103 protein-coding genes, 1 pseudogene, 2 riboswitches and 1 other annotated feature are annotated in these 110,516 nt (G+C 47.4%); of the genes and pseudogenes, 28 read left to right on the top strand and 76 right to left on the bottom strand.

What is annotated here, in order from left to right:
* Window positions 1–675: 675 nt before the first annotated feature.
* The 3 genes and pseudogenes from FS628_RS28450 to FS628_RS28460 all read right to left on the bottom strand — a co-directional run.
* A complete protein-coding gene (locus FS628_RS28450; RefSeq protein ID WP_076320372.1) occupies window positions 676–2,052 on the bottom strand; it encodes an NCS2 family permease in 1,377 nt (458 codons plus the stop codon).
* A 173-nt stretch (window positions 2,053–2,225) separates the two neighbouring features.
* Window positions 2,226–2,325: riboswitch (purine riboswitch) on the bottom strand.
* Between the two features lie 402 nt (window positions 2,326–2,727).
* Window positions 2,728–2,979, bottom strand: coding sequence for a hypothetical protein (locus tag FS628_RS28455; RefSeq protein ID WP_145326418.1), 252 nt, complete (start codon window positions 2,977–2,979; stop codon window positions 2,728–2,730).
* A gap of 200 nt (window positions 2,980–3,179) precedes the next feature.
* Window positions 3,180–3,365, bottom strand: a pseudogene (locus FS628_RS28460) (GMP synthase (glutamine-hydrolyzing)); the annotation flags it as partial.
* A 287-nt stretch (window positions 3,366–3,652) separates the two neighbouring features.
* Here FS628_RS28460 and FS628_RS28465 point away from each other — a divergent pair.
* Window positions 3,653–4,066: a hypothetical protein gene (locus tag FS628_RS28465; RefSeq protein ID WP_145326419.1), complete on the top strand. Its 414-nt coding sequence runs from the start codon at window positions 3,653–3,655 to the stop codon at window positions 4,064–4,066.
* A 185-nt stretch (window positions 4,067–4,251) separates the two neighbouring features.
* On the opposite strand, the gene FS628_RS28470 is transcribed toward FS628_RS28465, so the two are convergent.
* The 7 genes from FS628_RS28470 to FS628_RS28500 form a co-directional block, all read right to left on the bottom strand.
* Entirely contained in the window at window positions 4,252–4,695 is a 444-nt protein-coding gene (locus FS628_RS28470; RefSeq protein ID WP_145326420.1) for a GNAT family N-acetyltransferase, read from the bottom strand.
* A gap of 140 nt (window positions 4,696–4,835) precedes the next feature.
* Window positions 4,836–5,234 (bottom strand): DUF3888 domain-containing protein, encoded by a 399-nt coding sequence (locus FS628_RS28475; RefSeq protein ID WP_145326421.1) that lies wholly within the window; start codon window positions 5,232–5,234, stop codon window positions 4,836–4,838.
* Between the two features lie 534 nt (window positions 5,235–5,768).
* On the bottom strand, window positions 5,769–7,307 hold the full coding sequence (gene guaA, locus FS628_RS28480) for a glutamine-hydrolyzing GMP synthase (RefSeq protein ID WP_145326422.1): 1,539 nt from the start codon (window positions 7,305–7,307) through the stop codon (window positions 5,769–5,771).
* A gap of 379 nt (window positions 7,308–7,686) precedes the next feature.
* Window positions 7,687–9,972: a DUF4129 domain-containing transglutaminase family protein gene (locus tag FS628_RS28485; protein WP_145326423.1), complete on the bottom strand. Its 2,286-nt coding sequence runs from the start codon at window positions 9,970–9,972 to the stop codon at window positions 7,687–7,689.
* The gene (locus FS628_RS28490) at window positions 9,959–11,212 is read right to left on the bottom strand and encodes a DUF58 domain-containing protein (protein ID WP_145326424.1); all 1,254 of its coding nucleotides are present in this window, start codon (window positions 11,210–11,212) and stop codon (window positions 9,959–9,961) included. Before FS628_RS28490 ends, FS628_RS28485 begins: the two co-directional genes overlap by 14 nt.
* On the bottom strand, window positions 11,209–12,198 hold the full coding sequence (locus FS628_RS28495) for an AAA family ATPase (protein ID WP_145326425.1): 990 nt from the start codon (window positions 12,196–12,198) through the stop codon (window positions 11,209–11,211). Before FS628_RS28495 ends, FS628_RS28490 begins: the two co-directional genes overlap by 4 nt.
* A 103-nt stretch (window positions 12,199–12,301) precedes the next feature.
* A complete protein-coding gene (locus FS628_RS28500) occupies window positions 12,302–13,603 on the bottom strand; it encodes a polysaccharide deacetylase (RefSeq protein ID WP_145326426.1) in 1,302 nt (433 codons plus the stop codon).
* A gap of 241 nt (window positions 13,604–13,844) precedes the next feature.
* Here FS628_RS28500 and FS628_RS28505 point away from each other — a divergent pair, with 241 nt between their 5' ends.
* The 6 genes from FS628_RS28505 (at window position 13,845) to FS628_RS28530 (ending at window position 19,935) form a co-directional block, all read left to right on the top strand.
* Window positions 13,845–14,489, top strand: coding sequence for a DedA family protein (locus tag FS628_RS28505; protein WP_145326427.1), 645 nt, complete (start codon window positions 13,845–13,847; stop codon window positions 14,487–14,489).
* A gap of 171 nt (window positions 14,490–14,660) precedes the next feature.
* Window positions 14,661–16,175: a spore germination protein gene (locus tag FS628_RS28510; RefSeq protein ID WP_145326428.1), complete on the top strand. Its 1,515-nt coding sequence runs from the start codon at window positions 14,661–14,663 to the stop codon at window positions 16,173–16,175.
* 20 nt (window positions 16,176–16,195) lie between these two features.
* Window positions 16,196–17,398 (top strand): Ger(x)C family spore germination protein, encoded by a 1,203-nt coding sequence (locus FS628_RS28515; RefSeq protein WP_145326429.1) that lies wholly within the window; start codon window positions 16,196–16,198, stop codon window positions 17,396–17,398.
* A 7-nt stretch (window positions 17,399–17,405) separates the two neighbouring features.
* On the top strand, window positions 17,406–17,642 hold the full coding sequence (locus FS628_RS28520; protein WP_145326430.1) for a hypothetical protein: 237 nt from the start codon (window positions 17,406–17,408) through the stop codon (window positions 17,640–17,642).
* Window positions 17,643–17,661: 19 nt separating this feature from the next.
* Entirely contained in the window at window positions 17,662–18,771 is a 1,110-nt protein-coding gene (locus FS628_RS28525) for a GerAB/ArcD/ProY family transporter (RefSeq protein ID WP_145326431.1), read from the top strand.
* A 42-nt stretch (window positions 18,772–18,813) separates the two neighbouring features.
* Window positions 18,814–19,935 carry a GerAB/ArcD/ProY family transporter gene (locus FS628_RS28530; protein ID WP_145326432.1) on the top strand — a complete coding sequence of 374 codons (1,122 nt, stop codon included), beginning with the start codon at window positions 18,814–18,816 and terminating at the stop codon, window positions 19,933–19,935.
* A gap of 82 nt (window positions 19,936–20,017) precedes the next feature.
* Here the strand turns inward: FS628_RS28530 and bcp are convergent, their stop codons facing one another.
* The 4 genes from bcp to FS628_RS28550 are packed head-to-tail and all read right to left on the bottom strand — an operon-like array spanning window position 20,018 to window position 23,164.
* Entirely contained in the window at window positions 20,018–20,482 is a 465-nt protein-coding gene (bcp, locus tag FS628_RS28535) for a thioredoxin-dependent thiol peroxidase (RefSeq protein ID WP_145326433.1), read from the bottom strand.
* Between the two features lie 48 nt (window positions 20,483–20,530).
* Window positions 20,531–21,316, bottom strand: a complete 786-nt coding sequence (locus FS628_RS28540) for an ABC transporter permease (protein WP_076333833.1) — start codon at window positions 21,314–21,316, stop codon at window positions 20,531–20,533.
* Window positions 21,317–21,321: 5 nt separating this feature from the next.
* The gene (locus tag FS628_RS28545; protein WP_036614077.1) at window positions 21,322–22,116 is read right to left on the bottom strand and encodes an ABC transporter permease; all 795 of its coding nucleotides are present in this window, start codon (window positions 22,114–22,116) and stop codon (window positions 21,322–21,324) included.
* 1 nt (window position 22,117) lies between these two features.
* A complete protein-coding gene (locus FS628_RS28550; RefSeq protein ID WP_145326434.1) occupies window positions 22,118–23,164 on the bottom strand; it encodes an ABC transporter ATP-binding protein in 1,047 nt (348 codons plus the stop codon).
* A gap of 215 nt (window positions 23,165–23,379) precedes the next feature.
* Here FS628_RS28550 and FS628_RS28555 point away from each other — a divergent pair, with 215 nt between their 5' ends.
* Window positions 23,380–24,423, top strand: a complete 1,044-nt coding sequence (locus FS628_RS28555) for an LCP family protein (protein ID WP_145326435.1) — start codon at window positions 23,380–23,382, stop codon at window positions 24,421–24,423.
* A gap of 132 nt (window positions 24,424–24,555) precedes the next feature.
* On the top strand, window positions 24,556–25,875 hold the full coding sequence (locus FS628_RS28560; RefSeq protein ID WP_145326436.1) for a glutamate-1-semialdehyde 2,1-aminomutase: 1,320 nt from the start codon (window positions 24,556–24,558) through the stop codon (window positions 25,873–25,875).
* Between the two features lie 85 nt (window positions 25,876–25,960).
* Here the strand turns inward: FS628_RS28560 and FS628_RS28565 are convergent, their stop codons facing one another.
* Window positions 25,961–27,307 carry a PLP-dependent aminotransferase family protein gene (locus FS628_RS28565; protein WP_440131321.1) on the bottom strand — a complete coding sequence of 449 codons (1,347 nt, stop codon included), beginning with the start codon at window positions 27,305–27,307 and terminating at the stop codon, window positions 25,961–25,963.
* Between the two features lie 222 nt (window positions 27,308–27,529).
* On the opposite strand from FS628_RS28565, the gene FS628_RS28570 reads away from it, so the two are divergent.
* From FS628_RS28570 to FS628_RS28590, 5 genes are all read left to right on the top strand, one after another.
* Entirely contained in the window at window positions 27,530–28,465 is a 936-nt protein-coding gene (locus FS628_RS28570; protein WP_145326438.1) for a DMT family transporter, read from the top strand.
* A gap of 27 nt (window positions 28,466–28,492) precedes the next feature.
* Window positions 28,493–28,805, top strand: a binding site (T-box leader).
* Window positions 28,806–28,948: 143 nt separating this feature from the next.
* Window positions 28,949–29,944, top strand: coding sequence for a tryptophan--tRNA ligase (gene trpS / locus FS628_RS28575; RefSeq protein ID WP_145326439.1), 996 nt, complete (start codon window positions 28,949–28,951; stop codon window positions 29,942–29,944).
* Between the two features lie 73 nt (window positions 29,945–30,017).
* Window positions 30,018–31,124 (top strand): GerAB/ArcD/ProY family transporter, encoded by a 1,107-nt coding sequence (locus tag FS628_RS28580; RefSeq protein WP_145326440.1) that lies wholly within the window; start codon window positions 30,018–30,020, stop codon window positions 31,122–31,124.
* Window positions 31,105–32,574 carry a spore germination protein gene (locus FS628_RS28585; protein ID WP_145326441.1) on the top strand — a complete coding sequence of 490 codons (1,470 nt, stop codon included), beginning with the start codon at window positions 31,105–31,107 and terminating at the stop codon, window positions 32,572–32,574. Before FS628_RS28580 ends, FS628_RS28585 begins: the two co-directional genes overlap by 20 nt.
* Window positions 32,571–33,728 carry a Ger(x)C family spore germination protein gene (locus tag FS628_RS28590; protein ID WP_145326442.1) on the top strand — a complete coding sequence of 386 codons (1,158 nt, stop codon included), beginning with the start codon at window positions 32,571–32,573 and terminating at the stop codon, window positions 33,726–33,728. Before FS628_RS28585 ends, FS628_RS28590 begins: the two co-directional genes overlap by 4 nt.
* Before the next feature lie 89 nt (window positions 33,729–33,817).
* Here the strand turns inward: FS628_RS28590 and FS628_RS28595 are convergent, their stop codons facing one another.
* The 14 genes from FS628_RS28595 to FS628_RS28660 form a co-directional block, all read right to left on the bottom strand.
* Window positions 33,818–34,234 (bottom strand): sensory rhodopsin transducer, encoded by a 417-nt coding sequence (locus FS628_RS28595; protein WP_260871229.1) that lies wholly within the window; start codon window positions 34,232–34,234, stop codon window positions 33,818–33,820.
* Between the two features lie 551 nt (window positions 34,235–34,785).
* On the bottom strand, window positions 34,786–35,988 hold the full coding sequence (locus FS628_RS28600) for a GDSL-type esterase/lipase family protein (RefSeq protein ID WP_145326506.1): 1,203 nt from the start codon (window positions 35,986–35,988) through the stop codon (window positions 34,786–34,788).
* Between the two features lie 98 nt (window positions 35,989–36,086).
* Window positions 36,087–36,926, bottom strand: a complete 840-nt coding sequence (locus tag FS628_RS28605) for a carbohydrate ABC transporter permease (protein WP_145326443.1) — start codon at window positions 36,924–36,926, stop codon at window positions 36,087–36,089.
* Between the two features lie 2 nt (window positions 36,927–36,928).
* On the bottom strand, window positions 36,929–37,831 hold the full coding sequence (locus FS628_RS28610; RefSeq protein WP_145326444.1) for a carbohydrate ABC transporter permease: 903 nt from the start codon (window positions 37,829–37,831) through the stop codon (window positions 36,929–36,931).
* A gap of 137 nt (window positions 37,832–37,968) precedes the next feature.
* Complete coding sequence (locus tag FS628_RS28615; protein ID WP_145326445.1) at window positions 37,969–39,252, bottom strand: ABC transporter substrate-binding protein; 1,284 nt, start codon at window positions 39,250–39,252, stop codon at window positions 37,969–37,971.
* A 220-nt stretch (window positions 39,253–39,472) separates the two neighbouring features.
* Window positions 39,473–41,026, bottom strand: a complete 1,554-nt coding sequence (locus tag FS628_RS28620) for a response regulator (RefSeq protein ID WP_145326446.1) — start codon at window positions 41,024–41,026, stop codon at window positions 39,473–39,475.
* Window positions 41,001–42,788: a sensor histidine kinase gene (locus tag FS628_RS28625; RefSeq protein ID WP_145326447.1), complete on the bottom strand. Its 1,788-nt coding sequence runs from the start codon at window positions 42,786–42,788 to the stop codon at window positions 41,001–41,003. Before FS628_RS28625 ends, FS628_RS28620 begins: the two co-directional genes overlap by 26 nt.
* A 245-nt stretch (window positions 42,789–43,033) precedes the next feature.
* Window positions 43,034–44,356, bottom strand: coding sequence for a stalk domain-containing protein (locus FS628_RS28630; RefSeq protein WP_145326448.1), 1,323 nt, complete (start codon window positions 44,354–44,356; stop codon window positions 43,034–43,036).
* A gap of 205 nt (window positions 44,357–44,561) precedes the next feature.
* Window positions 44,562–44,852 (bottom strand): hypothetical protein, encoded by a 291-nt coding sequence (locus FS628_RS28635; RefSeq protein ID WP_145326449.1) that lies wholly within the window; start codon window positions 44,850–44,852, stop codon window positions 44,562–44,564.
* A gap of 204 nt (window positions 44,853–45,056) precedes the next feature.
* Window positions 45,057–45,920 carry an inositol monophosphatase family protein gene (locus tag FS628_RS28640; RefSeq protein WP_440131317.1) on the bottom strand — a complete coding sequence of 288 codons (864 nt, stop codon included), beginning with the start codon at window positions 45,918–45,920 and terminating at the stop codon, window positions 45,057–45,059.
* Window positions 45,921–46,027: 107 nt separating this feature from the next.
* The gene (gene uvsE / locus FS628_RS28645; protein WP_145326451.1) at window positions 46,028–47,029 is read right to left on the bottom strand and encodes a UV DNA damage repair endonuclease UvsE; all 1,002 of its coding nucleotides are present in this window, start codon (window positions 47,027–47,029) and stop codon (window positions 46,028–46,030) included.
* A gap of 155 nt (window positions 47,030–47,184) precedes the next feature.
* Entirely contained in the window at window positions 47,185–47,508 is a 324-nt protein-coding gene (locus tag FS628_RS28650) for a hypothetical protein (RefSeq protein ID WP_145326452.1), read from the bottom strand.
* 30 nt (window positions 47,509–47,538) lie between these two features.
* Window positions 47,539–48,639, bottom strand: a complete 1,101-nt coding sequence (locus FS628_RS28655) for a D-alanine--D-alanine ligase (protein WP_145326453.1) — start codon at window positions 48,637–48,639, stop codon at window positions 47,539–47,541.
* A 137-nt stretch (window positions 48,640–48,776) separates the two neighbouring features.
* Window positions 48,777–49,775 carry an amidase domain-containing protein gene (locus FS628_RS28660; protein WP_440131318.1) on the bottom strand — a complete coding sequence of 333 codons (999 nt, stop codon included), beginning with the start codon at window positions 49,773–49,775 and terminating at the stop codon, window positions 48,777–48,779.
* A gap of 383 nt (window positions 49,776–50,158) precedes the next feature.
* Between FS628_RS28660 and acnA the strand changes: the two genes are divergently transcribed.
* On the top strand, window positions 50,159–52,873 hold the full coding sequence (gene acnA, locus FS628_RS28665) for an aconitate hydratase AcnA (protein ID WP_145326454.1): 2,715 nt from the start codon (window positions 50,159–50,161) through the stop codon (window positions 52,871–52,873).
* Between the two features lie 131 nt (window positions 52,874–53,004).
* Here acnA and FS628_RS28670 read toward each other — a convergent pair whose 3' ends face one another.
* The 7 genes from FS628_RS28670 to FS628_RS28700 all read right to left on the bottom strand — a co-directional run bounded on the left by FS628_RS28670 (window position 53,005) and on the right by FS628_RS28700 (window position 57,517).
* Window positions 53,005–53,319 carry a hypothetical protein gene (locus FS628_RS28670; RefSeq protein WP_047841416.1) on the bottom strand — a complete coding sequence of 105 codons (315 nt, stop codon included), beginning with the start codon at window positions 53,317–53,319 and terminating at the stop codon, window positions 53,005–53,007.
* 25 nt (window positions 53,320–53,344) lie between these two features.
* Window positions 53,345–53,749 (bottom strand): hypothetical protein, encoded by a 405-nt coding sequence (locus FS628_RS28675; protein WP_145326455.1) that lies wholly within the window; start codon window positions 53,747–53,749, stop codon window positions 53,345–53,347.
* Between the two features lie 217 nt (window positions 53,750–53,966).
* Window positions 53,967–54,176, bottom strand: coding sequence for a hypothetical protein (locus tag FS628_RS28680; protein WP_145326456.1), 210 nt, complete (start codon window positions 54,174–54,176; stop codon window positions 53,967–53,969).
* 13 nt (window positions 54,177–54,189) lie between these two features.
* Window positions 54,190–54,750: a VanZ family protein gene (locus FS628_RS28685; RefSeq protein ID WP_145326457.1), complete on the bottom strand. Its 561-nt coding sequence runs from the start codon at window positions 54,748–54,750 to the stop codon at window positions 54,190–54,192.
* A 27-nt stretch (window positions 54,751–54,777) separates the two neighbouring features.
* The gene (locus tag FS628_RS28690) at window positions 54,778–55,641 is read right to left on the bottom strand and encodes a M15 family metallopeptidase (RefSeq protein WP_145326458.1); all 864 of its coding nucleotides are present in this window, start codon (window positions 55,639–55,641) and stop codon (window positions 54,778–54,780) included.
* 99 nt (window positions 55,642–55,740) lie between these two features.
* The gene (locus FS628_RS28695) at window positions 55,741–56,829 is read right to left on the bottom strand and encodes a HAMP domain-containing sensor histidine kinase (protein WP_145326459.1); all 1,089 of its coding nucleotides are present in this window, start codon (window positions 56,827–56,829) and stop codon (window positions 55,741–55,743) included.
* On the bottom strand, window positions 56,822–57,517 hold the full coding sequence (locus FS628_RS28700; protein ID WP_145326460.1) for a response regulator transcription factor: 696 nt from the start codon (window positions 57,515–57,517) through the stop codon (window positions 56,822–56,824). Before FS628_RS28700 ends, FS628_RS28695 begins: the two co-directional genes overlap by 8 nt.
* Window positions 57,518–57,601: 84 nt before the next feature.
* Between FS628_RS28700 and FS628_RS28705 the strand changes: the two genes are divergently transcribed.
* The 4 genes from FS628_RS28705 (at window position 57,602) to FS628_RS28715 (ending at window position 60,944) form a co-directional block, all read left to right on the top strand.
* Window positions 57,602–58,552: a helix-turn-helix transcriptional regulator gene (locus tag FS628_RS28705; protein WP_145326461.1), complete on the top strand. Its 951-nt coding sequence runs from the start codon at window positions 57,602–57,604 to the stop codon at window positions 58,550–58,552.
* A 73-nt stretch (window positions 58,553–58,625) separates the two neighbouring features.
* The gene (locus tag FS628_RS28710) at window positions 58,626–59,444 is read left to right on the top strand and encodes a zinc ribbon domain-containing protein (RefSeq protein WP_145326462.1); all 819 of its coding nucleotides are present in this window, start codon (window positions 58,626–58,628) and stop codon (window positions 59,442–59,444) included.
* A gap of 465 nt (window positions 59,445–59,909) precedes the next feature.
* Entirely contained in the window at window positions 59,910–60,077 is a 168-nt protein-coding gene (locus tag FS628_RS31545) for a hypothetical protein (protein ID WP_017690769.1), read from the top strand.
* Between the two features lie 177 nt (window positions 60,078–60,254).
* Entirely contained in the window at window positions 60,255–60,944 is a 690-nt protein-coding gene (locus tag FS628_RS28715) for an aspartate/glutamate racemase family protein (RefSeq protein ID WP_145326463.1), read from the top strand.
* 234 nt (window positions 60,945–61,178) lie between these two features.
* Here FS628_RS28715 and thiC read toward each other — a convergent pair whose 3' ends face one another.
* Window positions 61,179–62,963 (bottom strand): phosphomethylpyrimidine synthase ThiC, encoded by a 1,785-nt coding sequence (gene thiC, locus FS628_RS28720; RefSeq protein WP_145326508.1) that lies wholly within the window; start codon window positions 62,961–62,963, stop codon window positions 61,179–61,181.
* A gap of 421 nt (window positions 62,964–63,384) precedes the next feature.
* A riboswitch (TPP riboswitch) is annotated at window positions 63,385–63,498 on the bottom strand.
* A 148-nt stretch (window positions 63,499–63,646) separates the two neighbouring features.
* The gene (locus tag FS628_RS28725; RefSeq protein WP_076216717.1) at window positions 63,647–64,390 is read right to left on the bottom strand and encodes an IclR family transcriptional regulator; all 744 of its coding nucleotides are present in this window, start codon (window positions 64,388–64,390) and stop codon (window positions 63,647–63,649) included.
* A 359-nt stretch (window positions 64,391–64,749) separates the two neighbouring features.
* On the opposite strand from FS628_RS28725, the gene FS628_RS28730 reads away from it, so the two are divergent.
* Both FS628_RS28730 and FS628_RS28735 read left to right on the top strand, forming a co-directional pair.
* Window positions 64,750–65,775 carry an alpha/beta hydrolase gene (locus FS628_RS28730; RefSeq protein WP_145326464.1) on the top strand — a complete coding sequence of 342 codons (1,026 nt, stop codon included), beginning with the start codon at window positions 64,750–64,752 and terminating at the stop codon, window positions 65,773–65,775.
* 158 nt (window positions 65,776–65,933) lie between these two features.
* Window positions 65,934–67,214, top strand: coding sequence for a Fe-Mn family superoxide dismutase (locus FS628_RS28735; RefSeq protein ID WP_145326465.1), 1,281 nt, complete (start codon window positions 65,934–65,936; stop codon window positions 67,212–67,214).
* A 146-nt stretch (window positions 67,215–67,360) separates the two neighbouring features.
* Here the strand turns inward: FS628_RS28735 and FS628_RS28740 are convergent, their stop codons facing one another.
* From FS628_RS28740 to FS628_RS28775, 8 genes are all read right to left on the bottom strand, one after another.
* A complete protein-coding gene (locus FS628_RS28740; RefSeq protein WP_145326466.1) occupies window positions 67,361–67,585 on the bottom strand; it encodes a hypothetical protein in 225 nt (74 codons plus the stop codon).
* Window positions 67,586–67,656: 71 nt separating this feature from the next.
* Window positions 67,657–68,508 carry a lipoate--protein ligase family protein gene (locus FS628_RS28745; RefSeq protein WP_145326467.1) on the bottom strand — a complete coding sequence of 284 codons (852 nt, stop codon included), beginning with the start codon at window positions 68,506–68,508 and terminating at the stop codon, window positions 67,657–67,659.
* Between the two features lie 198 nt (window positions 68,509–68,706).
* Entirely contained in the window at window positions 68,707–69,300 is a 594-nt protein-coding gene (gene folE, locus FS628_RS28750; protein ID WP_036668229.1) for a GTP cyclohydrolase I FolE, read from the bottom strand.
* Between the two features lie 56 nt (window positions 69,301–69,356).
* Entirely contained in the window at window positions 69,357–69,620 is a 264-nt protein-coding gene (locus FS628_RS28755) for a YneF family protein (protein WP_145326468.1), read from the bottom strand.
* A gap of 165 nt (window positions 69,621–69,785) precedes the next feature.
* Window positions 69,786–70,817 carry an HD domain-containing phosphohydrolase gene (locus tag FS628_RS28760; RefSeq protein ID WP_145326469.1) on the bottom strand — a complete coding sequence of 344 codons (1,032 nt, stop codon included), beginning with the start codon at window positions 70,815–70,817 and terminating at the stop codon, window positions 69,786–69,788.
* A gap of 15 nt (window positions 70,818–70,832) precedes the next feature.
* Window positions 70,833–72,716 carry a tRNA epoxyqueuosine(34) reductase QueG gene (gene queG / locus FS628_RS28765; protein ID WP_145326470.1) on the bottom strand — a complete coding sequence of 628 codons (1,884 nt, stop codon included), beginning with the start codon at window positions 72,714–72,716 and terminating at the stop codon, window positions 70,833–70,835.
* A gap of 173 nt (window positions 72,717–72,889) precedes the next feature.
* Window positions 72,890–73,474, bottom strand: coding sequence for a signal peptidase I (gene lepB, locus FS628_RS28770; RefSeq protein WP_145326509.1), 585 nt, complete (start codon window positions 73,472–73,474; stop codon window positions 72,890–72,892).
* A 345-nt stretch (window positions 73,475–73,819) separates the two neighbouring features.
* The gene (locus FS628_RS28775) at window positions 73,820–74,245 is read right to left on the bottom strand and encodes a GNAT family N-acetyltransferase (RefSeq protein WP_145326471.1); all 426 of its coding nucleotides are present in this window, start codon (window positions 74,243–74,245) and stop codon (window positions 73,820–73,822) included.
* Between the two features lie 416 nt (window positions 74,246–74,661).
* On the opposite strand from FS628_RS28775, the gene FS628_RS28780 reads away from it, so the two are divergent.
* A complete protein-coding gene (locus FS628_RS28780) occupies window positions 74,662–75,273 on the top strand; it encodes a superoxide dismutase (protein WP_145326472.1) in 612 nt (203 codons plus the stop codon).
* A gap of 89 nt (window positions 75,274–75,362) precedes the next feature.
* Here the strand turns inward: FS628_RS28780 and mutY are convergent, their stop codons facing one another.
* Together mutY and acpS are read right to left on the bottom strand one after the other, a co-directional pair.
* Window positions 75,363–76,655 (bottom strand): A/G-specific adenine glycosylase, encoded by a 1,293-nt coding sequence (gene mutY, locus FS628_RS28785; RefSeq protein WP_145326473.1) that lies wholly within the window; start codon window positions 76,653–76,655, stop codon window positions 75,363–75,365.
* Between the two features lie 29 nt (window positions 76,656–76,684).
* The gene (acpS, locus tag FS628_RS28790; RefSeq protein ID WP_145326474.1) at window positions 76,685–77,083 is read right to left on the bottom strand and encodes a holo-ACP synthase; all 399 of its coding nucleotides are present in this window, start codon (window positions 77,081–77,083) and stop codon (window positions 76,685–76,687) included.
* A 185-nt stretch (window positions 77,084–77,268) separates the two neighbouring features.
* Here acpS and FS628_RS28795 point away from each other — a divergent pair, with 185 nt between their 5' ends.
* Window positions 77,269–78,084: an alpha/beta hydrolase family protein gene (locus FS628_RS28795; RefSeq protein WP_145326475.1), complete on the top strand. Its 816-nt coding sequence runs from the start codon at window positions 77,269–77,271 to the stop codon at window positions 78,082–78,084.
* A gap of 105 nt (window positions 78,085–78,189) precedes the next feature.
* Here FS628_RS28795 and nadE read toward each other — a convergent pair whose 3' ends face one another.
* The 3 genes from nadE to FS628_RS28810 all read right to left on the bottom strand — a co-directional run bounded on the left by nadE (window position 78,190) and on the right by FS628_RS28810 (window position 81,482).
* Window positions 78,190–78,999: an ammonia-dependent NAD(+) synthetase gene (nadE, locus tag FS628_RS28800; RefSeq protein ID WP_145326476.1), complete on the bottom strand. Its 810-nt coding sequence runs from the start codon at window positions 78,997–78,999 to the stop codon at window positions 78,190–78,192.
* A gap of 133 nt (window positions 79,000–79,132) precedes the next feature.
* Window positions 79,133–79,567 carry a BrxA/BrxB family bacilliredoxin gene (locus FS628_RS28805; RefSeq protein WP_145326477.1) on the bottom strand — a complete coding sequence of 145 codons (435 nt, stop codon included), beginning with the start codon at window positions 79,565–79,567 and terminating at the stop codon, window positions 79,133–79,135.
* 220 nt (window positions 79,568–79,787) lie between these two features.
* Window positions 79,788–81,482, bottom strand: coding sequence for a two-component system sensor histidine kinase NtrB (locus FS628_RS28810; RefSeq protein ID WP_186328005.1), 1,695 nt, complete (start codon window positions 81,480–81,482; stop codon window positions 79,788–79,790).
* Window positions 81,483–81,677: 195 nt separating this feature from the next.
* Between FS628_RS28810 and FS628_RS28815 the strand changes: the two genes are divergently transcribed.
* The gene (locus tag FS628_RS28815) at window positions 81,678–82,946 is read left to right on the top strand and encodes an NAD(P)/FAD-dependent oxidoreductase (protein ID WP_145326479.1); all 1,269 of its coding nucleotides are present in this window, start codon (window positions 81,678–81,680) and stop codon (window positions 82,944–82,946) included.
* Window positions 82,947–83,089: 143 nt separating this feature from the next.
* Here the strand turns inward: FS628_RS28815 and FS628_RS28820 are convergent, their stop codons facing one another.
* From FS628_RS28820 to FS628_RS28830, 3 genes are all read right to left on the bottom strand, one after another.
* Window positions 83,090–83,473 (bottom strand): hypothetical protein, encoded by a 384-nt coding sequence (locus tag FS628_RS28820; RefSeq protein ID WP_145326480.1) that lies wholly within the window; start codon window positions 83,471–83,473, stop codon window positions 83,090–83,092.
* 112 nt (window positions 83,474–83,585) lie between these two features.
* Window positions 83,586–84,833: an ABC transporter permease gene (locus tag FS628_RS28825; protein ID WP_145326481.1), complete on the bottom strand. Its 1,248-nt coding sequence runs from the start codon at window positions 84,831–84,833 to the stop codon at window positions 83,586–83,588.
* 23 nt (window positions 84,834–84,856) lie between these two features.
* On the bottom strand, window positions 84,857–85,588 hold the full coding sequence (locus tag FS628_RS28830; RefSeq protein ID WP_145326482.1) for an ABC transporter ATP-binding protein: 732 nt from the start codon (window positions 85,586–85,588) through the stop codon (window positions 84,857–84,859).
* A gap of 885 nt (window positions 85,589–86,473) precedes the next feature.
* On the opposite strand from FS628_RS28830, the gene FS628_RS28835 reads away from it, so the two are divergent.
* A complete protein-coding gene (locus FS628_RS28835; protein WP_145326483.1) occupies window positions 86,474–86,935 on the top strand; it encodes a MarR family winged helix-turn-helix transcriptional regulator in 462 nt (153 codons plus the stop codon).
* Window positions 86,936–87,012: 77 nt separating this feature from the next.
* Here the strand turns inward: FS628_RS28835 and FS628_RS28840 are convergent, their stop codons facing one another.
* The 3 genes from FS628_RS28840 to FS628_RS28850 all read right to left on the bottom strand — a co-directional run bounded on the left by FS628_RS28840 (window position 87,013) and on the right by FS628_RS28850 (window position 89,824).
* The gene (locus FS628_RS28840; RefSeq protein ID WP_260871233.1) at window positions 87,013–88,518 is read right to left on the bottom strand and encodes an MDR family MFS transporter; all 1,506 of its coding nucleotides are present in this window, start codon (window positions 88,516–88,518) and stop codon (window positions 87,013–87,015) included.
* A gap of 235 nt (window positions 88,519–88,753) precedes the next feature.
* The gene (locus FS628_RS28845; protein ID WP_260871231.1) at window positions 88,754–89,296 is read right to left on the bottom strand and encodes a GNAT family N-acetyltransferase; all 543 of its coding nucleotides are present in this window, start codon (window positions 89,294–89,296) and stop codon (window positions 88,754–88,756) included.
* A 231-nt stretch (window positions 89,297–89,527) separates the two neighbouring features.
* Window positions 89,528–89,824 (bottom strand): hypothetical protein, encoded by a 297-nt coding sequence (locus FS628_RS28850; RefSeq protein ID WP_145326486.1) that lies wholly within the window; start codon window positions 89,822–89,824, stop codon window positions 89,528–89,530.
* Window positions 89,825–90,009: 185 nt separating this feature from the next.
* Here FS628_RS28850 and FS628_RS28855 point away from each other — a divergent pair, with 185 nt between their 5' ends.
* Window positions 90,010–90,489: a GAF domain-containing protein gene (locus FS628_RS28855; protein ID WP_145326487.1), complete on the top strand. Its 480-nt coding sequence runs from the start codon at window positions 90,010–90,012 to the stop codon at window positions 90,487–90,489.
* A 161-nt stretch (window positions 90,490–90,650) separates the two neighbouring features.
* Here the strand turns inward: FS628_RS28855 and FS628_RS28860 are convergent, their stop codons facing one another.
* From FS628_RS28860 to FS628_RS28890, 7 genes are all read right to left on the bottom strand, one after another.
* On the bottom strand, window positions 90,651–91,463 hold the full coding sequence (locus tag FS628_RS28860) for a MerR family transcriptional regulator (protein WP_145326488.1): 813 nt from the start codon (window positions 91,461–91,463) through the stop codon (window positions 90,651–90,653).
* A 331-nt stretch (window positions 91,464–91,794) separates the two neighbouring features.
* Window positions 91,795–93,219 (bottom strand): aldehyde dehydrogenase family protein, encoded by a 1,425-nt coding sequence (locus FS628_RS28865; RefSeq protein WP_145326489.1) that lies wholly within the window; start codon window positions 93,217–93,219, stop codon window positions 91,795–91,797.
* Between the two features lie 176 nt (window positions 93,220–93,395).
* Window positions 93,396–93,818, bottom strand: coding sequence for a universal stress protein (locus tag FS628_RS28870; RefSeq protein ID WP_145326490.1), 423 nt, complete (start codon window positions 93,816–93,818; stop codon window positions 93,396–93,398).
* Window positions 93,819–93,836: 18 nt separating this feature from the next.
* Window positions 93,837–95,057: an MFS transporter gene (locus FS628_RS28875; RefSeq protein ID WP_145326491.1), complete on the bottom strand. Its 1,221-nt coding sequence runs from the start codon at window positions 95,055–95,057 to the stop codon at window positions 93,837–93,839.
* 237 nt (window positions 95,058–95,294) lie between these two features.
* Window positions 95,295–95,747 carry a helix-turn-helix domain-containing protein gene (locus FS628_RS28880; protein WP_145326492.1) on the bottom strand — a complete coding sequence of 151 codons (453 nt, stop codon included), beginning with the start codon at window positions 95,745–95,747 and terminating at the stop codon, window positions 95,295–95,297.
* 194 nt (window positions 95,748–95,941) lie between these two features.
* A complete protein-coding gene (locus FS628_RS28885; protein ID WP_186328006.1) occupies window positions 95,942–96,298 on the bottom strand; it encodes an SdpI family protein in 357 nt (118 codons plus the stop codon).
* 345 nt (window positions 96,299–96,643) lie between these two features.
* The gene (locus FS628_RS28890; RefSeq protein ID WP_145326494.1) at window positions 96,644–98,950 is read right to left on the bottom strand and encodes a heavy metal translocating P-type ATPase; all 2,307 of its coding nucleotides are present in this window, start codon (window positions 98,948–98,950) and stop codon (window positions 96,644–96,646) included.
* A 311-nt stretch (window positions 98,951–99,261) separates the two neighbouring features.
* Between FS628_RS28890 and FS628_RS28895 the strand changes: the two genes are divergently transcribed.
* Entirely contained in the window at window positions 99,262–99,633 is a 372-nt protein-coding gene (locus tag FS628_RS28895) for an ArsR/SmtB family transcription factor (protein ID WP_036614212.1), read from the top strand.
* 154 nt (window positions 99,634–99,787) lie between these two features.
* On the opposite strand, the gene FS628_RS28900 is transcribed toward FS628_RS28895, so the two are convergent.
* The 11 genes from FS628_RS28900 to FS628_RS28945 all read right to left on the bottom strand — a co-directional run bounded on the left by FS628_RS28900 (window position 99,788) and on the right by FS628_RS28945 (window position 108,151).
* The gene (locus tag FS628_RS28900; RefSeq protein WP_145326495.1) at window positions 99,788–100,948 is read right to left on the bottom strand and encodes an AI-2E family transporter; all 1,161 of its coding nucleotides are present in this window, start codon (window positions 100,946–100,948) and stop codon (window positions 99,788–99,790) included.
* A 317-nt stretch (window positions 100,949–101,265) separates the two neighbouring features.
* On the bottom strand, window positions 101,266–102,300 hold the full coding sequence (locus FS628_RS28905) for an LLM class flavin-dependent oxidoreductase (RefSeq protein WP_145326496.1): 1,035 nt from the start codon (window positions 102,298–102,300) through the stop codon (window positions 101,266–101,268).
* Window positions 102,301–102,455: 155 nt separating this feature from the next.
* Window positions 102,456–102,767, bottom strand: a complete 312-nt coding sequence (locus tag FS628_RS28910) for an ArsR/SmtB family transcription factor (protein WP_017690814.1) — start codon at window positions 102,765–102,767, stop codon at window positions 102,456–102,458.
* A 120-nt stretch (window positions 102,768–102,887) separates the two neighbouring features.
* Window positions 102,888–103,469, bottom strand: a complete 582-nt coding sequence (locus FS628_RS28915) for an NAD(P)H-dependent oxidoreductase (RefSeq protein WP_145326497.1) — start codon at window positions 103,467–103,469, stop codon at window positions 102,888–102,890.
* A gap of 164 nt (window positions 103,470–103,633) precedes the next feature.
* Entirely contained in the window at window positions 103,634–104,056 is a 423-nt protein-coding gene (locus FS628_RS28920) for a MarR family winged helix-turn-helix transcriptional regulator (RefSeq protein ID WP_145326498.1), read from the bottom strand.
* A 157-nt stretch (window positions 104,057–104,213) separates the two neighbouring features.
* Entirely contained in the window at window positions 104,214–104,891 is a 678-nt protein-coding gene (locus FS628_RS28925) for an NAD(P)H-dependent oxidoreductase (protein ID WP_145326499.1), read from the bottom strand.
* A 111-nt stretch (window positions 104,892–105,002) separates the two neighbouring features.
* Window positions 105,003–105,452 carry a DUF523 domain-containing protein gene (locus FS628_RS28930; protein ID WP_260871232.1) on the bottom strand — a complete coding sequence of 150 codons (450 nt, stop codon included), beginning with the start codon at window positions 105,450–105,452 and terminating at the stop codon, window positions 105,003–105,005.
* A gap of 68 nt (window positions 105,453–105,520) precedes the next feature.
* A complete protein-coding gene (locus FS628_RS28935; RefSeq protein WP_145326501.1) occupies window positions 105,521–106,795 on the bottom strand; it encodes a hypothetical protein in 1,275 nt (424 codons plus the stop codon).
* Window positions 106,792–106,926: an RNA polymerase sigma factor gene (locus tag FS628_RS33500; protein WP_440131319.1), complete on the bottom strand. Its 135-nt coding sequence runs from the start codon at window positions 106,924–106,926 to the stop codon at window positions 106,792–106,794. Before FS628_RS33500 ends, FS628_RS28935 begins: the two co-directional genes overlap by 4 nt.
* A complete protein-coding gene (locus tag FS628_RS33505; RefSeq protein ID WP_440131320.1) occupies window positions 106,914–107,186 on the bottom strand; it encodes an RNA polymerase sigma factor in 273 nt (90 codons plus the stop codon). The genes FS628_RS33500 and FS628_RS33505 overlap by 13 nt, the downstream gene beginning before the upstream one ends.
* A gap of 230 nt (window positions 107,187–107,416) precedes the next feature.
* Complete coding sequence (locus tag FS628_RS28945) at window positions 107,417–108,151, bottom strand: class I SAM-dependent methyltransferase (protein ID WP_145326502.1); 735 nt, start codon at window positions 108,149–108,151, stop codon at window positions 107,417–107,419.
* Window positions 108,152–108,313: 162 nt separating this feature from the next.
* On the opposite strand from FS628_RS28945, the gene FS628_RS28950 reads away from it, so the two are divergent.
* On the top strand, window positions 108,314–109,669 hold the full coding sequence (locus FS628_RS28950; protein WP_145326503.1) for an MATE family efflux transporter: 1,356 nt from the start codon (window positions 108,314–108,316) through the stop codon (window positions 109,667–109,669).
* Window positions 109,670–109,824: 155 nt separating this feature from the next.
* On the opposite strand, the gene FS628_RS28955 is transcribed toward FS628_RS28950, so the two are convergent.
* Window positions 109,825–110,178 (bottom strand): FlxA-like family protein, encoded by a 354-nt coding sequence (locus FS628_RS28955; RefSeq protein WP_145326504.1) that lies wholly within the window; start codon window positions 110,176–110,178, stop codon window positions 109,825–109,827.
* Window positions 110,179–110,516: the final 338 nt, after the last annotated feature.

Below are 110,516 nucleotides of genomic sequence, written 5' to 3' on the forward strand. Positions count from 1 at the left end.
GTTCATTCTGCAAGCAGAATGTTTACTCACTCGTTGTTCAGTTTTCAAAGATCAAACTTGTTTTGTTACCGAACGTTGTTCTCTTCAGCGACTCTTATATAATATCATGTCCGAACCAACTTTGCAAGCTCTTTTTTCAAGTTTCTTTCGAAGCTTATTTTATTCGCTTGCCGCACCGTGAATCTCGTGTTTTTTTTGGCCGGAAATAGAATATACCATGTACAGTTATGGAACGCAAGTATTTTTTCGAAAAACATTAAATTCTTATAAAATAAGTACTCTGTAGTCCTTTTAATAAGTATCTCCTTATAGCCGACCAAATGATACTTTGCGCACAGCCTTTAATGAGTCGGAATAATCAACAACCTTGTACAGAAGGCGTCCCGTAGAATGCCCGCTCTGTAACATCCGTCATTAAAGGAAGAACAATATGGAGTCTTCATAATTATAGAAACTTATTAACCGATGATATAAGTGGTTAAACAACCAACAAATCATAGATCATTTTACGCGTTCCTTCTATATAGAAGGAAACCATTTTTAAAATTCATTTTTTCCTAAGAAAAGAAATACAAAAAAAGCGAAAGTTCCGGGTTTGAATCCCGTGGCTTCCGCTTCTTGCATTTATAAAGAAAACAAACTTATCTCAGTATTCTTCATAAAACTAAATTAAGTCTACTCCCCGCCAATAAATACGTATCGGCAGACTACAATGAGCGCCAAGATCCACATGAGCCAGTGAATTTTCACTTTGCGTTCTGTAACCAAGTTACTGAATACCGCCAGAATCACATAAGATACGATACCTGCAGAGATTCCGTTCGCGATTCCGCCTGTGAAAGGCATCAATACAATGGTAAGGAACGCGGGGAAAGCTTGCAGGAAATCATCCCACTCGATGCTACGCACTTGACTCATCATAAGTACACCCACGATGATCAATGCCGGAGCCGTTGCAGCAGATGGAACAACCAAAGCAAGCGGCGCGATAAACAGGGCCAAAATGAACAGCAAACCTGTCGTTACCGAAGTCAGTCCTGTACGTCCACCTGCCTCAACACCTGAAGCACTTTCAACGTATGCCGTAATGGTACTTGTACCCAGTGCAGCACCGGCGCTGACACCAACTGCATCGACGAGCATCGCTTTACCGATGGTTTTCTCGCCTTTTTTCTTATCCTTCATAATGCCCATACGCGTTGCAGTACCTACCATCGTACCGAACGTGTCGAACAATTCTACGAAGGTAAAGATAAAGATGATCTCGAACAATCCCAGACTGATGGCACCTTTCAAATCCAGCTGTCCAACCGCCAGATCACTGAAGTTAGGCAACCAGCTTGCGCCCGAAAGACCACTCAGATTCGTAACACCCATCGGAATACCAATTAACGTTGTTGCTACGATCCCGATTAGCAGAGCGCCTTTAACGCGCATAACCATCAGTATAGCAATAAGGAGCAAACCAATCAGTGCAAGTAATGCATCGTGATGCGTTATAAAGTTACCCAATGAAAGATTAAAGCTGCTGCCTGGAATCGGCTGGCTCAGATCTGCGTCTGGCGCAACATTCACCGTTACAGCCACGAGATTAGCAAGTTTGAAACCGATAATCGTAATAAAGAGACCGATACCCACCGTAATGGCCATTTTGATCGACTGCGGTACTGCAACAAGCAACATTTGCCGAATCTTGGTCACGGTCAGAATAATGAACACGATACCGGAAAGGAATACCGCTCCGAGAGCAGCTTGCCAAGTAATCGCTCCATTCGAACTTAGAACGACAGTCATGAAGTACGCATTCAATCCCATACCTGGTGCGAGCGCAATCGGAATATTCACGAACAATCCCATAATAATAGTCATTAATCCGGCGCCGACGGCCGTTGCAAAAAATACGGCATTATCCGACATACCCGCCCCGGCTTGACCCAAGAACAACGTGTTCACAAAAAGAATGTAAGCCATTGTCATAAAGGTAGTAAGACCCGCAACAATCTCCGTTCTAACGTTTGTTCCGTTTTCTTTTAGTTTAAAGAAACGATCCATAATTCACTAACTCCCCCTTAGAGATGTTGAAGCCATATTGAAAAACGACAAATGACCCTGAAGATGATTCTTCCCCCAGGGCTCAGCTGATAAGGAGTGGCACTATGGCCTTTACTAAGAACAAAAAAAATTCTAATGTGCGTGATGTCCCCGCAATCATGTAGAATTCCCGTGCTCAGCCTTCTCCTCTTCGTAGCCAGATCATTAGGGTGATCTCGTAGAGACTCCCGGGCCAATTCCCGGGATTATACGAATTAGTATGCGCTATTTGTTTGTTTCCCATCACTATTTTAGGAGGGTGGTGTCTATTTTGTCAATGAGAAAAACGAATGTTAATCTCGTCGACCTTACATATCGTTCGTATTATTTAACAGAAAGAACCAGTTCAGCGGTTTACAACCCAATTAAATACGCTATACTCGGCAGATTTTCCACGGCATATGTTCATTATGTCAGGATGGGATTTCTGCAGATTAATATAAAAAGCTACCCTGATCAAAGGCATGAAGCGCTCTGATCAGGGTAGCTTTTTAGTCTGTCTGATGCGTTTTAGCAATCAGTTGAATGATATCTGTGATAACAAGTTATGGTATTCCAATCCATGTATTGAATAGGTATACGGAGCAATTTACGACATGTTCCAGTGCTCATTTCACCGGACCAGTCCTATGTCAATTATATCTCTGTCTGCTGAGTATTCTCTATCTCTTGTTGTTCCAGATCTGTGTTCGTTGTTAAGTCAGAGGATAACTCCTGGTTTCTGGTCTGATCGGAAGAAGCATCCGCTGCCTCTAAGTTCACAAATGGAAATTCTCCCGAACCGGAGGCCAAGTCTTGCATTTCTGAACCGTATCCTGCCAGCATCACCATCAGAAACGCACTTCCAATGCCCATCTTCCATTTGCTCATATAGTCGGTTTTACGCATACATTCAATTCTCCCTTCAGTAGCCATATAGCTCTTAGTATGTACTTATTGTACAGGCCCGACCTGAAAGGATCATGAAGTGAACTTTAAAATGGGATGAAATTTTAAATAGAACCCTCTCATAAAAAAACTCCCTTCTATTTGCGAAATGCCGCAGATAAAAGAGAGCTTTTTTCAAAATATTGTTACGGGTGTATATCCTACTCCCATTCAATCGTTGCAGGTGGTTTGGATGTTACGTCATAGACGATACGGTTTACGTTATCGACTTCGTTAACGATCCGTACAGAGATTTTCTCCAGCACATCCCAAGGGATACGTGCCCAGTCAGCAGTCATACCGTCGATGGACGTTACGGCACGAATACCTACAGTGTAGGAATACGTACTCCAATAGAGTAAATTACTATTCAATTATTGCGTTATTCTTGTATACCATTTGTAGCGGGTAAAAAGAGTGATTTCAACTAAGAGATTACAGAACAAAGACACATGTATTATTCACGTTATCCTAGTTCAACAGGTAAAAAAGGGGATATGCTTAAACGCTAAAAATACCGCACAAAACAATAGTCATCCTTTACCGTCTCATATCATTTATAGAGCATGGGTTACTGAGTAGTTTGTTTGTAATTGTAGGTGAACAAGGAAACAATATTTTCGAGGTGATTTTTATGAGAAGGAAAACGACTAAACTTGTTTTATTTGTTTCTTTATTTATGCTCATTAGTGGCTTTACTAATGCGAATTCACCACAACCACCCTTAACGAGCATTGAAACGATTCCTGCTCCTGAAGGTAATTGGGTCTACCTACCTGAAGGTGATGGAGAAATGGTGATTCGTGTATCTACCGCTTATACAAATACATTTAATGTGTGGAGAGTTCCTACTGGAACACAACAATGGGAGAATCGTATTCTGATTTGTAATGAAAAAGGCAACAAAGATGACTGGACTTGTATCTGGAGATATACCAAAGATGATAATATCCATGACCATTTTGTTGTTGAAGCTTCTGGAGAAGGTGGGTGTATCAAGGATAGTATTAATGTAACTCGTAAGCATGATGAAGATCATCCACAATAATTTTGGTTCACACCTTGTAGTGAACTTCTTGATCCACTTCATCCAAGAAAACGCATGTATATGCTCCCTAGACGCTCTCATGAGAATACAAAAGGCACAACCACATATGTTGTGCCGACATGAAAATTCTCTTTTATTTGAACTCTCGTTTTCCCGTTAGTTGAACGAAAAAAAATGGTTATCCATTAGTCAATTTTAATCATCTTATCAAAGCAGTATGAATCTTTGTCATAGCCATTATGCTTATAGAAAGCATGGGCATCAGTTCGCTTCATCCCGGTACATAGAATAATGCTGGATATTCCGCTGTCCTTCGCATAATTTTCAGTGTATCGTAGCAGTTCAGTTCCTACCTTATGACGTTGAAAATCATTATGAACAGCAAGTCCGGTTATATGCAGATAACCATTCGCAGACCCTACAGCTAATGCATGGACTATAGATATGAATCCAACAACATGATTCGCAAGTAACGCTACAAACGTTTTGTAATTGCCGGCTCTGATCATCTGGTCCATCGTAACACGAAAGTTCTCATCCGTAACAGTATGTACGCCCAGTACATCGTTCCATAAGATAACAACTTCATTATAATCTTTTGATAAAATTTCTCGTATCTTAATTTCCATACCCTCCCCCCCCATAAAAAATATCTGCGAAGATAGGATTCGACAATTGATGAAGCAATCCTGCCCGTTACTTGAACAAAAGCAGCCGATCACGTTGATCTGCTGCTTTCATTGTATTATTGAGCTAGTTTCCCGTTAGTTCAATGGGTAATAATTTCTTGCCAATTAGGAGGCAAGTCATAATCCTTAATGTGTTTATACTCTTGAACCATTATTGATCCAGAGTTATCTATACTAAATCTCATCGAGTCGATCCCAACATCCAAATGAGGTCCTACGTACGGGATTGTATTAACCTGAACATCAATATGGGAAGAATAATATTTAACGTCTATATCGGTTCCATTAAAAAAAGGCGTAAACGTAGGTGATACAGTTAATTTATTTTTATAGTATTGGTTAATCTGTTCCTGTATTTTTGGAGCTAATAAAGTAAGTACAAGCCTTTTCAGAGGTTCATCGTTTTGCTTTGCAAAAACGGGCTGTATTGTCATCAAGAAAATGATGACCGCTAGCAATAATCCGATAAATCTTCTCATTTCTGAACCCTCGTCCCCAACATATTTAAGGGTATTTTTCACTAAATGAAGAAAATTTATTATTATCCTACCCTTAGGAGATTGTCTTTCTCATCAATAAATTCTTCACTCACAAGCTGTTGGAAAACACCTTCAGTGTTGCAATATTATTGTTTACCGTGCTGTTAGTCTCACTACCTATGCGTTGTCGTTCCTGTATATATTTTTTAATGTGAAGCAGGCTCATATCCTCTACCTCTGAAACAGCTAATTCATGCTCTGTGAACTCCGGCCATCTGTACAATCGAAACAAGCACGAGTCGATGTATTTCTTTTCTCTGCCCAAAATTTCTTGGTTCAGCTTAAAATCCTCAATCAGTTCTTAATTTTGGTCATAAAAAAACTCCCTTCTATTTGCGAAACAACGCAGATAAAAGAGAGTAATTTTTTTGCACTCTATTGTTGCAGGTGTATACGTACTGTCAACGCTGCTAACGCCATAAGCCCTGATGTATTAAGGCTCCAAAGCGGTTAACGGCATTAAACATTTATAACCTACTCCCACTCAATTGTTGCAGGTGGTTTGGATGTTACGTCATAGACGATACGGTTTACGTTATCGACTTCGTTAACGATCCGTACGGAGATTTTCTCCAGCACATCCCAAGGGATACGTGCCCAGTCAGCAGTCATACCGTCGATGGACGTTACGGCACGAATACCTACAGTATAGGAATACGTACGCGCATCACCCATTACGCCTACACTCTTCATGTTCGGCAGGGCTGTGAAGTATTGCCAGATCTCACGATCAAGGCCGGCTTTGATAATTTCTTCACGCAGAATATAATCCGAATCACGAACAATTTTGAGCTTGTCCTCTGTTACTTCGCCAAGCACACGAATCGCGAGACCCGGACCTGGGAAAGGCTGACGCCATACGATAGCTTCAGGCAGACCGCATTCTTCGCCGACTTTACGCACTTCGTCTTTGAACAGGGCACTCAGTGGCTCAATCAGTTTGAAGTTCATGTCCTCAGGCAGACCGCCCACGTTGTGGTGGGATTTGATGGTCTGTGCAGTTGCTGTACCACTTTCCACGATATCTGTGTACAGTGTACCTTGCGCCAGGAATTCAAAATCATCAAATTGCTTGGATTCTTCATCAAATACGTAAATAAACTCGTTACCGATGATTTTACGTTTTTGTTCCGGATCATCCACGCCTGCCAGTTTGGATAGGAAGCGCTCCTGTGCATCAATTTTGACAACCTTCATGTCAAATTTGCCGACAAACGTCTCCATTACGCTTTCTGCTTCGCCTTTGCGCAGCAGACCATGGTCGATAAACATACATGTCAGTTGGTCGCCAATGGCTTTGTGTAGCAGTGCAGCAACAACAGAAGAATCCACGCCACCGCTCAGTGCACACAGAACTTTACCGTCGCCCACTTTTTCACGAATATCTTTGATCGTATCTTCAATGAATGTCTCCATGCTCCAGTTGCCTTCGCAACCACAGATTTCGAACAGGAAGTTACGAATCATATCGTTACCACGAACAGAGTGACGTACTTCCGGGTGGAACTGAACAGCATACAATTTGCGCTCGTCGTTACTCATTGCAGCGATTGGCGCACTTTCCGTGCCTGCATCCAGTTTGAAACCCGGAGGAAGTGTAACCACGTGGTCACCGTGACTCATCCATACTGTGTGCTCACCGTCAATACCTTGTGCGAGAGCAGCACCAGCTGCGAACTCGATGTCGGCTTTACCGTACTCACGCTTCTCGGAACGTTCTACTTTACCTTCAAGCTGCTGGGCCATAAGTTGCATCCCGTAACAGATTCCGAAGATGGGAAGTCCAAGATCATAGATAGCCGGGTCCACATGTGGTGCATTTTCTGCATACACACTGGATGGCCCGCCAGAGAAAATGATTCCTCGTGGTGACATTTCTGCGATCTTCTCTGCCGGTGTGTTATACGGCAAAAGCTCGCTGTATACGCCGAGATCCCGAATTCTTCTGGCGATTAACTGGTTGTATTGGCCCCCAAAGTCAAGGACAACCACAATTTCATTTGGTTTATTCATTACCGTGCCTCCCTCAATTCAATGAAACTAATTATACGCAACGACAAAACATACCGTCAAGGAAAGGCGAAACTCCTTTTTTCGACATTTCAAAACAAGGGATACCGAATACCTTCGATTATGAAATTTCGAATAGAAGCTTGGCAGCAAGATGATGGATCAAGTGTATGATCATGGAAAGACGCCTCGTTCTCAGCATAGCGAGAAAGGCGTCTTATGTATGGCTTGCAACGATCGATAAACGCTGCATTTAAAAACAGTGCGTCAGCCAATGGTGATCTTCATCTGCCCACAAATCGCCAAGCTCTATTGGAGAGCAATAGGCGTTTGTTACCGCAGGTGCTTCGCAACTTTGGTGTAACGTTGTAACACCCTTGTGTTACAACGCCTGCAACTGCCGGGCCAACCGAAGTGCCCGGCGCAGGAAGTCCAGACTGTCCGCGCGCAGCGGACGGTCTGGCCCGTACAGCAGCCGTTCCCAGTCGGCTGCAAACCGCGCGATGTCCGCGCCGTCCGTGCCTGCGGCCAGAGCCGGTGACGCTGCATATTCACGCAGCGTCATGCCCGGCGGCCGCGGGCCGTACCGGCGCGCGAGCGCGGCCCAGACCGGATCGGCGGCACGCAGCAGCCGATCACGGTCCGGAAAGCTGCTGCGCGGCCACGCCAGCAGCAGCCTGATCCGCAGCGCGGGGCGTAGCCGTCGCATGCGAACCAGAGCAGCGGCGCCCAGCAGGGCCGCTGCCACAAAGGCTGCCGCAAGCCATGGCTCCGCGGCAATGGCCTGTGCGCGTGCGAGCAGCCATGCGCCCGCGTAAGCCAATCCGCCGCTCATATACCGCGGAGTCTCCGCAACAGGCTCCGGCCCGGCGAGTGCTGCGACATCTTCGCCCACGCCTTGCGCCATGGTGAAGCCCGGCGTAGCCTCGAACGGCATCCAGCCAGCACCGGGAAAATACACCTCTACCCAGGAATGTGCATCTCCCTGGGAAATCATATACTGACCGGGTGCATCCGGGTCAGCAACTCCAGGGCCAAAGCCTTTAACCCAGCGCGCGGGGATACCTTCTGCACGCAGCAACACAATCATGGCTGTGGAGAAATGATTGCAATACCCCTGCCGTGTGACGAATAGAAAATCGTCCACAAAATCTGTTCCACGCGGTGGCATACGCGTATCTAATGTGTATTCGGCATGAGCAGCAAGGTAAGTTTTCACAGCTTGTACAGCATCATAACGGGTCTCACTGCCTTGAATGATTTCCTTGGCGAGAGTCTGCACCCGATCGGGAAGTGTCGTGGGCAATTGCAGATATGTTCTCCGAATGGCTGCCGGATCTTTCTCTTTATTCGTTTCCCCAAGCAAACGTAACTGTTCCGGGGACGCCACAGGAACCATGACGTCTGCCGAATAATTTTTAATCACCTTATCGTTTCCAGAGCCTGCGAGCCACAATGTTGCCGACTCGCGATTAGACAGCAATGAAAGCATGTTTTCCTGATTATCCTTGTTCTTATCCTGGAACGATACGTTGACCGGTATGCCCCCGGTAAAGAGTGGATTCGGTCCTTTCCACTCTCGCTGCATCGTAACGGTTTGGCGAATGCGACTCCAATAGGTTGGATTCTCCCATCCATCTGTTCGCAGCAATCCGGATGAACTCGCTGTTTCGAAGCTTTGACCAGGATCACTCCAAGTACTACCGTTATAATATGAACGGGTCTCCCCTCGCCAATACGTCACTTCCGGACTCTTTGCTATAAAAAAGATGGAGCTCCCCTGTACCAACGGTGCTCCCATCGGCGCATCCGCTGTGCTATATCCTGTGACTGCCGTTGCAGCAGGGATACTACTGTGCTGTGTGTAACCCGCCCAGCGAGCTAAGCGTTCACCAATCTGCTCCAAGGATATGCGTTCCGGTTGAGGAATGGAAGCAAATTGGCCAGGTAACGATGAGAATAGCACCATACCTGCGGAAGCAACGATAGTGACTGCACTCCAACGGCCATAGGGACTGCCGCGATAACTTGGAGTAGTGACTCCACCGTTAAGGCGGAGTAACTGAAGCAGAGCCTGAATAAGAAGAATCCATAATACAGACCGCATCACTGAAGCATACACATCGAGACCCGCAAAGGATTCAAGTAAAAGCAAATAGACCAACGTTGCACTACCAAACAGCATAACGCTTCGACGGTGCAATACAAGGGATTGTACCGAAGCCATGAGCATGCTCCAGCCGCACATCATGAGCAAACCTCTCGTTTCTGTGCTCATGGCGTGAAATCGCCAGTTATCTATAAATGTGTCCATGTCCGCTGAAAGTATTCCCGGATAAGCGGTTGCCCATCCGACAGGATCATTCCCTCCGTACATCAGACATAGTGCGGCAAGAGCAATGAATAATCGGACCAGTACTCCCGTGATCCAACCTGTACGAATCAACCCCGCAAGCAACAGAGCTCCCGTTAATCCCGCCATCACAGACAAAAACCGTTCACTGCCCTGCTGATCTGATGATGTAACCGGATATATCCATTCCAGAGACAGTATGAGTAAAATGACTGAGATAAAGATTTTGTACAGGACAGGTACGATAACACGTCCCTCATCCTCTATGTCCGCCACAATGGAATTCGGTTGCTGGTTACCATTACGCTCCCACATCCGTTACCTCCGCCTTTCCCATTGAAGATAACGCGCTGTCTGTAATCGAATGAATTGGCACCCCGCTGTAACGAAGCTGCTCCAAACTATCATTTCCCAATCCATTCATCAATCTATCCGTTGATCCTAACTGTGTCGCCTCAGTCAGTTGCACCTCTACGCTGTAACCCAACCCGATTGCAGACATAATCCACTCAGCCAGAACCTGATCCATTTTACCTGTGAGAACTACAATTCTTGACCCATTCGCCAGTCTATTCAGCATCTCCGTGCGGAGCGGAATATGGACAGAGTGTAACTTGGATATCCGTGCCCCCGCGAGCTTGTCCAGACCATGGCTTTCATCATCCACTTGGAATGGACTCTGTTGCCAGGGATCTTGTGGACCATAGCTCTTATCGCCGCCTTCCATCCACAGATGATAAGGAATGTCATCCCGTTCAGCGGTATGAATCCAGCGTGCAGCTGCACGAACCACACGTTCAAAGGCAGGAGTATCCATGATCTCCGTCGGTTTCACGTTATAACCCGAAGCCCCTTCATACACAAGAATGCCTAGCGAAGCTAAATCAGAGGTATCCGGCAAAAAGGTCTGAAGTCTTCCCGTTTTGGCTGTACTTTTCCAATGGACACGTCCAAGTGGATCCCCCTGCTGATATTCACGAAACTCAGGGCTACGATTACCTTGGCTGGTTCTTCGCTCAGACAGAGCCCCTTCCATCATCGCCGCGAATCCTACCGACTCGCCCTTCCCCCAAGCCGTTGCTTGAGGAACAACAATGAGGGGTGTATCACCTGCGGTCTCTGCGGAGAGCGTATTCCATCCAAACATGTCACCCCAGTACAATCTGCCCGTATCCCACCTGTAGACTCCTCTGCGTAAACCAGAACATTCATATTGATAGGTGAATTGACGCCGTGTTCCCGGAAAAATCAATTTGCGATGTACACCTGCAGGTGTGTTCTCACACAGAATGATCCACAACAATGGAATTCGGCAATCGAATTCCAACTCTACCACCACCTGTACTCCCTCGCCTGCCTCAATCCGGTTCGCGTGCATCCTCCGACGAATGTTAATACGGCGGGGTCTGAACCAATGGAGAAGCAGACCTCCCGTGAACATCAAGAATGCCATAATGGATAGGAACAACGCTGCTCTGCCTCCATGCCACTGATACAGAGAAGCGAAGGCCACCACCAAGACAGCACTCAACATCCGTTGTCCCAGTACAGTCATTGCCTCCTTCCCCTTCCCTGTGATGCCATTTGTACAGGTACCGGAACAGATGACAATGCTTCTTCAATGACTTGTATTTGCCCCCAAATCTCCCCTCTGTTCTGGGCCTTCAATTGAATACGATGGGAAAGGACAGGCACAGCCACCTCTTTCACATCATCCGGTATGACATAACTGCGTCCCTGAAGGTAGGCAAATGACTGTGCGGCAGCCATCCAGGCCAGTGTTCCGCGAGGACTGATGCCCAGTCTTACCGCCGGAAGGCTGCGAGAAGCCACAGCAACGGCCACCAGATACTGTTTGACGACAGGATCAACATGTACCTGTTTGACTTCACGCTGCATGGCTACAACCTCTTCAGCAAGCAGGACAGGACGAAGTTCTTCAAGTACTTCCCTGCTTTGCATGCGGGTTAACAATTCCAGTTCCTGCTCCGGATCTGGATACCCCAGTCCAATCCTCATGATAAATCGATCCAGTTGTGCTTCAGGCAGACGGTACGTACCCTCGAATTGCAACGGATTCTGTGTCGCCAGCAGAAAGAAGGGGCGTGGCAAGGCGTAGGTTGTGCCATCGACCGTAATACGTCGTTCCTCCATTGCCTCCAGAAGGGCAGACTGGGTACGGGGTGAAGCACGATTTATTTCATCGGCCAGGACAATGTTGGACATGACAGGTCCGGGCCGAAACTTGAATTCGGCTGTATGCGGTTGATAGATTGAGGTGCCCGTAACGTCTGCCGGCATGACATCAGACGTGAACTGAATCCGGCCCATGGAGCAATCCAGTGCAGAAGCAACAGCACGAACCAGCATCGTTTTCCCCGTACCGGGCATATCTTCCAGAAGTACATGACCTCCACTGAGCATTGCAGTGAGGACATAACGAATCTCTTGTTTTTTGCCAACAATCACACTTTCTACTCGCTTCATGACCCTGTTTAGCAATTCGACTGCGTGTTCATGTTCCATTCGAATATAAGACATTTCTCCTGATCTCCTTCCGTTCATCAGCATTTCTGAGCCATAGTAATCTATGATTCAGTGTTGCCCGGAAGTAGAGAGAATAGTCCTGCAAGAATGACTTTCTTCAGATCATTTTATACATAAATATGCTGTTCATCGCCGAAATGGATATGGACGGGCCTGCCTTCACCGTCCACTCTGTTTCATTGCTGTTTAAAGCGTGCACCCTTAATCCCATCTGCTCCAGCAATTCACGTAACGGAACCCAGATGGTCCCCCCTTGACTCTGCACTGCCCCCATTTCACTTAACCCTTTCGTTGTTAGTGTTCCGCTCACAGCGTCTGCATGAATCGTTCTTTCCTTCCACACAGCTGTAGCTGTTCTGGACTCAGGGTCCCAGCGAGTGCTGCCCCCGAATTTTTTCATAAAGGTACGCAAAGGCACCATGATTCGTTGATCCTCCATACGGAATTCGCCCGACTGTAGGGTAGCCGCAGCCAATCCCACCTCTACCTTCAGCTTCTTGCTCCCGAGCCACAATGTCGCATTCCTTTCAACATGCTCTGCTATCCAGGCCTTTCCCGGCGCCTTGCGGGCCTTATACTTACCATCTGGATGTACACGGAATTGAACTGGTTGATCTGTACTCTTTATGGTGTCAAAACGATATCCGTGATCACGATAATATTTGATAATACCCGGGAGTGCTTTCACCGTTTCAGCGTGCGCACCTCCATCATGCATCAGGACAATGACTGAACGTGCTCCCGCAGGTACTTTGGTCGAATTGCTGAGGATTTCTTTGGCCGGAACACCTTTGCGCTTGGAATCTCCGCTGTCGACGTTCCAGTCCATGACGGTGTATCCGCCCAATTGCAGCAAATCAAAATAGCTTTGGTCAAAATGTCCATAGGTACCGCCTGGTGCTCGCACCAGATTCGGTCGGAAACCGGTGATACGCTCCAGCACTTCCTCTGTCTGCTTGATCTGTTTCCAGAACACTTTGAAATCACTATACAGCTGTTCGTATTGATGATTGTACGTATGATTGCCCAGAGCATGTCCATCCTCCACAAGCGCCCGAATTAACTCGGGATAACGTTCTGCCTGCTCACCCAGCACAAAAAATGTAGCCGGAACCTGCTCCTTGCGCAAAATATCCAATACGTCACGGGTATGGTTACCCGGTCCGTCGTCAAAACTCAGATAGACTACCTTGTCTTGGGTTTTCTTTTCTGCCGAGATAGGCTCATCTGAGCCGGAAGCAGAAGAAGCGTGAGCTACGCCTGCATAAGCAGCGAATGCGCATAACAAGATCGCCACTCGCACGAGAATGACAGACCATTGTTCAGATAAGAACGTATGTATGGATGTTACGGAGACTTCCCCTTTTTCCTTGATTCTGAATTCCGGTCTCTGTACCATTTACGAATCGACCTCCACCGTCTCTAGTAATTTGCTGATAGACTTCAGCAGATTTGTTAGAATTATATGGAGGCTACATGGAAAAAAGACGCGATTTTGTTTAATATTTTTTCACAATTTGCTATGTAGCATGATTGATTCTTCGCCTCGGATTAGGTAGCATAATGGACAGGCAGAACGTATTCAAAACACCTTGGAGAGGAATTAGGCTCCCACCCCGTCTTCAGGAGAGTGAAATCTATTGGAATTGCTTGAGAAGATCCAACATTTGTTTGGGTCCTACGGATACAGCGTATTGTTTTTTGGCTTGTTGCTTGAATTCATTGCACTCCCCTTTCCGGGTGAAACGACGATGGCTTACGCAGGGTTTCTCTCCTATAAGGGACATCTTGATTTCGGTATCCTCACCATACTGGCTTTTCTGGGAACGACGATTGGCATGACAATTACTTATTTTATTGGAGCCAAAGCAGGTCTGCCCTTCATAACTCGGTACGGAAAATGGTTTCTGCTGAAACAGGACAAGCTCGATAAAACACAAAAGTGGTTTGCCAAGTATGGGAATGCCTTGATCTTCATCGGTTATTTCATTCCGGGGGTAAGACATTTCACCGGGTATTTCGCGGGCATAGCCGCGGTTCCTTTTCGCAAATTCGCTCTCTACGCCTATTCAGGCGCGCTGTTCTGGGTTGTGCTATTTCTGGGCATTGGCAAAATATTTGGCCCCCAGTGGAATGCCGTATTCCATCTGGCTCATCAATATGCAGCATATATCGTGGGAGGAATCGGCCTGTTACTCATCGTGGCTGTACTCTACCGTTACCGCAAAGCATGGGCAGCAAGATCCGTATCCAAGCCTGCCCCTGTTCGACAAAGACAAAAGTAAATTCAAACGAACGTCTATCGATAATTTCAATTAAGGAGCTGCGTGTCATCGCGGCTCCTTTTTTTTGCGTTATCCATACGGAAGGAGAAGGCTTCATTCCTTTTTGTGATAATCCGAATTCATCCAGGTCATACTAACTTGCAAATATAGGATGTATAAGGAGGATACATGATGAGTGCATCAGTACAGGACGATCAAGATCTGAAGAGAATCTCTCCAGATCTGAATGAAAATACTACGTACTGCAAGCAAGTAATGGGACACAGTAATGACTTGATGATTCGTCCTCTGCAATGTTTGCATAAATGGCCTGCCGTCATGCTCTACATTGATGGAATGGTCGATGTACAAATTCTAAATCACTCCATCATGGAACCCTTATTACATAAACGTGATCTTCCTGATTTTTCAGCGGATGATGAACATCTGAGTTACCTCCAAAATGATGTTCTGATCGCAAGTGATGTCCTGCTCGTCAATGATATGGATGAAGTGCTGAATGCCCTGCTGTCGGGATCAGCTATCTTACTGCTTGAAGGATCTGTACGAGGATTGAAAATTGGCGCAGCAGGCTGGGAAGACCGCTCTGTTGGTGAACCCATCTCACAAACCGTTGTACGTGGCCCCATGGAAGGTTTTAATGAGAATTTGCGTACGAATACAGCATTGATTCGAAAGCGAATTCGCGATCCTCACCTCTGGATTGAAGAAAGGGAAATCGGACGAGTCACCAAGACAAGGGTTGCGGTGTTGTATTTGGAACATACGGTTGATCCGGAAGTAGTGAAAGAACTCCAAAGCAGGCTTGATAAGATCGACATTGATAGCATTCTGGAAAGCGGATATATTGAGGAGCTCGTGCAAGACAAAACGGGGACGATCTTCCCTACCGTGTACAATAGCGAACGGCCAGATACCGTGTCTTCAGCCTTGCTGGAAGGCCGGGTCGCCATCATTGTTGACGGTACTCCTTTTGTACTGCTTGTCCCTGCTTTATTCGTCCATTTCTTTCAGTCTCCCGAGGATTATTATCAGCGGGCCGACATCAGCACCTTGATTCGCCTGATTCGTTACCTGGCCTTTTTTATCGCTTTACTCGCTCCGTCCTTTTATATTGCCATCTCCACCTTTCATCAGGAAATGCTGCCAACCAACCTGCTGATCAGTCTGGCCGCTCAGCGGGAAGGCGTCCCCTTCCCTGCGTTTATTGAGGCCATTTTAATGGAACTGACCTATGAAATTTTGCGGGAAGCAGGCATACGGATCCCAAAAACAGTCGGTCAGGCTGTTTCCATTGTCGGTACACTTGTTATTGGTCAAGCCGCGGTAGATGCAGGAGTTGTGTCCGCGGCCATGGTCATTATCGTTTCCATCACGGCCATATCCAGCTATGTTATTCCAGAGAATGGATTATCCATCTCCGTTCGGATTCTTCGTTTCGTATTGATGATTCTGGCGGCGGCCTTTGGGCTCTACGGAATTCTGATCGTTCTGCTGATCACCGTAACCCACCTCTGCAGCTTACGTTCCTTCGGCGTGTCGTATATGTCCCCCTTCGCACCTTTCATACAGAAAGATCTGAAGGATACCCTCTTCCGTGTTCCATGGTCCCGGATGAAGACCCGTCCACTGTCTACGGGTACACCGAACGAAACCAGACAGTCCAACCAAAAAACAAAGCGTTAATTCAGCAGGGAGAATAAGTGATGAACAAATGCTTACGGTTAATTTTATCCATTGCCGTTCTTTTCCCTCTCCTTACCGGATGCTGGGACCGCCACGAATTAAACGAACTCGGCATCATGTTGGGTCTCGGTGTGGACAAGGATGGCGACAGGGTTAAGGTGAGCGCACAGGTCGTGGTTCCAAATGAAGTATCCTCCAAGTCAGGAGGAGGCAAAGGAACACCTGTAACTCAATATCAGGCTTCGGCAGATACGCTGTTTGAAGCCATTCAGAAGCTGACCGAGACAAGCCCTCGCCGCATCTTCATGTCACATGTCCGAGTACTCATATTCGGAGAGGAATATGCACGCAAAGAAGGTATTTATGATGTGGTAGAAGCGCTAATGCGCGAACCGACCGCCCGGCCCGACTATTACGTTATGGTTGCACGGAACACAACAGCTTCCAAAATACTAGATGTGCTTACTCCGCTGGATAATATTCCAGCAGAAAAGTTGTTTAATTCTCTGGATTTATCCTACAAAACGTGGTCACCAACGACGACCGTAACCGGGGATCAATTAATGGATTACTTGTTAACTCCCGGTATTCAGCCTGTTATAACCGGGGTAGAGATTGTCGGTAATCAGGATAAGAGTGGAAATAAGGAAAATATAGCGACCATCAAGTCCCCTAGCAGTCTGCATACCACAGGACTGAGTTTATTCAAAAAAGATAAGCTGATTGGCTGGCTAACGGAGGATGAATCTAAAGGTTATAACTATATCCGAGACAATGTGGCATCCACTGTCAACCATTTGCCTTGCCGGAAAGACGGAAATGTGACTTTCAAGGCACTTCGTACAACTACAAAACGCAAAGCCAAAATCGTTGGCGGTCAACCTGTAATTAACATCAAACTCAAAAATGTATCCTCTATCGGTGCAGTGGAATGTGGCATCAAAATCGGTTCGATGAAAACGATCAGGGAACTGGAAAAGGACAGTGAGGAGTATCTTGTGGAGTTGATGCAAAATTCCGTGAATTCGGTACGACGAAAATACCATACGGATATTTTCGGATTTGGGCAGGAAGTGTATCATGCCGATCCCAAACTTTTCAAAAAGATGGAAAAGGATTGGGATAAATATTTCGAAAATCTGGATGTTCGGTACGAAGCCAATGTGCAGATTAAACGTGTAGGTACACTGGATGATTCGTTCAAGAATGAATTGAAGGAGTGAGACAGAAATGTTAATTACACTTATAGTCATCGTGATCGCGGGGATTATTGGGTGGTTCGATCTCCCTGGTCTCATTCGTCGCAAGGAGTGGAAAGAAACGGCCGTGTACAGCGGGATGCTTCTCACGGCAACTGTGTTCAGCGTTATCGCCGCAAACTTATGGGAATTTCCAAGTCCACTCTATATCATCATGTGGATCTATGAGCCTGTAAATCAATTCCTGGCACACTTGACCGGAACTTAGGAAAAAGGAGAGGGACTTTATGCTTGAACAGGGTCGTCTTGGAACAAGACAATTGACCACCCTCACCTTCATGATGGTAGTTGGGGACATGATGCTGATCTACCCCTCGGTTATTACGTCCTATGCCAAGCAAGATTCATGGATATGCGCTCTGGTAGGGGTTCCCCTGGGGATGGCTCTGCTGGCCATGATCCTGAAGTTATGCAGCATGCACCCAGATAAAAATCTGGTACAGATAGCACGAAGCATTCTGGGATTTTGGCCTGGTACTCTCCTTTCCTGCTTTTACCTATACTTTTTTATTATCGGGGCATCCACACACACCCGAGAAGTCGGGGATTTTATGACTTCCCAAATATACCAATATACTCCGGCTCGCATTATCATCCTGATGTTTGTTATCACGATAGGTTGGGGAGTATTCCACGGTCTGGAAACGATAGGAAGAAGCAGTGAATTGCTGATGCCTATCGTTATCCTGTTTATTATCGTTCTGGCATTCTGTCTGCTGCCACAGGTGGATACCAGCCATTTGGAACCCGTGAGTGATACAGGCATCGTTTCCATCTTGCAAGGAACCCTCGTAAGCATCATATATCCGATAGGTGAAGTCATTCCCATCATGATGCTTCTGCCCTACACTGCCAAACAGGCTCATCAGACACGGGACATACTTGTTGCAGCAGGATTTGGAAATCTGTTACTGGCGACGCTGGTTACCATTTCCCTTCTCGTTTTGGGGGCCTTCCTTACGGAACATAATATCTACGTTTCCTTCGTGTTGTCACAGAAAATCAGTATCGCTGGTTTTTTTGAACGGATTGAAGCCGTTATGGCTTCTTCATGGCTCATATCTACATATTTCAAGGCAATAGTGTACCTTTACGCCTTTGTTGTCGGATGTGCAGAACTGTTTAAACTTAAGCAGTATCGGATGCTCATTTTGCCTGCATCCATGCTTGTATTTGGTTTAGCCAATTTGGTCGCGCCCAGCCTGACTTTTATCGTGATCACCATTGTTCCTTACTGGGTAGATTGGGATGCAACAATAAGTATTATCCTTCCAGGGATGTTATTGTTAATCCATATGTTCAAGATGCGTTGGAAAGCCTCCAGATATTCGGGATAATGACAAGGCCCGTGTCGAGCATAAAGAAGGAGTTTGCGGCTCATGTTAATCAAAGATAACATTACCATTCGGCAATTTGCACTGCTGACCTTCCTTGTCATGGTTGGGGATATGATTTTGTTGTATCCCTCGCTCGTCACCGCTTTCGGCAGGCAGGATGCATGGATCTGCTCCCTGCTTGGTCAGCCCATTGGTTTATTCATCATGTGGATTCTATACAAACTTCATCAAACGCATCCGGAGCTTTCTCTTATTGAAATCTGCCACAAATTACTGGGGCCATGGGCAGGATCCATACTATCAGCTGGTTATCTGTTCTATTTCGCCATAGGCGCTGCCATATGCATCCGCGAGGTCGGCGACTTTATGACAACGCAGATCTACCTTCAAACCCCCATACGCGTCATTCTGATTATGCTCCTATGCTCCATCTTTTGGGGGCTTTTGCATGGTTTGTCTACTATAGGTGGAAGTAGTGAACTGCTCACTCCCATCGTTGTTGTCTTTATGATCCTACTATTCCTGGGCCTTCTGCCCCAAGTAAACAGTTCACACCTGCAGCCATACCTGAATACTCCCTGGCTGCACCTTGTTGAGGCAGTCATTAGGGGGGCATTTACTTCCTTTGGTGAACTCATTGTTATTACGATGGTTCTCCCTTATGTGAAGCAGGGGCCTCACATCAAACGAGACATGTTGCTCGCCACCCTTGCCGGAGGGCTATTACTGAGCCTGTTACTGCTCATCTCTCTCATGGTTGTTGGCCCCATCCTGACTCAGCATAACATCTATATCTCCTATATCCTGGCCCAAAAAATTAATATAGGAAACTTCTTTGAACGTATTGAAGCCTTGATGGCCATAGCCTGGTTAATTGCTACTTATTACAAAAGTTTGCTGTACATGTTCGCTTTTGTTGTGGGAACAGCCCAATTATTTCGCTTAAAGACATACAAGCCGCTTATTCTGCCTTCAGCGATGTTGTTATTCGCGCTAGCTATTCTGGTTGCTCCTAATGTCATTTTCTACACCAACACCATCATGCCTGCATGGGTGGACTGGGATATGACTGTCAGTTTTATCATCCCCCTGTCCCTGTTACTCGTTCATCGGATTCGTTATGGCAAGAAAAATCAGCGAGCAAATAAACGAGTACCCACATAAAAAGGCTGTGTTCACGGGATCTCCCGCAAACACAGCCTTTAATGATATGAAGGACATTCCTCCTCATGGAGAAAACAGAGGATTACATGTCCTGCAGAGCCTCCAACGCAGCTTCAATATGTCCTTTGACCCGTACCTTCGACCATTCCTTCATCAGAATCCCCTCTTCGTCGATTAGAAAAGTGGAGCGCACAATACCCATGTATTCCTTGCCATACATCTTCTTGAGCTGCCACACACCATATTGCTCGGCAACCTGATGTTCTTCGTCAGACAACAGGGTGAACGGCAAGCCGTATTTTGCAATGAATTTGTCATGCTGCTTCATTGGATCCGTACTGATTCCCAGAATAACCGTATTCAGCCCCTGAAACTCCTCATGCCGATCACGAAAATCACATGCCTGCTGCGTGCAGGATGAAGTCATATCCTTCGGATAAAAGTAAATCAGCACCCGCTGTCCACGATAATCCGAGAGCTTCACGGTTTTCCCCGTACTGGACGGAAGCTCAAAATCCGGTGCCAATTCACCTACTGTTAACGTCATGTCAAATTCCTCCATAGTCTCGCCCCTGAATTGCTATAAGGGGGTTTATTATGATCCTGCTCCGCGATACCGTTTCACGCCATAATTCCATAGCAGTAAGCCCATGGAGCCAAACACCAACCCCATCACAGGTGTAAGCAAGGCCATGCGATGCATCTCGGACCTCTCCAGGAACAATGCCGCAGGATAGATCCCCACAAAGGCAAACGGAATGATCCAGGTTAACAGCACCTGAATGGCACGGTTATAGATGGTTACCGGGTAACGTCCATACCCTTGAATGTTATACATCAACGGCAAGATGCCTGTTGGCGCGTCCGAATAAAAGGACAGAGAAGTCAGTGTGGTGTAGATGCCGGCATAAATCATTACTGAGCTGAGTGCCAAAATAATCAATGCAGGAATATGCCACCACTCCAGCATCAGACCCATCTCTGCTCCGCTGAAGATCATGATAATCAAACCGATAAACGAGCCCACGAGTGCAGGTGGGTCTACATTTTCAAGCAAGATCTGGAACAAATTATGTGCAGGGCGTGTCAAGATTCGATCCATCTCGCCTTTGACGATATATCGCTCACTGAATCCCCACAGATTGATAAAACAACTAAAGATGCCATAGGGCACCATAAAATATCCATAAACAAAGAGTACTTCACTCTCACTCCAGCCGCCCAGGTTATCCGTATGCCGGAAGACCACAAAGATAAAGATCAGGTTGGTCGCCTGAAACAGTAGATCCGATAGGATCTCCACCCAGAAGTCGGCACGGTACGTAAGTCGCGTTTTCATGTAGTTCTTCAAATATTCCCAGATCAAACCCATATAGTACATATCTGTTATCCCCCTTGCACGAACAGACGCTTACGCGCCTTACGCCAGATCAGTACCATCGGAAGCAGCAGCACGGCAAACCAGAACACCTGAATACCGAGTACACTCCAGATGGCTGTACCTTCCACTCTTCCAGTGAACACGGAACCGGGCAGATACGTAATGGCCTGAAAAGGCAATACCTTCATCACCGCAGACATCCAGCCTGGATATAAACTGATCGGGATGATCAGACCGGAGAATAAATCGACGACGACGCGTTTCATGCGCATCATGCCTTCATTATTTTCCACAAAGAATGCCGCCAGTCCCGTTATCACATTAATCTGGGAATTAATGAGGAAACTGAAGAACAGCATGACGAGAAAGCCAATCCACGCTGATGGTGCCGTAGGCAGTTCAACCGGGAATAGCAGAATGGCAATGAGCATCCCCGGAATCATGAGGAGCAGGAAGCGGAATATGCCTTCACCAAGCCCTTGCATCATTTTGACCATAACGTAATTGATCGGCCTGATGAATTGAATCGCAATCGAGCCATCACGAATATCTGCGGCAATCTCGCGATCCAGGTTGTTGAAGTAAAAGGCACGTGCCATCCAGGATACGGCGATATATGTGGTCATCTGCGCTGCCGTGAAGCCGCCAAGTTCACCACTGCTACCGTAAATAGCTTGCCAAGTAAAGTAATACACGCCAATATTCAGCGTATATATCAAAATGCCGGAGTAATAATTCACCCGGTATGCCAGCATCGTTAGAAAACGGATGCGCATAAAATCAATAAATGCACTATTCATCTCAGGATACACCCACCGCTTCTTTCCCTGCTCCCACAATCTCAGGACGCTCGGCGGAACCGGATTGGTAAATACTGCGCACAATCTCATCCGTGTTGATCTCAATAATCTGAATATCAGTAATATCTGCCTGTCCTACGACACGTCCGAGGACATCCGAAACATTCAGTTCAAGTGGAATCCATACGGAAGCAGACAATTCGTTCTCTACGGTCCAACGCACAGGCAACGCAGTAGTCCACTCCTGCATCTGACTGATGTTGTGACCCGAGCCGAACTTGAAGCGAATTTCCCGTTCCTTGCCCCACTGGGACTTCAGATGATCCAGACCTCCATCATAGATGATGTTGCCTGCATCAAGCATGATGACCCGGGAACACAGCGCCTCAATGTCCTGTAAATCATGGGTTGTAAGCAAAATGGTAGTTCCATGCTCTTTGTTCATGTCTTTCAGAAACTCCCGAATCTCCGACTTCACGACAATATCCAGACCAATGGTTGGCTCGTCCAGAAAAACAATACTCGGGTTATGCAACAAGGCTGCAACCAACTCACAGCGCATACGCTGACCGAGACTGAGCTTCCGTACCGGACGGCTTAACAGATCCTGAAGCTGCAACCGCTCAACCAATTCATCCAGCCGTTTGCGGAAATCGGCTTCTCCTACACGATATACTTTGCGCAATAAATGGAAGGATTCGATAACGCCAATATCCCACCACAATTGACTGCGCTGACCAAAAACAACACCAATATTCTGTACAAACTTCTCCCGTTCCTGATACGGAACATATCCACCAACCGATATTTGCCCTGAAGTAGGCACCAAAATGCCGGTCAACATCTTGATCGTTGTTGATTTACCGGCACCGTTCTCCCCAATATATCCGCATATTTCGCCTTGCGGAATCTGAAATGAAATATCATTTACAGCCAATACCTCCTGGTATTGACGTGCAAACAGGTCCTGGAACGCGCCCTTCAGCCCACCTCGGCTTTTCTGGACGCTAAACGACTTGCGCAAATCTTTGACATCAATCGCCAGCATGATTATACCTCACTTGGATTTTGTTGAAATTGCTTGTAGCCCAAAAAGAAATTATAATGGTATCAGTCAAAATTCAGCAAGCTTTAAAAATAGTCTGGAGCCGCGTCCTGTGCCTGATGACGATGGAGACGTGAGCGGAAGGCTTCGGCTAGATTATAACAGAAACAACTTTGGACTTATTTTATATTTCATCTCAAATACAAAGGAGAGCTAGCATGACCAGAAAGACGAAGAGAACCATCTGGATTTCTCTTGCCGCCTTCGTGTTAATTATCGGAGGAGCAGCGGCATATTATTTCGGTTCTATTCTCAATCAGTTGGACGGTTTGGCAAAAGACGGTGACGAATCACCATTCGCAGGTATCGAGAATGTGGAGAAAGTAAATACTCCTGACCCTCCAAAATGGGAAGGTACAGAAACGGTAAATATTCTCGTTATGGGTGTCGATGCGCGCGGATTGAAAAAAGGTGAAGTTCCCCGCTCCGACAGCATGATGGTTGTATCGCTCGACCCACTCACCAAAAAAATTAATCTGTTCTCCATTCTGCGCGACACTTACGTCAATATTGACGGGTACGGTAAGGAGCGGATCAACACAGCGATCACTCATGGCCCTAATGCAGCGATGCAAGCTGCGGGCGACCTGCTCGGCATTCCTGTACAGTATTATGTGTATACGGATTTCCAGGGATTCATCAAATTGGTGGATGCCGTTGGCGGCGTGGATTTTGATGTGGAGAAGGACATGCACTATACAAGTAAAGCAGACAATAACGAATACGATATTGATCTCAAAAAAGGTTATCAGCATCTGGATGGCGAAACAGCCCTCATGTACGTTCGTTTCCGTCATGATGCGATGTCGGATTTCGCTCGTTCCGAGCGTCAGCGTGAATTACTGAAAGCTGTGACGGCGAAAATGCAATCCACAACAACCATTGCCAAACTTCCTTCCATTCTGGAACAGGTTAATCCTTATGTGGATACGAATCTGACGCTCTCCGATATGTGGAAGCTGGGTGGACTCGGTTACCAGAGCAGCATGAACGGCAGTGAGCAGATCCCGCCAATGGACCTGCTGAAAGAAGAACGGACAGCTGGTGGAGCGCAGGTATTGACGGTTACGAATGAAGAGAAGCTGAAGCAGCATATTCAGGATATTATTCATCCACCTGCTACAACGGATGATAGTACAACCAGCACCGAAGACAAAACAGCCAGTGGTGACGATCAAAAGTCAGAGCAACCGGCTCAGTAATGTAAAACATGCAGAGGGCAGCCATCACGCTGCCCTCTCGTTGTGCCCGGCTATATCATTATGAGAAAATCATCATATCTTACTGTGGCTTGTTATTTTATTATATTTTGAATGACGAAAGGAAGTTATCTTATGAATACATCACGTTCCCGTTCCGAACTTCTATACGCAGAAGCACTTGAACATATTGTAGGAGGTGTGAACAGTCCATCCCGCTCGTTCAAAGCCGTGGGTGGCGGTGCACCTGTATTTATGAAAAAAGCCCAAGGCGCCCACTTCTGGGATGTCGATGACAACCGTTATATTGATTATCTGGCCGCTTACGGACCGATTGTTACGGGACATGCCCACCCCCATATTACACAGGCGATTACGGAAGCGGCAGCCAATGGCGTTCTGTACGGTACTCCGACTGAACTTGAGATCAAACTCGCCAAAATGCTGAAGGAAGCGATCCCTTCCATGGACAAAGTACGTTTTGTAAACTCGGGTACGGAAGCGGTTATGACCACGATTCGGGTCGCTCGTGCCTACACCAAGCGCAACAAGATTGTAAAATTCGCTGGATGCTACCACGGTCACTCCGATCTCGTACTTGTGGCTGCCGGTTCTGGCCCCTCCACGCTGGGTATCCCGGATAGTGCAGGCATTCCCACCAGTATTGCGCAAGAAGTCATTACCGTGCCTTACAATGATCTGGATGCCCTCAAAGCTGCACTGGAGCGCTGGGGTGACGATGTTGCTGCGGTCATGGTTGAACCGATCGTTGGTAACTTTGGTATGGTTATGCCGGAACCTGGCTTCCTGGAAGGTCTCTGTGCCATGACACGTGCTAACGGCTCACTGGTTATCTATGATGAAGTCATTACGGCTTTCCGTTTCCATTACGGTTCTACGCAGACGTACGCTGGACTCGATAACCATGCAGAGATCGAACCGGATCTTACAGCTCTTGGTAAAATTATTGGCGGCGGCCTACCAATCGGAGCCTATGGCGGCCGTAATCACGTTATGGAGCAGGTAGCTCCGCTCGGCCCTGCTTATCAGGCCGGAACGATGGCTGGTAACCCTGCATCCATCTCGGCTGGTATCGCATGTCTAGAGGTCCTGCAAGGTGCGGGTGTGTACGAAGAGATGGAACGTCTGGCTATAGATCTGACCGCAGGCCTGCAAGCTTCTGCTGACCGTCATGGGATTGCACTGACGATCAACCGGATTCGAGGTGCATTCTCCACTCACTTCTGTGACCACCCAGTTACAAACTACGATCATGCTCAAGACACGGATGGAGAGCTGTTCGCTTCCTTCTTCCGCCACATGCTGGACCGTGGTATTAACCTGGCTCCGTCCAAATATGAAGCCTGGTTCCTGACAACTGCTCATACAGACGAGGATGTTCAAGCCACATTGGAAGCCGCAGAAGCTTCCTTCAAGGCGATGGCTCAGGAATAAATAGAATGAATTCTATCAACAATTTACCGTACAAGCTGGTTGGTTGATAGTTAGCAATTCACCGAAAAAGGCGTCCAACAAGTGATCAACTTGTGTGGACGCCTTTTGGTGTTCTTTTCAGTTTTAAAATCTCCTCCCGGATCTTCAGAATCCCTTCTTCAATTCGCTGCTTCGGCACATTGGAGATGTTCAATCGGAGCATTTGATCCTGATGCATCTGATATGTTCCCTCCGGATAATACCGTTCTGTCGTATCTACGATGACTCCACGCTTTTGGAGCCGGGACACCAGAACACGAAGCGGCATATCACCCGCCAAAGGCAATACCGTATGCTCCCCCCCTGTTCGAGGGGCGTCCATAAATGGAATAAAGTCTGGATATGCGTCCAGTTGCCCATGCACCGTGTGCATCCGGGCAGCATAGCGGTTACGAATCACTTTCCTGTGATGAGCAAACATTCCGCTGTGAACATAAATCTCCAGAGCAGCTTGAGACAGGACGGAAGTGTCGATATCGAGCATTTTTTTATAAGCACCAAAGGACTGGATTAAAGGTGATGGCAGAACAGCTACACCAATACGCAGGCCTGGAAACAGAATTTTGGAGTAACTTTTCAGATAGATGACACGACCTTCTGTATCATAGGACCATAACGGGTCCTGTTTCGAATTGTCCTCCAGATCAGCCAGATAATCATCCTCCACCAGATAGACATCATACCGCTGTGCAAGCCGGATCAGTCTCTTCTTCTCAGCAACAGTCAACGAAGTCCCTATTGGATTGTGAAACCTCGGCATGACATAGAAAAACTTGATATCTCCTTCAGCAAACTGGCGTTCAAGCGATGCCCAGTCCAGCCCATCCAAGGCACGCCTCACACCAGCAATCGGCACATTCAATCCACTCAGTAGGGAGGGCATATTATGATAGGTCGGTAGTTCTAGCAGCACTTTTTTCTTACCATTGGGAAAAGGCATCAACGCCAGTACAGCCAGTGCCTGTTGCACACCTGATGTGATGAAGAACTGCTCCGATCTGGCAAACACCTGATAATCCGCAAACTGCTTCTGTAACAGCAAAATAAGTGAAGGCAATCCCTGATCCGTGCCGTACATGAACAACTCTGCCTGCTTCTTTTCCATCGCCTGATCCACACAGTGACGGAAGTCTGCATAAGGAAATACCCTTGGATCGGGAGCAGCGGAAGCAAAGTCCAACGCCCCCTGCCAATCCATGTCCTGAGCACCTGTCCCATTCTGTACGGCATAATAGCCGGATTGAGGTATGGCATACACCAAATGTCGCTGCTCCAGCCACTCATATGCACGAATCGCCGTACTTACACTGCATTGATACTGTTCTGCTACAACTCGAACGGCTGGAAGTCGAATGCCCTTGTCTGTCCACTGCCGACGATCTTGCTGCAACATTTGTTCCTGAATCCACTGCTTTAATGCTTCGGCAATCACTTCATATTTTCTCACTGCACTCGCTCCTCTCCCATAATTGTACCGTTACAATTCATGCTTTTATCTATTGTAGCACGATGCACCCGGCAGTATATTGAATAAGGCCAGCACGTGACTCGAACCTGATATGTTTAGGTAAAATCAAAGATAAAACAGTATGACTACTGTATTGGAGGAGCACTCATGAACACAGCATACACTCGGGGATACGCTTATATCGCAGCTGTTCTGTACGCAGCTATAATCGGCCTTTCCTTTTTATTTGTTAAAATGACCGTTACTCTAGCACATCCGATTGATGTGCTTGCCCACCGATTCGCCCTGTCGCTGATCGTTGTCAGCATTCCTGTCATTTTTGGTTGGATCAAAATCCGGCTTAGCCTTCGTGATCTGTGGCGAATTATTCCACTTGGGCTACTGTCTCCCGTCTTATTTTTTGCCTTTCAAGCCTTTGGACTCGTGTCCTCCAACTCATCGGAAGCGGGGATTATTCAGGCCATGGCCCCTGTATTTACACTCGTTCTCGCTTCGATCTTCTTGAAAGAACGTACATCCACCATGCAGAAGATGTTCCTGCTTCTGTCTGTCGCTGGAGTGGTCTTTATTTTCATGATGCAAGGAAGCGGCGTATCTATGAGTAACCTGAAGGGCATTGCATTATTGCTGCTATCCACGGTCTGCTTTGCAGGTTATGGTGTGCTTGCGAGACCACTGACCCAGAAGTATAAACCGATGGAATTAACATGGGTCACACTGATGGTTGGCTGTATTGTGTTTAACGCCGCTTCCTTGATCCGACATGCTGCCAGCGGCTCCATGATGGACTATATCAAACCACTTGGAGATGCATCGTATCTTGGTGCACTCGCTTATCTCGCGATCCTCTCCACCATGATCTCCACCCTTCTCGCGAGCTATGCCCTGACCCATCTGGAGGCATCCCAGATGAGCGTATTCAGCAATCTGTCCACACTCATCTCCATCGTAGGAGGTGCATGGATACTGCATGAACCCGTTGGTAGCTATCACTATATTGGAGCATTGCTAATCATCGCCGGTGTACTCGGCACCAATATGAGCGGCCGGAAACATAGGCTGGTCAGTGGGACCGAAGCGTGATATAATTCTGGAAATTGTAAATTATTGTTATCCACGATGATGAAGAGAAGTACGCATGTCAGGATGTTACAGAGAGCCGGCGGTTGGTGGAAGCCGGTGCATCAGATGTGTGGAAATGGGCTTCGGAGTTCCGAGTTGAACAGAGTCTGTATCCTGTGCTAGGAAAACAAACTTTCAGTAGGCGAGGCGGCATGTCCAGCCGTTATCCATGGACAGGATATCGATAGGCATAGACGCTCGTAAAAGCGCTTCTGAGATGCCTCATTCCGTATCCCTCAAGTGGGCCGCAACAGAGCGGCCAATGAAGGTGGCACCGCGAGGCATAAGCTTCGTCCTTTATTCTGTTCCCTACCAGGGAATGGGATAAAGGACGAAGCTTTTTTTATTGAATTTCTGCAGGCTGAAAGGAGGTGATGGTCGTGGAAGATGGCTGGTGGCGACAGTTCAACGTTGAAAAATCACACAACCAAAGGAGAATAAACCATGAACAAAAACAACGATATTATTTTGACAGGGGATCGGACTACCGGGCAGCTTCATCTCGGCCATTACGTAGGCAGTCTGCGCAGTCGGGTGCAATTACAGGAAGAGTACAAAACGTATATTTTACTGGCAGATGTCCAGGCTCTCACCACCCATTTTGATCAACCTGGGTTGATTGCGGATAGTGTACATCAAGTCACCCTGGATTACCTGGCCGTAGGCATTGATCCGAACAAGGCTACCCTGTTCATTCAATCCATGATTCCGGAGATTGCGGAATTAACCGTGATCTTCTCAATGTTTGTTACCGTCAATGCACTTCGGCATAACCCTACCATCAAGAACGAAGCGCGTGATCGTGGATATACGGATCTATACTATGGATTCCTGGGGTATCCCGTCAGTCAGGCTGCAGATATTGCATTCTGCAAAGCAACCCTTGTTCCGGCAGGCGAAGATCAGATTCCTCATATTGAGACAGCGAGGAAGTTGGTTCGTCGATTCAACGAGCTATATGCTCCCATTCTGCCTGAACCCCGTATTCTGACCGGAGAGCGGCTTGGTGGGCTGGATGGCGTCGGTAAAATGAGCAAAAGCATGGGTAATGCGATCTCATTAAATGCAAGTCCAGAGGTTGTAAAAGCCAAACTGACCAAGGCTAAGACTGATCCCGCCCGCATCCATCGATCTGACCCAGGACATCCGGATGTCTGCCCTGTTTTTGCCTATCATCAGCTTTTCCGCAAGGAGAATGTAGACGAAATACATGCCAGTTGCAGCCAGGGGAAGATTGGATGTAAAGATTGTAAACAGATAGCTGGTGAAGCCATCAATGATCTGCTTGCTCCTTTCCGTGAACGGCGGAATTATTATGAACAGCGTGATGATCAGGTGAAAGAGATTCTTATCGAAGGGACTCGTGAGGCCAGAAGGACTGCCCGGGAAACGATGCTGGAGGTACGAGAAGCCATGGGCATTCAGTATTTTAAGCTTTAAGTGTCTGTATGAAGGGCTTCAATCACGTTAACACTGCTGAGGACAGTCTATTGGGAAAAGGGGACTCCTCAGCATGAAACGTACACAGCCATCTTTTTTGCAAGCCATGATGTTAATCATGTTATCCGTTGGTCTAATCTGCCACGTTCTGATTATTCCTGCCCTGTTGTCTGCGGCTAAAAGGGATTCCTGGATCTCTGTTCTTTTGTCTACAGGACCCTACCTTGTATTTGCGCTCATGCTTGCCTATGTTTCTCGTTTTCTCCAGCACCAAACGCTGCATGATTGGCTAACTTCCCATCTGGGTAAACCTCTTGGCTTGCTATTACGGATTGGAAACAGCCTCTTTTTTCTGTCCGTCATCTATTTCACCTTACACGATACCACCACCTGGGCCAAAACCAGTTACCTGACGGAAACTCCTACATTGGTTACCAGCATTGCGCTCATGTCACTCTGTGCCTATGCGGCTTATAAAGGGATGCGTTCTTTGGCTTTCACAGCAGGATTGATCCTTCCCCTCGTTGTACTGCTTGGCTTCTATGTTGCGATTGTGAATACCCAATATAAGGATTACAGTCGTCTGCTTCCTGTGCTTGAACAGGGCTGGCATCCCGTGCTCCACGGTATGGTTTATAGTCTTGCAGGCATGTTTGAACTGCTATTCATCTGGTACATACAACCCCACCTCTCCAAACAGATTCGTGTATGGCAGTATCTGATGCTCGCACTCATTATTGTCGGTCTGACAATAGGTCCACTCATTGGTGCTATCGTCGAATTTAATCCTTTTGAGGCTGCCAAAATGCGATTTCCTGCCTTTGAGGAGTGGCGCATTGCCTCATTGGGCAAGTACATTGCACAAACTGACTTCTTTTCCATCTACCAGTGGCTCGCCGGCTCGTTTACCCGAATTAGTCTTGCTATGTATATTGTGGTAGAAATTTGGGATATTAAGAGCACATCCAAAAGAATCATCAGCTGTATCTCTTTAGCCGTTCTATTTATAATCTTCATGCTGTACCGTCTAGACGATATTACATTTGAAAAGCTGCTTATCGATTACATATTCCCGTTCAATCTCATCTATCTTAGCGGACTAGCAATAATTGCAACAACCGTCGCATTCATCAGCTCACGCCATCAGAGGAGGAAACATCATGGAGCATCCAACGATTGACACCACGTCCCATGAAACACTGCTTGCCTCTTTGAAAGAACAATTCAACCCCTGCGCCGATGTCGTTATTCAAACGTTTCCAGCAAAAAATGAAAATGATTTGCCGATCATTGTGCTATATTGCGATGGTCTGAGTGATGCTAAACAAATCAACCAGTTTATCATTCCCCGGCTCGAAGAGCATTCCCTGCTCGAAGAAGATTCGCACCCGAAAGAACTTGGATTAACATTAAATCCAGTGGAAGACCTTCGAGATACGAAAAATTTAAACCTGTTGATTTTTAGCGGACAACTGTTGTTGATCTTCGGCAACGGCGATCAGTCCTGCAGTTTGGATATTGCGAGCATACCAGGGCGCAACCCTGAAGAATCTGCCATCGAGTCTTCCGTAAAAGGGCCTCGCGATGGATTTACCGAAGAGCTGACTGTAAATATCGCACTCATTCGTAAACGGATGAAAACCTCTTCCATGTGCTATGAAAAATACGTTAAAGGTGGACGCACTCAGACCGCTATCGGTCTATTGTATGTAAAAGACATTATCAATCCGGAGATCCTGAAAGAAGCACGCGAAAATCTCGACAAAATTGAAGTCGATGGGATTATTGGGACTTCCATTATGGAACGAGCAGTTATGGGAGGCATTCGCAGTATCTTTCCTCTCACCGATAATACAGAGCGACCTGACTATGTCGTGGACTCGCTCTTAAATGGGCGTTTTGCTGTTCTGATCGAAGGTTCACCTGTTGCGATCATCGCTCCAACTACACTGTTCAATCAGTTGAAATCACCGGAAGATGAGAACACTCCTTTCTTCATTGTGACTTTTGAACGCATCCTGCGGATTTCCGGTTTGCTAATTGCTTGCTTTTTTCCTGGATTCTATATCGGCCTCACCAGTTTTAATGTGGAGCAGATCCCTCTCCCGCTTCTGGCAACGATTGCTGGTACTCGTATGGGGCTACCCATGCCTGTAACGCTGGAAGCCTTTTTAATGATTTTTATGTTCGAGTTATTCAATGAAGCTGGCCGTAGACTTCCTCGTGCTTTGGGCCAAACGGTCAGTGTGGTAGGTGGACTCATTATTGGAGATGCAGCTATTCGTGCCGGGATTACTTCTCCTACCATCATTGTAACGGTAGCGATTTCAGTTATCTCCAGCTATATTCTAGTAAATACGGTGCTCAGTGGGGCTACTGCTCATGTTCGGATCGGGATGCTTATCATTTCTTCTATCCTTGGATTATTTGGTTTCATGCTTGGACTATTCGCTCTGCTGGTACACCTTGTTTCCTTGGAGTGTTATGGCGTTTCCTATCTGTCCCCCGTCTCTCCCTATATTCCCGGCGACTTCACCCAAGCCGTATCCATGTATCCTTCCATGAAGAGAACCAAGCGTCCGGCCGCACTCCATACTCAGGATTCTACCCGTCGGAGGAAACGTCCGTGAGCAGATGGATTCAATTGGTGTGCTTGCTTATGAGCAGTCTGATCATGCTGACAGGGTGCTGGGATTCCAAAGAGGTCCAGAGCATTAACTTTATTACGGGAATAGGGATAGATTATAAGGATGACAAGTATATTGCTTACGCCCAACTAATCGATTTCTCCAGTATCGCCAAGCAAGAAGGGCCGACTTCGCGGGAAGCAAGCGATATCTGGATTGGACGAGGCGAAGGCAAAACCTTAAGTATGGCTATTGATAACCTCTATCAAACTTCACAGCAACAAACACTGTGGACCCATGTAAAAGCGATTGTTATATCAAAAAATGCCCTGAGCGGGCGGCTAGAGGATATTTTTAACACACTGTTGCATTCGGGTCAGCTGAGATATACACCATGGATCTACGGCACGGAACAAAGCATATCCGATGTGCTTGCCCCCTCTGCCCTGTTGAACCAATCTACCCAGACCATTGAGCTATTTGAACCAATCAAGCTGTACAAGCAGCATTCTGCCTTCGAACCCATCCGTCTTCATCAGCTTCTTGACGGTATCCGTGAGCCTGCTTCGGTTATCCTATTACCCTCGATCACCAATAAAAACCAAACCTGGTTCAATGGGGATGAAGCTCCCCCCTTGATTAAAACAGATGGATTTTTTGTCATTTCACAGGGCAGAAGCCAAGGGAAAGTGGCAGGGGAGGACGCAGATGGTACTCGATTCGTAAATTATAATCGTGTCTACCAGTACCCGCTGTACGTTTACAAGAATGGAGGCAAGACCCCTGATCTCACACTTCGCCTCCATAACCCGCATACGAAAATTTCATCAAGAAAAGAAGGAAATGGGGTTATTTTCGACCTGATCACTTCGGTAAAAGGTGTCATTGTGGAGGATAACGGCTCCCACCAATCTCCTCGCACAATGGAGAAATCAGCCGAGAAACAGATCGAAGCCGAAATTCGGACAACATTCGAAAAAAACAAATCACGGAAAATTGATTCCTATGGCCTAGCAGAACATCTGTATCGTCATGACCTTGCGATGTGGAAAGAACAGGTTCAGCAACGGGCTGATCCCATCAAACAATTCAAACTTGGCAAAGTGGAAGTTCGTGTAAAAATCCTTAATGCCAGCACATACAAATACACTGAGTAATACACAAAGAGGGCCAGTCACCTGCAGTGTGAATGCAAGGTTGCTGGCCATTTTCTCTTCTACCTCTTGCTGGTTATCTTGCATTTGTATCACGCCAGCGGATACGCCATAACACTCATCAAAGCCAATTCAGGCTGAGTCGTATCCAAACGGCTGTACTGGATGATGACGGGGATGTTGCTCGAAACCGTAATCGCATAAGGTACGCCTGGCGGAATTGACTGTTCTCCGGAACGAAGCGATGCAGTACGAATATGCTTCGTCCTTCTCGCTGGCACTTCAGCGACAATACCTTCGAGTGGTTCTCTGTCTTCAAAGTAAATCGTGATGTGCAGCTCCGCATCCGTGGCACTGGTGTTCAGTACACAGATGCTCTCATGACTCTCCAATGTGCCCCGGCTCTCCGGGGGAATGTAGCCATCCGGAATAACCCAGTAGGTGTGACCTGTAGCTGCTGAAGCATTCTTACGAGTAGACGTGCCAGTTTCTATCTGGTCAGGTGTCATTGAAATACATCCTCCTCTTTTGCGATTGCAATATAGGTTAAAAATGTGGGGGCTCGCGGGGCAGACGCTTCGGCGGGCGGATCGGGCTGTGGGCCGCTGTTGGCTCGGGATTTCTTCTATTCCCCCTCAGCAGGGGAAATCCCGCTCCAAAGGCGGACGCTCCGCTCCCTCTACCCGATTCCGCCCTTCTTCGCTGCTACGCTCGTCTGTTTTTTAAAAGTTTATTGCCTTCGCTATTCGCTGGGCAACTTGGTTTCGCTCATTACTACGTTTAACTCGCTACATCTTTTAAAACCCGTGGGCTCGCGGGGCAGACGCTTCGGTGGGCGGATCGGGCTGTGGGCCGCTGTTGGCTCGGGATTTCTTCTATTCCCCCCAGCAGGGGAAATCCCGCTCCAAAGGCGGACGCTTCGCTCCCTCTACCCGATTCCGCCCTCCTCCGCTGCTACGCTCGCCGGACTGATTTAAAAAATTATTGCCTTCGCTCTTTCGCTGGGCAACTTTGCTGGCTCGTTATTTAATTAACTCGCTTAATTATTAAGGGCATGAACCTACCGCAGATACATCTGCAGCGGTTGCAATTGCATCTCACGGATGGCTTCTGCCACCTGCTGGGCAAGGCGTCGGGCGCCACGTTCCTGAAAGTGCGTGTTATCCTCCACGCCTGACGGGAAGTTCACATACTCGCCTGGCAGCACCCACATAAAGTCTTCCTTTGTGCCTTCCACGCCTACCTGCTCGAATAGAAGACGGCTGCGCTCAGCCAGATCGATCAGCGGAATATCTTCCTCTTCCGCCAGCTCACGCACGGCGATGATATAATCGCCATGGGTATCAGTCAATGTGCCGTCGTCCGCGAAATAGCGACGATGCACCGGGGTCACGAGTACCGGACGAGCCTTGGCTTCCCGGGCAGCATCAATATACTTTTTCAAATATTCCTTATATGTTGTGAATGGGTCCGTCCCACGTTCAGGGTCCGGCTTCTCATCGTTATGTCCAAATTGAATAAATAAAAAATCCTCTGGCTTCATTCGCTCCATAATGGCGCTCAATCTGCCTTCATTGATGAAACTGCGGGAACTTCGGCCTGACTGGGCATGATTATCTACTGCCACATCATGTTTGAACTGTGCAGGCAGCAGTTGACCCCAACCGCAATATGGATATCCACTTTCCGGCTGATCCGTTACGGTTGAATCCCCGGCAAGAAATACGGTCATGGTCTGATTCGCGAGAGTAATCTCCAACGCATTAATTCTTGGTGCAGGACCAGAGAATGACAGACGAAGTCTGCCCCCGCGAACAACCACCGAGAATCGGACCTCTGCGCATTGCCCGGGAAGTGTACGGATGGTTGGCAATACGAGCCTGCCTTCACCAGCTTTGACACGGGTTACCGTCTCGGCCAATTCATCACCTGCAACAAGTAAAACTTGATAGGTTCCATCGGGAAGATCCACGATGAACGATGCTTTGAGCGGAATACAAAAGCTTGAACGCAATCGGGCAGACATGGTCGTCTGCCCCTGATTGTTATGATTTCCGGTATCCGACACATCGTCATCACCGCTACGTTGTTTCTCATATACCAGAGAACCTGCTTCGAATCCATAACCTCCGCGGTCCTCATACGAGGTTGTTGCAGTCACTCGCAGATAATCCTCTGTCTCATCTGCTCTTCCCGAGTCCGGTCCAAAGTTAAACTTCCAGCTGGTAACGGACACTGCCTGGCCCTCTGCCGCTGCCTCCATGGCAACGGCCTGACTACCCTGAGCTTTATTCAAAAGGAACATCCTCCTTGTTTAACTTTCGCAAACGTTCATTCGGGCATAGAGGTAGTGAATTCTGCTTAGCCTTTTAGTCCGCTTGTGCTCATTCCTTGAACAATTTGTTTCTGGAAGATGAAGAACACAGCTACAACCGGAACCAGACTGACGATGGACATCGCGAACATTGCACCCCAGTTGGAAGCAGATTCGCTATCCAGGAACATTTTCAGTGCCATGGATACGGTATATTTCTCAGGCGAGTTCAGGTACAATACCGGACCGAGCAGATCCTCCCATCTCCAGTAGAAGGAGAAGATCGCTGCAGTCGCCAGAGAAGACTTGATCAGCGGCATAATAATCTGAATATACAGTCTGAATTTGTTACATCCATCGATGGTTGCAGCCTCATCCAGCTCCTTCGGAATCGTTCGAATGAACTGCACCATCAAGAAGATGAAGAACGGCATTCCGAAGAATGTAGGTACAACGATTGGCAAGATGGTATTCAGCCAGCCGAGCTTCGTGAAGATGATGTACTGAGGAACCAAGACCACGTCATGCGGCAGCATCAGCGTCAACATCATCAAGGAGAACCAGAATGTGCGTCCCTTGAAATTCAGTCTGGCAAAACCGAAAGCGATCAGCGATGACGATATTACGGCACCGATGGTGGAAATAACCACGATTACAAGTGAGTTGGTGATGTAATCCATAAACGGTCTTCCCGCTGTGCCTTTCCAACCATCTACATAGTTACTCCAGATCCACTCGGTAGGAAACAGGGTATCCGCGGTAACGAAGATCGTACGGCTTTCCTTGAATGAACTGAAGAGCATCCAGAGTACGGGATAGAGCATCAGGAGGGCAAGAGCTGCAACGAACAGGTGATAAACGGGCCATTTTACATTTCTCCAAACCATCGTTACTTCCCTCCTTCAGATTCGTAGAACACCCAGAACTTGGATGTCAGGAACACAGCTACCGTGAGTATACCGATCATAATGAGCATGACCCAGGCCATTGCCGAAGCATAACCCATGTTGTTAAACATAAATGCCTGACGGAACAGATACAGGGAGTACAGCATCGTACCGTCCATTGGACCGCCTTCGCCTTTGGAAATAATGTAAGCTGGTACGAAGGTCATGAATGCTCCAATCGTCTGCATAATCATATTGAACAGGACGATCGGGCTAAGCAGTGGCAAGGTGATGCTGAAAAATTTCCGTATAGGATTCGCGCCATCCACACCTGCTGCCTCGTACATCTCAGTTGGGATATTTTTGAGACCAGCCAGGAAGATCAGCATGGACGAACCGAACTGCCACACAGACAGTGAGATGAGCATAACCAAGGACGCATTCGGGTCACCAAACCAACTTATAGGCCCGATCCCGATTGCCGTTAGAGCACTGTTGATAACACCTTCATTACTGAAGAGGTTACGCCACATAATGGATACGGCCACACTACCACCGATAATGGATGGCAGGTAATACAGCGTCCGGTACGTTCCAATCATACGAGAGCCAGTGTTCAGGACCATCGCTACGAAGAGGGCAAAGATCAATCTTAACGGTACCCCAATGAATACATACAGAAACGTCACTTTGACCGAGTTCCAGTATTTCGGGTCATCAAAAAACATTTTGGTGTAGTTGTCGAGCCCAATCCACCGTGGAGAAGTGAACAAGTTATAACTTGTGAATGACATATATAAGGAAACAAACATGGGGATTAGCGTAAAGCCCAGGAATCCGATAATAAACGGGCTAATAAACGCATATCCGGTTAAGTTTCTACGTAACGACGAATACTGCCTCAATGGAACGAACCTCCTTCATGGATCAGCTTGCCCCAATCCTTGCTTCAGTTATCTGGACGGGGAAAGGCCCTCGCATTCGCGAGTAGCCCCATTCCCGACCATCCCTGCAGTGGGACGAGCAAGCCATCATTCAACTGTTATTTATTGTTCGCAAGTACAGTTTCGGCGTTCTTGCGGAATGTTTCTGCTGCTTGTTCGGCTGTGATCTTGCCAAAGTTCAACTCTTCAACCACATCTGCCAGCGAGGAGATTACTTCTGGTGAACCCACAGGTGGCGGAGGGCTCATCGGGGATGCCTTAGGCTCCATGGCTGCTACGAATTCAAAGACTTGTTTCGTTGCATCACTCAGCTCAGGTGCGATGGCTTCTTTGATGGCTCCTGAGATGGGTACACCACGCTCACCTTTGATCAATTTGTTAGCTTCCACGTCATTCACCCAGAAATCAATGAATTTCGCTGCTTCTTCCTTCACTTTGGAGTTAGATGTTAGACCCCAGTACATACTTGGTTGCATATAAAGTCCTTTTTCCATATCCGGTCCAGGCATAGGAGCGAACTCCAGTGGACGGTCAGCTACTTGCTGTACGGCTACAAACTGGTTAGACCATTGCCAGATACCAACGCCCTTACCCTTCACCAGGTCTGACTCCTCAATAATGCCCTTGGTTTGGTTGGCTACATCCGGCGTAGGTGCTGCGCCTTGTTCGATCATACGGCGCATGAGCCCGAAGAACTCCACAAACAATTGGTCATCATCATAACCAAGGCCAGTCCCTTCTGCATTGTAAAGGGAATGCCCTTTGGTACGCAGGAAGTAATGGAAGAAGATATCCGGAGCTACCCCTCCATCCAAATACAGGCCTTTCTCTGCGGCTTGTTTACCCAGCGCTTCGTACGATTCCCATGTCATATTCTCAGGCATTGCGTCGGCTCCCGCTTTTTGAAGCAGCGCAGGATCATATTGGAAGCCCAGAACATTAACACCGGCAGGTACGCCGTATTGTTTACCGTTAATTACACCTGTGCTAATAACGTTTTCGGATACATCGTCCACTTTGATCTGGTTGCCCAGATAAGGGGCCAAATCCTCTAGCTGGCCATTCTGTGCATATTGGCTGATGTAGGAAATATCCATCTGAACGATGTCAGGCAGTTGATTTGCTGCTGCTTGTGGTGCAAGTTTTTTCCAGTAGTCATCAAATGAAGCATATTCCACGTCAATTTTGACATTCGGGTTTTTCGTTTTGTACAGGTCGATGACCTTCTGTGTATATTCATGCCTTGCATCCGAACCCCACCAAGCGATCCGCAGAGTAACCGAATCATCCCCAGACGCTCCTTCAGTTCCTCCACCTGAGCTACATGCCGCTGTAAACACGAGCAATGCAGCCATCATCAGGAATATTGCCTTTTTCACCATGCCAATCTCCCCTTTTTATGTTGATATGGTTGTGTGAAGCGTTATCCCTTCAATACTGATAACGCTTTCACAAACTTGTTAATGTCATTTTCGCAAATGTACGACCAGAGTTGAATACACAAAACCGTCTTGTTGGTTCAAAAAACAGAGGAGGACAACAGTCCCCTCTCGGCGCTGTTCATCCTCCCCAGACATGAATCACATGATTGGTAGTGCATTGTTATATGCCGATTCTGCGGAATTCCGTAGGGGTCATTCCCGTCCACTTTTTGAACACCTGACTGAAATATTGTGAATTACCGCCGAATCCGAACAATTCCGCAAGCTCGAATACTTTCACATCCCCACCTCTGCGAATATGATCACATGCTCGTTCGATACGCAGACGATTCACGTAGTTGGAGAAATTCTCGCCCGTGACTTTTTTGAAAATTTTGCCCAGGTAATCTGGATTCATATATAACATCTGATGGGCGACCCCATTGAGTGAAAGATCTGCCTCTCCATAATGACGATCCACGATATCCATCATCTTCTCCACGGCTGAAGACTGACGACTTATATGATTTTTATAATAACCAGAGGTTAACCGGGCTGCACTGCTTGCTACAAAAGACTTCAAAGCAGATAACGTATCCATGTGGGGCAACTCCGCCATACGCTGAGTAAATTCTGTTGCCTCTTCGGGCGGACAGACATGAATCATCGCCGAGTACAGCTGCACTACATACGAACGCGTCACTTCAATTTCCAACTGCTGACCCGATAATAGATCGAACAGACGATCCACCTCTGCGGCTGTTTCCTCGCTATTGCCCGATTTGATCAACTGACACAACTGCTCGGCATCCTGTTCTACATGCAACCCGTCGCATTCTCCGGCCAGAACCAGATCATTCTTCGTAATCAACTTGCCTTCACCGATAAAGAAGCGATGATTCAGATATTGCAATGCCTCACGGAACAAACGCCGAGACTGGATCATTCGATCTGCTTCGCTCAGTGCAGCGGTCACTTCCAGTTTATATAGTCTGGTAAATGCAGCCCGAACCTCTTCAATGCTCTCCTTCAGTCCAGCCGGATCAGCTGAATCCGCAAGCAGAATCAAGAGTCTACCTTCAATCGTTGTGCTTAACAGTACATGAGGGAGCAGATCGCTGGCGATATTTTTGATGGCAAATAAATGACTGTAATCATGTTCATCCGCAATTCGGAACAGCAGTAACCGAACTGCAGTATCTTCAAGTTCCAGATCAAACAGCTCCTGGTAATATTCCAGATCGACCGGCCCATAGGTTCGGTTGGTCATGAACTCCAGCAAAAATTGTTCCTTTACATGCGGAAGGACCCGTTGCAACCGCTGTTTCATCTCACCAGCCACATGCTCCTTCACCTGCGCATCCTGATGCTCCTGCAACAGTTCGGTCAGCGCGTCATGGATCTGATTCTCGTTACAGGGCTTGAGCAGATAATGCTTCACACCATACTGCATCGCTCTGCGGGCATATTCGAACTCTTTATAGCCAGATAACATAATGAACCGTACTCCCGGGTATGCTTCGGATGCTTTCTCTATGAGTCCCAGACCATCCAGACCCGGCATGGAAATATCCGTAATGATAATATCGGGTTTCGACTGCCCGATTTTGTCCAGCGCTTCAATCCCATTCCGCGCCGTGCCCACTAATTCCGTACCTGCTGCGGCCCAATCGACCACTTGGGATATTCCCTCCAGAATGACACGTTCATCATCTACGAGCATCACTTTGTACATCGTCATCGTCCTCTCTAATCCAAGGTATGCTGATCGATACTACAGTTCCTGATCCGGGCTTGCTGCTCATCACCATTCTGCCTTCTTCGCCAAAGGTCAGCCTGATTCGTTCCTGGATGTTAGATAACCCAATGCCCTGTCCTCTTGTCTGTATGCGTCCTTCATGTAATTGTTCCAGGAATTCCGGTGTCATCCCTGGACCATCGTCCTCGACTTCAATAATGACTTGGTCTTCCTCTGCTCTCGCCCTTATTCGAATCCGGCAAGGATCAATGCTTGGTTCGAGTGCATAATGTATGGCATTCTCCACCAGCGGTTGCAATGTTAACTTGGGAATTCGTGCTGAACCCACCTCAGGCGCAATCTCCATATCAAAATCCAGTCTCTCTTCAAAACGGGTGCGCTGAATTGTAACGTAGCTGCGGACAATGTCCAGCTCTCTTTCCAGCGTGATCCACTTCTCCGTCATATTCACAGAGCTGCGCAGCAGGAATCCAAGCGCCTCAACCATTTCCGAGATCTGACGTTGTTTCTGTACTTTGGCCATCCAGTTAATGGATTCAAGCGTGTTGTATAGAAAATGAGGATTAATCTGTGCTTGAAGCGCTTTCAACTCAGTCTCACGAATCACCAGTTGCTTCGCATAATTCTCATCAATCAATTCACGAATCCGCTGAAGCATCATCTTGAATGTGCGATGCAGCAGCCCAACCTCATTCTGTGGAGACATCGGAACGTTACCCAGGGCAGCCTCCTCCAGTTTATCCAGATCACCTTTTTCGATATTACGCATCTTCTTGATCAACTGCGCAATCGGATGGGTAATACTGCGGGAGAACTTTGCTCCTATAATGAGTGCCGCCAGAAAAATCATGATAAAAATAACCGTGACCAACTGTTTAACAAACTGAATTTTTTTAAACATCTGGTCAAAAGGTGTGATGTACAGGTACGTCCAGTCTGTGTAGGAAGAATTGGCACGTGCTACAAAGTGTCTGCCCTGCTCAAACATGGCAATTCCATAGGGTTGGGTTCGCTTCAGTTCCGATTCAATCTCAGCTTCACTTACCGAAGATTCGGTTGGATAGATGACTTCTTTTCCATCCGAAATCAATAACTGGGAGTCCTCTGCGGGTTCCTGCATCTGATCCTGTACGATCCGGTCCAGGCGTACTCGGATAATTAGAGTCCCGAGCTTATCCAGTGTAAATGCGCCCCCAGTAAAAGATTTCACCTGTCGTACAGATAAAAGCCTGGCTTGTTTATCCCCGCTGGTGTGCCAGACATTGGAGCCTGTATATTGATCTCCCAGTGATACCAGTTCCTTTTGCTTCGACTCCGAAATCCCTTCACGGTTCCCTGCAGCCATGACGTTATTATCATTATCGATAAATAGCATAGAATAGACGTATTTCTCAGAACCCGCATAAGCAACCAATCGGTTGGTAATTTTCTTGCGCAGACCATTTCTCTCATATCCTGTCTCGGCCTTTTCAAGTTGAAGCAGATATTGTTGAAGCGGCTCGTCCGACATCACCTTGAAGGAGAGATTGGAAACTTCACGTAGTTGATTCTCAATGCCTACTGAAGACATATTAAGGACCTGCGAAGATTTCTCATAGATCTGACGGTCATAGATACTGAACACATATCGGAGTACGGATGCATAAAACGTAAAGCTGATTAACATCAACAATCCGATGAGGAGAATCGTTTTATGATGAATCGGTAGTGTTGTGAAAGCGTTCTTAATTTTACTCATCCTAAACGCTCCTTTGGCTTGCGAAGGGTGCTGCCATACTATGGGTTAGTGGTTATATTGTAAGTTATTTTCATATTTACACATCCATGGTCATCTGACAAGTCATATTTATACAACATTCTGGGTCATTAATGAAGGTATACAACAATGTCAGGAACTCACGTAGAACGCAAAACAGCCAGAACGCCTTGAATAGTTCAAGGCATTCTGGCTGTTGAATAACATGCTATAGTACGAAATGGTTATTACGGATTCACAAAAACAGTTTTCAGCTTCGCTACATACTGCACGTCAAAGCCAAGACCTTCAGCTACCATGGCAAGCGGTACATATGTTTTGGACTCTTTGCCTACCTTGTTCAGGAATGCAGGTGTATCCACAGTAACGGATGCTCCGTTGACCTTCACCGCATTGGCACCAATCGTCACGGCTACCTTACGATCTCCGTAGGTAATGGTTGCCGTTGAAGTTTTGTTATCCCACACCGTAGTCGCACCGACAGCGTTCACGATGTCCTGGATCGCCACAAAGTTTTTACCGCTACGGATAATTGGTTTGTACGGTGTATTCAATGTTTTACCACTCACGATAATGTTCATCGGTTCACCTGTGGCAGGTGCAGTCAGCTTCGTGTAGTCGCCCCAGATCGTTTTGGCAAATACTTCGGCAATGGCTGCATATCCGAATTGATTCGGGTGGAAATCGCGATTTTTGATCATATGTGTCATGGTGCCTTCACCGCCAATAAACTCCTTAGCTACGTGAGCCACCTTTACATCGGTACCCTGAGCTGTGAATTGAGCAACAATCCCATCAATGGTCTGTGTGAAGCCTTGGGATGCCTCCATAAGTTTGGCATAGAGGGCCTTGCCGGCTACTTCTGGCATCGGTTGATACTGGTCAGCGATGACAATTCTAGCTGTCGGATTAATCTCATGGATATCATTAATCGTTGCACTAACATTGGCTGTATATGTTGCGAGTAATTCTTTTACCTTCTCTTGCAGTTCCTGATCACTCAGTTTGTCTGCTGTACCAAGAAGCTCAGATACGTCATTTCCCCCAATGGTGATTGCAACCAGATTCGCCTGCGCTATGCTCTCTCGAATTGCAGCAGTATTCGCTCCAATCTGTCCCGCTCTTGGATCGGGAAGACTCGGCTGAATAGCTTCGGAAGTGAGTGTCTTGCCTTCCTTAATTGCAGTGGTGAAGTTCTTGAGGCCGCTGGTTTTCAAACCAGCAATCCCGTAGTTATCCACCTGTGTACGTCCATGCAGCAAACCCTGCTCATGCAGTCGTTCTACATAACCATAAGGCAATTCTTTCGTGTTGGGCTCATAACCTACGGTTATGGAATCTCCCAATGTGACGATGCGGAACTCCTTGGTTACAGCTACTGCATCTTTCTTCGCAGTCAGCGTAGCCTCGTTTGTACCCGCTGGCGATACACCAGTTTTGGCATCAGCAGCGTGTGCAGGCAATGCGGATGATGTGAAGAGCAGCATTCCTGCCAACATGCTTGCCGTTAAACCGGCAGCTGTATTTTCCCATATACGTTTACGCTTCATTCAGGGTAACACTCCTTTAATCGAATCTATAATTTTACACTAATGTATAGTACATCTGTCGCTCCAATGACATAAGTTTGTGTAATTCTATTCTATCATTTAAGAGCAGGCCTTGTCCTCTCTGTCAGAAACACACATGAAATAACAGACTCCCTGAAGAGGAGCCTGTTATTGGTGATCGTACAACTATGGAGTTCGTAGTTCGTTAAGATTCGGGCTTCTCGGAGTCTCCAGAATTCGTATGACTCGTGTTGCTCTCCGCTTTTTTCCCAGCAGCTCGCTCCAGGTATCGATCATAACGATCGTCCACTTCGATTGCCATCTTCCGGTACTTCAATGTTTCCTCGACAATTGGATCACGTTCCGTCTGTATCCGAACTTCATATTTGGGAGGAATCAGCTGGCGTTCACGCTGATCGGTGTCGCCGGACTCTTCCATGTCCCCTTCCGTCAGCATTTCACTGAGCCGTCGTTCCAGTTCTTTGGATTCATCCATTGTTCTCGCTCCTTTAATTAAAGTCATACATACGTTAATTATTACTATTGTACTTTCACTTCGTGTACAGAACCATCTTCCGATCGCTGTTATCCCCAGATTTCTTTGATTCCTTTTCCAAGGTAGAAATCCGGTGATAAAGGCGAGCGCTCCGCTTCTTCAATGCAATTAAAAGTAATTAAAGCATGGATGAGTTGAATCAACTCACTCCAAGCCGGTAGCCTTCGCTTCCTTCAACACATCTGTTAATGCATCATGGATGTGTCCGTTGCTGGCAACAAGATGACTTACAGACAATTGATAAGGCGTCCCGATGGTATCGGTAATCTTGCCGCCGGATTCTTCCACCAGCAGCGCGCCTGCCGCAATATCCCATGGTTTCAATCCAATTTCGGTGTAGGCACTGAGACGCCCTGCAGCAACATATGCCAGATGCAAGGCAGCAGATCCGCCTGCACGCAAGTTACGAACTTGCGGAGCAAGAGCCTGCACAGCGGCCATATTAAGCGGTAACGCATAGGTCGTATCTGCCGGGAAACCAACCGCAATCAGACTCTGATTCAGTTCCTGCTCACCAGATACAACCATCCGATTTCCGTGAACGTATGCTCCTTTACCTTTTTCCGCAACAAACATCTCATCACGGGAAGGGTCATATATCACGCCGACAATGACTTCACCTTTATGGGCCAAAGCAATGGATACCGAATAGAACGGAAATCCGTGTACAAAGTTCGTCGTGCCATCCACAGGATCAACAATCCAGAGAAACTCTTCTTCCTCTGCCTCTTTCAGTGCTTTTGCTGAAGCTTCCGGTCCCGGTTCTACGCCTTCTTCACCCAGAATAGCATGGCTGGGAAAATGGGTCAGAATCAGGCGGCGGATCATCTGCTCCGCTCCTTTATCCACTTCGGTGACCAGATCCTGAGGTGAATATTTGGTTCCCAGTTCGCTTACCGTTCCAAGACGACTCTTGATCCATTCACCGGCCTTGGAAGCTGCATTAATGGCAACGGCAGTATAGCTTTTGCTTGTCACGACATAAGGTTGCTTTTCCTTCTCATTCAAAGCGTTCACTCTACTTTCTATATCAATCTATGAAAAGTTGAAATTCTTGTTAAAAGTATACGCCTCACAGGTCGTAAAGTTTCTCGTTGCCTAGGCCCCTTTTGACACTACGGATGAATGATGACGGTAGACTCGTCCACCCACTCCACACCCTCTTCGTGATAGAATGCCAGCTTCTGCATCAGTTGCACAAGAGCCTCATCCTTACGTTTGGCCTCAATCATCACGTCGAGCCTCGGGGTGTCTGCTGCAATATGACGCAAGAAATCGAGCACAGGCTCTACCTCTACACCATCGGCATGACCTCGCAGATCCTTCTCGCTCTTCGGACTGGATACATGAATTTTGGGTGGCAATGGCTGATCAGCCGGTGAATCTGCCTGTGCGAGCGGTGACTCCCATGTTTTCAGGATATCAGGCCACAGATCCCAGGGCTGTTCACCCTCATTATTGACCCACTGGTGATGAATATCCAGCACCATGGGCAATCCCAAGTGCTCGCATACAGCAAGTGTCTCGGCCGCATTAAACGTTTTGTCATCATTTTCGAGTGTCAGCCGCTCCTGAATGTCCCGATCCAGCTTCAAAAAATTCTCTTCAAAACGAAGCGCCGCCGAAGGCTTGTCCCCGTATGCACCACCAATATGTATATTGTTCTTGGCAGTGGCATTTAGACCCATGGCATCCAGCATCCGAACATGATGACGAAGGTCGCGAATCGAATTGTGCAGAACTTGCTCACGAGGTGTACTAAGTACGGTAAAATGATCCGGATGAAAGGATACACGCATATCATTCGCCTTCACAAAATCACCAATAGCCGCAAAGTCCTGCTTCAGTGCCGGGAATGGATCCCAGTCATTCAAGTCCTCATGTGTCGCCAGTGGAATCAATTTGGAAGAGAAGCGATATACATGAATATGGCTGCCCTTGTTGTGCCGGAGCAATCGTAGTGTATTATGCAGGTTCTCGGCTGCAATCCGTTCGAGCTTGCGGATGGCTGCTTCCCTGTCATCAATTTTGTTAAAACTGGACATGGTCATGGTCCGGGAAGGTGAGGCATTCTCAACAAGCACGGACATTGCCACATAACCAAAACGTACGAGCATGAATTTCTTCCTCTCTGTTAGGGCGGAAAACCAGCACGGCATATTCAACCGTCAGGATGTACCGTCACTGTATATAACCAAGTTTTACCCTAAAAGAGTGACCATAATCGTATTCTGGCAAATCAGTCCATCCGCCCTACAATCACACTCAGCAACTATTCCTGTGCTTGCTCTCCGAAGAACATCTCATCCGCAAGTGCCGTCTGAACGCGTGATTCTTCCTGAGTCAGTTTGCGGATCAACTGCATCTCTACCTCGGTTACTTCTTGACCCTGGAAGTTGATCTCTGCAATGGAAACCACGATCTTCACGATGGCTACAGCCACGTTATCCGGTGTATAAGCAATGACTTTCTGGCCGGTAGGAAATACCCGGAAGCCTTGTTTAACCATTTTGCCGCGACCATATTCAAGCAGTTCGTACAGTTCCTGCTCATTCTTGAACTTGCATACGGAATTGAATTCAGTCTGAAATCCCATGCATATCCCTCCTGATCTTGTCGTCTCAGGCTACGCCTGTACGCCGTTCTCGTAATTCAATGCCTGCTTGCGGTTATAACGCTCCAGTGCCAGCTCAATCATCCGATCCAACAGCTCGGCATACGACACACCTGTCTCGCGCCACAAGAGTGGATACATGCTGTACGGTGTGAAACCAGGCATGGTGTTAACTTCATTAATAAGCAATGCACCGTCATTTTTCCGAATGAAGAAGTCCGCACGTGAAATCCCGTTACCTTCGATCGCACGGAACGCCTGCAATGCGGCTTCGCGAATGCGATCTGCGGCTTCGGGGTCAAGTGGTGCCGGAATCAGCATCTGTGACTGACCATTAATATACTTGGCTGCATAGTCATAATACTCACCCGACGAGACAATCTCCCCTGGAACGGAAGCCATAGGCTCGTCATTGCCGAGGACGCTGACCTCAACCTCGCGTGCTTCAACGAATTCTTCGATGACTACCTTCGTATCGTACCGAAGTGCGAACTCGACAGCTGTTTTCAGCTCATCACGGTTACGCGCCTTGGAGATGCCCACGCTGGAGCCCAGATTAGCCGGTTTGATAAAACAAGGATATCCCAGTTGATCTTCGACTTGTACGATCATTTCGTGCTCTGTCTGCTTCCATTGTGTCGCGTTAAAATACGTAAAGGCACATTGGTCAATACCAGCCTGTGCGAACAGCTTCTTCATGACCACTTTGTCCATGCCGCCAGCTGAAGCGAGTACACCTGCACCTACATATGGCATATCCGCCATCTCGAACATGCCCTGAATGGTGCCATCTTCGCCAAACGTACCATGCAGCAGAGGGAACATCACGTCCAGCGCTTCCGCTCCGCCATACAACCGGCCAAACAGTGCGTTCAGTGCATCTTGAGTTCCACCCGCCGATTGCTCCAGCTTCAAATCTTCAATCTGCGCGAACGGCGCATGCATGACAGGTCCTTTTTTCCACGTACCCTGCTTGGAGATATAAAAAGGAACCAGTTCATACTTCTCATAATCAAATGCGTTCGTTACAGCAAACGCCGTTTGTAGCGACACCTCATGCTCGCCTGACTTACCGCCGTACACGACGCCTACTTTTAATTTATCCATACTCATGCGTAACCTCCGATTATCTGTGCCTGATGCTGTCATCCTTGCATGCTCAGCACCCTTGTTATTCTGCTTGCGTTACCTGGTCTTATTTTACACGGAACTGGATGTCTGCGTCACCGCATCCCGAAAATCTTTCGTCATTAAAACTCATCTGCAATATGAAAAAGCCGGTATACCGTCCGCTCTGTCCAAGCGTAAGAATCCCGGTAATCCCAATATCGGTGACGACTGCTAACCGTATGTGCGTTAACAAGCGGCATACCGCCTGCATCAAATGCGGTCACAACGGTGCTGTGCTGAAATCTGCCGTCTCCATCCCAATCGTAAAGAATAACATCTCCGAGCATCAGCTGCTCGGGACGATCTACTGCTGTGGCAGTCAGACCCCAGCTGCTGCCTGACAAGTAACGCTCCAGACTATTGGAAACCGCCCAGCTGTAACTCCACATTTCGGAGCCGTTCACATACCCCTTATACCACCAGCCAGCTTCTCTTCTACCAGTATAGTGGATGGGTGCGCCCCCTGCAAAGAGACATTGGGACACGTAATTGGTGCAATCCACATCAAATTCCTCATATGCCGGGTTCCCTGCATTCCACCAACGATCTGCGTAGGCAACTGCCAGATCTCTACGATACGCCTGCTGCCTTGAGCTTCTGCCTTGACCCAGAACTTCCCGATTCAGCAGCGGCCGGTTCATCGCCTGTACAAAATCGGCTTGTTGAAAGGGACGCCCTTCCCCAGCTGGGCGACGCTCCGGTACTTCCCGCTCGACCCGTCCAATGATCCATCCACCACTCTGCCGCAGAAAGGTTAACCGCTCCCGCTCAATCCGGTCCTCCCGATGGGTGATCCCGCTCTTCTCGTAGAACAGCCTGCTGTACAATTGTACATCCACCACCGCTTCTTCCTGTCCATCCATGAGCGTGCGCACAAGCTTGGCGCTGGTCTCGCTGCGAAGAGGCACGGCGCGCCGCTTACGGTACCATTCGTCCAGCCTTGCCATACGCTCTCCCCGTTCCACCACGAAGTCAGGATCGGTAACAATCCGTTCGCTGGTCTGTGGACGGTAGTCGATCTCACAGCGATTGTACTGGTTCACGTAAGTGTATAAGGCACTCTTCCATTCCCGTTCCAAGCCTATGTCCCCCTTTGGCATGAGTTCTGTCTGAAGTATTTCATTGCGTATATAAACTCCTACTATTCATATGAGAGGGTCTTCGGTTGTATGTACGTGTCTCGGGATGAAGACTCTGAATTCGGCAAATACAGGTACATGCGATATCTTATTCCTTCTCACTTCACGAAAACGCCTTCATTAGTTCAAAAGCTTGCTTGAACAGGCAAAAAGACCTTTACGTACAGAGGTGAAAACGGTATACTTAAAACTAAAGTTATGATTATGAAATTACGTTTCACCTGATGAAACTAACAAACGAGAACACGGAACGATGAAGGCCTGTTCCTCACCTAAATGAACGTTTTCTTCATCTCACCGACACATCCCAAGGAGGTACATGTATGTCAGCAAAGAATCATTTCTCCGCCGCTCGCAGTCTTGAGGTTGGAGGCAAATCTTACCGCTACTACAGTCTCGATGCTCTTCAGGAAGGCGGCCACGGCGATCTTTCCAGGCTCCCTTTCTCCATTAAAGTGTTGCTTGAAGCAGCAATTCGTCAATTCGACGGACGTGCCATTACCGAAGAACACGTTAAACAACTGACCGGCTGGGCAGATGGCCGTGACAATAACAAGGAAATTCCATTCATCCCTGCACGTATCGTTCTGCAGGATTTCACCGGTGTACCGGTTGTCGTTGATCTCGCTGCAATGCGTGATACTGTGAAAAAAGCAGGCGGCGACCCGAAACAGATCAACCCGCTCGTACCTGTCGATCTCGTTATCGACCACTCCGTCATGGTTGATGCTTTCGGTACCAACGATGCACTTGATTACAACATCAAGGTCGAGTTCGAGCGTAACGAAGAGCGTTACCGCTTCTTGCGTTGGGCACAAACGGCATTCAACAACTTCCGTGCAGTTCCACCATCCACAGGGATCGTTCACCAGGTTAACCTGGAGTATCTGGCTTCCGTGGCAGCAACAAAAACCGTTGACGGCGAGACCGTTGTATTCCCGGATTCCCTCGTAGGTACAGACTCCCACACCACCATGATCAACGGACTTGGCGTTGTTGGTTGGGGTGTTGGTGGAATCGAGGCCGAAGCAGGTATGCTGGGCCAACCGCTATACTTTGTAACACCGGACGTTATCGGTTTCAAACTGACAGGCAGCCTGAGTGAAGGTGCAACAGCAACGGATCTGGCACTGACAGTTACCCAATTGCTTCGTAAAAAAGGCGTTGTTGGTAAATTCGTAGAGTTCTACGGACCAGGTCTTGCCAACATCGGTCTGGCTGACCGTGCAACAGTAGCCAACATGGCACCAGAGTATGGCGCTACCATCGGTTTCTTCCCTGTTGATAGTGAAACGTTGAACTATCTGCGTAACACTGGCCGTCCTGACGAGCAGGTTGAATTGGTTGAAGCTTATTACAAAGCTCAAGGCATGTTCCGTACTTCCAGCACCGTTGATCCTGAATTCACAGATGTGATTGAACTGGATCTCGGCTCTGTTGTACCAAGTCTTGCCGGACCAAAACGTCCACAGGATCGCATCGAGCTGACACAAATGAAAGAAAGCTTCAACAGCATCATCCGCACACCTGTAGATAAAGGCGGCTACGGTCTGAGCGATGAGAAAATTGAACAAACCGTACCTGTGAAGCACCCGGACGGTTCCAACAGTGAACTGAAGGCAGGCGCTGTTGTGATCGCGGCGATCACAAGTTGTACGAACACTTCGAATCCAAGTGTTATGGTTGGAGCAGGATTACTCGCGAAAAAAGCAGTTGAACGCGGCCTGACCAAACCAGGATATGTGAAAAGCAGTCTGACACCAGGTTCCCTTGTAGTTACCGAGTATCTGGAAAAAGCAGGTCTGATCACGTACCTCGACAAACTCGGATTCAACGTTGCCGGCTACGGTTGTGCAACATGTATCGGTAACTCCGGCCCACTGCCGGACGAAGTGAGCGAAGCTATTGCTGAGAACGATATGACCGTAGCGGCTGTATTGTCCGGTAACCGTAACTTCGAAGGCCGTGTGCATGCACAGGTTAAAGCCAACTACCTGGCATCACCACCACTCGTTGTGGCATATGCACTTGCGGGTACAGTGAATATTGACTTTGAAACCGATCCAATCGGTTATGATACGAACAATGAGCCTGTATTCCTGAAGGACCTCTGGCCTACCTCCGAGGAAATCAAGGATACCATCGCAAGTTCCCTGAACGCTCAGATGTTCCGCAACAAGTACGAGAACGTATTTACAGCCAACGAGCGTTGGAATGCGATTTCTGTACCGGAAGGCGAATTGTACGAGTGGGATCCGAACTCCACGTACATTCAGAATCCTCCGTTCTTCCAAGAGCTTGGCGACACGTTGAACGATATCGCTGATATCCGTTCTGCACGCGTTATGGCATTGCTTGCGGATTCCGTAACAACGGACCACATCTCGCCAGCAGGTAATATTGCAGCATCCAGCCCGGCTGGACTGTACTTGAAAGAGCATGGCGTAGAGCGTAAAGACTTCAACTCCTACGGTTCACGCCGTGGTAACCATGAAGTAATGATGCGTGGTACGTTCGCCAACATTCGTATTCGTAACCAGGTGGCTCCGGGCACCGAGGGCGGTATTACGAAGTACCTGCCGACGGACGAGGAAATGTCCATCTACGATGCTTCCATGAAGTATCAGGATGAAGGACAGAACCTGATCGTTATCGCTGGTAAAGAGTATGGTACAGGAAGCTCCCGTGACTGGGCGGCAAAAGGAACATTCCTGCTCGGCGTCAAAGCCGTTATCGCGGAAAGCTTCGAGCGGATTCACCGCAGTAACCTGGTCGGCATGGGCGTAATGCCATTGCAATTCCAGGAAGGTCACGGCTGGTCCAGCCTCGGCCTGAACGGACGTGAAACGTATGATATTACTGGCCTCAGCAATGATGTGAAGCCAGGACAAGAATTGAAAGTTACCGTAACTCGTGAAGACGGTACACAGTTCGACTTCCCTGTTATCGCTCGTCTGGACAGCATGGTTGACGTGGATTACTACCATAACGGCGGTATCCTGCAAACCGTATTGCGTCAAATGATGAAAAAAGCTTAATAACATCAATCATTAATGTGATGAAGTTATACAAAAAAGCTCCCCATTACGTGCAATAGCACGTGGTGGGGAGCTTTTTATTTAACTGTCGATATGCATCATCAATTTAATTATAAGTAGGTTCTTATCACTTAAAACTCAAAATTTAATCCAACTTCTGAATCATCAGGTGGTTCAGGAATACGATATACACCTCTGCAGTTTAATTTCTCCACGTTGATCCAGTCCACAAAATCATCCGCCCCGTAACTACGAATAAAGTGAGCATATTCCGTATTTCCCTCATGATCAATAGACTCGATATACAGGGTGAATGGGTGCTTATACTCTAAGCTCTGCAAAAAATCGATAAATTCTCCTCTCCACTCGCCAATTTTTCCTGCATATTGATTGGGAACGTAATAGTAGAACACATCAAAGTGATATACAACAATTTTCATTAGCATTTACAAGCCTCCTAGAACTTACAGATCACAGTTTAAGTTTTAAGATCTCCATACCTTCTCTCAGTTGTTCCGACACAGCGGTATAGTACTCAATGCTATCCGCAAGTTCGCGTTCAGTCTTATGTATAAGATAATAGGAATATTTCTGCATCAACTCATGCTCGTTTAACTCAACAGGGAGATAAATAATCTCAACATCAGTCGAATCGAAATAATGACGATATCCCCTCTCCGATTGCCCCACTTTCATGACTGTTTTTATCACCATCAACTCATCGCGATTACAGGTTCTTATCATATCTGCTCTTTTCTGTTCTAAATCACTTACTACTTCTTCATCGTAGTGATTATTGTTAGCTTCAACAATTTCATTTTCAATTTGCATAATGGCTTTCATGGTTCCTGCTAGTTCTTTAGCCAATGAGTACAATGTATATCCTCCTTTTTTTGTAAGGAATAGGTATTAACGAATCCTCTCTACTCTACCTCATTTACGATGTTACTCGCAAAGTTCAGTGGTCCTATGCTAAATTCGATACCTTATGAAGCAACAAAAAAACTCCCCGTAACGTGCAATCTGCACAGTGATGGAGAGCCTTTGGTTTCAGTATTTGTGTATTCTCCGTTGCTTCAAGGCCAACTGCCTTTTAATGCCCAATGTGATGTGAGGCTTGATCTAACAGTTGAATCGTACCCATGACCAGAAACAGACACGACAGAGCAATTAACGAGCCCCCGACCCATCTCGACATGATCAATCGCTCCATAATCTGTTTCTCCGAAGCATCCTTTACGCTGTGTGGATACACGAGAAACATCAGCCCTGCGCTAATAAACAGTACAGCCATTATAATCAAGTTGTTCCCCTCCTTACACATGACTTTCCTTAGAATTTAACTTCTTCGTCGTCACACGGGATTCTCCTCCCACCAACACCTTTTTCAGGCCGATGGCCATGGTGAGAATAATATATCCAATCAAGCCGCCGAGCGTATTGAGCATCAGATCATCCACATCAAATATGCCCATACCCGTCAACAACTGTGTCACTTCATAGCCCATACTGAGCAGCAGAGACAGCAAGAGTACCTTTACTCCAGAAAATAATTTGTTACCCGTCAGCACAGGAATGAAGATGCCCAGTGGGATAAAAGCCAGTACATTGCCTACCAGATGGATTGCGGTGCCTGGACGATGTAACGACAGGCTGTTCCAGTCTCGTGAGATTTCTTGAAATGGCGTTAAGTTGACGGTTCGCGTATGGATCAGATCCGGTTGTTGCAAGAATTCCATAAGTCGAACTTTCACGATGTCAAAGTCGACGGGACTTCCTTTGAACAGAATCAGCTTGGTAAGTAGGTATACGTAGACAATGAACACGGCAATCCAAAGGATGTAATGTTTGGTTTTCTTCTGGTTGTTGTGCTTCATGTTGCTCTTCCTCCCTGGTGTGCCCTGTTATTTCTTAACGGTGACGATGACGCCATCCATGTTATCACCCGATATTTCAGTTTGGCCTTGTTCAGGTATGTAAACGGTCGTATCTGCGGTGGCCCGATAATAGCGGATATGATACACCTTACCCTCTACTTCCACAGTAATGTTCTCTTTCTCTTTTAGCAAATCAAGGTACTCCTCCAGCACCAGATTGTTCTTATGCATGACAGCACTATGTGGCAACCCCACATATCGAAAGTGCCATGGTTCATACTGAATACCCGTAATGCTCACCTTATCCTTCGGGTAACGTAGAATGAATCCGTACCTCCATGCATTCTTTTCCAGCCAGGCCCCCTCTGGTGCTTCATTCATGGCAGCCAATGTGGAACCGACATCCAGGGATAACCCCAGATTGTGCTCACTGTGACCCGCAGGAAGAGCGTAGTCTGAACCCTTTTCCCGATAAAGCTCGTCCTGCTTCGCAAAGTCCCTGTAACCACTACTGATGAGGAAATATCGTACTCCCTCTTCACCTGCTGCCTCAACCATCTTCTGAAACGCCTGCGCCACCTGCCGTGATAACATGATTTTCTGATCCTGTATTCCATATCCACGAAGCAGATCATCCTCATGCGCCACATATACAATATCGGATTTGACCCCTTCCGCGTGAACCGGGTATTGCTTATTAACCAGTAACAAGTTGCCCTTATGTACCTGATCCTGAATGTTTCCGGTGACGGATACTGTATAACCTGCTGGGTTTTCACGCGTATTCTGAATCTCAATGGGTAATTCATCCTTCTGCTGAAGCCATCCCGGTGATTGCGTAACGATATATCCGATCAAAATGATGCATATCAAAAAGCCCCACTTTTTCATGCTTGTTCCTCCTTTTGCCTCATACATCAAGGATAGAGAAAACTAGTTAAAGAAAAAGCAGGGCAATTCTAAAGTTTTTCTTAAATTTGCTGTCAGACCTCAATGAAATACAGGTAACCGAACTTCGAATTGCGTCCGTACCACATCACTCTGGGCCGAAATCGTACCGTCATGCTGTTCCACTATATTGCGTGCGATAAATAAGCCGAGACCTGTCCCACCCTCCTGAGGGGTCCTGGCACGATCTCCGGTGTAATACATATCGAAGATATGCGGCAGCTCCTCCGGACGAATATGTCCACCATAGTTAATCACCTGAATGATAACTTGTTCTGCATCGCGATATCCGTTAATATCCACGTACATGCCATCCTTGCCGTGCCGTGCAGCGTTAATCAGCAGATTCTCGAACACACGAGCCAGCAACTCACCATCACCGGAGATGGTAAGTTCAGTGTCTATTTTTAACCGGGTGGTCAGATGGTTCTTTTCGAATACAGGATAGAGTTCTTCGTTCATCTGTTTTAGCAGTTCACTAAGATCCAGCGGGGTCTTGTTTATAGGCAGCATCCCATAATTCATGCGGGTGATTTCGAACAAATCATCAATCAGCTTCTCCAGACGCTGTGACTTAGTGAATGCAATCGACGTAAAGTGCCGAACCTGTTCCTCCGTCAGCTGATCATCCTTCATGAGCAGATCCAAATATCCAAGCACAGAGGTCAGCGGTGTTCGCAGGTCATGCGCCAGATTGACAACGAGCTGGTCCTTACTATTTTCAGCAAAATCCCCTCGTTCTACCGCTTCCTTTAGCTTCTCACTTGCCAAATTCACATCCTCTGCAATCGTACCTAACTCGTCCTTCGAGGAGATCTGCACACGATGCTGAAAGTCACCATTGGCCAAATGTCTGATCCCTGTGGAAATGTCCTTGAAATACGTCGCGTAAGGCTTGGTAAACCAGAAGAAGAATAGAATGGCGAGCGGGATAAATAAGATCAGGAAGAAATAGATATCTCCGATACTTTTCATAAAATGACGATATTCAGCGAGCTGATCTTCAGCACGGACACCCGAATAATAGGCTTGCAAAAGCTTGTAAATCCCATAAGTGATTGCGCCAGAGGCAAGCATGCTTAACCCTAACAACATAATCATGGTCGTGCGAAAACTTCTTCGTTTAGTCATTAAACGTGTACCCCACACCCCAAATGGTTTTGATAAACTTGTTCTTGTTCATATCTTCCCCCAGCTTTTTGCGGAGGGTGCGAATGTGGACCATCACCGTATTCCCGCTCTCATAATACGCTTCTCCCCACACCTGTTCAAAGATGCTTTCTGCACTGAACACCTGCTTGGGATGACTCGCGAGCAGATACAGAATGTCGAATTCCTTCGGTGTTAGTTCCACTGGTTTGCCGTAGAGTGTAACGCGATGTTGATCTGGCATGATGACGAGTCCGCCCTTCTCCAGAATGGTGCGCTGCACAGGCGCCGACTGGCTGAATTGCAGGGAACGACGCAACTGGGAATTCACCCGGGCAACAAGCTCCATCGGATTGAACGGCTTGGTCATATAATCATCTGCACCCATCACAAGTCCCGTAATTTTGTCCATGTCCGACGTTTTGGCGCTCAGGAAAATGATCGGCAGATGATGCTGCTCCCGAATTTTGCGGGTTACTTCGTATCCGTCCATGCCAGGCATCATGATGTCCAGGATCGCCAAATCTATCGCTTGGGTCTGAACGGCTTGAACCGCCGCCTTTCCATCGAAGGCTTTAATGGTGTGATACCCTTCTTTTTGTAGATGCAATGCAACCAGGTCAGCGATCTCAACTTCATCGTCTGCGATCAGAATCGTAATTCGCTTCATTGCTTATTCCACTCCTATGTGTGATGCTCAACAATATAACATATTTGAATCCAACAGATAAACCAATGAAAGGAATCCATAGATATGAAACTGGAGCGTTTGTTAGCTATTGTGGTGCTACTCATCAATCGTGGACGAGTTCAGGCCAAAGACTTGGCAGATACGTTCGAAGTATCCATCCGTACCATCTATCGGGACATCGATACATTGGGTCAAGCTGGCATCCCAGTGGTGACGTATCAGGGCGCAAGCGGCGGGATTGGTCTGGCAGAGGGCTACCGTCTGGATCGAAACGTATTAACAGACAAGGACCTCGCGTCCATCGTCACTGCACTGCGCAGCGTATCCACCTCCCATGCCAATGCGGCGCGTGAGCTTCTGGTGGAAAAACTCAGCAGCATCGTGCCTGAAAGCAAGAATGATGATTTTCAGGCCAATACGAATCGTTTTATCGTCGATTATTCAACCTGGTCTCACCCCGAAGCACTGCAACTTAAGCTTCAACTTATCGAACAGGGCATGGACCAGCTAAGGCCCATTACCTTCACATACTGCAGTGCCGAGGGTACACAGACCCACCGAACTGCCGACCCTCATACCATCGTACTCAAGAAGCATTCCTGGTACCTATATGCCTTTTGCCACGAGCGAAATCAATTTCGCATGTTCAAACTTGTACGTATGCAGGATGTCACGCTTGCTAACGAGCACTTCGAGCGTAAAATTATTAACCCACAGGACAGACCCTGGCAGCAGGAATGGACCCGTCCGGGCAATCAGGCTGGGTTAACCTTGAAATTCCATGCTCGCGTCCGTCATCTAGCGGAAGAATGGTTCGGGATTGAGAACGTCATCCCTGATGGGAATGGGTATTACATCTGCCAGGTTGCTTTTCCCGAGGATGCCTGGTTATACGGGTTCATTCTGGGCTTCGGCGCGGACGTTGAAGTATTGGAACCCCAGCATATTCGGGACGAAGTCTGCCGTATCGCCGAGCAAATCGTACAAAATTATATAACCCCGACTCAAACCTGACAGACAGCTGTCCAGTTACTCCCCGTATACTTCAGATATATTCAATCTGTACATATCCAAGGAGGAATTAATAATGAACGTCACTGTATGTCAAAGCTGCGGAATGCCGCTGACAACCCCTGCTCAATTTGGCACCGAAGCAGATGGAAGCACGACTCGTGAATACTGTATCTATTGTTACAAGGAAGGCGCGTTCGAACAGCCTGGTATTTCACTGGAAGGCATGACGGAGATGTGCACTGCCATTCTAAAGGACGAGGGCATGGACGAGGAATCCGCTCGTTCGATGCTGCGTAACCAGCTGCCCTTTTTGAAACGATGGCGTACTACCGCGGCTGATCAACATGCGGAATTCCTAGCGGGGAACTCAGCTGCTGCTACTCATCCAGGTCAGGTAACAACAGATCATTCGTTCTCTACCCAGCCGGTTCGTTACGTCACACTCCCAGGCAAACGTCTTGCTGGCATATCCGCCCGTACAACCAATGCCATTGAAATTAGTGGCAAAGGCTGTATTCAAGAACTCTGGAACAATTATTTTACCTCAGAGCACCTCCCTGCACCGGAAGCTGCCCGCTATGGCTGTTACGCGGATTACACCGATGGCATAACCGGAGAATACACCATACTGGTGGGGCATGAGGTCAGCTCCGATGAATCCTTACCTGAAGGACTGGATGACATTCTGCTCCCTCCTGCGACTTACGCGGTATTCACTTCCAGAAAAGGACCCATGGCAGAGGTTGTGGGCGAAGCATGGGGAGCCGTGTGGGCATGGGACAAACAAAGCGACAGGACATTCACAGGAGATTTCGAGTTGTATGATGAACGCAGCTTGAATCCCGAAAGTGTACAAGTCGATATATACATCGCTGTTCGTCAAAATAGATAAGAGTAGTACGATATACATCTCAGTCAGAATCAAAGTAGTTCGCATCTTTCTTCATATCACATCAGCTGCCGAGTTTGCTCGGCAGTTTTTTGTTATATCCGGAACTACATAACCACCTAAACAACCCGACCATGGTACCAAGTTAGTTAGCATGCTTTGCATCATTTAACCAGATAATATGCCTCATATGTCGGTACCATTGACTTCCTTAGAATTGGGACTATTCACATAACAACCGATTCGATCCTCCCATATGAAACCTGTTATATCAGGTTCTTTACTCCTGAATTTCCCTAAAACCGTTTACATCTCCTTAAAACCGGGTAAAATCACTACAATCCAATTGGATTTACATTCTAAAGTCATCTATTTCGTCTAACAAGTCATATGTACCTATATGCGCACCTGGCAACACAACCAGTCGAAATACATAATTTAAAAAAATGCATTAAAGGAGGAACCAAGATGATCCGCATGCCTATTCAGCAAATGATCCCGTACCACCACCAATATCCACGCAACACGGCGACCACTGCTCCTAAAAAGGAGAATGAGAACACTCAAGGTCTATCCTTTCATGAAATTCTGCAGCAAAAAATGGCGAAGAAGAATGCGTCTCCTTCCCTTCGATAAAATGGACAACGGACCCTATTCGAGTCCGGTTATCAACCGTCTTTCCGCAGCTTGGCGGAAGGGCGGTTATTGGCGTTGAGTAACAAACAACTGTACAGTTCTCAGTCATGTTTTTATAATGGTTTAAATATCTTCAAGATCCATGACATATACGAACTGTAAAAGGGGACTTAGCCTATGATCACCATTGGTTGTTTTCACGCCCACTATTCCAACATCGCCTTAATTGAAGAGACGCTTGCTCCTTATGAAGTTGAATTGGTCCATTACGTGGATCCAGGACTGGATCGTCTTAAACATGACGCTGACTTTAACGATGTAATTATCCACGAGAAAGTAGCCCAGACGCTCCACTGGATCGCTGAGTGTCATGCAGATGCCATTTTGGTCACGTGTACCCTCTTTGCGACAGTACTAGAGCAGGAAGCCACACAGGTCCCTGTGCCTGTGATCGGCATAGATGATCCGCTATTGCAGGAGATGCGGCGAGTATCCGGAGAATACATAATCGTTTTCACCAACCCCGCAACCATTGAAGGAACGATGGCACGGGTGAATCAGGTGTTACAGCAAGAGGATGGAAGTGGGCAGCTACACGTTTCCCAGACAGCTCAGACGGAAGCGGTGTGCATCCCAGGGACATTCGAGTTGATCATGCGCGGAGATAAGCAAGGGTATCTCGAAGCAGTACGTGAAGGATTACAGCAGATTGCTGAGCAGTATCCTGGTAAAAGGGTAGTTGCAGCCCAGCTCTCCATGGCTCCTGCAGCCGCACAGGTCGCAACAGACACAGGCATTGAGATCCATAGCCCGTTGGCATTGCTTGCGACGTATTTGGAAAAGAATTTGGGGTTAGCTCGTCAATGAACTAGCACATACGGAGGAGCACCAAAATTCAGTGATGCTCTTTTATTCGTTATCGCAGGAATTCTGTATAAGATACGGACCACGAACCGTCGCAAAGCTGATTCTGATAAAGGCTGAGTACGTGCAGAATATATACCTGCCATATTCCTAAAGAAAGCCGTTCTTCTCTGCAATAACAGAGCGGAACGGCTTTTATCTCTATTACAGACTGCCCAGTTTACGCTGTACTAGCGCCTAGGAGCGTGTCCGATATTCCTCTGCCTTTTCCTGCATACCCGCTGCTACAGCCTCATTCTCGGACAATCCTTTGTCCGCGGCAAAGGCACGGATGTCCTGCGTAATTCGCATGCTACAGAACTTCGGTCCGCACATGGAGCAGAAATGAGCTTCCTTGGCCCCTTCTGCCGGCAGAGTCTCATCATGATAGGACAGTGCCCGTTCCGGGTCCAGTGACAGGTTGAACTGGTCCCGCCAACGGAACTCGAAGCGCGCCTTGGACAATGCGTCATCCCGACGCTGGGCACGCGGATGACCTTTTGCCAGATCGGCGGCATGGGCTGCTATTTTGTAGGCGATAACCCCTTCCCGTACATCATCCTTATTAGGCAAGCCCAGATGTTCTTTTGGCGTAACGTAACAGAGCATGGATGTGCCGAACCAGCCAATCATGGCCGCCCCAATGGCAGACGTGATGTGATCGTATCCCGGGGCAATATCGGTCGTCAGCGGCCCCAGCGTATAGAACGGTGCTTCCTGACAGATCTCCATCTGCAAGTCCACATTCTCTTTGATCTTGTGCATCGGCACGTGACCCGGGCCTTCAATCATCACCTGCACGTCGTGCTTCCACGCGATCTGTGTCAGTTCTCCAAGCGTCGCCAGTTCCGCCATCTGAGCTTCATCGTTGGCATCGTAGATACTGCCTGGACGAAGTCCATCTCCCAGCGAGAACGCGACATCATACCTTTTCATAATCTCGCAGATTTCTTCAAAATGGGTGTACAAAAAATTCTCCTGATGATGCGCAAGGCACCATGCTGCCATAATGGACCCACCGCGAGACACAATGCCTGTCATCCGCTTGGCCGTCATCGGGATATAACGCAGCAGTACACCTGCATGAATCGTAAAGTAGTCCACGCCCTGCTCTGCCTGCTCAATTAGCGTGTCACGGTATAACTCCCAGGTCAGCGCTTCCGCTTCGCCATTCACCTTCTCCAGCGCCTGATACAGCGGCACCGTACCGATTGGCACAGGTGAATTGCGGATAATCCATTCCCGGGTGGTATGAATGTCTTTGCCTGTGGACAGATCCATTACGGTATCCGATCCCCAGCGTACCGCCCAGGTCATCTTCTCGACCTCTTCCTCGATGGAAGAAGATACCGCAGAGTTGCCAATGTTGGCATTGATCTTCACATGAAAATGACGACCGATCAACATCGGCTCACTCTCCGGGTGATTGATGTTAGACGGCAGGATGGCTCTTCCACTCGCCAGCTCCTGGCGCACGAATTCCGGCTCCACGCCTTCACGAATGGCGGCAAACTCCATCTCTGCCGTAATGATTCCCTGCCTCGCATAATGCATCTGAGTCACACAGCGTCCTGTCTGTGCTCGCAGCGGTTTGCCACGCAATCCAGGGTACTCTTCGGCTCCAGCTCTCTTCCCTCCGGGCTTTAGTCCGTTATCCTCGGGTTTTACTGTACGGCCTTGGTAAGCCTCGACATCGCCACGCTCTGTGATCCAGCGGGTACGCAGAGCTGGTAGACCTGCACGGATATCGGCATGAAATCCGGGATCAGTCATGGGACCGCTCGTATCGTAGACACGCAGCGGTTCGTTATGCTCCACCCCTTGGGGAGTATTCGTGTCATGAAGGGCTATTTCACGCTCCGGGACAGCAATGTCCGGCCGTGAGCCCTGAATGTAGACTTTGCGGCTGCCCGGAAAGGGCTGAACCCGTCCGGCCGCCTCTGTTTTCTTTTCCACCTGCTGACCCGTATGTTCCTGTTCCATCGCTTGTTGTCCCGTTTGATTTCCTGTTCTCATGTCGCTTGTCTCCTCCTCATTGTTCGTTCGCTTGGTTTTGGGTTGGCATCATCATTAGCTCGCTTACGTACCTGTCCCAAATCATGCGCAATGCAGAGAAGAAAGAGCGATTCTACACCAGACCAGAGGAGACATCATTCATGTACAGTTCACAACATAACGGAGGTTACAACAGATCATGGATCTACGCTGATTTCTCTCCTATCCAAGCCCACTTTCGTAGGTCATTGAAAAAGAGGCCCATGGAGTCCGTGCTATATCGCCTGTTCCCTGTATATAAAAAAGCCGGTCCCCGAAGGAACCGACTTTGATGTCCATCACCAATAATGCACCTTCAATCAGCTCCTTAACGGAGCACTGCAAGGTTCACATCATGTGGTTGTTGTGGTCATATCGCCGATTACTTCCCTACGCTGGTATGATCCAGATCAGGTGCAAAGGGTCCGGAATCTCATGCGATTCCGTCTCAGTCCGGACAGTTCGGACTCCCCCAGTAACGTTAACAAGTTGCGGCTTACACAAGCCGCTGTTCATATTCAATGAAGCTGGCCCCGTTGGGCCGTCCATTACAGAGTAGCGCAACCGGAACATAAAAACAACCTTTATATTCCAGATTACTAACTTAATTAGTGACAAACCTTACATCAACATCAGGATAACATGAGCCCCATCTGCGTAGCCGCTTCCTTTAGCACAGGTGCGTATTCGTGCAAAGTCTCCTGCGAAAGTCGGCTGACAGGTCCCGAGACCGAGAGCGCAGCTGCAATATTGCCTCTACGATCCATAATCGGCACCGATACCGCCGCAGCTCCCGGCTCACGTTCCTCGTAACTCGTGGCATATCCGTTATCCCGGATGTCTCCCATCTGCGCCAAATACACCGCTGGATCGATAAATACCGGCCATTCAGGCCCATTCATCAGTTCTTCACGGTCCTCGTCCGTCGCAAACGCCATCAAGACTTTGCTGGAAGCCCCGACAGATAGCGGGAGTCTAACGCCGACGGGAGCAACACGGCGAATGGCCTGATCACTTTGTACAGCCTGAATCCGAATCCGTTCACTGCCATCACGCAGGTACAGACTTACGGTCTCTCCCAACCGGTCTCTCAGCCGCTCCATTGCAGGCAGCAGCAAAATCGCCGGATCATCACTGCGTGACATATGGGCTGATAGCTCCCAGATTCGTATGCCAAGTCGGTACTTCTCCGTTGCCGCATCCCGGATGACAAAGCCTCGATCTTCCAGCGTAGCCATCAGGCGATGCACTGTACTTTTGTGCAAACCAATCTGACTGGCAATTTCGGTGAGTCCCAGATCACTGCGCGTGGTAAAACATAATAATATATCCAGCGCCCGTTCTACAGCCCGGACGGTTAACTTACGATCTTCCATGGCATGATGCCCTCCTCATGTTTCATCACATGAAACTTGGTTACATAAATTATATGAGAAACGGTCTCATCTGTAAACCAAAAAGAGTCAAGATCTGAATAGGCCAAGTTATAAATATTTCCTTTTTATAAGACTAAATCCCCTGTAATTTACACGCTAAGGAAATGTTACCCATATATCTTAAGAACTATATAACAATTGCGTAACAAATGCCCTCAATCAATTGACTTTGACTATATTGGAACATACGATAAAGATATATTACTTTAAGATATCGCTCTGAAGCAGGTTCTGAAATAGACGTAATTCTCTTTTCATGTCGTTGTTATCTTCAACTGAACTTCAAAGGAGGGGCATTCATGTATCCAACATCCCAGAGCGAAGCCCCGCTGCAAACAAAAGTGTCCGATCTGCCCTCTTCGTTATCACCGAGGCTGATTCGGTTCAAACATATTATCGTAGCGTTGCTGCTCTCCGTTGTATTTTTTCTGCTGTTTTGTTTTATTGCACTGCATGGTTATATCGCATGGGTATTATCCAATCCAACTGTAGCGCCTGTCTTCTCCAATCCAATGCAGGCCAAGAACATGAAGTACGAAGACATCACGTTTCCGGCAGCAGATGGCAGCCGGACGATGCAGGGATGGTATATTCCTGCTGACAACACTGCGAGCAAAACGATCATCTTCAGTCACGGATATGGTGCCAATCGGGAAGAAACATGGGTACCTATGTACGATCTGGCCCACTATGCCCATCAACTCGGGTTCAACGTGGTGATGTTCGATTACGGTTTTGCCTCCCAAGTAAACAAAGCTGTAGCCACAGGTGGCAAAGCCGAGTCACAGCAGTTGCTCGGTGCGATCCAGTTTGCCAAGCAGCGTGGTGCGCAGGAATTGGTTGTCTGGGGCTTCTCGATGGGTGCCGGTACAGCGTTACAAACCGGACTTATTACGAAGGAAGTCGATGCGATGATTCTGGACAGTGCGTTCCTGCTTGAGCCGGATACGCTGTACCACAACATTCACAACCAGATTGACCTCCCGCGTCAACCGACACTGGAGATTATGAAACTGTTGTTCCCCGTTCTGAATGGAACCGGATTACAGCAGATTCCGTATCAGGAAGTTAAAAAAGAGGACTATCCGTTCCCGATCTTCTTTATCCATGGTACGGAGGACGAGAAGGCACCTTACCCGATTGCAGAGCAACTCGCCGCCAACCAAACCAATCCGTACTCGGATGAATGGATTGTCCAGGACGCGCATCATGAACTTATTTTCCGGGAACACCCGAAGGAATATCTTCGCCGTGTCTCTACGTTCCTGAGTCATGTTACGAAGACAAGCAGTGACGATGTGCAGAACACGAATAATGGAGAATGACCGTATTTTAACAATTGAGTTTCTCGTTGATCCTTGAGCCCTTCGGGGCTCTTTTTTTTGCGTACATAGGACAACAGGCCAGCGGAATATACTCTTGGGACGCATTAACCGATGGTATGAACATGCAATGGAATTCATCTGAAGGAGGTCCACCAGATATGAACTGGTATGGATATGGTCACCTGCTGCCTCTGCGGACATTGGAGGAAATTCGTTTCTGGAAAGAGCAGGAGAAAGAACATACGCTAGTCATTCGTGCACTGGTCCCTGAACTGGAGCCCCCATACGTTAAGCTCCTGGAGGAATGGGAGGCTACTTTTGAGCACAGTGAGAGAGTAGCGAATCAGCTATTAAAGCAACTATTACCGGGAACCCATCCACCCGCGCCCTACATGATTGGTTGTGTTGATCAACTCGTATCGGCTGCCCGCCAGCAATCCAGGGAGTTCATCAAACAGCTATATGTTCTTCTGGAGCAAAGCGCTGCTGTTCAAGCTGTTCCGCTTGCCAAAGCACTCATTTTGCATGTTATCCGCGAATCGGAGTATTTTCTTGGCGTACTGGATACACTCAGTCAACCTGGGATCATGCGAGAAACGGATTCCGAGCCGTCACTTTTGCTGGAAAATGCGTTGCATGCCTCAGGACCGGGAAGTGTCCATCGCCAAGCTTCAGAGGCTCCAACTTCTCCAGAGGGGAATGTAAATGCACCTGCTGCTTCAGCTCAGATCCAATCCGCAGCAGTTCAGCCTTCACCCAGCGGAAGTGCTTCGAGCCAGCCTGTCTCTACCTCACCTCCAGTAAAAGAAAAGCCAGTTCCCATTGGTGGGCACACACTGCCACCACTTCCCTATGCGTACAATGCGCTGGAGCCGCATATTGATGAGCTGACGATGCGTATCCATCACGATAAACACCATCAATCCTACGTGGATGGACTGAATGTAGCGGAGAAGAAGCTGGCGGAGTCGCGGAAAAAGAATAACTTTGAACTCATCAAGCACTGGGAACGTGAACTAGCCTTCAATGGGGCAGGCCACTACCTGCATACGATCTTCTGGACGATTATGAATCCTGCTGGCGGCGGCAAGCCTTCCGGCATGCTCGCTGAGCAGATCAAACGGGATTTCGGCAGCTACGAAGCATTCAAGAACCAATTCACGGAAGCTGCGAACAAAGTAGAAGGCAGTGGCTGGGCCATGCTTGTCTGGAGTCCGCGAGCACACCGCTTGGAGATTCTGCAGGCAGAGAAACACCAGAACCTGTCCCAGTCCGACATCGTTCCACTCCTGCCCCTGGATGTCTGGGAACACGCCTACTATCTGAAGCATCAGAACGAACGTAAAAAGTATATCGAGGACTGGTGGAATGTCGTCTACTGGCCGGCTGTGGCCGAACGTTACGAAACGGCACGCAAGTTGTTGTGGCCACCTTACTGAGATCGGGATAAGAATGTATGTAAAAAAGAGATATCTCCAGACGAATGACTGAAAGATATCTCTTCTAAATTTCATACAAAAAAGCAAGTCTCCTGTAAAAGAGACTTGCTTGTATTTTGAGAGACTTCCTATAGCAAAATGCTCACTTAAGAAGCACAGCCCTCGCACGCCACATAGTTGTCGCCAACCTGTTTGCTAATGGCGATCAGATCGCCCAACTTGATGTCAGCCTCATCTGTAAACTCCAGATCGGCAATACGTGCAACGATCAGTGTAGCAGCCTCTTCCTTGCTTGTTGCCATTTGGCTGAACTCAGACTTTTCGCCTGTAGATACAACCTCATATAAGTACGTATATCTCAACGTTTCCATCCTAACACTCTCCTTCCGAAATCACATCATATCATCTCTATTACCCAATTCCAAGTCCAAGTAAAAAGATCTTAATCATAGCGCAGTTTCATCTGCTCCGCTGTCAATCGCACCTCTTCAGTGCCGACGCTTAACACGCGGCTTGTCTCCGCCTTGGGATAGCGATCGCGCAGTGTCCGAACCAACGAGGCAGTATATGCCGCAGCAGAAGGTACACCTGCCAATTCTTTCAGACTGGCCATCGTACCCGGCTGAACATCAGGATATCCTTCACTCGCCCCACCCGCTGCGTGCTGATAGAATTTACGTACGTCTGCTGCCAATTGATCTCCCTGGCCTTCCACGATGATAAAAGCAGTAATGATACACGCCTTGGCTTGCCTGCGCTGGGCAATACCACAGAATTTCAGCCCACCTACACTGACATCATAATCCCCCGGGCAAAAAGCACCCTGCACTTCGCCTGTCTGCGCCTGATTCGACCACGGCGCTAGCGACTCGGCAATAATCGAAGCCATCTCCCGGAAATCATCATGAATATTAATGGCATGTCCGGGATTAGGCAGAATCAGTGACACATTGACGATCCCTGGATTTAGAGGAACCGCCGCTCCACCAGAAGGTCGAACACAGACCGCTGTACCCTGGCTTCTTATCCGTTCCATCGATTCTACAGCCTGTGGCAGCCTGCGGTCACGCAAACCCGCTACAAAGGCATCTGGATGTCGCCATATATGCGCAACAGGCAGATGCCCTGCCCCGACCCGTCTGCACATGACTTCTTCCCATGCAAAAGCTTCGAGCACGCTGCTGCCGTGTCGCTTGAGTGGTGTCTCCCAGATTTGCAAACGCATGGTATGTTTATCCGCTTGTGGTCCCTTTTCCGGCTGAACCGGTTGATCTGAATGGGAAGGTACACTCATCGTTCCATTACCTCCGGCTAACGAATTCGGTTGTATGCATTATATGAATGAAAAAACGCCATATATAAATAAGCCGGTTCCCCAGGGAACACGGCTTATTTATATCACATCCTGTGGTTTCAGAAACTCGAAACTTCTGCTTTCAAAACCAAAAGGATCTAATCATCTGGCTTGTCCAGCAAGTGGACATACCCGATCTTAATCTTTTACCAAAGACAAGAACTCGGCACGTTGAGCCGGATTCTCACGGAAGGAACCACGTACAGCAGACGTTACCGTCTTGCTTCCTGGTTTCTTCACACCGCGGGAACACATACACAAGTGCTCGCCCTCCACAACGACCATAACACCGTGTGGCTCTACGGCCTCTGTCAAAATGTCAGCGATCTGGGAAGTAATACGTTCCTGAACCTGCAGGCGACGTGTTACCGCTTCGACCAGACGAGCCATTTTGCTCAAACCGACGATTTTTCCGCTTGGTACATACCCAATGTGCACCTTGCCAAAGAACGGCGCCATATGGTGCTCACATTGACTGTAGTAGACAATATCTTTAACGATAACCAGTTCTTCATGATTCTCGTCAAAAGTAACACCGAGCACATCGCGCGGGTCTACTTCATATCCGCCAAAAATTTCTTCATACATTCGGGTCACACGTGCAGGCGTTTCAAGCAGCCCTTCACGTGTACTATCTTCTCCGATCAATTTCAGGATCTGCTCTACATGATACTCGATCTTCTCCCGATTGTCGGACACTTTTGAATTCAAATAATCTTTAACGCCAGCCACTGCCGAACGCCTCCTTTCGAACCACATACGGTAAGCAGTTATTCACTTCACTGCTATTATTTTCGGCGGCCCGAATTTTTACGCGCAGGATGTTGTTGCGGCTGGGGCATTTTTGCTCCTGGCTGCTGGTTCTTCATCATCTGCTGGGCACGCTGCATTTGCTTGCCGTTCAGGTTGTAGCCCATTTGCTTCGCCATTTTCTGAAGCATGTCCGGATTGCTTTGCATTTTCTCAAGTTGTTTACGCAAGTAGAACACCCCGATGAAAAATCCCCCGACCAGACCAACAATCAATGTAATAATCGGTATAACAATATCCATCTCTTAGACACCTCTGTATGCATTCTAAAAAGCCTGATAATCCGTGCCACTTCATGATGTTAAACGCACATGTTGCAAACCTGACACAGACCGGATTTCCTGAAAGTATCATAGCATTTCCGCACGCCTTGAGCAAACGGATTTTCCAGTTGAACCGCCGGCAAGCTAACTCATGACGGCTTCAATGAAAACGGTTGTATGCTGGGCCAGATCGATTTCGACCACATCCAGAGAATAACGTGTACTGCCTCGTGCCACTCGGATTACAGGTCTGCCTGGCAATCCTCGATGCTGACGCACAATGACTCCCGTCTCTTTGGTAGACAGCCTCACGGCTGTACCGTTGGGGTATACCGATACACTTTTGTTGAACTCAATCAAAATGTCTCGATCTAGCCTGGTGTTAGACATTGCCATCATCTCTTCACAGGCTTCATGTGGTAACAGGCTGTCCTGCGATAATCCATTAATCAGATTATCATAGATGTTCGCCGCACTAACGATCCTTGCAAACAGATGGATATCATTTCCCTTGATGCCTCTCGGCATGCCTGTGCCATCTACATGCTCATGATGTTGTAAGGCTGTATGGGCGACCATCAGACTGAACTCCCGCTTGTTCTTAATCACTTCGAATCCGCGCCACGTATGATGCAGTGAAGAGTTGGCAGCAGAACCACTGCCAGGGGGTTCCCCCACTTTGCCAATATCATGCAATAATGCCCCCACAGCAAGATCCTTCAGTTGGTTATAGTTGAGTCCCATATTCATTCCGATGACCGAAGACAACAAACATACATTCATGGCATGAACATACTGCGCATTGTCTTTGGTTCGAATATCGGTGAGCTGCACCAGCAACTCACGCCCGTTCAGAACATCATTCAGCAGCTTGTCTATACTGAGAGCTACCCTTCTTGGACTCCAATCCTTCCCGGAACGCACCGCTTCAAGTGTGACACTCATTTCGTTAATTATTGCCCGTTTTGTGGTTTCATCCAGAATGTCTTCTGAATTCACATCTTTATAAGCTTCATCCTGGATGTACAGCATGGTCACGCCAATACGTTTCAGCGTATTGACCATATATACGGTGAGCTGGACTCCGGCAGACAGCAGTACCGTACCGTTACTGGAATATACCGTCTTACCCAGAAGCTCCCCCGCTTCCACGCTCTCCACGTTTACATACTTCATGAACGTCCCCCGCTCTTACGATCGCTGCTCCAAAGCGAGCAATTGCTCCTTGGTTTGCAGACCGCCTACATAACCCACCAGTGTGCCGTCTTTACCGCTGATGCGGTGACAGGGAATTATAATCGGAATCGGATTCTTGCTAATGGCGTCCAGAACTGCACGAACAGCCTTGGGCCTGCCGATGATTTCCGCAACCTGTTGGTGTGATGAGGCCTCTCCATAAGATATATCGGACAGAACTTGCCATACTTGTAGCTGGAATGGTGTTCCAAGCCGATCAAGCTGCAATTCGAACACCTTTCTTTCTCCCGCAAAATACTGCTGTAACTGCTTTGCAGCTTCGCTGAGCTTCTCTTCATTTTTCTCATAGCGATACTCGCCAATCCATATACGGGCCCATTGCTGCAGGTGAGCTTCCCGTACGTGAAAGGCGCCAAAGTCGATGTGACACAGTCCTTCATCCGTAGCACATAACGTTAGTGGACCAATCGGTGTCAGTATCTCATCGTAGTATACTGGCTTGCCATGAAGCCCCGTAACTGCTGAAGGCTTCCACGCTGCGGCTTCCGGTTTGGCAGGCTTCGCGGATTGCTCATTACCCGGTTCAGTCGCAGCTTCCATTTTCAATTCCTGTTGTAATGCCTGTAATGTGTTGCGCTCATTATTCTTCTGTTCCTCTGGCTGCTTCTCACTCACTTGTCCAGCCTGTGGCTGTTTGGGTAAGGTCTCGGACGAACTCAGTCGTTCCTTGGCCTTCTGCAGCATGCTTAGTACGTTCCCATCTTGTTCGTTAGCGGCAGCTTCCCCAATTGCTCTCATGGCGTCTTCTCCTCCAATTCTACTTAGCGCCCAAGCTGCAGTTCCCCGTAGCTCAGGGCGCGGATCACGTTTTAGTACTTCCGTAAGTTTGGGTACAGCACTTTTATCTTTGAAATTGCCCAGGGCAATAACGGCGTTTCGTTGAATCGGCTTCTTGCCACGCCATGCGGCGGAACTCTGACCGAACCGTTCTTTGAACTCCCGGTTGCTAATATCCAGTAGCGGTAGCAGCAGCGGCTTCACAATCTCCGGATCGGGATGAAACTCGGGATGGTGATCCCAGTTCTTACCCCGGTTCTTCGGACAAACAATCTGACAAGTATCACAACCGTACAGACGATTACCGATTTTTAGCATAAATTCTTCATCCACGAACCCTTTGGTTTGGGTTACAAAAGAAATACACCGTGATGAATTTAACTGTCCGGGACCTACTAATGCTCCTGTTGGACAGGCATCGATACATTTTGTACATTCACCACAATCCTCAGTTACAGGTGTATCCGGCTGGAATGGAATATTCGTCACCAGTTCCCCGAGGAAAATCCATGAACCGAATTTGGGTGATATAATGGCACAGTTCTTGGCACTAAAACCAATCCCCGCACGCTGGGACACCGCACGATCCACCAGCGCTCCGGTGTCAACCATACTTTCGATCATGGCTTCAGGTACGCGCTCCCGTATGAAATTAACCAGCTTGTCCATGGCTGTACGCAGAACCTGGTGATAATCCTGCCCCCATGCGGAACGGGCAAAGATCCCCCGATAGGCTCCCGGCTCCGACTTCGGCGGGTTCACCATCTTCGATGGGTATGCCACGGCTATCGCAATAAGTGAAGCCGGCTCGCCATCCTTCAACTCCGGACGTACCCTTTTCTCAATATCCGGCTCTTCAAATCCGGACTCATACCCTTTAGCCCGATGCTGTTCGAGTATGGATTTAAGTGTTACGAAGGGTTCTGCCGAAGCAAATCCGATATCATCAATGCCCAGTCCGGGGCCAGCTTCCTTGATCTCCTGTTTTAACTTCTCCCATACGGAGGCTGCCTGTGCCCCCCCGGTCTGTACGCTCGTCATTTCTCTTTCCTCTTTTCTTCCGACACTTATTCCGTAAATAGTGAACGCCCGCCTCACGATAAGAGAGGACAGGCGTTAATTTCTGTATATGCCTTGCATACTTGAAGTCAAACGGAACGAGTCTATATAATTTAACGCAAAATGCGCTCTGAAGTTGTTGTCTCGCCAGCACTTTACAATTTTTTCAATTCAGAAAACGGCCAAAAAATAAATTCAGCCTTGCCTACAATCTCATCGGATGTAATACTGCCAAACACTCGGCTATCCTTACTTTTACCTTCATGACGATTATCCCCCATCACGAAGAAATGATCCGGCTCCAGTGTAATTGGACCAAAATCCGGGTCTTGTACCTCAATATCAGTATACGTTTCCGCTTGCTGCTCGCCGTTCACATATAGATGGTGATCCCTGACCTCAATCGTATCTCCCGGCAGTCCAACGATCCGTTTAACCAGAAAATCCTTCTTCTCCACACCTTCGCTTGGATCACGAAGTACAATCACATCTGATCGGGAAGGTGTACCCAGATGATATACGATTTTGTTGACGAACAGACGATCTCGCTCAACCAGTGTCGGCTGCATGGACTGTCCCTTGACCATCGACAGGTTGAACACAAACAGGTTCAGCAGCATCATGATTACAAAAGCTACAACTATTGTTTTGACCCAATCCCACAGCTCAGCAACCCAGGATTTCCCCGGTTGTTCAGGCTTAGGCGGTTCATTACGTTGCTCGGAAGTCACATGTTCCATTGAAAGGTTATTGGAATTCAAAGGGACACCTCGTTTATCAATTAGTTGAATAAAACGTCTAAAATGAATGATCATGCTCCCTTTCAGTCTACTTCATTTGGGAGAGTGAAACAATTGGTTATGAGCACCAATACCTTAGGTATCACTAGCTTACCCGGAACAACCGTATGGATTTAACAGAACTCGAAGACACCGGAGGAGTATAAGAAGGATGCGAAAACAGGAGGAATAATACGTGAAGAACACTCGTATAAATAGAAAGGCACATCCCTCACGTTATTACACGCTAAAGATATGCCTAATATGAAATGAAAATCTTTTTTTATTTCTTTATAAACATGCAAACTAAGCTTTTGACAAAATACTAAGATTCTGGAAAGCGCTCATAATCTGATTGGCACCGTAACCCATCGCTTCATATAGAGGCATAGCTACTTTGTTGTGCTCATCACCCGCCACCCATACTTGGCTGACTTTACGCTGCTGGAACCTTTGTTCCATAGCCTCGACAAGTGTTTTGCCGACTCCACGGCGACGATAGTCTGGATGTACCGCAATACGGTAGATACAACCCTGGTTGTGATCAATCGTACCGATCAAAGCGCCGACGAGGTCTCCCTCTTCTTCCGCAACCATGATCAGGTCAGAATCCCATGACAATTGACGGGCAAACGGGCCCATCGTGTTCTCATAACACTCTTCCGATAGTGCAACCTGGAGAAGCTCCGTCATCTGGCTTGCATCACTCAACTGAAAGGAACGAACGTGCATGTCTTAAATCTCCCTTTTCGTTAGCTTAGATGAGGTTTTTTACAAAAAGGATTCCCTTTTTACCAAAAACCCAATGTTCATATAATGACAAAAAACGAGAAAATACCGCTTCTTCGTCAATTAAACCATACTTTACTCCATAAAACACGCATTTTCTTTTGAAAGCGCTTAATTGTAACCGTTTACAATGTATTCCTTCATATTTTTGCTTTTATTTCTACTAAAATCACATAAATATATTCATAAAGGGTAAAATATGTTTGTTAACTCTGGCCCATCATTAGATCAACACCTTGGGGTACTTAATAAACAAAAATGTTGCTTAATTAGCCCGAATGCGGTTTAATATTAGTGGCAAGGGTATTATTACATATGTACCTATTCAAAAAACCTAAAATCTCAGGAGGTATTTCATTATGGCTTTTCAATTACCGGCACTTCCTTACGCTAACGACGCACTCGAACCACATATCGATGCAAAAACGATGGAAATTCACCACGATCGCCATCACAATACTTATGTAACTAACTTGAACGCAGCTCTGGAAAGCGCTCCTGAACTGCAAGAAAAAAGCTTGGAAGATCTGATTGCTAACCTTGACAGCGTACCTGAAGGCATCCGCACAGCGGTTCGCAACAATGGTGGCGGACATGCTAACCACAGCTTGTTCTGGGAAATCATCGGACCTAACGGCGGCGGCGCTCCTACAGGCGATATCGCAGCAGCAATCGATAGCGAACTGGGTGGCTTTGACAAATTCAAAGAAGATTTCGCTAAAGCAGCTACAACTCGCTTCGGTTCCGGCTGGGCTTGGCTTGTAGTTGGTAAAGATGGCAAACTGTCCATCACTAGCACACCTAACCAAGACAGCCCTCTCTTCGAAGGTCTGACTCCGGTTCTGGGTCTGGATGTATGGGAGCACGCTTACTACCTGAACTACCAAAACAAACGTCCTGACTACATCGCCGCTTTCTGGAATGTAATCAACTGGGATGAAGTGAACAAACGTTACGCTTCTGCAAAATAAGACGGTTGACCTAAAACGGTTAACATATTAAAAAAGAGCCTGAATTGGTCATTATTACCAATCCAGGCTCTTTTGCTTTCATATCTTCATTATTCCCTAACATCTTCATAAGCCCCAGCAAAATAACTGCTGATTAGCTTCAAGAATATGTTGGGAAATGCCATCTTCTCCATATCTTCTGGACCGATCCAACGGTAGGTCAGGCCATCGCCTTTACCTGTCCGTACATTCTGTCCTTCAGGAGCGCTTGGCTCCGATGAATGCGTTGCGGCTGACTCAGGTAACACAGCTGATGATAAGGCTGTGGCCTCTCCTGCTGCCGCCTGTGCATCGTAGGCGGCTCTCGCTTCCGCTGCAATCAGCGGAAGCTCACCAGTCTGGTCCTGCTCGGTACACTTGTACACCTGCAGGCTCCAGACAATGTGGCTGAACACATGCTCCGCATGGGTAGCCAGCCCTTCCGGGCGGGCAGCGAAGCCTTCCGCCCACAGACTGCCGGCCAGCAATGCCATGGCCGGCTCATCCGCCAGCGGCGCCGCTTTCTTGCCAGCTGCGGCGGGCGCCGCGAGCACATGCGGCAGCTCCCACATGCGGGCGAGCAGGCCCGTATCGGGGCGCTGGCGCACCAGCACTTGGCCGTGATGATCACCACGGCCTTCCACAATCGCGACCAGCCGCTGCTCAGGGCGCGGCGGCTTCGCCTTGGTCTTGACCGGCAGTGTGAGCTCTCTTCCGGCGATACGGCCGGAACATTGCTCCATGACCGGGCAAGTCAGGCAGTGCGGCGCTTTGGGTGTACACACCAGCGCACCAAGCTCCATCAGCGCCTGATTGAAATCACGCGCCCGCCCTTCCGGAATGAGCTCTCCTGCGAGCTCTTCCATCAACACCCGGGTGCTGCCCTTCATAATATCCTCATCAATAAGGAAGTATCGGGACAGGACCCGCATGACATTGCCATCTACCGCAGGCTGCGGCTGGTTGAAGGCAATGCTGAGAATGGCCCCGGCAGTGTAGGGGCCAACCCCTTTTAATGCAAAGACAGCCTGCTTGTCCTGCGGCATCTCGCCTCCGTGCAGCTCCATAACTTGTCTCGCGGCTGCCTGAAGATTACGTGCCCGGGAGTAATAACCGAGTCCCTCCCAATTTTTCAAGACGTCCTCTTCGGGTGCTTCCGCCAACGCCTGTATGGTCGGGAAATTCCCAATAAAACGATTGAAATACGGAATTACCGTATCGACCCGCGTCTGCTGAAGCATAATCTCTGATACCCATGTAAAATACGGATTGTTGTGACGCCGCCACGGTAAATCCCGTCGGTTGATCATATACCAATCCAGCAAATTCACGCTGAAATGTCGTTTCTGTTCCATTAAACCCATTTTTCCGTCCTCTCCTATTGCCAAGCTAACTACTTCTCCATCTGTTCCACGATGGCAAAAGCCGCTGCCAGTTCCGTCTGATGCGTAATACTCAAATGAATGTCATATTGCTTGTCGTAGGGCAGCTGCAGGCGTTCCCAGGCTTGACTGGACAGCGAGGCCACTGGACGTCCTGTCCCATCAGGCAGCACTTCAATGTCAGTGAACCCCATAATGCCACCGATCCCGCAACCAAATGCCTTGGACACCGCTTCTTTTGCAGCAAATCGGCCGGATACAAACTCCGTCATCCGCTTCCCGCGATGGACCGCGATCTCCCGCTCTGCTGGCGTTAAGATTCGTTTCATAAAAGCTTCCGCATGGCGACCGGACAGCAGCTTGCGCATACGTCCAATCTCCAGCACATCATTGCCTATGCCATATATCATCAACGCTTCACCCGCTTAATCTTTTATACTGTAAAAGATCTCCATTCAATCACATGATCCGTAACTATCCGAACACGTATTCTATTGTAGCAGGAGGGGCGCTCAGAAGCGAGTACCTATGCGCATTACCATATATGCTAAAATATGAATCAGGAATCGTCTGAAACTCTTAGGAGGTCTGAATCATGCCCATAACTTTTGAATTGCCCACTGACGTAGATGCGATCATTCGCGGGGACTTTTTCCCTGCACAACAACCCGCTCAAGGGGTCATCCTTCTGGCTCACGGATACAAAGGCTTCAAAGACTGGGGCATGTTCCCCTATGCAGCTTCACAGCTAAGCCAGACGCATCATGTGCTGACCTTCAATTTCTCTCACAACGGTATCGGCGAATATCTAGAGCAATTCTCTGAACTTGAAAAGTTCGCAGTGAATACCTACAGCCGCGAACTTGCTGATCTCGCCTTGGTACTTGATTATGTGACTACACAATCTGAACTCGCTGGACTTCCTGTATACCTGGTTGGACATAGCCGAGGTGCAGGGGTAAGTCTCGTCTATGCACTGGATCATCCCGAGCAGGTGCAAGGTGTAATCTCTTGGAATGGTATAACCAACCTGGATCTCTTTACAGCGGAGCAAAAAGAAGAAATGCGTACGCATGGCCGCAGCCATGTCATTAACGGACGTACAGGCCAGCAGATGCCACTGGATGTATCTATCCTGGAAGACCTGGACAAGCATAGCAAACGTTACGCTATCGTTGACCGCTTGGCTTCATCAACTTTGCGAGTCGCACTCATTCAGGGAACAGAAGATCCCCAACGTCTGCGTGACGGTTCTGCCGCACTTGTGCAAGCACGCCCAGATATCCCATGGCACCAGATACCTGAAGGGAACCACACGTTTAATACGGTACATCCATTTAAAGAAACCACTCCACAACTGGAGCAAGCCATCACCCAGACCCTGCAACAGATCAAAGACTGGAGCAACTAACTCATCTTTAATATAGTAGTTCGTTCCACATAACAAAAAGAGCCACTGCGTGAGCAGTGACTCTTTTTGCATTCCCTATATAACGATTATGCTCATTCACCCGTATTAGATACCAGGAATGGCATTGCGTTTGTGATGGGTGCGCGTATAGAACGCTTCAAGACGCTCTTGTGCAGCCGGATCGATCTGTTTGCCTTCGAGATAGTCGCTGTTGGCTTCATACGAAATCCCCAGCTCCTCCTCATCCGTCTGACCTTCCCACAATCCTGCCGATGGTGCTTTGTCCAAAATGGCCTGTGGCACATTCAGATAAGCTGCCAGCTGGCGTACCTGACGTTTGTTCAGGGTGCTCAGTGGTGTGATATCTACAGCACCATCACCCCATTTGGTATAGAAACCCGTGATGGCTTCGGATGCGTGATCCGTACCAACGACGAGCAGGTTTTCTTCAAACGAAAGTGCATATTGCATCACCATACGGGTTCTCGCTTTAACGTTACCTTTGCCTTGATGAGTCATATGGCGTGGGCTGCCCAGTGACTTGAAGCCTTGCTCCACTTCCAGTGCAATCTCGTTAACCGCATCTTCGATATTCGTTTCAACGACATACTTCAGATCGTATGCTTTTGCTACAGCATAGCTGTGGTCAATATCGGATTGCTCACCATACGGTTGGAACACACCCAGAGTTTTGTACTCTTGTTTGTTCTCTTCTGTAAGCTCGTCCGTCGCTTTTTTGCAAAGCGCCGTAGCCACAGCACTGTCAATACCGCCACTGATTGCAATCAGCAGGCCTTTGGCACCCGCATTTTTCACATATGTCTTCAGAAAATCAACACGCTTGCGTACTTCCTCTGCTTCGTTAATGCTTGGTTTAACCTTCAATTCAGCGATGATCTGTTGTTGCAAACTCATCGTTAATACACCCCGTTTCTAAATGAATGAAATTTGATGCTTGAAAGGTCCGAATGGTTCAATAACCTTATCTATCCAAAATGAAACGCCCCGGCATCGGTTATCCGAAGAGCGGGGCGTTCTATGGAGCGAATTAACGGCAATAACGTTCAAATGCACTTTTGAGATCAGCCGCAATTTCCTCTGCAGAACGGTCTTCCACTTGATGACGCTCGATAAAGTGAACGAGTTCTCCGTCTTTCATCAGGGCGATGGACGGTGAAGATGGCGGATACGGTGCAAAGAATTCACGTGCTTTTGCAGTTGCTTCTTTGTCCTGACCAGCAAATACAGTGTACAGGTGATCCGGTGTGATATCGTTCTGAAGTGCTTGAGACACACCTGGGCGACATTGACCTGCGGCACATCCGCAGACAGAGTTTATTACGACCAGCGCTGTTCCTTTTGCATCCGGCAGACTTGCTTCCACTTCTTCAGGAGTACGCAACTCCTGAATGCCCAGACGAGTTAGCTCATCCCGCATGGGTTGAACCATATCTTTCATGTATTGATCAAATGACATCGACATTCGGTTTCACTCCTTATAAATGGTTGTTCTATGATCTCGATAGAATTAAAGGCGATTAGCTATCCAAACAACGTTACATTCATATCGAATATTATGGATGTAATGATGTGCTATTCCTATTATACATCCATAAGCAATGAAAGCAAGATTCAGACAGTGCCTGCAGAAAGGCTTCTTCTAAAATATTATGTCTCATCGTCTGGGAAAATATGCTGATTACCTAACGTTCAAATGCCACTTTGAAGGTAGTCCCTCGACCTTCCTCTGATTCCACGGTAATGGTTCCATTATGTCGTTCCACAATACTTAAACACATGGATAATCCAAGTCCCGTCCCCTTGGCTTTTGTCGTGAAAAAGGGCTCGAACAGCTTTTCCTTCTTCACCCTAGGTATACCAGGCCCTGTGTCACGTACACACAGTTCCACTTTGTCATCGACTATCCGCGTCTCCAGCGTAAGCACGCCCTTCTCATTCATGGCTTCCATCCCGTTACGGGCCAGATTGAGTACCACCTGTTTGATTTCCTTTGGATTGAGGTGCAACTTCGGTACATTATGGTCCAGCATGAGTTCAATACTCTGACCACGCAGGTTCGCATCGGCCCACAACAATGGACTGAGTTCATGAATGATATCATGCAGCTGGGATTCCTCTTTTTCCGCAATCCGATCCTGGGCCAGCGATAGAAAATCATTAATGATACTATTCGCCCGATCCAATTCTTCCAGGACGATCCGGTAATAATGATCAAGGGAATCCGGACTCTTCTCCTGCATGAGTTGAAGAAAACCACGTACAACCGCCATAGGATTACGCACCTCATGCGTAATGCTTGCAGCCATCTGCCCCACCAGACTGAGACGATCCACATTATCCAGTTCACTTCGCAACATCTCAAGCTCCGTGATATCCTGAATAATCAGCATAGCTCCTGTGACCTCTCTTGCAGGCTCTGTTGAAAAGGCATAGATCGGCACGGTTCGGGACTGAAATACGTGAGCACCGTAACGAACAGTCAATCCATTAATCTCACCATGAACGACAGCTCTGCGAATGCTATTATCCATCTTGTCCGCCTGACCTTGTTCAACAAATTGACTGGCTGGCCGGCCGATGAGATCAGGCGTGGTGTTACAGGGTAACTGATCTCTTGCTGTTTGTTCCATCATCTCATTGACGAACATGACTGTGCCTTCTTTATCTACAGTGGCAATGGAGAGAGGAACCGCATTCAGAATCTGATGAAGCTTTTCCATCTCGGCTATGTATCGGTGGTGAACTTCCGAGAGATGTTGCTCCAGCCCGTGATAGTGCTTCATCCGTTCCAGCCATAACAGACTCAGACTGCCCGCAACTATGGCTCCCGTGGTATATCCCAGTGCTGTAAGTACCATATAAGTGGCAGAGTATGTGGAGTCATTCTGAAGGGATGCGATCCACAACAGACTCGTTACACCCCTTTCCATTGCAATCAGGGTGATCAGGATCGTCATTTTGCGCGAAGGTGTATTATGCTTGAATCGTTTGGCAGACAACCATACAATAGGATAGAGAAGAATGCCCGTATGAAGGAGAAATCCGAACAGATCATAGGAATGCGCGAAAAGGAAATAGAAGAGAATATGTAGTATGGACAGCGTTAAGCCTATAACGGACTTACAATACAAAATAACAAGTATTACAGGTACGATGCTTAGTGATATGGGTACAGCCGCTGGACTCCCATGAAACGCGAACATCAAACACAGTAGCATGCTCGCAACACTCGTCACAGCTAAAACGGTCTGCATCATTCCGGCATGTTCCAACTTGGCCACAGCCCGCTTGGAGAGCCCCAGATGGAATAAGGGAATCAGGTATACCGCCGACCCCGCCAGCAGTACTTGTAAAAGAATGTCCTTTAACGCAACCACAATGCCATCTCCTCCTCCGCCTGCACATTCCCTCATGTATTTCTGATTAAAACATAGGCGACAGTATATTACAATATATCCCTTAAGACTCCATAATAGAACTGCTCGTAACTCCATTATATTTCAGAAAAAGCCAGGAGTAGACATGGTTTACGTAAAACAGACAAAATCAATGAAAAAAGAGGGTAATAACATATGTATGATGTCATCGTAATTGGTGGTGGATCCGCGGGCCTGATGGCTTCTGTTGCAGCTGCCGAGCATGGAGCTTCCGTCATTCTGCTGGATAAAGGAGATCAACTGGGTCGTAAACTCGGCATCTCTGGCGGAGGTCGTTGCAATGTAACTAATGCCAAGGAAACGGATGAACTCATCCGGCATATTCCGGGTAATGGACGCTTTTTATATAGTTCGTTTCAGAATCTGGACAACCAGGGGATTATGCGTTTCTTCGAGAATCTCGGAATTGCCCTGAAAGAAGAAGACAATGGAAGAATGTTCCCTGTAACCGATAAAGCCAAAACGGTCGTTGATGCGCTGGTAGGTAAAATTGTCTCCCTCGGTGTCGAGATTCGCACCAAAGAACCCGTCAAGGAAATTATTCAAAACGGTCAGCAGGTACAGGGTGTTAAATTGGTATCAGGTAAAACGATTCTTGGGCGCTCTGTCATTATCGCTACCGGCGGCAAGTCCGTACCCCAAACCGGATCAACCGGAGATGGTTATCCCTGGGCTGAAGCTGCGGGACACACGATAACGGAGTTATATCCAACCGAAGTGCCTATTGTGTCTGGGGAGAGTTGGATTCAGTCCAAAGAACTGCAAGGTTTATCTTTGAGGGATATCGCTTTATCTGTAGTGGATGCCAAAGGAAAAACGGTCATCTCCCATCGCGGGGATATGATCTTCACGCATTTTGGAGTGTCTGGACCGGTTGCATTGCGTTGTAGCCAGTTTATCCGCAAGGTTCAGATGAAGTCTGGAAACCCACAGGTCATGATGAGCATTGATCTGTTCCCGGAGCTGTCAGCAGGTCTACTAGAAACTCAGGTTCAGCAGGTATTGGAACAAGAATCCCGCAAGGCTGTCAAAAACATTTTGAAAACATGGGTTCCTGAACGCATGATTCCGTTGATGATGAAACGCGCCGAGATCAGCGATGACCTTACGTACCACCATTTCCCCAAAGGCATGTTAAGTAACTTATGCGGGCTAATGAAAGCTTTTACTTTCCGCGCAGACGGAACAAGATCGCTCAAAGAAGCCTTCGTTACTGGGGGAGGAGTCCACTTAAAGGAGATATACCCAAAAACAATGGAATCCAAGCTGTTGCCTGGACTATTCTTCTGCGGTGAAGTTCTGGATATTCACGGCTACACCGGAGGGTATAATATCACTGCTGCTTTCTCCACGGGATATACGGCTGGCATGCATGCGGCTGAATATAGACACGTTACATCCTAATAGGTATTACACCTTTTAACCCGATAATGAATTAGCTCAGATGCCAAAAACCCCGATATCCACTATCTGTGGAGTATCGGGTTTTTGGGCATTGTTTCATTTTAGAAAAAACGACTCGAACTGCTCTTGGGCTTGTGATGCTTCTATGCTTTGACGCTGCCTGAGAATCCATCAGCCGAATCATCGTATGCTGGGTCCTCGCTATAATTATGTGCACCTTGCTCAGCCTGACTCCCCTGGTTTCCACTCGCATATCCCTCATTCCAGTCCTCATTCACGAGATGAGCCGGAATTGAGATATTCTGAAACTGATCCAGCTCTTCCGTTTGTGAGGAAAATACGGCACTTCCTCCATGAGATTGTACAATCTCTACGGCTGACTGAGGATCCTGGCGATCTGTAGGAATGTACAATTCCAGCGGGCCAGACTGATAAGGCTTATACCCTAATTCCTCCAACGTTGCCCTTGCAGCATTCAACGCTGAACCGTCTGAGAAATGCACCTGTAGTTCGCTATTATCCATCATCATCTCTTCCTCCTTGCTACAGCTAATCTCTCATCATTCATAGATGAGATTCTTCTTCTATAGCATGGTCAGTTATAGCGCGTCATATGCTCTGAACTACAAAGGAATTCTTTTAGGCTCGGGTAAGTCTAACCCATCCGGCAATAGATAACACACAAAGTCCGAAGACCACCGCACCTGCGGCTGTCAGAATACCGACGATCCAACCGAGCCAAGCCAATCCCAGCGTGAATCCCATAAGAATACCAATGGGGACAAACAACATCTTAACCATCATTGAACCCGCACGATGCAGAGCATCGGAGTCATATGTTATGAGCTGAACATAGTCGGACGTTGCAAACACATCCCAGGAGCGATAAAACATCACCGTTAACATGATAATCAATAACGCACACACAATGATATTGACCGGAAAAGGCGGTAAGGCGACTGCTGCAATGGACAGTCCTCCAAGCTGTAAATACAATTTCATTGTGGCTGAGTTCCGGAAAAACGCCTTGAATGCGATCTCCGCTGTACGATTCGCGATGGAACGATTGCGTAACAGTTTACGCGGTTTGCGGAAGATAATGGACCGTGTTCGTGGGGCTTTCGGCTTGCTCACCGCTCGGCTTAACATCACAGCTGTCAACTGCAGCCTGCTTCGCAAATCTTCTCGCACATCGCCTTCAAACGTTCCTTTCATCATAAGCCGCATCTGTCCGACGGTAATCAGAAGAAGCATGATAACCCCGAGACTAAACATGATTTTCCACGTCTGCCCATGCATCCATGATGTCGCATGAATGGTCATGTACCCTATGCCAATGACGAGAGGAATCATCTGAATCCAGCGTCGCCATCCTGTAAGTCGAACCTTTGTCAGATGTAGTGTTATGGCTTGGAATGAAGATACTGCACCGAACCAGACAGCCATAAGTGCAATCTGGAGATTAGACATCTCATAGACACGGGACCACAGGGGGGCAGTCAGTGCTGTAATCACGATCATTTTGCCCAGATGTTGCAGACAGGCGCGGTATAGCCCTTGCCTCATCAACGTGCGCATCCACAACGGTCTTGATTTCAGAAACAATACATCGGCTTCCTCCACAAATATCAACACACCCCCGGTAAGCATAACGACGTCGATCAGCCCGGTCAGCACGGGCAACGGTAATCCAGTCGCCCATGCAGGCAGCGGTTTGGTCCACAGACTCGTGTACCATCCAGTCAGATAGAGCAGACCCGGGACAAGCAAATATACCCATACCGTCCAATCCACTACGAGTCTGAGATTTTTCATTTGTTCCCTGAAATGTTCTTTGCGTCTTCGCCTGTATAAACGAAGTGGTGTATAACGCTGGGAAGTTTCCATCCTTTCTCTCACCCTCTCTCTATCTAAGACGTCAGTATATCGAAACAGTCAAACAAAGAGGCTTCCGATAATCCCGCTGTTTCACGGATCTCATCCAATGTTCCCTCGGCAGCAGACCTGCCCGAAGCAATCAGAATAAATCGGTCGCAGATTCGTTCAGCGGTATCCAGTACATGCGTAGACATGAGTACACCCGCACCACGCCGACGTTCGTCATCGAGTAATTTCAGAAAATCTTTGGTAGCACGCGGATCAAGTCCAATAAACGGCTCGTCCACAATATAGATATCCGGCGAAGACAGAAATCCGATCATCAGCATCATTTTCTGCCGCATACCCTTCGAAAAACTGGCTGGAAGATCGTTACGAACGTGGTCCATACCGAAGCGAACCAACAGTTCCTCCGCTCTGGCGACAAAGGCCTCTTCCTCCATCTCATATGCCGCTGCGGCCAGATCAAGATGTTCCCACAGGGTCATGTATTCGTAAAAAACCGGTTGTTCCGGGATATAGGCATAACGTCCCTCTCCCCCAATCGTCACTTCATAGTCAGCATGTTCCAGCAGACCAAGCAGCGTTTTGATCGTCGTACTTTTACCCGCACCATTTGGTCCGATAATACCCACCAGCTCTCCTCGCGCCACACTCATTCGAATGTTGCGTATGGTCGACTGTCCGGGTTCGTAACCTGCCTCTGTAATATGTACATCCAATATGGACTCTTGTATGTTTGTACCTTCATGCTCTATCTTCATATCGAACACTCCTGTTCTCAGTCGGGCTTGTTAGATCATCTCATTTTATTGTATACGAGTTTTGTGCCGTTTGTTTGATCATTTTGAGCATATTTGAAGGCAATCTCCCATTAATGCTACAGCATTATTAGAGTCACTGGTGAAATTAAAGTATTCAGAAGAACGATAGCTCTTGTGTCTTATAAATGCTAAAAAGAAGCAGGGGTTCCGGAGCCCCTGCTTCTTCATATTACAGTGAAAATCTCATATTACCGATTTGTCTCCACCACAGATGTAATTTCACTCTCTGCATCTGCATCCACGTTCAGACCCAGATCCAGTGCACCACGATTTTCGCTCGCATAGCTGCTGTTCACGTTACGCTCACGGTCATTCCCGCTATTGTTGCATTCAGATTGAGTCCATTATCATCCTGCTTCTCCTCCATTTTCTTCCGAATTCATAATATGAACTCATTATAAGAGGGCAGGGCTTGACTCAACCTCCTGCCAGAGGCGGAGAAGAAGCGACATCTCAAGGATGATTTTACGAGATGATGAATGATCAAATTTTAAATGCTAAAAATGCAGATCTTGTGACATATCGCATGTTTTTCGTAGAAACAGAAGTTTACAATGAGTACATGGCGACATCCTGAATCGTCAAACAAACATAACTAACCAACTCATATAAGTTGAAATAATCTTTTACAAGAACAGCATAACGGAGAGGACAGAAAAAACCTGAAAAAGCGAAGCGTTCACCTTTATCACCGGATTTTACCTTTGAAGAATATTCAAAAAATCTGGGGATAACAGTGATTGGAAGGTTGTTCTGTCCTCGTAGTGGTAGGTTGTAACTTTATCATTTCAACTTATAAAACTAATCTGAAAAGGCGGGATCAGCATGCTGGAATTACAAGAAATCGGAACCGAACGTTCACTTCATCTGTACCGCACCTTGGCCCAGACATTCAAGAGCGTGAATGAACACGCTGTATCCGGAAGCAAAGTGCATGGCTTCAACCCCACCGCATATGGGGTGCTCGAAGTGTTATATATGAAAGGAGCTCAGCCGATTCAACAGGTTGGTGCACAGCTTCTGCTGCAAAGCGGAAATGTAACCTATGTGATTGATAAGCTGGAGCAAAAAGGACTGTTACACCGGAAGCATTGTCCGCAAGACAGACGTATCATTTTTGTGGAACTAACCGAAGAAGGTCAGCGCACCATGGATGATATCTATCCAGGTTATGCGGTGAAGATCGATCGTGCGGTCAGCGGACTGAGCGAGGAAGACAAGGAACTGTTGTCCGAACTTTTGGGAAGGCTTGCACACAGTGCAGACCGTTTATCCGCGAGTAGTTAGACCTTGCAAAATGGAGCAACAAAAATAACCGGATTTGCCTGACAACGGCGAATCCGGTTTTTCGTATACATCCACTTTTACTTCGAGCCCTGTGGTTGCGGTGGAGCATCTGCATCTTCGGGTACAATTAAACGTTTGCGTAGAGCAAGCGTCGTTACCCACGAGACCAGTGCAATAACGAACATAATCACAAACAGGGAATGCAAGCTTCCTTCCAGCACGCTCCGCAGTAGCGCCCATTTGTCATCCGATAGCGCAGCATCTGTATGCGGTGCAAGCAATTCGTTCAGATCACTCTCCGATATTCCCGCCTCAGCCAAATTCTGCTCACTCGATAACGTGGAGATTCGATAGTTCAACCAGGTACCAAAAGCCGCTGCACCAATCGTCTGTCCCAACGTACGCATGAACGTGTGCAGTGCAGTAGAGGAACCACGTTCCTTATACCCTACTGAAGACTGCGCAATAATGGTGAAGATGGTAAAAGCAAACCCGAAACCGAGACCATATATAAAGGTCAGTATAAATAGCACAGCCTGCGGAGATGTCCCGCCCACCATGAACAGTCCACCCGATCCGATGGCAATTCCGGTTAATCCAATTAATGCGGTCATACGTGATCCAATTTTCATCAACAGGCGGCCTGCCAACACACTACCAATGAGCCAACCCACTGACATCGGCGCGAGCAGCAGCCCGGATTCCGTCGCATTACCTCCCCGAACCCCCTGCACCCAGAGCGGCAAATAACTGGTCAAGCCGATCATTAGAGTACTGGTCAGTAGTCCGGCGATATTCGCCACACGGATGTCCCGAATTCGGAACAAATGTAGTGGAACCATAGGGGCCTGAGCTCTTTTTTCCACCACGAAAAATAAAATAATAAACAGAGCGGCGACCACACTCAGCACGACAATTAACGGTGAACTCCAGGCATAATACTGCCCACCCGCCGACAGGACGAACAACAATGCGGTAATACCCACCGTGAAGGTCAGTGCACCGACATAATCAATTTTGGCCGTACGCGGAGAGATATCTTCCTTCAAATAACGGAATACAAACCACATCGCAAGCAAACCAAATGGCACGTTAAAACCAAAGATCCACTGCCAGCCCAGATTATCAACAAAATAACCGCCAAGCAGCGGTCCAGCCAGAGAGGAAATACCCCACACGGAGCTAATCCAACCCTGGATTTTACCACGTTCTTCAATAGCGTAGATGTCCCCAATAATCGTAAAGGTAACAGGTACTACCGCACCCGCACCAATCCCCTGAATGGCACGAAAAATAATCAACTGCTCCATATTCTGCGAAAGGCAGCACAGGAGTGAACCCAGTAAAAATAAGGCACAGCCAATTAGAAATACAGGCTTTCGTCCATACAGATCACTGATTTTGCCGAAAATGGGCGTACTCACAGCCATCGTCAGCAGGTATGCGGTGAAAATCCAGCTAAGCAGCTGTACACTCCCCAGTTCACTGACAATGGTTGGTCCAGCTGGACCAATTACGGTGCCTTCAATCGCTGATAGAAATGTTGCGAGCAGCAAGCCCGTCAAGATGAAACTGCGCTTCAAACCTCCGGTTGCATTCACACAAACCCTTCTCTCTTCGTTTCTCTATATAATTGGTACGTTAATTTACACATCTACTACGAACCAGAACAAGCTTCCGATCGCTGTTATCCCCAGATTTTTTCTTCTCCTCTCTAAACGAGAAATCCGGTGATAAAGGCGAACGCTTCGCTTCTCCCAGCTTTGTTCTGTTTCTTCGTTTACGTGTAAATTTAAAAGCAATTATATATTGTCTCTTTTATTTACCTCGCTTGCGAAGGAACTCATCATACAACATGGAATACATCACCATATCCTTGTATCCGGTGGACGTATGCTGTACCTGACGCAGCAATCCTTCCCGCGTGAAACCGCGGTTTGTCAGGAACTCGCCGGACGCCAGATTGCGTGGATCAACCAGCGCCTCGATCCGATTAAGACCCATGGTCTCATATCCGAAGGGCAATAATGCCGAGAAAGCCTCCGTCATATAACCGTGACGCCAGTAGTCACGTCCCAGCTCATAACCGATCTCTCCCCGGAATGCGCCTTCAAGCTGCCAGGTGTTGAATCCACAGCTTCCGATGAGCCTGCCTGTCTCCTTGAGTTCAATCCCCCACCGGATCGCATCCTCTTCCCCTGCCATATGATTAAGCAGCCCAATCATGTCCGCCGCCTCGCTTGTCCCAATCATGGGTGCAAGATTCATGTAGCGGGTCACCTCGCGATCTGACCAACATGCGAACATCTGGGCCGCATCCCGGCGACGCATTTTACGCAGACGAAGCCGCGCAGTCTCCATTTCGGGAATTCTCCCTTTGCATTTATACATATAAGACACTCCGATCCGATCTATCTCTGCAGACCATAAGATTCACTAGTCATCTAATCATAACCTGCGCCGAATGGCAACTATTCAGTCATGGATACACGTCAAAAAACCGGGCCCATTTCGCTCCCGGTCTTGTTGTACGTACGTATGGATAATTCAAGGTTGAGTGATTCTTGGCATCACGGCTTGTCCAAATGAATATTAGACTTTGGACGGTTTCTTGCCTTTCGCCAGCAATTCATCGCTAACCCGACCAAGCACAGTCGTGATTTCTTTGAATTCTTCTATGCCAGTCCCGGTTAAGCTCCATTGGTCCCCGTGGGCGGTCAGGAAGTTCTCCTGTGTCAGGTGTTCAAGCTCCTGCTTGATCTCCCGCTCTCCAACGCGATATCCCCGTTCTTCCAATAGGGGCAGCGCCTCGCTAACGTTCAAATCCTGATTTTGCGCCAAATATAGAAGATGAATTCGTACAAAAAGATTCTGTACCTCTGCATGCATAAGCCAAGCTCCTTCCCGGGTTATAGCCCTCCGTGGTTGCTAAGTAATTACCCCATGCAAGAAGCTGAGAAACAGGAGGATTCTTCAGGTATTCCCTTCCCTTTCCGAAATCCTCCGCTTGACTAACCGCATCCTCTGCACTATCTTGAAAATAAGTACCATTTTGCTCGGGAGGGTGATTTACCATGTTTCAAGCTGTTTCCTATGAAGGAACACGAAGTGAGCAGCACACCGCCGTCCTGGGACAGTTAAGTGCTCTGATCCGCGATGAACCTAGTGCGATTGCCAATCTGGCGAACGCTGCTGCGCTGCTCAATGTATTTATGACCGACACCAATTGGGTCGGCTTCTATCTGTATGATGGAAAAGAACTGGTCCTCGGTCCATTCCAAGGACTGCCTGCCTGCATCCGAATTCCACTCGGACGTGGCGTATGCGGTACATCTGCTGCCGAAAAACGTACCATGGTCGTAGAAGATGTGCATGCCTTCCCAGGCCACATTGCCTGTGATGCAGCATCCAATAGTGAGATCGTTGTACCGATCATCAAAGACGGAGAACTATACGGGGTGCTGGATATCGACAGCCCGATCAAAAACCGTTTTGACGATGAAGACCGTGTCTTCCTGGAGAAAGCCGTAAGTCTGCTCACAGAGCAATTATAAGCTACCATACTCCTTTTGGGATAAGGTAATTGGGGTTCTTCATCCTACTATGATGAAGAACCCGCAATAACAAAGAGCGCAGTCCTCTCAGAGGTCTGCGCTCTTTGTTATCCATTATAGTTCACACCCATGTTCTTGCTCGCCCATGTTACTTTATGCATCTAGGATAAATCCTGTTCCGCTTTAATCATCATCCCTTCACGCAAAAATTCAGCCAGGCTCGGGTGGTAACCATCGTACATCTTGCGGAAATCTGGATGCTCGACATACAGATTGGCCAAATCCCGGTAAATCTCTGATGTGGGTGTGTAGTACCCTTTGATCCATTCGAGATGTCTTCCAATAATCTCCTGCACCTCGGGACTACCAGGTTCCAGTTCATCCTCAATTGCCTGCTGCAAGTCCAGATGAATCCGGTCAATTTTTGCCTGTGAATCGAGATAATCTTCCTTGGACTTCAAATCTTGGTTTTCAGGCATTGTGGATGAATTGGAAGATTGGATGTCGGAACTCTGAACTCGCTCTGTCTGCACATGATTCAAATCATTATTGACTGCATGGTTAGAACTCGCTTCATTCAGCAACTGGTGACGCCCCTTATTTACAAAGCCCATATACAGCTCATGTTCATCAAGTTCCTGTTCGCCTTGCAAATGGGAAATCGTCTTGTCCAGTGTCTGAATCAATCCATGCAGACGCAATGCCTTCTCCAGAATCTCAATGCGATGTTGCTGCATGATGCGAATGACGTCCTGAGGATTATCCCGGAGCATTGATCCAATCTCATTCTCCTCCATACCTACTTCCTTACAAAAGAGAATTTGCTGGAGTCTCAACAGTTCTTGCTTTTCATAATAGACATCCTCATTCGAACCTCCAAAAGCCGGATTCAGAAGACCCGTCTCCGCATACTGGCTCAGCTCGCTCAGACTCACGCCTGACATTCCAGATACGTCAACCATGGAATATGCCATTTGAATACACCTCCTGCCTACCCTGCAACTTCTAAGTTCAGGTTTATTTCATACTGCATTTTATTTGAATAGTGAGAGATTATAAGACTTTCGACAATGCTGTACCGCTTTCATTCCGCTCGCGTTCTGGATAGGTACACCATGCTTAGGTGATATGAGCGGCGTTTTCAAATGAATTGCGGTATGTTAACTATTTATACCCCTCTCCTCAGATGTGAACCCGCAGTCAGTGAAGAATTCGTATGTATTTTTGAAACAGTTTTCCATGATCTACATATGAAAAATCCTGTACCAATATCATGGCACAGGATCATGTGAGAAATGAAGTGAATCACCCTTTATTGAACATAACAAACTTCAATTCCGTCATTTCCTCAACCGCATATTTTACACCTTCACGCCCGACGCCACTCTGCTTCACACCGCCATAGGGCATGTGGTCAACCCTGAACGTTGGAATATCGTTAATCATCACTCCGCCTGCCTCGATCTGATCGACAGCATGGAGAGCTGTACGAATATCGTTCGTGAATACACCTGCCTGAAGCCCATAGATGGAATCGTTGACATGTTCAATGCCCTCTTCAACCGAATCCACGGTATTAATCACCACGATGGGAGCAAACACTTCCTGACAGGATACCTTCGCATCACGCGGAACGTTAACGAGCACCGTTGGACGCAGAACGCCTCCTTCAGCTTGACCGCCTGCTGCTACTTCAGCACCGGCCTGTTTGGCTTCTTCAATCCAGTCGAGCGTACGCTGTACATCCTTGGAGGTTATCAGTGCAGAGACCACCGTATCCGGGCTCAGCGGGTCCCCGACCACCACTTGTTTGGCCGCTTCAGCGAAACGCCGGATAAATTCTTCCGAGATGTCACGATGTACATAGATTCGCTGTAGCGAGATACATACCTGTCCTTGATACGTGAAAGCACCGGTAACACAGCGAGGAACGACTTTGTCCAGGTCTGCGTCCTTATCCACGATCACCGCTGCATTCGATCCAAGCTCCAGTGTCACGCGTTTCAGTCCTGCTTTGCTACGAATGCTCGTCCCCACTGCTGGACTGCCTGTAAACGTAATGTGAGCAACACGAGGGTGCTCCACAAGCACATCACCAATCGTTTTGCCTTCACCGCTCACCACGTTCAGTGCACCATCTGGCAACCCTGCTTCTTGAAACAGATTAGCAATGTAATAGGAAGACAGTGGTGTCTGCTCTGCAGGCTTGAGAACAATCGTATTGCCCGCTGCCAGAGCCGGACCTACCTTGTGAGCTACCAGGTTCATTGGAAAATTAAACGGCGTTATTGCTCCAATGACGCCTAGAGGTTGCCGCATCGTATACCCGATGCGCCCTTCCCCACCTTTCGCTGCATCCATCGGAACCGTCTCTCCAGTCAGCCGCTTGGCTTCTTCGGCAGCAAAACGGTAGGTTTCCACCGTACGGTCTACCTCAGCCCGAGCTGCGGTAATTGGTTTTGCTGCTTCAAGCGCAATGATTCGCGCCGCTTCTTCCTTCCGTTCTTCGAGTAAGGAGGATACCTTATACAAAATATCTGCACGCTGATGTGCAGGCATCTGGCGCATTTTCTTCCCAGCTTGCACCGCAGCCACAATAGCAGCCTCGGCCTCCTCTGCTGAAGCTGAAGAGACTTCTGCCAGTGTTTCACCTGAGTATGGTGCCTGAAGTGCTTTATAATCTACGGATTCGGTCGGTTTGCCACCGATAAACAGAAGTTGTTTTTTCATGAGCTGCACCCTCCATCCAATAATTACTTCAAATCCATAACGGTATGTTACCTTATCTATTTATACACTACTTTTGTGCCATCAACCCACTACAATATGCGGCAATCATACCTTGTAACCTACCTGATGAGCCATAGAGGCGATCTTTAGCCAATGCACTATAAGAATTTCATAGCTTACTTAACCGTCAGGACGGGGCACTCTGCATGTTTTAACACACCATGGCTGACACTGCCCACGATCATCTCTGCAAGCATGCCTTTTCCAGCCGTGCCCATCACAATCATTCCACAATCTCGTTCTCGCGCTACACGGCAGATCTCATTAACGGGATCACCTGCAATTAACTGTGTTTCATACGTGACGTCACGCCCGGACAATAGACTAGTCACTGGTTCTATAATATGTTGCCCTTCTTCAGCAATCCGTGCTTCCAGATCAACACCCAGTGCAGGTTCATTGATGGAAATGGAAGGATTCACATGTACGATCAACAGACTTGCGGGTTGTTTCATATTTTCAGCCAGGATCAGTGCTTGTTCCAAAGCCTTATGCGCATGATCCGAACCATCAACAGCAACCAATATACGTTTCATCATGGCAATTCCTCCTGTGAATTAATGAGATGTAATGGCGGAATCGATATCCCGCAGATGATGACGACGTACCAGCAGTACCACGACACCAATCAGGACCATGAATGCGCCAAAATAAAACGGCGTTTCCGGCAGAAACCATTCCGATAATTTACCCGCAAGCCATGGAGCAAGCGCACCACCCAGGAAACGGACGAAGCTGTATGCAGCGGAAGCAACAGAACGTTCTACAGGTGCAGCTTCCATAACAGCCGTAGTAATCAACGTATTATTAATCCCAAGGAAGATCCCTGCTACAATGACCGCCACAATAACCGTAGTTGGTGAACCCATCACAGTACCGACTGCCATAACAACCAGATCAATCGCGAACAATGTAAGCATGACACTCATGGACGGCACCGATCCGAATCGGCGTTGCAGTCTTGGTGCGACGAATACCGACGTAATTGCCAGCATCAGTCCCCAGCCAAAGAATACATATCCCAAGCCGTGCTCATCCAGATTCATGACATATGGTGAGTAAGCCATCAAGGTAAAGAAACCAAAGTTATACAGGAAGGCGGTAATCGCCAATGTTTTCAGTGAAGGATAACTTAATGCTTTGAACGGATCAGACAGAGAACTGCGTGTTTTTGGTTTGGCCATCTTGGGCAGCATAAACGTAATGCTGATAAAGGCAATTGCCATCAGAACAGCCACCCCATAGAACGGGCCACGCCAGGAGATGGAACCCAGTTCACCACCAAGCAGCGGACCAACTGCAATCCCGAGACCAAGCGCTGCTTCGTACAAAATAATGGCCTTGGCTGTCCCTGATGTGGACAGTCCAACGATTGCAGATAACGCGGTTGCGATGAACAAGGCATTACCGAGTCCCCAACCGCCACGGTAACCAACCAGTGCACCTACCGTGTCTGAGGTACCGCCGAGGAAGGAGAAGATAATAATCAACAATATCCCGCTGAGCAGCGTCCACTTCACACCAATCCGGCTGGAGACAACACCTGTAATCAGCATCGCTACCCCGGTTACAGCGTTATAACTGGTAAATAGCAGTGACACTTGGCTTTTGGATGCATGCAGCTGATCTGCAATTGCGGGCAAAATCGGGTCAACCAGGCCCAAACCCATAAAGGATATGATACATGCAAAGGCGACCGCCCATACCGCTCGCGGTTGGGATAGCAATCCCCCACGTGATGACGGCAATTCGTCCGGTAATGATGGCTCTCTTTTCATACGTAATTCCTCCTGTGAATGATTTATGTGGTGAAGCATCTATTGAACTTGTTGTGAAAAATACTGTGAAAACGATGAAAATATTGCGTTCATTTTCATGAATAGAGGTAACAAAACGGCACAAATGACACCGGAGCCTCCGGTGTTTGTACAGGATCACCACAGGTACTATGGAACTCACGCCATGTAGTGATTATTTGTTTGCAGTTTTGTTTATAACTATGGATGCTAATTCGGTTAGCCGTCTTCTTCACCCTGTGGATCATGTGCCTGTAACTTCTGAATACCGCTCCGAACGCGTTCACGCAGCTCTTCAAGTTCGGTCTGTACAGCATGTATGCTCTGAAGTTTTTGCTCAATCAGCTGCAACTGACCATCCAGTGTTGTTTCCATTGTGGTGAGTTTCTCAATCCGTTCTCTCACTTCGGTCGTCTGTTGGTAGTCAAAACGTTGTTCGTTCAATGCATCTGCCGTAGCCACATAGGTATGTAGCTCCTGAAGGGAGAACCCCAGCACCTCTTTGGCGCGAACCACCTTCTTCAGATAATCGATATCCTCCCGAGTATATAGCCGCGTTCCGCCATCTGTCCGCTGAGGTGAAGGCATGACACCAATCTCTTCATAATACCGAATCGTTCGCTTGGTCAAACCGCATTCCCTGGCTACGTCGTCGATTTTATATAAACTCATTTCCTTCACCTCTTACATATGTCTATAATGTTATGTACATAATTATATATAATATTAACGTTAACGTCAACGTTAGATTTTATGTATGAAGTCTTAGCTAGTTTAACTAACATTCCTTCGATACGCTATCTTCAACGCCAAAAGACCCGCTTTACGCGCGGGTCTTCCGTTCTAAGCTATTTACTCATTGTACTTTAACCGTTCTGTTCATTCTGTTGCTGTTGTGCACGCTGCATTTGCTTCAAACGACCTTCGACTCTGGTAAACAGTCTGAACGTATAGAATCCTGTAGCCACCAGACTCAGAACCAAAGCTCGTACATCTGTAAGCCAGAAACCGATAATGCCAAATATTGTAATGATCACACCAAACTGCATCATCAGGTTGGCGCTATACTTTTGCGCTTCGTCCCATAACTCGGGATTACTCATGGCACGCGGGGTACGATAACCATATATACCGTTAATCATTTTCGGTGGTTTTTTGAACACCATTAACCCCAGAATGAAATAACATACCCCGATGATGATCCCAACTACTGCTCCTGTCAAAACATTCTCCCCTTCACTGTTGTCTTCCATAGACCTGCTTACACTGACACTCCGATGACAGAATAACCTTCCGATCACTGTTACCCCCAGATTTTTTTGATTCCCTATTGAAAGGGGAAAATCGGGGGATAAGCTTATGCTTCCGATGTAGCTTTCTTTTAGAAAGCTTTTAGGCCTAGTGTATGCTTTCGAAGTAGTTTTCTTACAGAAAACTTGTAGCTTCACTTCTTCAAGTTATTTCTGTCCTCTCCGTTCTCGTGTAAATGTCTAGTTAGACTTATCTACATAAAAATATAAAAACGGCTCTACGTATATACGAAGAGCCGCCTCGATCGTTTCGTAAACTTAGATATTCTTCACACGAAGTACACGCATGGCGTTCAGAACAGCAAGCACCGTGACACCCACATCGGAGAATACCGCTTCCCACATGGTGGCAATGCCGAACACACCCAGTAGCAGGAAGATCGCCTTAACACCCAGCGCAAACCCGATATTTTGCCATACGATCATTCGTGTACGCTTCGCAATGCGGATTGCACTCGCTAGTTTCGACGGTTCATCCGTCATGATGACCACATCAGCCGCTTCAATGGCAGCATCCGAGCCAAGTCCCCCCATGGCTACGCCCACATCGGCGCGTGCCAGCACTGGTGTGTCGTTGATACCATCCCCGACAAATACCATTTTCTCCTTCGGAGACTTGGCAGCTTCCAGTTGCTCCAGCCGCTCGACTTTGTCCTGTGGCAGCAATTCAGCATAGACCTCATCTACACCCAGCTCGCGTCCTACCGCTTCACCCACAGCTTTGGCATCGCCTGTCAGCATGACCGTTTTGCGGATGCCGAGCTTCTTCAGTGCCCGAATGGCCGCGGCTGCGTCATCCTTCACTTCATCAGCAATGATCAGATGACCAACATACGTGCCTGCTTCAGCAACGTGTACTATTGTCCCTGCCGTCTCTGGAGTGCTATACGCTATACCCGCCTGCTCCATTAATTTGGCGTTGCCCGCCAGCACTTCCCGACCATCGACGCTCACCTTGATCCCGTGTCCGGCAACTTCATCATAGCCTTCCAAACCTTGCGTGGGAATCACTTTGGCCCAAGCTGCACGAATGGATTCGGCAATTGGATGATTGGAATTTGCTTCGGCAATGGCTGCAAGCTCCATCAGTTCTTCTTCCGTACGTCCACCTTCGGGACGAATGGCTGTTACTTTAAATACACCTTTGGTGAGTGTACCCGTTTTATCAAAAACAACGACTTTCACATCGTTCAACGCTTCAAGGTAGTTACTGCCTTTGATGAGAATACCGTTACGGGAAGCCGCTCCGATGCCACCAAAGAAGCCGAGTGGAATCGAGACGACCAGCGCACATGGACATGAGATAACCAAAAAGACCAAGGCACGATAGATCCAATCGGCAAATGTTGCACCACTAAGTAGCAACGGCGGAACAAATGCGATCAATGCTGCAAGGATCACAACAACCGGTGTGTAATAACGAGCGAATTTACTAATAAAATGTTCTGTTTTCGCTTTCCGACTGCTCGCGTTCTGCACCAGATCCAAAATCTTGGATACTGTTGATTCACCGAACGTTTTGGTTACTTCAATGGTCAGCATGCCGTTTTTGTTCACAAATCCACTCAGTACATCACTTCCGGGCTCCAGCTCACGAGGTACCGATTCACCTGTCAGAGCAGAAGTGTCCACCATGGAACGTCCAGTTCTAACGATACCATCCAATGGTACTCGCTCGCCCGCTTTCACTACAATCCGATCACCAATCCGTACATCTTCTGGAGAAACCCGTTTGGTTTCGTCACCCGAACCCGTCAGGACATTCGCGTAATCCGGACGAATGTCCATGAGCGCCTGAATGGACTTGCGTGACCGATTAACCGCCATACCCTGAAACAGCTCCCCGAGCTGATAGAAGAGCATGACTGCTACCCCTTCCGGATACTCTCCAATGGCAAAGGCACCCAAAGTTGCCACGGACATCAGGAAGTATTCATCGAATACCTGGCCACGAATAATGTTTTTGGACGCCTGGAGCACAATATCTCCCCCGGCAATCAGATAAGCGAGTGCATAGAGAGCAAATTGCGCCCAGCCCTCCAGCGGCGACCAGATCGCGGCCGCGAGCAACACAGAACCTGCAGCAAGACGAGCAAGCAATACTTTCGTCTGTCCTGCACCATGTTCATGCGAGTGGCCTGCATGGGCATCATCATGGGTATGGCTGTGATCATGTCCAGCATGATTTCCGTGATCATGAGTATGTGAGTGTTTGGCATGTGAATGTGAATGTCCATGATCATGTCCGGCATGGTCATGACTGTGGTTATGCGCACCAGCTGCACTCCCTGTGTGGGTGTGCACATGTCCGTTCATATGTTTTCCTTTTTCCGAGATGCGTATATGCGGCTCTAGCCGCAGCACTTTGCGCTTCGCTTCTTCCACTACCTGCTCATCCATATCGGAAGTGGTGTGCATCGATAACGTTTTGGTAACGAAATTGACAGAGCATTCGCTAATGCCTTTAATTTTTTTGACGCCATTCTCAATCTTCAAAGCGCAGTTCGCACAATCCAGTCCATCAAGCAGAAGTTCCCTTTTCACCTGTTCCTGTCCGGTTCCCATGTGAATTCTCCCCTTTGCAGTACAAAAACGATGTTATATTCCAATTACATTCAATATATGAGCATTCATTCATATGTTTGTTTACCCCTATTATATGCACGCCTAAACATGAGTGTCAACAATCGTTGTTGATTTTTCATACAGATTATGCTAATAGTAATCATTTCGCTTTAGACGGTTTTTGGATATAATAGGCGTATAGTTAAACTTTTGCATAAATCCGAACTAGTGAATTCCAATCAGCAATGTACTTACAAATGGTTAAAATCGAATTATGCAAAATGTTGAGTTAACATAGGCGGTGATAGGAAATGGAACAACCGGTTAAAGCACCAAGCGAATGTGATGCAGCCTGCTCAGGCACTGAAGCCGACGTGCAGACGATTCGCACTTCACTCATAGATCGGGAGACCTCTTCCGAGATGGCGGATTGGTTCAAGGCATTCAGTGATCCAACACGTCTACGTATTATTGATGCGCTGTTACAGAAGGAATTATGTGTTCATGACCTGACGGTTCTGCTCGACATGGGACAGTCGGCCATTTCACACCAGCTGCGTTCACTCCGCAACATGCGGATCGTCAAGCGGCGTAAGGAAGGCAAAACCGTGTACTACTCTCTGGATGATGCTCATATTGAGCAGATTTTCCTGCAAACGCTCCAGCATATTAAACACAGCTAGGCAGCAGCCAAGCTTGTTCATGAAGAAGAACCCCCGCCTCTCGGCTATATGCCGATGGACGGGGGTTCTTCTTGGTAAGGGTACCGTTTTATCCAAGATGGATATAAAGTGACTACTTCTTCTAAGTACCGATCAGTTGGACTCGCCGCTTCGATTACAGAAGATTGTTCTTGTTCGGATCATACAGACCGGATCTGTCTTTGAACCAGTTGAAGATATGCGATACACATACTTTCAGCACCGCATATCCTGGGACAGCGAGCAGGATGCCCACGACTCCAAACAGATTACCTGAAGTCAGAATGACAAAGATAATCGTGATAGGATGAATCTTCAGCGTTTTGCCCATGATCTGTGGAGAGATGAATTTACCTTCGATTAACTGCACGATCGTCCATACGGCAACCATCTTCAAAAGCATCACCGGTGAAGTAACGAGAGCCACGATCAACGCAGGTGTAATCGCAATTGCAGGCCCCAGATACGGAACAACACTCGTGAACGATGCGATAATTGCAAGAATCAGTGCGTAATCCAGACCAATGATCATATAACCAATGTAGAGCAGGATACCGATGCAGAAGCTGACGATAATCTGTCCACGAATAAATGAACTGATCTGGTGATTGATGTCTTCCAGCACATGCATTGCACCCGTCCGGCTCTTGAGCGGCAGGAAAGACAGAATTTTTGCCGGCAGCTTCTTGCCGTCTTTCAGCAGATAAAACAGAATGAACGGAACCGTAACGATGGACAGCACAGTCTCAGTGAAAGCTCCGAGGAATCCGCCTAATTTGGTCCAGGTCGAGTTCAGAATTTCTGTAGCCTTCTGGGAGATTGTTCCCCACCAATCCTGAGAATTCAGATTCACCGTCTCCTGGAACTGACTGAACAGTTGGCTACCCGTGAGTTCCTCAAACTGCTGTTTTACCGTCTCGCTGTATGTTGGGAAATTTTCGATCAGCCCCATAATCTGGTTCCGTACAACCGGAATGACTGCCAGCACTACGACTGTCAGAATGCCTCCAATCGCAAGATACAGGATCAAAATGGACCAGCCGCGCTTGATTTTTGACCTTTCCATGACATCGACAATCGGATTCAGCAGGTAGTAAAGTATGCCTGACAGAATAATAGGTAACACAATAGTCTTGATGAGTACCGCGAGCGGATGAAGAACAAAGGATACTTTGGTCAGAACCATCACGTTCAGTCCCACCAACAGCAGAATTAACAGAAATAGAACAAACTTGTTGTTAAGAAAAAATCGCTTGAACCGATCCGGCCAAACGCGGGGTTGCTCAGGTTGCTCCATAGGCGTGTCGTCCTCTCTTATGACCATTAATCAAAACTAAACTGTAAAACTATAAATGCCCCATACACGAATAAAAAAATACCTTGTACAAGCCAACATATGTATAACACTCTGGATTTATACGTATGGTGCTGATTAATCGTTTCAAATTAAACCGATAAAGTCATTTTACCCCAAAATGAGTCTTCTGCCCCACACGAATCATTTGCAAAATCTCCCTATTCAAAAACGGCTCGCCTCCCTGGGAGACGAACCGTAAATTTGAAGCTACAGCTTACCATTAAAGCCAGCTTTTACGCTGAAAATTAAAATTAAGATTAAGCTTTGCCTGCCAATTGTGCGATCAACTCATAGGAGTGCAGACGTGCCTTATGATCATAGATCATCGACGTAATAATCAGCTCATCTGCCTGCGTCTGCCGAATGAAGGATTCCAGCTGTCCACGTACCGTTTCTGGCGAACCGTTAACAGCCGCCTTCAGCGTCTGCTCAACACCAGCCTTCTCGCGGTCCGTCCATTTGCCTTCCATCTCTGCGGGAGGCTGTACCAATCCCGTTGTGCCGCGAATAATGTTCAGGAATTGCTGTTGCATCGTTGTACCCAGCCATGCTGCTTCCTCGTCTGTATCCGCAACAACAGCGTTGACACCAACAATCACGTGCGGCTCCTTCAAGCTATCAGATGGTTGGAAGTTGTTACGATATGTTTCTAGTGCAATCCGGGTGTAATCGGGCGAGAAGTGGCTGGCAAAAGCAAACGGCAATCCCAGCTGACCCGCCAGACGAGCGCTGAAATCACTGGACCCCAGCAGGTAAATCGGAATATTCAGTCCTTCTCCTGGTACAGCACGAACAGGCGCGTGATAAGATGTCGCCGAAGCATCAAAGTATGCTCTGAGTTCTGCCAGCAGCTCTGGGAAATCTTCACCGCTGTTCAGATCTTTGCGCAGTGCCAGCGATGTACGACGGTCACTTCCGGGTGCACGACCCAGTCCCAGATCGATTCTGCCAGGATACAGGGATTCCAGTGTACCGAACTGCTCTGCGATAACTAGCGGCGCATGGTTAGGGAGCATGATTCCTCCTGAACCCAGGCGAATTGTCTTGGTTCCACCAGCCAGATATCCAATAACGACCGAAGTTGCGGAAGAGGCAATCCCCGGCATGTTGTGATGTTCAGCTACCCAGTAACGGTGATATCCCCAACGCTCTGCATGCTGTGCAAGATCGAGACTGTTGCGCAGTGCATCAGCAGGTGTTGCACCTACAACGACGGGAGCCAGATCCAGGATGGAAAGCTTAACGTCATGAATATGTTCTTTATGGGATGAAGCTGTATTTTCTGTAGTCATTACTATCTAATCTCCTTAATGATTATATTTTTGTATATCCAGATATATAGATTTATTATACCGCCATTGGATATGATGTGAAATGAACTAGCCGTTTACATCCGGACGGAATCCCTGCCTGACTATGCATCCTAGCTTCCGTTCCGGCATCCGGCTTATAACTCGTTCTGCACGTACTCGGCAAACTGACGAATTGTCTCTTCGTTCCGTCGATAATACGTCCATTGTCCTCTGCGCTCTGAGAGTAGCAAACCCGCCTTGAGCATGGTCAGCAGATAACTGGATATAACCGACTGAGCCAGTCCAGCCTTCAGTTGAATCGTACCGACACAGATTCCGTTCTTGCCACCATCCGGATGCTGAGATAGTTCCAGCGGTGGAAAGTGTTGCTCCGGGTTTTTCAGCCACAACAAGATTTGTCTACGTGTCTCGTTCGATAATGCTTTGAATATTAGTATAGGTTCCATGGGTACGATTATACCCCCTTTCATTCATTTTGCAAACACATGAACAAACAAACCGACTCTTAATCGAGTCGGTCTGGAATCATATGGAATGTGAAGCTGGAATCTACATCTACTTCCACATTAGAATTTGGTCGTAACCGTCTGTTTAACCTGATCCAACATCGCTTGATATGCTGGTGCATCCAAATATCCAATACTACCAAAGAGCAGATGATCTACGGCTTCAATACCCACAAAATCGAAGATACCTACGTCTGAAGTTACTTTTAATCCAGCAGTCATGCCGATCTGGTCATATATTTCATTTGGTGTACCATGAGTGTTAATGATGAGGCCTTTTTTGCCTGTCAGCAATTTCTCAATTCCCGCTTCACCCGCTGCATAAGCAAAACCATAGGCGAATACACGGTCAACATACCCTTTCAGAATGGCAGGAAGACCTGTCCACCAGATCGGATAGATGAATGTAATGGCCTCTGCATCCGTAACAAACTGTTGCTCTGTAGCGATATCCTGTGGTGTCTGTCCTGCACGCATGGAAGCTGTATCGGCTTCAGTCAGTACAGGTTGGAATCCAAGCTTATACAAGTCACGAACGACCACTTCATGGCCTTGGGCTTCTAGAGCTTCTACAGCAGTATTGAGAATTGCGTTATTGAAGCTGTCTGTGTGTGGGTGAGCATATACGATAAGATGTTTCATAGTGTTAATCCCTCCAGATTGGTTTGAGTTAGGTTGCAATGATTGGTTCTCTTTAATACGTTCCACATACATAGATATCTATTTATGTGAGCAAAAAAATATTTGGGCTCTTCTGCCTCACCCCATCCAAGTCTGGAAGGTTGGCAGACAGAAGAATTCATTCACTATAATCTTCGAACAATAGTGGACAGCAAGCTCTCCAATTGCTCCGATTGTTCATCAGATAGGCCAGCGTAGATGATGTTATTAATCTGCTCTGATACCTGATGGAATATCGGTTCGAGTCGCTTCCCCTGTTCGGTTAGGCGAATCATCGTCACCCGGCTGTCTTCGGCACTCTTGCTGCGTTCAACATAACCGAGCTTCTCCAGCTTATTGACGAGTACCGTCACCGTTGGTTGCGTACGTTGAACACGTTCCGCCAGCATCTTGATCGACAGCGTCTCTTCCCGGTATAAGAACATGAGTACATCCCCATGAGAAGGAACAATACCTGTCACCTCATGCTGTTCCAATTCGTGAACAATCCGTTTGTTGACATGATCTCTGATTCTTGCAATCAGTGCAATTGCGTTGTATTTTGGCATGACCTCATTATATATAGATATCTATGTATTATCAAGTTCTTTTTTTATACAAAGAAAAACAGCCCTTTCCATTCTTATAGCATGTGGAAAATATCGGGCTGTTTCGATCCTGTTGTATTCTAAATGGTTAGATTAACGTTGTTGGTTCATACTGAATTCAGTTAAGCCATTGAGTAACCTTTTCAATAGGTTGTCGGGTCTTCTCACGTTTTGGCTCCTCTGCCCGATAACCGAAGGCTGCCATCACCGAAACGTCCCATGCACCCTTCTCCAGCAAACCCTCTTCTTCCAGAATATGATGGACAGCCTCGCGGTTGAAACCTTCGATTGGACAAGAGTCAATCTCGATCTGAGCCGCAGCCGTCATCATATTGCCAAGCGCAATGTACGTCTGTTTTGACGCCCAATCGAATAGGGATCGTGGATTCTCAAGAATTCTCTGGTTATTCTGAAAATTCCCGTAAGCCGCACTTGTCAGCTCAAATACATCATCTGGCATTCCTTTCATTTCCTTCAGCATGTATTCCGCATAGGGAGAATTATAACTGGCATCTGATCGGGCCAAAATAACAACAAAATGACTTGCTGTTGCCAATTGTTTTTGAGCACCCGAAGAGACTTCCGACAGACGTTTGCGCAGATCCTGATTTTGTACAATCAGAAACTTCCACGGCTCAAAGCCAATCGAACTTGGGGATAATCTGCCTGTTTCCAATATAAATTGGAAATCCTCATCCGCAATTTTACGAGTATCGTCAAATACCTTTGTTGCATGCCGGAAATGATATGCCTTCAAGATGTCTTCCTTTTTCTTTACCTGTGTTGTAACTTCCATGGATCTCCACGTCCTTCTCTTTATATTTTTGTTGTATGTGCGATCGTTAGTGAATCTATTCCGAAAATGAAAAGTACGCACAATATGGTTTCTCAGTTTCAGAAGGGGAATTTATAATTGTTCCATGAATTCTTTCTCCGAAATGACGGTATATCCTTCTTGTCTCAGTAATGCTGAGGTGACACCTTCCCCCTGTACTTTATGATTGGCAAAGCTTCCATCATATATGGTTTTCGTGCCACAGGATGGACTATACTCCTTCAACACAACACACGACACATTTAATTTTTTGGCCAATTCCAATGTCTGATAGGCTCCCTTGATATAAAAGTCTGTGACATCCTTGCCACTTTTCTCGATCACTTTCGCAGTGCCTGCCAGTACGTCTTTGCCCGTACCACCGATAATTTCAGCCGGTTCCCGAGGAGTGGAGAATCCGCCAAGCAGCTCCGGACATACCATTTTTGCCTGCTCCTGCTCCACAAGTTCCTGAATCTTTTCATCCAGACTCGCTGTTCCATTGTACCGACAGGCTACCCCCGCCAGACACGAACTGACCAAATATTTCTTCCTTATCTCCTTATGCTCATTCCATCTTTGAAGTAAATTGTAACATATAAGATCAAGCTCTATAGCTCGCCTCTGGTAATCATCTTGATCTGTCCATCTTCCCTGTATATCACCTGAAAAACATCCGTGCTCGACTCCAGTTCAAATGTGACCATCCCCAATTGCTCAGCATTTTTGTGAAGTTTATAGTCGTTAAAATCAACGTTAAATATTTTTTTAATTATAGGACCAACATTGTCCCTGAGAAGGGATTCATCTATATTATATAATTTCTCGTGATAAGCCTCCATCTCTTCTATGTTGCCTATTTCTTGTTGCTCATAATAATTAGCATCCCCAATGGTATAACTCAAGCCCTTTTTTCCTTCGCTCATCTGTACAAAGTAGTTACTCTCAAAGCTAAAAAAAACCGTATCCTCTCCAAGCTCATCATCTTTGCTTCGACTTGCTCTTACCAGATCAAGATTGGCTTTACCAGACAACGCTTCAATAGCTTTTCTGGCATCCCCCAGCGCCGATTGAGATATTTGATCAGGTCTCAATTCGCCTGTGATCGAGATAGCCTTATCCTGCTGCCATACAATCTCTCCATAACTATTCTCATTTTCTAATGTTAATGTCGTATGTGATATCGGCTCCATTTCCCCTTGCTTCATACTCACATAACGTCGAGCTGATGCAGGTTTCAGGGTTGGAGTACTGCCTATACTTTGCAAAAGCGATGGAACTTGGCGCAGATAACGGTGTTCCAGCTCGCTCGGCTGCATCTCACGTCTCATTTCTAATTCCCGCAGATTGCCTGTGGCCGCATCGAGCCATATCTGCGCGTACTCTTTCTCACTTTCATTTCCAGCCTCTACATATATTCTTCCGGAGACAGGCAAGTCTTCCACTTTCGTAATCCGCAGCTGTTTACCCAGATCATCCCGCATGGTGACCGCAACATTTCTTTTCATCCTATCCGTTAGCAGATTAATACTCAGATCATCGGAATACTGTAACGCTGCTGTAGGATAGACCTGCTCGATTACGGGCTTTACCAGCTGTCCATCATCCCAGATCCACAGGAACAAACCTGAAGCAATAACCAACGCACCTGCCGCTGCAATTAGAGGGGCAGTTCTAGAACGGCGCTTATGTGAAGAGTTGTTGCCTATTCGCTGTCTAGAAGGCTCGGGACGGCCCTCCGACTGATCTCTCTGGCTTCCCATTTCCGACTTTTTCATCCACTCTACCTGTTGAAGCACCTTTCGCTTGTGATCCTCTGTAAAAGGAGACGACGCAAACGGTTCCTTCCGGATTTCCTTTTCCCATTGCTCATCCTTATGTGTCATTCGCTTCGCTCCTCCCAGTGTTTACGTACCTTGTCCTTACCTCGGGAAAGTCTGGATTTTACTGTGCCTGAGCTGATTTTCAACATCTCAGCAATCTCACTCGTCGTAAGCTCATACTTCAGATGCAGCAAAAGAATTTGGATTTTCGATATGTAAACGTCGTGTTCCTAGTAATCGTCAGTAGCCACGTCTTCAGTGAGCACTCTCCCCGATAATGAGCGATCCCTGAGTATGCCTTAATAAACACTTCCTGTGATAAGTCATCTGCCTGCTCGGCACTTTTGGTCAGAAAATAAGCATAATTCCACACATCGTTCCCATAATCATCCATGATGCTGCCGAGTGTGTAATTGTCGATAGTATGAGCCTGTGCCAGAAATTGATAATCCAACTGTTGTTCACCTCACTTAATATGACTGAGTCTATTCTCGTTTGGTTCCCTATTTTGGACATTATTTCTTATTATTGTAGCAAAATAAAAAAACAGCATGTTCAATATCCCTGAACACACTGATTCCTTCAAGTTTGCTTAGATAGAAACCTCTATCAGAAAGCTTTTAGGCGAACGCTCCACTTCCTCATTTTCTTTCTGCCCTCTGGTCTAACGAATCATTTTCATCGTTATACTTTAACCGCAGCAATCATCAGAAACATGGGTCTCCGGTTCTCATCTCGCATGCCAGGAACCTGTTCAATCATTTCCGACGATGGCTTGGATTCAGCCACCTGCCCAATAGCAAACCCCGCCTTAATCAGTTCATTGAGATGTGTTGCCAGTGTGCGATGATATTTGACCACGTCCTGATTCAAAAAGTTCGCCACTCGCTTCCCTTCATCGTGGTAGTCATCCACGGGCCAGTGCAGTATCTCACCTTCGGGTCCATAATGCCAATCCTGCGCAGCACGAGCGGTGAAGATGGGATGTTCAGATGAAAGTACGAACGTGCCACCTTGAACAAGACAGTTATTGATCTTGGCGTAGACCGCGTCTAACCGTTCAATATAATGCAAAGCCAGCGAACTAATCACAACATCAAATTGTCCAGGTGCAAAATCAATATCTTCAATCGCCAGCTGCTTGTACTGGATCTGTGGATCGTCCGTCATCTCACGAGCACGCTGGAGCATATTTTCAGACAGATCTACACCGATCACTGAACTCGCTTGTTGCTCTCGCGCATACCGGCAGTGCCAACCAAAACCACATCCCAAATCCAGCACACGCTTTTCCTTCAAATTAGGCAACAAGGTCTGCAACTCATGCCACTCCCCGGCCGCCTCCAGCCCTTGAATTGAACGAGCCATCTTACTATAGTTGTCGAAAAACTCAGCTTCATCGTATTTATTTTGTTTCATCTGGAGATTCCTCCCGCCTTATGAATATCCACCTACTCTACCACATAAACGATATTTAAACGCAAAAGTTGCCAAGCGAATTCATGGCGTGTTATCATACAGAACGAACGTTCAGTATTATTAAATACAGAATGAACATTCAGTTTACTAACGGAGGTCATTATGAATACGAATTGGACGCATCCATTGGAAGGGCAATCTGTAGGTAAAGCTTTTATTAGCTACCTTGTGCCTTCCGTATTGGGGATGCTGGTGGTTGCTTTTAATTTTATTATCGACGGTATTATGGTTGGACACAAACTGGGTTCTACCGCGATGGCCGGGATCGGCATTGCCTCTCCTGTCTATACACTTTTTGTTGCCATGTCGCTGTGGATAGGTATGGGCGGGGCAACTTTGTACTCCAACGCAATGGGTAGAAAAGATATAACCACAGCCAAACAAATTTTCACCAAATCCATTATGCTCATAATGCTATTCACGATAGCTATTGGATATACTGCATATACCTTCAAAGACAAGCTGGTCTACTCCCTCGGTGCTAACGCTGAGACCTTCCCGTTTGCTTCAGACTACATGAATATCATGTTGTTGTTTGGGTTCGTCTTCACCATTGAGAATGCACTCTCTGTCTTTGTTCGGAACGATGGGAATCCCAACACATCCATGTACGCTCAGATTACATTTGCTGTAGCTAATATCATCATCAATTATGTAACATTGTATGTACTTGAGTGGGGTGTACGCGGTGTTGCCCTCGGTACAATTGTATCGGCATCCCTTGCGTTGCTTGTCCTGTTTACACACTTTTTCAAAAAAACAAATAATCTCAGATTCACCCGGTTCAAATGGAACAACAAACTGCTGGCGTCCCTGCTACTCATTGGCTTCCCCAGCTTTCTGGCTGAACTCGGCATGTCGGTCTTCTCTGTCTCTCATAACATCTCGATGGACCGCATTGCGGGCACGGACGGTGTAGCATCTTTTACTGTATTGAACTATATTCATGGTGTCGTACTGTTAGCGTTCCTGGGTCTTGCATCCGCAGCTCAGCCTCTGGTCAGCTATTATCACGGTGCGAAACAGATGAAACGGGTACAGCAAACGATACGTTTAGCCACCAAAACAGCACTGGCATGCGGTCTACTATTACTGATTGTTGTTCAAATCGGTGCACCTTATTTCGTGCAAATCTTTGGAAACTTCAGTAGCGGTGTAACGGATAATGCCGTTTACGGATTACGCATATTTACATTTGCCTATGTGTTCATGGGTGTTAACTTTGTTATGAGCACCTATTACCAATCTGTAGGTAATGCCAAAATGGCCATCTGGATTACAGCCGCGCGTGAGATGATCATCATGATTGCGTTAATTGCAGTCCTCCCTTCATTCTTCGGTGTGACGGGTGTGTGGCTTGCTGTTCCGTTATCTGAGATGCTGGTTCTTGTCACGATAGCTGTATACTATAGAAAACGATCCCTTACGGATCGGATAAACGCGTTGCGTCCTGAATAACGTTAACAGATATATAACGGCAACAGATAGAAGATAACTAGAACGTAGGTAGAATGTAGGTAGACCTCATAAATAATTAAATAAACAAATACATGAAGCCCTGACCGATCCATATAGATCGGTCAGGGCTTGGTTTTATTCTAACTTAGATGTCATTAGATACGTATATCAAATCGGCCATTACTGTCTGTCGTTGCGTTTGCAATCTCCTTAGGTGTAGCTACACCCATTCCGTTGGACAGAGGTTCGGCAGGTGGCGCCTCCTTCGCAACGGCTGTACCGACTCCTTGAGAACTTTGCTGTGCAATCTGTGCATCAATCTGCTTGATCTGCTGTTCAAGCTGTTTGGTCTTTGTCTTCTTAGTCTGCTCATCATCCTTGCTGGATTGCACTTTCTCCAGTTGAGCCTCAAGCTTCATCTTTTGTTTCTCCAAGCTACTTGAATGGTCCGAACTCGAAGATGACGATATGTAAGATGTAGTGGAACTAGCTGTAGAAGATATATTCATTATGGTTCTCCTCCTCTTTACTTGGCTTCACTATACCCTAATTCGCTAAAACCTACGTTAAATTCAACTGAAAGGTTGCTGAACCAGGCAAGCAAACTGAACTCGACACATGGAAATATATATAATACTAACATTGATTCATGGCCAAATCATTAATACTGAGAGTCTTCATATAAGTGAAGGTCTTGATGCTGTCTTATCTGTAGAGTTTTCTTTCCTAGTGTAAAATAGTAACACAAAAAGACACACTCGATATCATCAAGTGTGTCTTCATATTGCTTGGCGGCGTCCTACTCTCCCAGGACCCTGCGGTCCAAGTACCATCGGCGCTAGAGGGC

The sequence above is a fragment of the Paenibacillus xylanexedens genome (assembly GCF_007676705.1).
Classification (GTDB): Bacteria; Bacillota; Bacilli; order Paenibacillales; family Paenibacillaceae; genus Paenibacillus; species Paenibacillus xylanexedens_C.

What these genes read in the sequence shown, in the direction of transcription:
- FS628_RS28490 (WP_145326424.1), bottom strand. Translation starts at nt 11,212, where the DNA reads ATGACTGTACTGGGACAACGGATGTTGAGTGCTGTCTTGGTGGTGGCC.
- FS628_RS28650 (WP_145326452.1), bottom strand. Translation starts at nt 47,508, where the DNA reads ATGGGATTTCAGACTGAATTCAATTCCGTATGCAAGTTCAAGAATGAG.
- FS628_RS28475 (WP_145326421.1), bottom strand. Translation starts at nt 5,234, where the DNA reads ATGAGAAGATTTATCGGATTATTGCTAGCGGTCATCATTTTCTTGATG.
- FS628_RS28745 (WP_145326467.1), bottom strand. Translation starts at nt 68,508, where the DNA reads ATGAGTGTACCTTCCCATTCAGATCAACCGGTTCAGCCGGAAAAGGGA.
- FS628_RS28510 (WP_145326428.1), top strand. Translation starts at nt 14,661, where the DNA reads ATGAGTGCATCAGTACAGGACGATCAAGATCTGAAGAGAATCTCTCCA.
- FS628_RS28560 (WP_145326436.1), top strand. Translation starts at nt 24,556, where the DNA reads ATGAATACATCACGTTCCCGTTCCGAACTTCTATACGCAGAAGCACTT.
- mutY (WP_145326473.1), bottom strand. Translation starts at nt 76,655, where the DNA reads ATGGGTTTAATGGAACAGAAACGACATTTCAGCGTGAATTTGCTGGAT.
- FS628_RS28700 (WP_145326460.1), bottom strand. Translation starts at nt 57,517, where the DNA reads ATGAAGCGAATTACGATTCTGATCGCAGACGATGAAGTTGAGATCGCT.
- FS628_RS28775 (WP_145326471.1), bottom strand. Translation starts at nt 74,245, where the DNA reads ATGCACGTTCGTTCCTTTCAGTTGAGTGATGCAAGCCAGATGACGGAG.
- lepB (WP_145326509.1), bottom strand. Translation starts at nt 73,474, where the DNA reads ATGGAACATGTGACTTCCGAGCAACGTAATGAACCGCCTAAGCCTGAA.
- FS628_RS28880 (WP_145326492.1), bottom strand. Translation starts at nt 95,747, where the DNA reads ATGAGTTTATATAAAATCGACGACGTAGCCAGGGAATGCGGTTTGACC.
- thiC (WP_145326508.1), bottom strand. Translation starts at nt 62,963, where the DNA reads ATGGAACAGGAACATACGGGTCAGCAGGTGGAAAAGAAAACAGAGGCG.
- FS628_RS28835 (WP_145326483.1), top strand. Translation starts at nt 86,474, where the DNA reads ATGCTGGAATTACAAGAAATCGGAACCGAACGTTCACTTCATCTGTAC.
- FS628_RS28550 (WP_145326434.1), bottom strand. Translation starts at nt 23,164, where the DNA reads ATGCTGGCGATTGATGTCAAAGATTTGCGCAAGTCGTTTAGCGTCCAG.
- FS628_RS28455 (WP_145326418.1), bottom strand. Translation starts at nt 2,979, where the DNA reads ATGCGTAAAACCGACTATATGAGCAAATGGAAGATGGGCATTGGAAGT.
- FS628_RS28950 (WP_145326503.1), top strand. Translation starts at nt 108,314, where the DNA reads ATGAATACGAATTGGACGCATCCATTGGAAGGGCAATCTGTAGGTAAA.
- FS628_RS28705 (WP_145326461.1), top strand. Translation starts at nt 57,602, where the DNA reads ATGAAACTGGAGCGTTTGTTAGCTATTGTGGTGCTACTCATCAATCGT.
- FS628_RS28860 (WP_145326488.1), bottom strand. Translation starts at nt 91,463, where the DNA reads ATGGCATATTCCATGGTTGACGTATCTGGAATGTCAGGCGTGAGTCTG.
- guaA (WP_145326422.1), bottom strand. Translation starts at nt 7,307, where the DNA reads ATGAATAAACCAAATGAAATTGTGGTTGTCCTTGACTTTGGGGGCCAA.
- acpS (WP_145326474.1), bottom strand. Translation starts at nt 77,083, where the DNA reads ATGATATATGGCATAGGCAATGATGTGCTGGAGATTGGACGTATGCGC.
- FS628_RS28725 (WP_076216717.1), bottom strand. Translation starts at nt 64,390, where the DNA reads ATGGAAGATCGTAAGTTAACCGTCCGGGCTGTAGAACGGGCGCTGGAT.
- FS628_RS28895 (WP_036614212.1), top strand. Translation starts at nt 99,262, where the DNA reads ATGGAACAACCGGTTAAAGCACCAAGCGAATGTGATGCAGCCTGCTCA.
- FS628_RS28780 (WP_145326472.1), top strand. Translation starts at nt 74,662, where the DNA reads ATGGCTTTTCAATTACCGGCACTTCCTTACGCTAACGACGCACTCGAA.
- FS628_RS28595 (WP_260871229.1), bottom strand. Translation starts at nt 34,234, where the DNA reads ATGACACCTGACCAGATAGAAACTGGCACGTCTACTCGTAAGAATGCT.
- FS628_RS28875 (WP_145326491.1), bottom strand. Translation starts at nt 95,057, where the DNA reads ATGAAAAGAGAGCCATCATTACCGGACGAATTGCCGTCATCACGTGGG.
- FS628_RS28760 (WP_145326469.1), bottom strand. Translation starts at nt 70,817, where the DNA reads ATGAAGTATGTAAACGTGGAGAGCGTGGAAGCGGGGGAGCTTCTGGGT.
- FS628_RS28920 (WP_145326498.1), bottom strand. Translation starts at nt 104,056, where the DNA reads ATGCCAAAATACAACGCAATTGCACTGATTGCAAGAATCAGAGATCAT.
- FS628_RS28625 (WP_145326447.1), bottom strand. Translation starts at nt 42,788, where the DNA reads ATGAGTAAAATTAAGAACGCTTTCACAACACTACCGATTCATCATAAA.
- FS628_RS28815 (WP_145326479.1), top strand. Translation starts at nt 81,678, where the DNA reads ATGTATGATGTCATCGTAATTGGTGGTGGATCCGCGGGCCTGATGGCT.
- FS628_RS28870 (WP_145326490.1), bottom strand. Translation starts at nt 93,818, where the DNA reads ATGATGAAACGTATATTGGTTGCTGTTGATGGTTCGGATCATGCGCAT.
- FS628_RS28635 (WP_145326449.1), bottom strand. Translation starts at nt 44,852, where the DNA reads ATGGATGAATCCAAAGAACTGGAACGACGGCTCAGTGAAATGCTGACG.
- bcp (WP_145326433.1), bottom strand. Translation starts at nt 20,482, where the DNA reads ATGACGTTAACAGTAGGTGAATTGGCACCGGATTTTGAGCTTCCGTCC.
- queG (WP_145326470.1), bottom strand. Translation starts at nt 72,716, where the DNA reads ATGACGAGCGTACAGACCGGGGGGGCACAGGCAGCCTCCGTATGGGAG.
- FS628_RS28600 (WP_145326506.1), bottom strand. Translation starts at nt 35,988, where the DNA reads ATGGAGGCAGCGGCAGAGGGCCAGGCAGTGTCCGTTACCAGCTGGAAG.
- FS628_RS28735 (WP_145326465.1), top strand. Translation starts at nt 65,934, where the DNA reads ATGAACTGGTATGGATATGGTCACCTGCTGCCTCTGCGGACATTGGAG.
- FS628_RS28670 (WP_047841416.1), bottom strand. Translation starts at nt 53,319, where the DNA reads ATGCTAATGAAAATTGTTGTATATCACTTTGATGTGTTCTACTATTAC.
- FS628_RS28485 (WP_145326423.1), bottom strand. Translation starts at nt 9,972, where the DNA reads ATGTGGGAGCGTAATGGTAACCAGCAACCGAATTCCATTGTGGCGGAC.
- FS628_RS28900 (WP_145326495.1), bottom strand. Translation starts at nt 100,948, where the DNA reads ATGGAGCAACCTGAGCAACCCCGCGTTTGGCCGGATCGGTTCAAGCGA.
- FS628_RS28500 (WP_145326426.1), bottom strand. Translation starts at nt 13,603, where the DNA reads ATGGTACAGAGACCGGAATTCAGAATCAAGGAAAAAGGGGAAGTCTCC.
- FS628_RS28715 (WP_145326463.1), top strand. Translation starts at nt 60,255, where the DNA reads ATGATCACCATTGGTTGTTTTCACGCCCACTATTCCAACATCGCCTTA.
- FS628_RS31545 (WP_017690769.1), top strand. Translation starts at nt 59,910, where the DNA reads ATGATCCGCATGCCTATTCAGCAAATGATCCCGTACCACCACCAATAT.
- FS628_RS28795 (WP_145326475.1), top strand. Translation starts at nt 77,269, where the DNA reads ATGCCCATAACTTTTGAATTGCCCACTGACGTAGATGCGATCATTCGC.
- FS628_RS28845 (WP_260871231.1), bottom strand. Translation starts at nt 89,296, where the DNA reads ATGGAGACTGCGCGGCTTCGTCTGCGTAAAATGCGTCGCCGGGATGCG.
- FS628_RS28470 (WP_145326420.1), bottom strand. Translation starts at nt 4,695, where the DNA reads ATGGAAATTAAGATACGAGAAATTTTATCAAAAGATTATAATGAAGTT.
- FS628_RS28530 (WP_145326432.1), top strand. Translation starts at nt 18,814, where the DNA reads ATGTTAATCAAAGATAACATTACCATTCGGCAATTTGCACTGCTGACC.
- FS628_RS28945 (WP_145326502.1), bottom strand. Translation starts at nt 108,151, where the DNA reads ATGAAACAAAATAAATACGATGAAGCTGAGTTTTTCGACAACTATAGT.
- FS628_RS28515 (WP_145326429.1), top strand. Translation starts at nt 16,196, where the DNA reads ATGAACAAATGCTTACGGTTAATTTTATCCATTGCCGTTCTTTTCCCT.
- uvsE (WP_145326451.1), bottom strand. Translation starts at nt 47,029, where the DNA reads ATGCTCGTACGTTTTGGTTATGTGGCAATGTCCGTGCTTGTTGAGAAT.
- FS628_RS28615 (WP_145326445.1), bottom strand. Translation starts at nt 39,252, where the DNA reads ATGGTGAAAAAGGCAATATTCCTGATGATGGCTGCATTGCTCGTGTTT.
- nadE (WP_145326476.1), bottom strand. Translation starts at nt 78,999, where the DNA reads ATGAGTTTGCAACAACAGATCATCGCTGAATTGAAGGTTAAACCAAGC.
- FS628_RS28585 (WP_145326441.1), top strand. Translation starts at nt 31,105, where the DNA reads ATGGAGCATCCAACGATTGACACCACGTCCCATGAAACACTGCTTGCC.
- FS628_RS28830 (WP_145326482.1), bottom strand. Translation starts at nt 85,588, where the DNA reads ATGAAGATAGAGCATGAAGGTACAAACATACAAGAGTCCATATTGGAT.
- FS628_RS28855 (WP_145326487.1), top strand. Translation starts at nt 90,010, where the DNA reads ATGTTTCAAGCTGTTTCCTATGAAGGAACACGAAGTGAGCAGCACACC.
- FS628_RS28910 (WP_017690814.1), bottom strand. Translation starts at nt 102,767, where the DNA reads ATGGAACCTATACTAATATTCAAAGCATTATCGAACGAGACACGTAGA.
- FS628_RS28925 (WP_145326499.1), bottom strand. Translation starts at nt 104,891, where the DNA reads ATGGAAGTTACAACACAGGTAAAGAAAAAGGAAGACATCTTGAAGGCA.
- FS628_RS28890 (WP_145326494.1), bottom strand. Translation starts at nt 98,950, where the DNA reads ATGGGAACCGGACAGGAACAGGTGAAAAGGGAACTTCTGCTTGATGGA.
- FS628_RS28820 (WP_145326480.1), bottom strand. Translation starts at nt 83,473, where the DNA reads ATGATGGATAATAGCGAACTACAGGTGCATTTCTCAGACGGTTCAGCG.
- FS628_RS28605 (WP_145326443.1), bottom strand. Translation starts at nt 36,926, where the DNA reads ATGGTTTGGAGAAATGTAAAATGGCCCGTTTATCACCTGTTCGTTGCA.
- FS628_RS28685 (WP_145326457.1), bottom strand. Translation starts at nt 54,750, where the DNA reads ATGAAGCACAACAACCAGAAGAAAACCAAACATTACATCCTTTGGATT.
- FS628_RS28540 (WP_076333833.1), bottom strand. Translation starts at nt 21,316, where the DNA reads ATGTACTATATGGGTTTGATCTGGGAATATTTGAAGAACTACATGAAA.
- FS628_RS28865 (WP_145326489.1), bottom strand. Translation starts at nt 93,219, where the DNA reads ATGAAAAAACAACTTCTGTTTATCGGTGGCAAACCGACCGAATCCGTA.
- FS628_RS28570 (WP_145326438.1), top strand. Translation starts at nt 27,530, where the DNA reads ATGAACACAGCATACACTCGGGGATACGCTTATATCGCAGCTGTTCTG.
- FS628_RS28915 (WP_145326497.1), bottom strand. Translation starts at nt 103,469, where the DNA reads ATGAAACATCTTATCGTATATGCTCACCCACACACAGACAGCTTCAAT.
- FS628_RS28955 (WP_145326504.1), bottom strand. Translation starts at nt 110,178, where the DNA reads ATGAATATATCTTCTACAGCTAGTTCCACTACATCTTACATATCGTCA.
- FS628_RS28740 (WP_145326466.1), bottom strand. Translation starts at nt 67,585, where the DNA reads ATGGAAACGTTGAGATATACGTACTTATATGAGGTTGTATCTACAGGC.
- FS628_RS28710 (WP_145326462.1), top strand. Translation starts at nt 58,626, where the DNA reads ATGAACGTCACTGTATGTCAAAGCTGCGGAATGCCGCTGACAACCCCT.
- FS628_RS28495 (WP_145326425.1), bottom strand. Translation starts at nt 12,198, where the DNA reads ATGTCTTATATTCGAATGGAACATGAACACGCAGTCGAATTGCTAAAC.
- FS628_RS28935 (WP_145326501.1), bottom strand. Translation starts at nt 106,795, where the DNA reads ATGACACATAAGGATGAGCAATGGGAAAAGGAAATCCGGAAGGAACCG.
- FS628_RS28850 (WP_145326486.1), bottom strand. Translation starts at nt 89,824, where the DNA reads ATGCATGCAGAGGTACAGAATCTTTTTGTACGAATTCATCTTCTATAT.
- FS628_RS28905 (WP_145326496.1), bottom strand. Translation starts at nt 102,300, where the DNA reads ATGACTACAGAAAATACAGCTTCATCCCATAAAGAACATATTCATGAC.
- FS628_RS28755 (WP_145326468.1), bottom strand. Translation starts at nt 69,620, where the DNA reads ATGGATATTGTTATACCGATTATTACATTGATTGTTGGTCTGGTCGGG.
- FS628_RS28565 (WP_440131321.1), bottom strand. Translation starts at nt 27,307, where the DNA reads ATGTTGCAGCAAGATCGTCGGCAGTGGACAGACAAGGGCATTCGACTT.
- FS628_RS28805 (WP_145326477.1), bottom strand. Translation starts at nt 79,567, where the DNA reads ATGTCGATGTCATTTGATCAATACATGAAAGATATGGTTCAACCCATG.
- FS628_RS28730 (WP_145326464.1), top strand. Translation starts at nt 64,750, where the DNA reads ATGTATCCAACATCCCAGAGCGAAGCCCCGCTGCAAACAAAAGTGTCC.
- FS628_RS28450 (WP_076320372.1), bottom strand. Translation starts at nt 2,052, where the DNA reads ATGGATCGTTTCTTTAAACTAAAAGAAAACGGAACAAACGTTAGAACG.
- FS628_RS28690 (WP_145326458.1), bottom strand. Translation starts at nt 55,641, where the DNA reads ATGAAAAAGTGGGGCTTTTTGATATGCATCATTTTGATCGGATATATC.
- FS628_RS28555 (WP_145326435.1), top strand. Translation starts at nt 23,380, where the DNA reads ATGACCAGAAAGACGAAGAGAACCATCTGGATTTCTCTTGCCGCCTTC.
- FS628_RS28695 (WP_145326459.1), bottom strand. Translation starts at nt 56,829, where the DNA reads ATGACTAAACGAAGAAGTTTTCGCACGACCATGATTATGTTGTTAGGG.
- FS628_RS28620 (WP_145326446.1), bottom strand. Translation starts at nt 41,026, where the DNA reads ATGTACAAAGTGATGCTCGTAGATGATGAACGTGTCATTCTGGAGGGA.
- trpS (WP_145326439.1), top strand. Translation starts at nt 28,949, where the DNA reads ATGAACAAAAACAACGATATTATTTTGACAGGGGATCGGACTACCGGG.
- acnA (WP_145326454.1), top strand. Translation starts at nt 50,159, where the DNA reads ATGTCAGCAAAGAATCATTTCTCCGCCGCTCGCAGTCTTGAGGTTGGA.
- FS628_RS28465 (WP_145326419.1), top strand. Translation starts at nt 3,653, where the DNA reads ATGAGAAGGAAAACGACTAAACTTGTTTTATTTGTTTCTTTATTTATG.
- FS628_RS28655 (WP_145326453.1), bottom strand. Translation starts at nt 48,639, where the DNA reads ATGAGTATGGATAAATTAAAAGTAGGCGTCGTGTACGGCGGTAAGTCA.
- FS628_RS28545 (WP_036614077.1), bottom strand. Translation starts at nt 22,116, where the DNA reads ATGAATAGTGCATTTATTGATTTTATGCGCATCCGTTTTCTAACGATG.
- FS628_RS28825 (WP_145326481.1), bottom strand. Translation starts at nt 84,833, where the DNA reads ATGGAAACTTCCCAGCGTTATACACCACTTCGTTTATACAGGCGAAGA.
- FS628_RS28525 (WP_145326431.1), top strand. Translation starts at nt 17,662, where the DNA reads ATGCTTGAACAGGGTCGTCTTGGAACAAGACAATTGACCACCCTCACC.
- FS628_RS28580 (WP_145326440.1), top strand. Translation starts at nt 30,018, where the DNA reads ATGAAACGTACACAGCCATCTTTTTTGCAAGCCATGATGTTAATCATG.
- FS628_RS28520 (WP_145326430.1), top strand. Translation starts at nt 17,406, where the DNA reads ATGTTAATTACACTTATAGTCATCGTGATCGCGGGGATTATTGGGTGG.
- FS628_RS28630 (WP_145326448.1), bottom strand. Translation starts at nt 44,356, where the DNA reads ATGAAGCGTAAACGTATATGGGAAAATACAGCTGCCGGTTTAACGGCA.